131 protein-coding genes, 3 tRNA genes, 1 other RNA gene, 3 pseudogenes and 1 riboswitch (1 of these 139 cut by a window edge) are annotated in these 107,322 nt (G+C 71.7%); of the genes and pseudogenes, 100 read left to right on the forward strand and 38 right to left on the reverse strand.

The genetic code is table 11. From position 1 onward, the window contains the following. From V2J63_RS04315 to V2J63_RS04335, 5 genes are all read left to right on the forward strand, one after another. Nucleotides 1-803: the 3' end of an amidase family protein gene (locus V2J63_RS04315; protein ID WP_331229772.1), read on the forward strand. The gene continues 1,042 nt to the left of window position 1, outside the view; the window shows 803 of its 1,845 coding nt (coding positions 1,043-1,845); its start codon lies off the left edge, out of view; the stop codon is at nt 801-803. Between the two features lie 160 nt (nt 804-963). After that, on the forward strand, nt 964-1,908 hold the full coding sequence (locus V2J63_RS04320) for an ABC transporter ATP-binding protein (protein ID WP_331229773.1): 945 nt from the start codon (nt 964-966) through the stop codon (nt 1,906-1,908). Beyond that, nucleotides 1,905-2,759 carry an ABC transporter permease gene (locus V2J63_RS04325; RefSeq protein ID WP_331229774.1) on the forward strand — a complete coding sequence of 285 codons (855 nt, stop codon included), beginning with the start codon at nt 1,905-1,907 and terminating at the stop codon, nt 2,757-2,759. Before V2J63_RS04320 ends, V2J63_RS04325 begins: the two co-directional genes overlap by 4 nt. Nucleotides 2,760-2,802: 43 nt before the next feature. Next, nucleotides 2,803-3,006, forward strand: coding sequence for a helix-turn-helix transcriptional regulator (locus V2J63_RS04330; protein ID WP_491062220.1), 204 nt, complete (start codon nt 2,803-2,805; stop codon nt 3,004-3,006). Between the two features lie 106 nt (nt 3,007-3,112). Further along, nucleotides 3,113-3,424, forward strand: a complete 312-nt coding sequence (locus tag V2J63_RS04335) for a hypothetical protein (protein WP_331229776.1) — start codon at nt 3,113-3,115, stop codon at nt 3,422-3,424. Nucleotides 3,425-3,484: 60 nt separating this feature from the next. Here V2J63_RS04335 and V2J63_RS04340 read toward each other — a convergent pair whose 3' ends face one another. After that, nucleotides 3,485-4,081, reverse strand: coding sequence for a LysE/ArgO family amino acid transporter (locus V2J63_RS04340; protein WP_331229777.1), 597 nt, complete (start codon nt 4,079-4,081; stop codon nt 3,485-3,487). Nucleotides 4,082-4,206: 125 nt separating this feature from the next. Between V2J63_RS04340 and V2J63_RS04345 the strand changes: the two genes are divergently transcribed. Next, entirely contained in the window at nt 4,207-4,914 is a 708-nt protein-coding gene (locus V2J63_RS04345) for a DUF8692 domain-containing protein (protein ID WP_331229779.1), read from the forward strand. On the opposite strand, the gene V2J63_RS04350 is transcribed toward V2J63_RS04345, so the two are convergent. Further along, nucleotides 4,896-4,969 (reverse strand) — tRNA-Ile (locus V2J63_RS04350). The genes V2J63_RS04345 and V2J63_RS04350 overlap by 19 nt on opposite strands. A 46-nt stretch (nt 4,970-5,015) precedes the next feature. Here V2J63_RS04350 and V2J63_RS04355 point away from each other — a divergent pair. Next, nucleotides 5,016-5,522 carry a hypothetical protein gene (locus V2J63_RS04355; RefSeq protein ID WP_331229780.1) on the forward strand — a complete coding sequence of 169 codons (507 nt, stop codon included), beginning with the start codon at nt 5,016-5,018 and terminating at the stop codon, nt 5,520-5,522. A gap of 86 nt (nt 5,523-5,608) precedes the next feature. Next, nucleotides 5,609-5,681: transfer RNA gene (locus V2J63_RS04360), tRNA-Asn, on the forward strand. Here the strand turns inward: V2J63_RS04360 and V2J63_RS15750 are convergent. After that, entirely contained in the window at nt 5,643-5,969 is a 327-nt protein-coding gene (locus tag V2J63_RS15750; protein WP_434056286.1) for a helix-turn-helix domain-containing protein, read from the reverse strand. The two genes, V2J63_RS04360 and V2J63_RS15750, sit on opposite strands and share 39 nt — an antisense overlap. Nucleotides 5,970-6,077: 108 nt before the next feature. Here V2J63_RS15750 and V2J63_RS04365 point away from each other — a divergent pair, with 108 nt between their 5' ends. From V2J63_RS04365 to V2J63_RS04410, 10 genes are all read left to right on the forward strand, one after another. After that, nucleotides 6,078-6,299, forward strand: a complete 222-nt coding sequence (locus tag V2J63_RS04365) for a helix-turn-helix domain-containing protein (protein WP_331229781.1) — start codon at nt 6,078-6,080, stop codon at nt 6,297-6,299. A 74-nt stretch (nt 6,300-6,373) separates the two neighbouring features. After that, on the forward strand, nt 6,374-6,643 hold the full coding sequence (locus tag V2J63_RS04370; RefSeq protein ID WP_331229782.1) for a hypothetical protein: 270 nt from the start codon (nt 6,374-6,376) through the stop codon (nt 6,641-6,643). Nucleotides 6,644-6,693: 50 nt separating this feature from the next. Then, on the forward strand, nt 6,694-6,918 hold the full coding sequence (locus V2J63_RS04375) for a hypothetical protein (RefSeq protein WP_331229783.1): 225 nt from the start codon (nt 6,694-6,696) through the stop codon (nt 6,916-6,918). Beyond that, entirely contained in the window at nt 6,915-7,334 is a 420-nt protein-coding gene (locus tag V2J63_RS04380) for a hypothetical protein (RefSeq protein WP_331229784.1), read from the forward strand. Before V2J63_RS04375 ends, V2J63_RS04380 begins: the two co-directional genes overlap by 4 nt. Then, nucleotides 7,331-8,101, forward strand: a complete 771-nt coding sequence (locus tag V2J63_RS04385) for a hypothetical protein (RefSeq protein WP_331229785.1) — start codon at nt 7,331-7,333, stop codon at nt 8,099-8,101. The genes V2J63_RS04380 and V2J63_RS04385 overlap by 4 nt, the downstream gene beginning before the upstream one ends. After that, complete coding sequence (locus tag V2J63_RS04390) at nt 8,098-8,340, forward strand: hypothetical protein (protein WP_331229786.1); 243 nt, start codon at nt 8,098-8,100, stop codon at nt 8,338-8,340. Before V2J63_RS04385 ends, V2J63_RS04390 begins: the two co-directional genes overlap by 4 nt. After that, nucleotides 8,337-8,780 carry an ASCH domain-containing protein gene (locus tag V2J63_RS04395; protein ID WP_331229787.1) on the forward strand — a complete coding sequence of 148 codons (444 nt, stop codon included), beginning with the start codon at nt 8,337-8,339 and terminating at the stop codon, nt 8,778-8,780. The genes V2J63_RS04390 and V2J63_RS04395 overlap by 4 nt, the downstream gene beginning before the upstream one ends. After that, nucleotides 8,777-9,121, forward strand: a complete 345-nt coding sequence (locus V2J63_RS04400) for a hypothetical protein (RefSeq protein WP_331229788.1) — start codon at nt 8,777-8,779, stop codon at nt 9,119-9,121. Before V2J63_RS04395 ends, V2J63_RS04400 begins: the two co-directional genes overlap by 4 nt. 6 nt (nt 9,122-9,127) lie before the next feature. Then, the gene (locus V2J63_RS04405; protein ID WP_331229789.1) at nt 9,128-9,442 is read left to right on the forward strand and encodes a hypothetical protein; all 315 of its coding nucleotides are present in this window, start codon (nt 9,128-9,130) and stop codon (nt 9,440-9,442) included. Continuing rightward, a complete protein-coding gene (locus V2J63_RS04410; protein WP_331229790.1) occupies nt 9,439-11,157 on the forward strand; it encodes a DNA cytosine methyltransferase in 1,719 nt (572 codons plus the stop codon). The genes V2J63_RS04405 and V2J63_RS04410 overlap by 4 nt, the downstream gene beginning before the upstream one ends. A 10-nt stretch (nt 11,158-11,167) precedes the next feature. Here the strand turns inward: V2J63_RS04410 and V2J63_RS04415 are convergent, their stop codons facing one another. Then, a complete protein-coding gene (locus V2J63_RS04415) occupies nt 11,168-11,959 on the reverse strand; it encodes a hypothetical protein (RefSeq protein WP_331229791.1) in 792 nt (263 codons plus the stop codon). 78 nt (nt 11,960-12,037) lie between these two features. On the opposite strand from V2J63_RS04415, the gene V2J63_RS04420 reads away from it, so the two are divergent. From V2J63_RS04420 to V2J63_RS04435, 4 genes are read left to right on the forward strand one after another with little or no spacing between them, the layout of a single operon-like run. After that, the gene (locus V2J63_RS04420) at nt 12,038-12,619 is read left to right on the forward strand and encodes a hypothetical protein (RefSeq protein ID WP_331229792.1); all 582 of its coding nucleotides are present in this window, start codon (nt 12,038-12,040) and stop codon (nt 12,617-12,619) included. Then, a complete protein-coding gene (locus V2J63_RS04425; RefSeq protein WP_331229793.1) occupies nt 12,616-12,825 on the forward strand; it encodes a hypothetical protein in 210 nt (69 codons plus the stop codon). The genes V2J63_RS04420 and V2J63_RS04425 overlap by 4 nt, the downstream gene beginning before the upstream one ends. Continuing rightward, complete coding sequence (locus tag V2J63_RS04430) at nt 12,822-13,574, forward strand: hypothetical protein (protein WP_331229794.1); 753 nt, start codon at nt 12,822-12,824, stop codon at nt 13,572-13,574. The genes V2J63_RS04425 and V2J63_RS04430 overlap by 4 nt, the downstream gene beginning before the upstream one ends. Next, the gene (locus V2J63_RS04435; RefSeq protein WP_331229795.1) at nt 13,571-13,834 is read left to right on the forward strand and encodes a hypothetical protein; all 264 of its coding nucleotides are present in this window, start codon (nt 13,571-13,573) and stop codon (nt 13,832-13,834) included. The genes V2J63_RS04430 and V2J63_RS04435 overlap by 4 nt, the downstream gene beginning before the upstream one ends. A 138-nt stretch (nt 13,835-13,972) precedes the next feature. On the opposite strand, the gene V2J63_RS04440 is transcribed toward V2J63_RS04435, so the two are convergent. Continuing rightward, nucleotides 13,973-14,194 (reverse strand): hypothetical protein, encoded by a 222-nt coding sequence (locus V2J63_RS04440; RefSeq protein ID WP_331229796.1) that lies wholly within the window; start codon nt 14,192-14,194, stop codon nt 13,973-13,975. A gap of 45 nt (nt 14,195-14,239) precedes the next feature. On the opposite strand from V2J63_RS04440, the gene V2J63_RS04445 reads away from it, so the two are divergent. Together V2J63_RS04445 and V2J63_RS04450 are read left to right on the forward strand one after the other, a co-directional pair. Beyond that, on the forward strand, nt 14,240-14,374 hold the full coding sequence (locus tag V2J63_RS04445; protein WP_331229797.1) for a hypothetical protein: 135 nt from the start codon (nt 14,240-14,242) through the stop codon (nt 14,372-14,374). Next, nucleotides 14,371-14,589, forward strand: a complete 219-nt coding sequence (locus tag V2J63_RS04450; protein ID WP_331229798.1) for a hypothetical protein — start codon at nt 14,371-14,373, stop codon at nt 14,587-14,589. Before V2J63_RS04445 ends, V2J63_RS04450 begins: the two co-directional genes overlap by 4 nt. A gap of 111 nt (nt 14,590-14,700) precedes the next feature. On the opposite strand, the gene V2J63_RS04455 is transcribed toward V2J63_RS04450, so the two are convergent. Next, complete coding sequence (locus V2J63_RS04455; protein WP_331229799.1) at nt 14,701-14,883, reverse strand: hypothetical protein; 183 nt, start codon at nt 14,881-14,883, stop codon at nt 14,701-14,703. 130 nt (nt 14,884-15,013) lie between these two features. Here V2J63_RS04455 and V2J63_RS04460 point away from each other — a divergent pair, with 130 nt between their 5' ends. The 40 genes from V2J63_RS04460 to V2J63_RS04655 all read left to right on the forward strand — a co-directional run bounded on the left by V2J63_RS04460 (nt 15,014) and on the right by V2J63_RS04655 (nt 43,480). After that, the gene (locus tag V2J63_RS04460) at nt 15,014-16,225 is read left to right on the forward strand and encodes an HNH endonuclease (protein ID WP_331229800.1); all 1,212 of its coding nucleotides are present in this window, start codon (nt 15,014-15,016) and stop codon (nt 16,223-16,225) included. Next, the gene (locus tag V2J63_RS04465) at nt 16,222-17,049 is read left to right on the forward strand and encodes a hypothetical protein (RefSeq protein ID WP_331229801.1); all 828 of its coding nucleotides are present in this window, start codon (nt 16,222-16,224) and stop codon (nt 17,047-17,049) included. The genes V2J63_RS04460 and V2J63_RS04465 overlap by 4 nt, the downstream gene beginning before the upstream one ends. Next, nucleotides 17,046-17,270 (forward strand): hypothetical protein, encoded by a 225-nt coding sequence (locus tag V2J63_RS04470; protein WP_331229802.1) that lies wholly within the window; start codon nt 17,046-17,048, stop codon nt 17,268-17,270. Before V2J63_RS04465 ends, V2J63_RS04470 begins: the two co-directional genes overlap by 4 nt. Continuing rightward, nucleotides 17,267-17,641 carry a hypothetical protein gene (locus V2J63_RS04475; protein WP_331229803.1) on the forward strand — a complete coding sequence of 125 codons (375 nt, stop codon included), beginning with the start codon at nt 17,267-17,269 and terminating at the stop codon, nt 17,639-17,641. The genes V2J63_RS04470 and V2J63_RS04475 overlap by 4 nt, the downstream gene beginning before the upstream one ends. Before the next feature lie 103 nt (nt 17,642-17,744). Beyond that, nucleotides 17,745-18,044: a hypothetical protein gene (locus tag V2J63_RS04480; RefSeq protein ID WP_331229804.1), complete on the forward strand. Its 300-nt coding sequence runs from the start codon at nt 17,745-17,747 to the stop codon at nt 18,042-18,044. Nucleotides 18,045-18,281: 237 nt separating this feature from the next. Continuing rightward, entirely contained in the window at nt 18,282-18,608 is a 327-nt protein-coding gene (locus V2J63_RS04485; protein ID WP_331229805.1) for a hypothetical protein, read from the forward strand. A 5-nt stretch (nt 18,609-18,613) separates the two neighbouring features. Further along, the gene (locus tag V2J63_RS04490; protein WP_331229806.1) at nt 18,614-19,036 is read left to right on the forward strand and encodes a hypothetical protein; all 423 of its coding nucleotides are present in this window, start codon (nt 18,614-18,616) and stop codon (nt 19,034-19,036) included. Nucleotides 19,037-19,061: 25 nt separating this feature from the next. Beyond that, on the forward strand, nt 19,062-19,664 hold the full coding sequence (locus tag V2J63_RS04495) for a terminase small subunit (RefSeq protein WP_331229807.1): 603 nt from the start codon (nt 19,062-19,064) through the stop codon (nt 19,662-19,664). Then, nucleotides 19,661-21,442, forward strand: a complete 1,782-nt coding sequence (locus V2J63_RS04500; RefSeq protein ID WP_331229808.1) for a hypothetical protein — start codon at nt 19,661-19,663, stop codon at nt 21,440-21,442. The genes V2J63_RS04495 and V2J63_RS04500 overlap by 4 nt, the downstream gene beginning before the upstream one ends. A 14-nt stretch (nt 21,443-21,456) precedes the next feature. Beyond that, a complete protein-coding gene (locus V2J63_RS04505) occupies nt 21,457-22,806 on the forward strand; it encodes a phage portal protein family protein (RefSeq protein ID WP_331229809.1) in 1,350 nt (449 codons plus the stop codon). Next, nucleotides 22,803-24,116, forward strand: coding sequence for a head maturation protease, ClpP-related (locus tag V2J63_RS04510; protein WP_331229810.1), 1,314 nt, complete (start codon nt 22,803-22,805; stop codon nt 24,114-24,116). Before V2J63_RS04505 ends, V2J63_RS04510 begins: the two co-directional genes overlap by 4 nt. 1 nt (nt 24,117) lies before the next feature. Beyond that, complete coding sequence (locus V2J63_RS04515; protein ID WP_331229811.1) at nt 24,118-24,471, forward strand: capsid cement protein; 354 nt, start codon at nt 24,118-24,120, stop codon at nt 24,469-24,471. A 13-nt stretch (nt 24,472-24,484) separates the two neighbouring features. After that, nucleotides 24,485-25,402 (forward strand): phage major capsid protein, encoded by a 918-nt coding sequence (locus V2J63_RS04520; protein WP_331229812.1) that lies wholly within the window; start codon nt 24,485-24,487, stop codon nt 25,400-25,402. Between the two features lie 2 nt (nt 25,403-25,404). Then, nucleotides 25,405-25,776, forward strand: a complete 372-nt coding sequence (locus tag V2J63_RS04525; protein WP_331229813.1) for a hypothetical protein — start codon at nt 25,405-25,407, stop codon at nt 25,774-25,776. 18 nt (nt 25,777-25,794) lie between these two features. Further along, nucleotides 25,795-26,217: a hypothetical protein gene (locus V2J63_RS04530; RefSeq protein ID WP_331229814.1), complete on the forward strand. Its 423-nt coding sequence runs from the start codon at nt 25,795-25,797 to the stop codon at nt 26,215-26,217. Continuing rightward, nucleotides 26,217-26,831 carry a hypothetical protein gene (locus V2J63_RS04535; protein WP_331229815.1) on the forward strand — a complete coding sequence of 205 codons (615 nt, stop codon included), beginning with the start codon at nt 26,217-26,219 and terminating at the stop codon, nt 26,829-26,831. Before V2J63_RS04530 ends, V2J63_RS04535 begins: the two co-directional genes overlap by 1 nt. Continuing rightward, nucleotides 26,831-27,085, forward strand: a complete 255-nt coding sequence (locus V2J63_RS04540; protein WP_331229816.1) for a hypothetical protein — start codon at nt 26,831-26,833, stop codon at nt 27,083-27,085. The genes V2J63_RS04535 and V2J63_RS04540 overlap by 1 nt, the downstream gene beginning before the upstream one ends. Continuing rightward, nucleotides 27,085-27,480, forward strand: coding sequence for a hypothetical protein (locus tag V2J63_RS04545; protein WP_331229817.1), 396 nt, complete (start codon nt 27,085-27,087; stop codon nt 27,478-27,480). Before V2J63_RS04540 ends, V2J63_RS04545 begins: the two co-directional genes overlap by 1 nt. A gap of 54 nt (nt 27,481-27,534) precedes the next feature. Next, the gene (locus V2J63_RS04550) at nt 27,535-28,197 is read left to right on the forward strand and encodes a hypothetical protein (protein WP_331229818.1); all 663 of its coding nucleotides are present in this window, start codon (nt 27,535-27,537) and stop codon (nt 28,195-28,197) included. A 98-nt stretch (nt 28,198-28,295) separates the two neighbouring features. Continuing rightward, nucleotides 28,296-28,553 carry a hypothetical protein gene (locus V2J63_RS04555; RefSeq protein ID WP_331229819.1) on the forward strand — a complete coding sequence of 86 codons (258 nt, stop codon included), beginning with the start codon at nt 28,296-28,298 and terminating at the stop codon, nt 28,551-28,553. Between the two features lie 40 nt (nt 28,554-28,593). Continuing rightward, the gene (locus tag V2J63_RS04560) at nt 28,594-28,953 is read left to right on the forward strand and encodes a hypothetical protein (RefSeq protein WP_331229820.1); all 360 of its coding nucleotides are present in this window, start codon (nt 28,594-28,596) and stop codon (nt 28,951-28,953) included. A gap of 272 nt (nt 28,954-29,225) precedes the next feature. Then, entirely contained in the window at nt 29,226-29,423 is a 198-nt protein-coding gene (locus tag V2J63_RS04565; RefSeq protein ID WP_331229821.1) for a hypothetical protein, read from the forward strand. Nucleotides 29,424-29,445: 22 nt separating this feature from the next. Continuing rightward, a complete protein-coding gene (locus tag V2J63_RS04570) occupies nt 29,446-32,643 on the forward strand; it encodes a tape measure protein (RefSeq protein WP_331229822.1) in 3,198 nt (1,065 codons plus the stop codon). After that, complete coding sequence (locus tag V2J63_RS04575; protein WP_331229823.1) at nt 32,643-34,829, forward strand: fibronectin type III domain-containing protein; 2,187 nt, start codon at nt 32,643-32,645, stop codon at nt 34,827-34,829. Before V2J63_RS04570 ends, V2J63_RS04575 begins: the two co-directional genes overlap by 1 nt. Then, on the forward strand, nt 34,822-35,991 hold the full coding sequence (locus V2J63_RS04580; RefSeq protein WP_331229824.1) for a hypothetical protein: 1,170 nt from the start codon (nt 34,822-34,824) through the stop codon (nt 35,989-35,991). The genes V2J63_RS04575 and V2J63_RS04580 overlap by 8 nt, the downstream gene beginning before the upstream one ends. After that, nucleotides 35,991-36,605: a hypothetical protein gene (locus tag V2J63_RS04585; protein ID WP_331229825.1), complete on the forward strand. Its 615-nt coding sequence runs from the start codon at nt 35,991-35,993 to the stop codon at nt 36,603-36,605. Before V2J63_RS04580 ends, V2J63_RS04585 begins: the two co-directional genes overlap by 1 nt. 25 nt (nt 36,606-36,630) lie before the next feature. After that, nucleotides 36,631-37,092, forward strand: a complete 462-nt coding sequence (locus tag V2J63_RS04590) for a hypothetical protein (RefSeq protein ID WP_331229826.1) — start codon at nt 36,631-36,633, stop codon at nt 37,090-37,092. A 34-nt stretch (nt 37,093-37,126) separates the two neighbouring features. Next, complete coding sequence (locus tag V2J63_RS04595; RefSeq protein ID WP_331229827.1) at nt 37,127-37,429, forward strand: hypothetical protein; 303 nt, start codon at nt 37,127-37,129, stop codon at nt 37,427-37,429. After that, on the forward strand, nt 37,426-37,641 hold the full coding sequence (locus tag V2J63_RS04600; protein ID WP_331229828.1) for a DUF7620 family protein: 216 nt from the start codon (nt 37,426-37,428) through the stop codon (nt 37,639-37,641). Before V2J63_RS04595 ends, V2J63_RS04600 begins: the two co-directional genes overlap by 4 nt. A 1-nt stretch (nt 37,642) precedes the next feature. Beyond that, nucleotides 37,643-38,002: a hypothetical protein gene (locus tag V2J63_RS04605; RefSeq protein WP_331229829.1), complete on the forward strand. Its 360-nt coding sequence runs from the start codon at nt 37,643-37,645 to the stop codon at nt 38,000-38,002. 218 nt (nt 38,003-38,220) lie between these two features. Beyond that, complete coding sequence (locus V2J63_RS04610; protein WP_331229830.1) at nt 38,221-38,490, forward strand: hypothetical protein; 270 nt, start codon at nt 38,221-38,223, stop codon at nt 38,488-38,490. Nucleotides 38,491-38,557: 67 nt separating this feature from the next. After that, a complete protein-coding gene (locus tag V2J63_RS04615) occupies nt 38,558-38,707 on the forward strand; it encodes a hypothetical protein (RefSeq protein WP_331229831.1) in 150 nt (49 codons plus the stop codon). 4 nt (nt 38,708-38,711) lie between these two features. After that, nucleotides 38,712-39,893 carry a peptidoglycan-binding domain-containing protein gene (locus V2J63_RS04620; RefSeq protein ID WP_331229832.1) on the forward strand — a complete coding sequence of 394 codons (1,182 nt, stop codon included), beginning with the start codon at nt 38,712-38,714 and terminating at the stop codon, nt 39,891-39,893. 3 nt (nt 39,894-39,896) lie between these two features. Further along, entirely contained in the window at nt 39,897-40,214 is a 318-nt protein-coding gene (locus V2J63_RS04625) for a hypothetical protein (protein WP_331229833.1), read from the forward strand. Between the two features lie 3 nt (nt 40,215-40,217). After that, the gene (locus tag V2J63_RS04630; RefSeq protein WP_331229834.1) at nt 40,218-40,376 is read left to right on the forward strand and encodes a hypothetical protein; all 159 of its coding nucleotides are present in this window, start codon (nt 40,218-40,220) and stop codon (nt 40,374-40,376) included. Next, nucleotides 40,373-40,591, forward strand: coding sequence for a hypothetical protein (locus V2J63_RS04635; RefSeq protein ID WP_331229835.1), 219 nt, complete (start codon nt 40,373-40,375; stop codon nt 40,589-40,591). Before V2J63_RS04630 ends, V2J63_RS04635 begins: the two co-directional genes overlap by 4 nt. Continuing rightward, nucleotides 40,591-41,118 carry a hypothetical protein gene (locus V2J63_RS04640; RefSeq protein WP_331229836.1) on the forward strand — a complete coding sequence of 176 codons (528 nt, stop codon included), beginning with the start codon at nt 40,591-40,593 and terminating at the stop codon, nt 41,116-41,118. The genes V2J63_RS04635 and V2J63_RS04640 overlap by 1 nt, the downstream gene beginning before the upstream one ends. Continuing rightward, the gene (locus V2J63_RS04645) at nt 41,115-41,690 is read left to right on the forward strand and encodes a hypothetical protein (RefSeq protein ID WP_331229837.1); all 576 of its coding nucleotides are present in this window, start codon (nt 41,115-41,117) and stop codon (nt 41,688-41,690) included. The genes V2J63_RS04640 and V2J63_RS04645 overlap by 4 nt, the downstream gene beginning before the upstream one ends. Then, complete coding sequence (locus V2J63_RS04650) at nt 41,687-42,361, forward strand: hypothetical protein (RefSeq protein WP_331229838.1); 675 nt, start codon at nt 41,687-41,689, stop codon at nt 42,359-42,361. Before V2J63_RS04645 ends, V2J63_RS04650 begins: the two co-directional genes overlap by 4 nt. Before the next feature lie 36 nt (nt 42,362-42,397). After that, on the forward strand, nt 42,398-43,480 hold the full coding sequence (locus tag V2J63_RS04655) for a hypothetical protein (RefSeq protein WP_331229839.1): 1,083 nt from the start codon (nt 42,398-42,400) through the stop codon (nt 43,478-43,480). Here V2J63_RS04655 and V2J63_RS04660 read toward each other — a convergent pair. The 4 genes from V2J63_RS04660 to V2J63_RS04675 all read right to left on the reverse strand — a co-directional run bounded on the left by V2J63_RS04660 (nt 43,477) and on the right by V2J63_RS04675 (nt 46,679). After that, complete coding sequence (locus V2J63_RS04660; protein WP_331229840.1) at nt 43,477-44,625, reverse strand: heparan-alpha-glucosaminide N-acetyltransferase domain-containing protein; 1,149 nt, start codon at nt 44,623-44,625, stop codon at nt 43,477-43,479. The two genes, V2J63_RS04655 and V2J63_RS04660, sit on opposite strands and share 4 nt — an antisense overlap. 37 nt (nt 44,626-44,662) lie before the next feature. Beyond that, nucleotides 44,663-45,268, reverse strand: coding sequence for a hypothetical protein (locus V2J63_RS04665; RefSeq protein WP_331229841.1), 606 nt, complete (start codon nt 45,266-45,268; stop codon nt 44,663-44,665). A 252-nt stretch (nt 45,269-45,520) separates the two neighbouring features. Beyond that, nucleotides 45,521-45,760, reverse strand: coding sequence for a hypothetical protein (locus V2J63_RS04670; protein ID WP_331229842.1), 240 nt, complete (start codon nt 45,758-45,760; stop codon nt 45,521-45,523). Continuing rightward, the gene (locus tag V2J63_RS04675; protein WP_331229843.1) at nt 45,741-46,679 is read right to left on the reverse strand and encodes an LAPAL motif-containing putative phage structural protein; all 939 of its coding nucleotides are present in this window, start codon (nt 46,677-46,679) and stop codon (nt 45,741-45,743) included. Before V2J63_RS04675 ends, V2J63_RS04670 begins: the two co-directional genes overlap by 20 nt. A gap of 169 nt (nt 46,680-46,848) precedes the next feature. On the opposite strand from V2J63_RS04675, the gene V2J63_RS04680 reads away from it, so the two are divergent. Together V2J63_RS04680 and V2J63_RS04685 are read left to right on the forward strand one after the other, a co-directional pair. Continuing rightward, complete coding sequence (locus V2J63_RS04680; RefSeq protein WP_331229844.1) at nt 46,849-47,109, forward strand: helix-turn-helix domain-containing protein; 261 nt, start codon at nt 46,849-46,851, stop codon at nt 47,107-47,109. A 38-nt stretch (nt 47,110-47,147) separates the two neighbouring features. Next, on the forward strand, nt 47,148-47,405 hold the full coding sequence (locus tag V2J63_RS04685; protein WP_331229845.1) for a hypothetical protein: 258 nt from the start codon (nt 47,148-47,150) through the stop codon (nt 47,403-47,405). A gap of 6 nt (nt 47,406-47,411) precedes the next feature. Here V2J63_RS04685 and V2J63_RS04690 read toward each other — a convergent pair whose 3' ends face one another. The 3 genes and pseudogenes from V2J63_RS04690 to V2J63_RS04700 all read right to left on the reverse strand — a co-directional run bounded on the left by V2J63_RS04690 (nt 47,412) and on the right by V2J63_RS04700 (nt 49,160). Continuing rightward, a complete protein-coding gene (locus V2J63_RS04690) occupies nt 47,412-48,071 on the reverse strand; it encodes a hypothetical protein (protein ID WP_331229846.1) in 660 nt (219 codons plus the stop codon). 65 nt (nt 48,072-48,136) lie between these two features. Next, nucleotides 48,137-48,295, reverse strand: a pseudogene (locus V2J63_RS15755) (DUF3263 domain-containing protein); the annotation flags it as partial. 76 nt (nt 48,296-48,371) lie between these two features. Then, nucleotides 48,372-49,160, reverse strand: a complete 789-nt coding sequence (locus V2J63_RS04700) for a tyrosine-type recombinase/integrase (protein WP_331229848.1) — start codon at nt 49,158-49,160, stop codon at nt 48,372-48,374. Between the two features lie 532 nt (nt 49,161-49,692). Between V2J63_RS04700 and V2J63_RS04705 the strand changes: the two genes are divergently transcribed. Together V2J63_RS04705 and V2J63_RS04710 are read left to right on the forward strand one after the other, a co-directional pair. Then, nucleotides 49,693-50,406 carry a response regulator transcription factor gene (locus V2J63_RS04705; protein ID WP_331229849.1) on the forward strand — a complete coding sequence of 238 codons (714 nt, stop codon included), beginning with the start codon at nt 49,693-49,695 and terminating at the stop codon, nt 50,404-50,406. After that, entirely contained in the window at nt 50,403-51,545 is a 1,143-nt protein-coding gene (locus tag V2J63_RS04710) for a sensor histidine kinase (protein WP_331229850.1), read from the forward strand. Before V2J63_RS04705 ends, V2J63_RS04710 begins: the two co-directional genes overlap by 4 nt. Nucleotides 51,546-51,816: 271 nt before the next feature. Here V2J63_RS04710 and V2J63_RS04715 read toward each other — a convergent pair whose 3' ends face one another. Then, on the reverse strand, nt 51,817-54,162 hold the full coding sequence (locus V2J63_RS04715; RefSeq protein ID WP_434056287.1) for a heavy metal translocating P-type ATPase: 2,346 nt from the start codon (nt 54,160-54,162) through the stop codon (nt 51,817-51,819). A 197-nt stretch (nt 54,163-54,359) separates the two neighbouring features. Next, nucleotides 54,360-54,761, reverse strand: coding sequence for a four-helix bundle copper-binding protein (locus tag V2J63_RS04720; RefSeq protein WP_331229851.1), 402 nt, complete (start codon nt 54,759-54,761; stop codon nt 54,360-54,362). 232 nt (nt 54,762-54,993) lie between these two features. Next, nucleotides 54,994-55,150, forward strand: a riboswitch (cyclic di-AMP (ydaO/yuaA leader). A 144-nt stretch (nt 55,151-55,294) separates the two neighbouring features. Here V2J63_RS04720 and V2J63_RS04725 point away from each other — a divergent pair. The 3 genes and pseudogenes from V2J63_RS04725 to V2J63_RS04735 all read left to right on the forward strand — a co-directional run. After that, on the forward strand, nt 55,295-55,984 hold the full coding sequence (locus V2J63_RS04725; protein ID WP_331229852.1) for a C40 family peptidase: 690 nt from the start codon (nt 55,295-55,297) through the stop codon (nt 55,982-55,984). A gap of 325 nt (nt 55,985-56,309) precedes the next feature. Next, nucleotides 56,310-56,960, forward strand: coding sequence for a DUF305 domain-containing protein (locus tag V2J63_RS04730; protein WP_331229853.1), 651 nt, complete (start codon nt 56,310-56,312; stop codon nt 56,958-56,960). Nucleotides 56,961-57,062: 102 nt separating this feature from the next. Next, nucleotides 57,063-57,626, forward strand: a pseudogene (locus tag V2J63_RS04735) (DDE-type integrase/transposase/recombinase); the annotation flags it as partial. A gap of 565 nt (nt 57,627-58,191) precedes the next feature. Here the strand turns inward: V2J63_RS04735 and V2J63_RS04745 are convergent. Continuing rightward, the gene (locus tag V2J63_RS04745; protein ID WP_331229854.1) at nt 58,192-58,803 is read right to left on the reverse strand and encodes a TetR/AcrR family transcriptional regulator; all 612 of its coding nucleotides are present in this window, start codon (nt 58,801-58,803) and stop codon (nt 58,192-58,194) included. A 145-nt stretch (nt 58,804-58,948) separates the two neighbouring features. Here V2J63_RS04745 and V2J63_RS04750 point away from each other — a divergent pair, with 145 nt between their 5' ends. From V2J63_RS04750 to V2J63_RS04765, 4 genes are all read left to right on the forward strand, one after another. After that, nucleotides 58,949-60,289: an NtaA/DmoA family FMN-dependent monooxygenase gene (locus V2J63_RS04750; protein WP_491062215.1), complete on the forward strand. Its 1,341-nt coding sequence runs from the start codon at nt 58,949-58,951 to the stop codon at nt 60,287-60,289. A gap of 48 nt (nt 60,290-60,337) precedes the next feature. Beyond that, the gene (locus tag V2J63_RS04755; protein WP_331229856.1) at nt 60,338-61,852 is read left to right on the forward strand and encodes a DHA2 family efflux MFS transporter permease subunit; all 1,515 of its coding nucleotides are present in this window, start codon (nt 60,338-60,340) and stop codon (nt 61,850-61,852) included. After that, a complete protein-coding gene (locus V2J63_RS04760) occupies nt 61,849-62,361 on the forward strand; it encodes a flavin reductase family protein (RefSeq protein ID WP_331229857.1) in 513 nt (170 codons plus the stop codon). The genes V2J63_RS04755 and V2J63_RS04760 overlap by 4 nt, the downstream gene beginning before the upstream one ends. 64 nt (nt 62,362-62,425) lie before the next feature. Beyond that, nucleotides 62,426-63,166, forward strand: a complete 741-nt coding sequence (locus V2J63_RS04765; RefSeq protein WP_331229858.1) for an NADPH-dependent F420 reductase — start codon at nt 62,426-62,428, stop codon at nt 63,164-63,166. A gap of 249 nt (nt 63,167-63,415) precedes the next feature. Here V2J63_RS04765 and V2J63_RS04770 read toward each other — a convergent pair. From V2J63_RS04770 to V2J63_RS04780, 3 genes and pseudogenes are all read right to left on the reverse strand, one after another. After that, nucleotides 63,416-63,656 (reverse strand): annotated as a pseudogene (locus tag V2J63_RS04770) (DapH/DapD/GlmU-related protein); the annotation flags it as partial. 117 nt (nt 63,657-63,773) lie between these two features. Further along, nucleotides 63,774-64,085, reverse strand: coding sequence for an STAS domain-containing protein (locus V2J63_RS04775; RefSeq protein WP_331229860.1), 312 nt, complete (start codon nt 64,083-64,085; stop codon nt 63,774-63,776). A 9-nt stretch (nt 64,086-64,094) separates the two neighbouring features. Further along, nucleotides 64,095-66,320 carry a SpoIIE family protein phosphatase gene (locus V2J63_RS04780; RefSeq protein ID WP_331229861.1) on the reverse strand — a complete coding sequence of 742 codons (2,226 nt, stop codon included), beginning with the start codon at nt 66,318-66,320 and terminating at the stop codon, nt 64,095-64,097. 109 nt (nt 66,321-66,429) lie between these two features. Between V2J63_RS04780 and def the strand changes: the two genes are divergently transcribed. Together def and V2J63_RS04790 are read left to right on the forward strand one after the other, a co-directional pair. Next, on the forward strand, nt 66,430-66,918 hold the full coding sequence (gene def, locus V2J63_RS04785; protein WP_331229862.1) for a peptide deformylase: 489 nt from the start codon (nt 66,430-66,432) through the stop codon (nt 66,916-66,918). A gap of 145 nt (nt 66,919-67,063) precedes the next feature. After that, nucleotides 67,064-67,564: a DUF3145 domain-containing protein gene (locus tag V2J63_RS04790; protein WP_331229863.1), complete on the forward strand. Its 501-nt coding sequence runs from the start codon at nt 67,064-67,066 to the stop codon at nt 67,562-67,564. A gap of 79 nt (nt 67,565-67,643) precedes the next feature. On the opposite strand, the gene fabF is transcribed toward V2J63_RS04790, so the two are convergent. The 5 genes from fabF to V2J63_RS04815 all read right to left on the reverse strand — a co-directional run bounded on the left by fabF (nt 67,644) and on the right by V2J63_RS04815 (nt 72,634). After that, the gene (gene fabF / locus V2J63_RS04795; protein ID WP_331229864.1) at nt 67,644-68,885 is read right to left on the reverse strand and encodes a beta-ketoacyl-ACP synthase II; all 1,242 of its coding nucleotides are present in this window, start codon (nt 68,883-68,885) and stop codon (nt 67,644-67,646) included. A gap of 169 nt (nt 68,886-69,054) precedes the next feature. Continuing rightward, on the reverse strand, nt 69,055-69,306 hold the full coding sequence (locus V2J63_RS04800) for an acyl carrier protein (protein ID WP_331229865.1): 252 nt from the start codon (nt 69,304-69,306) through the stop codon (nt 69,055-69,057). 88 nt (nt 69,307-69,394) lie between these two features. Then, entirely contained in the window at nt 69,395-70,402 is a 1,008-nt protein-coding gene (locus V2J63_RS04805; RefSeq protein ID WP_331229866.1) for a beta-ketoacyl-ACP synthase III, read from the reverse strand. Continuing rightward, nucleotides 70,399-71,334, reverse strand: a complete 936-nt coding sequence (locus tag V2J63_RS04810; protein WP_331229867.1) for an ACP S-malonyltransferase — start codon at nt 71,332-71,334, stop codon at nt 70,399-70,401. Before V2J63_RS04810 ends, V2J63_RS04805 begins: the two co-directional genes overlap by 4 nt. Before the next feature lie 97 nt (nt 71,335-71,431). Next, nucleotides 71,432-72,634 carry a PucR family transcriptional regulator gene (locus V2J63_RS04815; protein WP_331229868.1) on the reverse strand — a complete coding sequence of 401 codons (1,203 nt, stop codon included), beginning with the start codon at nt 72,632-72,634 and terminating at the stop codon, nt 71,432-71,434. Between the two features lie 295 nt (nt 72,635-72,929). On the opposite strand from V2J63_RS04815, the gene V2J63_RS04820 reads away from it, so the two are divergent. Further along, entirely contained in the window at nt 72,930-73,493 is a 564-nt protein-coding gene (locus V2J63_RS04820) for a hypothetical protein (protein ID WP_331229869.1), read from the forward strand. A 109-nt stretch (nt 73,494-73,602) separates the two neighbouring features. Next, nucleotides 73,603-74,094, forward strand: a complete 492-nt coding sequence (locus tag V2J63_RS04825; protein WP_331229870.1) for an antibiotic biosynthesis monooxygenase family protein — start codon at nt 73,603-73,605, stop codon at nt 74,092-74,094. 77 nt (nt 74,095-74,171) lie between these two features. Here the strand turns inward: V2J63_RS04825 and V2J63_RS04830 are convergent, their stop codons facing one another. Further along, the gene (locus V2J63_RS04830; RefSeq protein WP_331229871.1) at nt 74,172-75,551 is read right to left on the reverse strand and encodes an MFS transporter; all 1,380 of its coding nucleotides are present in this window, start codon (nt 75,549-75,551) and stop codon (nt 74,172-74,174) included. A 242-nt stretch (nt 75,552-75,793) separates the two neighbouring features. Further along, a complete protein-coding gene (gene aceE / locus V2J63_RS04835; RefSeq protein WP_331229872.1) occupies nt 75,794-78,544 on the reverse strand; it encodes a pyruvate dehydrogenase (acetyl-transferring), homodimeric type in 2,751 nt (916 codons plus the stop codon). 313 nt (nt 78,545-78,857) lie between these two features. Between aceE and V2J63_RS04840 the strand changes: the two genes are divergently transcribed. The 3 genes from V2J63_RS04840 to V2J63_RS04850 all read left to right on the forward strand — a co-directional run bounded on the left by V2J63_RS04840 (nt 78,858) and on the right by V2J63_RS04850 (nt 79,985). Next, nucleotides 78,858-79,271, forward strand: coding sequence for a DUF3052 domain-containing protein (locus V2J63_RS04840; RefSeq protein WP_331229873.1), 414 nt, complete (start codon nt 78,858-78,860; stop codon nt 79,269-79,271). Next, nucleotides 79,261-79,887, forward strand: coding sequence for a redoxin domain-containing protein (locus tag V2J63_RS04845; RefSeq protein WP_331229874.1), 627 nt, complete (start codon nt 79,261-79,263; stop codon nt 79,885-79,887). Before V2J63_RS04840 ends, V2J63_RS04845 begins: the two co-directional genes overlap by 11 nt. 24 nt (nt 79,888-79,911) lie before the next feature. After that, nucleotides 79,912-79,985: transfer RNA gene (locus tag V2J63_RS04850), tRNA-Val, on the forward strand. Nucleotides 79,986-80,075: 90 nt separating this feature from the next. Here the strand turns inward: V2J63_RS04850 and V2J63_RS04855 are convergent. From V2J63_RS04855 to V2J63_RS04870, 4 genes are all read right to left on the reverse strand, one after another. Next, complete coding sequence (locus V2J63_RS04855) at nt 80,076-80,651, reverse strand: hypothetical protein (protein ID WP_331229875.1); 576 nt, start codon at nt 80,649-80,651, stop codon at nt 80,076-80,078. A gap of 142 nt (nt 80,652-80,793) precedes the next feature. Further along, nucleotides 80,794-81,567, reverse strand: a complete 774-nt coding sequence (locus tag V2J63_RS04860) for an SDR family NAD(P)-dependent oxidoreductase (RefSeq protein ID WP_331229876.1) — start codon at nt 81,565-81,567, stop codon at nt 80,794-80,796. After that, complete coding sequence (locus V2J63_RS04865; protein ID WP_331229877.1) at nt 81,564-81,959, reverse strand: nucleoside triphosphate pyrophosphohydrolase family protein; 396 nt, start codon at nt 81,957-81,959, stop codon at nt 81,564-81,566. The genes V2J63_RS04860 and V2J63_RS04865 overlap by 4 nt, the downstream gene beginning before the upstream one ends. A gap of 4 nt (nt 81,960-81,963) precedes the next feature. Beyond that, nucleotides 81,964-82,563, reverse strand: a complete 600-nt coding sequence (locus V2J63_RS04870) for a TetR/AcrR family transcriptional regulator (protein WP_331229878.1) — start codon at nt 82,561-82,563, stop codon at nt 81,964-81,966. A gap of 279 nt (nt 82,564-82,842) precedes the next feature. Between V2J63_RS04870 and V2J63_RS04875 the strand changes: the two genes are divergently transcribed. Continuing rightward, nucleotides 82,843-83,952 carry a DNA alkylation repair protein gene (locus tag V2J63_RS04875; RefSeq protein ID WP_331229879.1) on the forward strand — a complete coding sequence of 370 codons (1,110 nt, stop codon included), beginning with the start codon at nt 82,843-82,845 and terminating at the stop codon, nt 83,950-83,952. A gap of 243 nt (nt 83,953-84,195) precedes the next feature. After that, entirely contained in the window at nt 84,196-84,828 is a 633-nt protein-coding gene (locus tag V2J63_RS04880) for a GyrI-like domain-containing protein (RefSeq protein WP_331229880.1), read from the forward strand. A gap of 128 nt (nt 84,829-84,956) precedes the next feature. Here V2J63_RS04880 and V2J63_RS04885 read toward each other — a convergent pair whose 3' ends face one another. Further along, a complete protein-coding gene (locus tag V2J63_RS04885; protein WP_331229881.1) occupies nt 84,957-85,418 on the reverse strand; it encodes a DUF1801 domain-containing protein in 462 nt (153 codons plus the stop codon). A gap of 397 nt (nt 85,419-85,815) precedes the next feature. Between V2J63_RS04885 and V2J63_RS04890 the strand changes: the two genes are divergently transcribed. Then, nucleotides 85,816-86,247, forward strand: coding sequence for an OsmC family peroxiredoxin (locus tag V2J63_RS04890; RefSeq protein WP_331229882.1), 432 nt, complete (start codon nt 85,816-85,818; stop codon nt 86,245-86,247). Nucleotides 86,248-86,468: 221 nt separating this feature from the next. Here V2J63_RS04890 and V2J63_RS04895 read toward each other — a convergent pair whose 3' ends face one another. Then, nucleotides 86,469-87,140: a DNA alkylation repair protein gene (locus tag V2J63_RS04895; protein ID WP_331229883.1), complete on the reverse strand. Its 672-nt coding sequence runs from the start codon at nt 87,138-87,140 to the stop codon at nt 86,469-86,471. Between the two features lie 167 nt (nt 87,141-87,307). Here V2J63_RS04895 and V2J63_RS04900 point away from each other — a divergent pair, with 167 nt between their 5' ends. From V2J63_RS04900 to V2J63_RS04910, 3 genes are read left to right on the forward strand one after another with little or no spacing between them, the layout of a single operon-like run. After that, nucleotides 87,308-88,492: a Nif3-like dinuclear metal center hexameric protein gene (locus V2J63_RS04900; RefSeq protein ID WP_331229884.1), complete on the forward strand. Its 1,185-nt coding sequence runs from the start codon at nt 87,308-87,310 to the stop codon at nt 88,490-88,492. Beyond that, complete coding sequence (locus V2J63_RS04905; protein ID WP_331229885.1) at nt 88,489-89,229, forward strand: zinc ribbon domain-containing protein; 741 nt, start codon at nt 88,489-88,491, stop codon at nt 89,227-89,229. The genes V2J63_RS04900 and V2J63_RS04905 overlap by 4 nt, the downstream gene beginning before the upstream one ends. Beyond that, on the forward strand, nt 89,226-90,632 hold the full coding sequence (locus V2J63_RS04910) for a bifunctional RNase H/acid phosphatase (RefSeq protein WP_331229886.1): 1,407 nt from the start codon (nt 89,226-89,228) through the stop codon (nt 90,630-90,632). The genes V2J63_RS04905 and V2J63_RS04910 overlap by 4 nt, the downstream gene beginning before the upstream one ends. Nucleotides 90,633-90,750: 118 nt before the next feature. On the opposite strand, the gene V2J63_RS04915 is transcribed toward V2J63_RS04910, so the two are convergent. Continuing rightward, entirely contained in the window at nt 90,751-90,915 is a 165-nt protein-coding gene (locus V2J63_RS04915) for a hypothetical protein (protein WP_331229887.1), read from the reverse strand. 311 nt (nt 90,916-91,226) lie between these two features. Between V2J63_RS04915 and V2J63_RS04920 the strand changes: the two genes are divergently transcribed. Beyond that, entirely contained in the window at nt 91,227-92,231 is a 1,005-nt protein-coding gene (locus tag V2J63_RS04920) for a cyclic nucleotide-binding domain-containing protein (RefSeq protein WP_331229888.1), read from the forward strand. Between the two features lie 69 nt (nt 92,232-92,300). Next, the gene (locus tag V2J63_RS04925) at nt 92,301-95,042 is read left to right on the forward strand and encodes an ATP-binding protein (protein ID WP_331229889.1); all 2,742 of its coding nucleotides are present in this window, start codon (nt 92,301-92,303) and stop codon (nt 95,040-95,042) included. A gap of 4 nt (nt 95,043-95,046) precedes the next feature. Here the strand turns inward: V2J63_RS04925 and V2J63_RS04930 are convergent, their stop codons facing one another. Then, a complete protein-coding gene (locus tag V2J63_RS04930; protein ID WP_331229890.1) occupies nt 95,047-95,502 on the reverse strand; it encodes an ATP-binding protein in 456 nt (151 codons plus the stop codon). A 112-nt stretch (nt 95,503-95,614) separates the two neighbouring features. Here V2J63_RS04930 and ligD point away from each other — a divergent pair, with 112 nt between their 5' ends. Continuing rightward, nucleotides 95,615-96,700, forward strand: a complete 1,086-nt coding sequence (gene ligD / locus V2J63_RS04935; protein ID WP_331229891.1) for a non-homologous end-joining DNA ligase — start codon at nt 95,615-95,617, stop codon at nt 96,698-96,700. A gap of 365 nt (nt 96,701-97,065) precedes the next feature. Further along, entirely contained in the window at nt 97,066-97,578 is a 513-nt protein-coding gene (locus V2J63_RS04940; RefSeq protein WP_331229892.1) for a DUF6318 family protein, read from the forward strand. A 54-nt stretch (nt 97,579-97,632) separates the two neighbouring features. Here the strand turns inward: V2J63_RS04940 and V2J63_RS04945 are convergent, their stop codons facing one another. Further along, on the reverse strand, nt 97,633-98,109 hold the full coding sequence (locus V2J63_RS04945) for an SRPBCC domain-containing protein (RefSeq protein ID WP_331229893.1): 477 nt from the start codon (nt 98,107-98,109) through the stop codon (nt 97,633-97,635). A 16-nt stretch (nt 98,110-98,125) separates the two neighbouring features. Here V2J63_RS04945 and V2J63_RS04950 point away from each other — a divergent pair, with 16 nt between their 5' ends. From V2J63_RS04950 to V2J63_RS04970, 5 genes are all read left to right on the forward strand, one after another. Further along, nucleotides 98,126-98,455 carry an ArsR/SmtB family transcription factor gene (locus tag V2J63_RS04950; protein ID WP_331229894.1) on the forward strand — a complete coding sequence of 110 codons (330 nt, stop codon included), beginning with the start codon at nt 98,126-98,128 and terminating at the stop codon, nt 98,453-98,455. A gap of 38 nt (nt 98,456-98,493) precedes the next feature. Next, on the forward strand, nt 98,494-98,988 hold the full coding sequence (locus tag V2J63_RS04955; protein WP_331229895.1) for a metallophosphoesterase family protein: 495 nt from the start codon (nt 98,494-98,496) through the stop codon (nt 98,986-98,988). A gap of 77 nt (nt 98,989-99,065) precedes the next feature. After that, nucleotides 99,066-99,656, forward strand: a complete 591-nt coding sequence (locus V2J63_RS04960) for a GNAT family N-acetyltransferase (RefSeq protein ID WP_331229896.1) — start codon at nt 99,066-99,068, stop codon at nt 99,654-99,656. A 79-nt stretch (nt 99,657-99,735) separates the two neighbouring features. Next, nucleotides 99,736-100,350 carry a DUF6318 family protein gene (locus V2J63_RS04965; protein ID WP_331229897.1) on the forward strand — a complete coding sequence of 205 codons (615 nt, stop codon included), beginning with the start codon at nt 99,736-99,738 and terminating at the stop codon, nt 100,348-100,350. A 248-nt stretch (nt 100,351-100,598) separates the two neighbouring features. Beyond that, nucleotides 100,599-101,198, forward strand: a complete 600-nt coding sequence (locus V2J63_RS04970) for a PKD domain-containing protein (RefSeq protein ID WP_331229898.1) — start codon at nt 100,599-100,601, stop codon at nt 101,196-101,198. A 69-nt stretch (nt 101,199-101,267) separates the two neighbouring features. Here the strand turns inward: V2J63_RS04970 and V2J63_RS04975 are convergent, their stop codons facing one another. The 3 genes from V2J63_RS04975 to V2J63_RS04985 form a co-directional block, all read right to left on the reverse strand. Beyond that, on the reverse strand, nt 101,268-101,975 hold the full coding sequence (locus V2J63_RS04975) for a formylglycine-generating enzyme family protein (protein WP_331229899.1): 708 nt from the start codon (nt 101,973-101,975) through the stop codon (nt 101,268-101,270). Beyond that, complete coding sequence (locus V2J63_RS04980; RefSeq protein WP_331229900.1) at nt 101,972-103,054, reverse strand: ATP-dependent DNA ligase; 1,083 nt, start codon at nt 103,052-103,054, stop codon at nt 101,972-101,974. Before V2J63_RS04980 ends, V2J63_RS04975 begins: the two co-directional genes overlap by 4 nt. Before the next feature lie 245 nt (nt 103,055-103,299). Then, on the reverse strand, nt 103,300-104,241 hold the full coding sequence (locus tag V2J63_RS04985; RefSeq protein ID WP_331229901.1) for an SRPBCC family protein: 942 nt from the start codon (nt 104,239-104,241) through the stop codon (nt 103,300-103,302). A gap of 191 nt (nt 104,242-104,432) precedes the next feature. Between V2J63_RS04985 and rnpB the strand changes: the two genes are divergently transcribed. From rnpB to V2J63_RS05000, 3 genes are all read left to right on the forward strand, one after another. Further along, nucleotides 104,433-104,814, forward strand: an RNA gene (gene rnpB, locus V2J63_RS04990) — RNase P RNA component class A. A 334-nt stretch (nt 104,815-105,148) separates the two neighbouring features. Continuing rightward, on the forward strand, nt 105,149-105,556 hold the full coding sequence (locus V2J63_RS04995) for a GNAT family N-acetyltransferase (protein WP_331229902.1): 408 nt from the start codon (nt 105,149-105,151) through the stop codon (nt 105,554-105,556). A gap of 251 nt (nt 105,557-105,807) precedes the next feature. Next, nucleotides 105,808-107,220 carry a S8 family serine peptidase gene (locus V2J63_RS05000; protein ID WP_331229903.1) on the forward strand — a complete coding sequence of 471 codons (1,413 nt, stop codon included), beginning with the start codon at nt 105,808-105,810 and terminating at the stop codon, nt 107,218-107,220. The last annotated feature ends 102 nt before the right edge of the window (nt 107,221-107,322 follow it).

A 107,322-nucleotide genomic window follows, 5' to 3' on the forward strand; every position in this document is an offset into this window, starting at 1 on the left:
ACACCTACATCTCGCAGGCCGGCGCCACGTGGCCCGCGGGGCTGGCCGAGCTCACAGCGCCGGCTGACGCCCTCACGCTCTCGGACATCGTCGCGAGCGGTGACGTCACCCCGTCCGTGCTGACGAGCATCACGAACTTCGACGCCGCGGCCGACCTGCCCAACGAGGTCTACGCCGAGAAGCTCGCCAAGCAGGAGCAGGCCCGGGAGCTCCTCTCCGCGACCCTCGCGGAGAACGGCCTCGACGCCGTCGCGTACCCGACGATCCGGCAGGTCGCGCGGCCGGTCGAGGAGTCCCAGCCCGGGACGAACTGCGGCTCGTCCGCGCAGACCGGCTTCCCGTCGATCTCGGTCCCGGCCGGCTTCACCGAGGCCGGCTTGCCCGTCGGCGTCGAGCTCATGGGCATGCCGTTCTCCGAGCCCACGCTGCTCGCGATGAGCTACGACTACGAGCAGGCCACCGGGCACCGCACGGCGCCCGCCAGCACCCCGGCGCTCGTCGCCCCGGAGCCCGAGCCCACGCCGGACCCGACGACGCCGGCCCCGACGCCGGAGCCGACGCCCGAGCCGACGGCGGTCCCGACCACGCCCGCGCCCTCCGGGCCGGGCACCGACCCGACGACCCCGCCCGCGGTCGACCCGACCGACGACGCCCCTCCGGTCGCCGGTGGTGGCGGCGGCCAGCTGCCGAGCACGGGTGCCGGCGTGACGCCGCTCGTCTGGGTCGCCGGAGTGCTGCTCGCCCTCGGAGCGGGAGCCGCCGCGCTGCCGTGGGCGCGCCGACGACGGACGGACGCGCGCTGACCGCACCCGTGAGGTGAATGACGGAAGGGGCGCCCGCCGGTCGGGCGCCCCTTCTGTCGCGCCCCCGAGTTGTTGCTGCCGCGTCTGAGGGTATGGACACCCACGACTGGATGTAGTACACCTACTACCGAACGGTACAGGGCAGCGACAGGAGACGCTCATGACCGGCTCGGTGATCCGGGTCCGCGACCTCCGCATGCGGTACGGCACGAAGGACGTGCTCGAGGGCGTCGACCTCGACGTCCACCGCGGGGAGGTCGTCACCCTGCTCGGCCCGAACGGCGCCGGAAAGACGACGACGATCGAGATCCTCGAGGGCTTCCGCGAGCGGTCCGCCGGCGACGTCGAGGTGCTCGGCGAGGACCCGGCCCGGGCGCCGGAGGAGTGGCGGGCCGGCATCGGCATGGTCCTGCAGTCGTGGCGCGACCACCGCCGCTGGCGCGTGCGCGAGCTCCTCGCCCACCTCGGCGAGTACTACCGCCCCTACAGCACCCCCGGCCGGGCGCGGCCCCGCGACGTCGACGAGCTCATCGAGACGGTCGGCCTCACGGAGTCGGCCGACCAGATGATCATGCGCCTGTCCGGGGGCCAGCGGCGCCGGCTCGACGTCGCCGTCGGCATCGTCGGGCGCCCGGAGCTCCTCTTCCTCGACGAGCCGACGGCCGGCTTCGACCCGGAGGCGAGGCGCGACTTCCACGACGTCGTCCACGCGCTCGTCGACCTCGAGGACACGACGATCGTCCTCACCACCCACGACCTCGACGAGGCCGAGAGGCTCGCGGACCGCATCCTCATCCTCGCGGGCGGACGCATCGTCGCTGACGGGACGGCGGAGCAGCTCGCCCACCAGGTCGCCGGCAAGGCGCAGGTGACGTGGTCGCGCGGCGCGGAGCGGTTCGTCCACGCCGCCGACGACGCGACGGCATTCGTCCGGTCCCTCCTTGCCCAGCACGACGACGTCATCGACCTCGAGGTGCGGCGCGCCACCCTCGAGGACACCTACATCCAGCTCGTCCACCGGCACGAGGTCACCAGCGGCCCACGCGACGACGGCCGGCGAGCGTTCGGCACCAGCCCCCACGAGTCCACGGAGGTCCTGCGATGAGCGCCTCGAGCCACGCGATCCGGGTAGGGCTGCGCCGGGGGCTGATCCTCTTCCGGATCAGCCTGCGCAACCCCGAGGACCTCGTCTTCTACCTCATGTGGGGCGGCGGCGTCCTGGCCTTCCTCTTCTTCAGCCGCAACGCCGTCGTCGAGGGCACGGACCTCACCGTCCCCCAGGTCGCGCTGCCCGGCACGCTCGCCGCGATGGTGATCTTCGGTGGCGTCGTCGGTCCCGCGTTCGCGCTCGTCACCGAGCGCGAGGACGGCACGCTGCTGCGGCTGCGCTCGGCGCCGCACGGGATCAAGGGCTACGTCACGGGCGAGGTCGTCCTCGAGGCGCTCGGGACGCTGCCCATGCTCCTCATCGTCGTCACGCCGACCGCCTTCTTCGTCGACGGGCTCATGCACCGCGGCGCCGTCGGCTGGGTCGTCGTGGCCGCGCTGCTCGTCCTCGGGCTCGTCGTCGCCATGCCGCTCGGAATGATCATCGGTTCGGTCGCGCGCAAGCCGTCGCACGTGAGCACGTGGGGCCTCCTGCCGGTCATCGGCCTCGTGGCGATCTCCGGGATCGTCACGCCCCTCACCCAGCTCGCGGCCTGGCTCCAGGTCGTCGCCCAGGTCTTCCCGATGTACTGGCTCGGGCACGGGCTGCGGTGGGCGTTCCTGCCCGACGACGCCCGCGTGCTCGAGGTCGGTGAGCAGTGGCGCATCGTCGAGGCGCTCGGTGTGCTCGGCCTGTGGGTGGCGCTCGGCCTCGTCGTCGCGCCGCGCGTGCTGCGTCGGATGGCGCGCCGGGAGTCCGGGTCCGCGGTCGAGGCGCGGATGCACGAGCGGCTGCAGCGCATTGGCTGAGCGTGCCGCGCCCTCGGGGGGAGGGGTCCACAACCGCATCGCCATGCTCCGCGCCGAGCGCGGCGTCTCCCGGCGCGATCTCGCCGAGGCGCTCGAGGTGCACTACCAGACCATCGGGTACCTGGAGCGGGGGGAGTACAGCCCGAGCCTCGAGCTGGCGCTGCGTATCGCGGAGTACTTCGAGGTGTCCCTCGAGGTCGTGTTCTCGCTCCGGCCGTTCCCGCGCCTGGGGGCGGGCGCGTCGTGACCGGGGTGGTGCGCCGCCGCCTGTGATCTCGGGCGCATCTGCGTGCTCTCGCGCGCCGAAACACTATTCTCGGAGCCACTGGTGAGATTTCGGCGGAGGTGGATGGGTGTCAGAGGCTGAGGGCGAGGCCCGGCGTGCGGCTGCGGAGCGGCGGCGGCAGCGGAGGTTGGACGCGCGCGCCGGCGTCAACACGCAGTCGGCCCGCTACATCACCTACGAGGGCAGCGAGCAGGGCCAGGAGTGGGGCCACCCGCGGGACGGCTCGGAGAGTTACCCCGCCGGCTGGACCGTCTCCCACGACGGCAAGGCGTGGGCGTCCGCAGAGGCGTCGAACATCGACGAGCCGGGCGTCCGCGCGTGGGTCGAGGTCGGTGAGCTCCAGTCCGCAGAGGGATCTGTGAGCCAGGAGGAGGCCTGAGCGGCACCCCGGGCCTGCTCGCCCCGCGTCCGCGTCGGGGCTGCCGCTCGCTGCGCCCGGTCAGTGCAGCACGAGCCTGACCGCGAGGACGAGCATGACGACGCCGATGACGACGTCGACCCCCCGCCACACCCGCGGGCTGTCGAGCACCCCGGACAGCGCGCGCGCACCGTAGCCGAGGGCCGAGAACCACAGAACGCTGCCCGCCGTCGCCCCGGCCGCGAAGACCCACCGGGCGTCCGCGCCGTGCTGGTTCGCGATGCTCCCGAGGAGGACGACCGTGTCGAGGTAGACGTGCGGGTTGAGGAAGGTGAGCGCGAGGGTCGTCGCCACGACGGAGCCGCGTGAGCGCGGCGCCTCGGCGGTGAGCGCCGACGGTCGTGCGGCGGCGATGAAGGAGCGCACGGCGAACCACGTGAGGTAGGCGGCGCCGCCCCACCGCAGGACCTCGAGTGCGTCGGGGAAGCGGGAGACGAGGGCCCCGATGCCGGCCGTGCCGATGAGGATGAGCGCGGCGTCGGCGAGCATGCACAGGGCGACGACGGTGCCCACGTGCTCGCGCCGGATGCCTTGCCGGAGGACGAAGGCGTTCTGCGCGCCGATGGCGATGATGAGGGCCAGCCCCGTGACGAGGCCTGTCCCCGCGATGCTCCACACGGGGAGGAAGGATATCCCGCGCGTGCCTCCCTGGAATCGGCGCGGGTCCACGGCATTGTGGCTCCATGCCAGCGCAGTCGGTCGATAGTAAGCCCAGCATCCGTGAGTCGAGGCTCCCGTCGCCGATGGGCCGACGCGTCCTCTGGACCCTCGTCGGGATCGCGACAGGGATCGCCGTCATCTCCGGTCTGCTCTACGTGGCGGTGGTCCTCACCGGCTTCGAGAGCTCCCCGTGGCACGGGCTGCACGTGCTGGTCGACGTGGCCGGGGAGCACAACGCGGCGACGTGGTACGCCTCAGTCCTGTGGGCCCTGCTCGCGCTGACCGCCGTCGCCGTCGGCGCGCACGCCCCGCGTCTGCGCCTCTCGTGGTTCTTCCTCGCGGCCGTGGCCGTGTACGCCTCGATCGACGAGTACGCCATGCTCCACGAGAAGCTGTGGGTGCTCGGTGATCTGCTCACTGAGTACCTCCCGTTCGACCCGTTCTCCTACCGCTGGGTCGTCGCGGGTGTCGTCCTCGCCGTCGTCGTCGCAGCGCTGCTGGCACCGCTCGCGCTACGGCTCCCTCTCCCGGTCATGGTCGGGCTCGTCGCCGCGGGCTTCGTCTTCCTGCTCGGCGCCGTCGGCGTCGAGACGTGGGGCGGCTTCGTCGAGCGCAGCTACGAACAGCTGACGTGGCACCTCAAGCTCCTCATGCACCTCGAGGAGTGGCTCGAGATGGTCGGGGTCGCCCTCGCGATCTGGAGCGTGTCGGAGATGATCGTGTGGCGGCGGACCGAGGACGGCGTGGCGACAGCTTTCCGGGGCTACAGAGGTGCCCCAGGTGGGGCTTGAACCCACGACCGACGGATTATGAGTCCGCTGCTCTGACCGGCTGAGCTACTGGGGCGTACGGCGACCCAGCGTATCCGCTCGCCGCGGCGTTACCGTGAGGCATGCTCAAGCGTCGCCGCACCACCCGCCTGCCCGACCCGCTGGCCCGCCGCCTCCCCGCCGGTGACCGCCCGCTCGTCGCCGCCGAGCTCGCCGACGGCGGCTGGGCCGTCGTCACCAAGGCGGCCCTCGTCGTCGTCGACGAGGAGGGTGTGCGCGACCGCACCCCGTGGCACCACATCGAGAACGGCCGCTGGGACGGCGACGCGCGGACGTTCACGATCACGTGGTCCGACCGCGAGCGGGCCAAGGAACAGCTCACCCTTGCCGACGACGCCGTCGACCGCTTCACCGCCAGCGTGCGCGAGCGCGTCCAGGCCTCGGTCGTCCACGCCGAGACCCTCGAGCTCCCCGGAGCGCGGGTCCGCGCCACCGTGCGCCGCGACGAGGAGGGAGCGCTGTACTCCATGCTCACGGCGTTCGGGCCGCTCACGGGGAGCGAGGACGAGCAGCGTCAGCTCGACGAGCTCGAGCGCCGCGCACGCCAGGCGGTGGGCCTGCCGGAGTAGCTCCTGGCTGGGGCGGAGGTCACACCCGGCAGGTCCCGGAGCGGTGCTCGGGGGCCCTCCAGATCCTGCTAGAGTCATCACCGCGATCCCGCGTAGCTCAATTGGCAGAGCATCCGACTGTTAATCGGACGGTTGTTGGTTCGAGTCCAACCGCGGGAGCATTCCGCCCCTGGCCCCGCTTCCTGCGGGCCGGGGGCGTTCCTCGTTCAGGCCCAGGATCCACGTCGCGGGGATGCTCGTGAGCATCTCGATGCGGCGGGCCAGCGTGACGATGTCGCGCGGCTGGTTGTTGCCGCTCTCCCACTGCGCGTAGGCCGGCGCGCCGACCTCGAGCTTCTCGGCGAACTCCCGCTGCCGGAGCCCGGTCGACTGGCGTGCCTTCCGGAGCCGGTCGGCCAGTGTCCACTCGGGGATCCAGGTGCCCTCTTCGATTGCGTGCGTGCTCATAGGAGCACTGTGGCAGACCTAGCCAAACCTACGCAAGGGGAACTTTGGTGCGCTTGCTCACAGCGTATCGGTTGACCCAGCGGGAGTAAGTGTGCTTAGGTCTGGCACATGGCAACTAAGCAGGCATACGAAGACGAGTGGCTGCCCATCGGAGACGCCGCCGCCCTCGTCGGCCTCTCGGCCGTCACGCTCCGCCGGTACGAGGCCGCGGGCCGCATCGCAGCGACCCGCACCCCCGCCGGCCATCGACGCTTCCGGCGCTCTGACGTCGAGGCGCTCCTCACCCGGGCCGACCAGCCCGAGGACGCCAGCCCCGCGCTCGCGGGCTGACCCCAGAGACGACGACGCCGGGCCATCCCCAGCAAGAGAGACCCGGCGTCACCACTACGAGATCGAGGATATCGATGACCGCTATCACCCGTTCCCCCGACGCTCCGACGTTCACCCTCGCGGGCCTCGCAGCCGACGAGAACCGCGCCGTCGCCCACTTCGCCGGCGTGGCGCACGGCTACAAGGAGAGTGCCCGCGAGGCCCGCGACTGCGCGGCCCGCCGCGTCCCGTGGCCCGGCCACGAGTCCGGTGTCGGTTCGTGGGAGGCGCTCGCGAAGCTGTACGCGGCGATCGCCGACGCTCACGAGAAGTCCGTGACCGAGTGCAAGGCGATCCTGACGTGAGCGCCGCGACGACTCACCGCCCGGTCCCGCGCCCGCCAGCCTTCGGTCGCGTGACCGTCGCCCGTGGCACGGCGCCGAGCCGCCGTTCCTCGCAGGCGCTGCCCACGGCCCTACAGGAGGTCGTCGACGCGCAGCTCGCCGCCGGCGTCCTCTGCGTCCTCCACGACGAGGACCACCCGTCCTACCGGGCGGCGCAACTCCGCCTCGACCACGCGGTCTACGCGGCGATCGAGGTCGGCGCCACCGCCTCCCAGATCGAGGTGAGGACCCGATGAGCGCACTGACCGACCGCATCGCCGCGGACCACTTCCAGACGACGCGCAGCCGCACGTTCTCCTGCTCGTGCACGTGGTTCCCCGACTGGGACGCGCCGGGCGTGTTCCGCCAGTTCGCCGCCCACGTCGCTGAGGTCACCGAGGCCGCTGTCCGCGCGGAGATCGACCGGGAGCGGCAGGTCGCCGCGTCGACCGAGCTCGCGGAGCAGATGCAGGCGCTCGCGGACGCCGTGAACGGTGACCTCCGCACCATGACGTCGCTCAAGCTCACGAACGACTCGCGCTGGTCGGGGTCGTGCCGCCTCTGCCCGGAGACGTGGGTGGAAGTGGTGATGGCGGACGCGTACCGGATCGCGAAGGACCACGAGGCGGACCACCGCACCGAGGCCGCCCTCACCCGTGGGGGTGCGTCATGACGGCGACCATGCCGCCTGCGTGGCAGAAGCAGTACCGGGTCGACCGGCACCTGGGACGTCCTCGGATGATCCCGTCGGCGCCGGTGTTCGCGCACATCGAGCAGCTGCTCGAGACGCCGGGGTGCACGCCGGTCGCGATCGGTGAGGCCGCGGGCCTGGCTCGGACGACGGTCCACACGATGCTCCATCTGCGGCGCCCGAAGGTGAAGGTCGCGACCGCGCGGGCGATCCTCGCGATCACGCCTGACGTCGTGCTGAACCGCAGCAACCCCGACGCGTTCGTCCCCGGGATCGGCACCCGCCGACGAGTCCGCGCACTGATCTGGATGGGCTGGACGCACGAGGCCATGAAGGAGGAGTCCGGGGTCACGACGAACGTCCTGGCCCGGTCCAGGGAGCACGTCCGGCAGTTCACGCACGACGCGGTCGCAGAGATGTACGACCGGCTCTCGATGCGGGAGGGGCCCTCGGCCCGTAACCGTGAACGCGCTGTCCGCCGCGGATACGCCCCGCCCCTGGCGTGGGAGGACATCGACAACCCGGATGAGGTGCCGAGCCACACCGCGCTTCCGGCCCGCCAGTTCGGCGGCCGTGACGGCATCGACCTCGACGATTTCGCCTTCCTCGTCCGCTCGGGCGAGCTCCCCGAGCGGGCCGCTCGACGCTGCGGTGTCGACCTCCGCTCGGTCCAGACCCGCGCGTACCGCGACGGCCGACGCGACGTCCTCACCCTCATGGGCATCAGAGAGATGGAGCGAGCATCATGACCGCCTCACCACCGACCCGGACCACGGACGAGCAGGTCCGCCGGACCCTCGTCGGGCTCCTCGCCCTGGTCCTCCCGGCGGGCGTCGCCCTGTACGTGACGCTCCTGTGGTTCACGTCTCTGGACTGCCCGAAGCTCTGGCACCTCGTCCTCGGCCCGATCGCGCTCACGGTCGTCGTCGCCTTCATGGTGCGGGGCCTGCGCCGGCTGCAAGCCCTCGACGAGGTGAGCGGAGCATGAGGGCGCTGACCGTTCGCCAGCCGTGGGCGTGGGCGATCATCCATGGCGGCAAGGACGTCGAGAACCGGTCCCGCAACCTCGCTGGGGCGTACCGGGGGCCGGTGGCGATCCACGCCGGGCTCGCCCCGTTCGAGAAGGACAACGACGGCAGCCGCGCGCACAAGGCCGCGTATGGCTCCGAGGTGCCCACGGCACTCGTCTTCGGCGCGCTGATCGGCGTCGTCGACCTCGTCGGCGTCCACGAATCGCCAGATGAAGGGTGCATGGGGCTGGACCCGTTCGACCGCGCGCGCCTCTGCTCGCCGTGGGCGCAGCAGGACGTCTGGCACCTCGTCCTCGCGAACCCGCGCCCGCTGCCCGAGCCGGTCCCGTACCGGGGGCGCCTCGGTCTGTGGACGCTCCCTGACGGCGCGGTCGACCTCGAGGCGGTGGCGTCATGACGATGACGGAGAACGAGCGGCTCAAGGTTGAGGGGCAGCAGCTCTCGCTCGGGGTCCTGACCGAGGACGACGTCGCCGAGTTCGATCGGGTGATCGCGTCCTACCCGGTGGGGCGGGTCCTGTCTTCGAACACGGTCCGCCCGCAGCTCGACGCGCTCGGCATCCCGGACTCCGCCCGTGGGGGCCTGTTCCACCGGGCGATCGCGCGGGGCCTGCTCGCGCGGGCGACGGTCGCCGGCCCTGACGGCGTGGAGTACGACCGATTCGAGCGGTCCTCGGGCCGCTCGGCGCACAACGCCCGCGTGCGGGTCTACGTCCGCACCGACCCGGCGGGGGAGTGATCGGGCGTGGCTCTGCTCAAGAAGTGCCGGGACTGCGGCGGGGACATCCTCCTCGCCCTGTACGTCCCCGACCGCGCCGCTCGCACGCCCTCAGCGCTCGAGCCCGCGACGTCGTGGATCCCGCTGCACGCGGAGCCCGCACCGCGCACGGACCCCTCGGCGGGGCACGCCGTCTTCGGTGGCCGCATGAAGTGCCACCTCATCACCGACAACTGGCCGCTCGCTGACCACGAGAAGCGCCACCACGTTCACCGAGCCGTGTGCCCGGGCCGCGACGCCGCGCCCGCCACTACGGCCCCTGCGAAGGAACCCACCACATGAGCTCCAACCTCACGATGACCGACCTGTTCTGCGGGGCAGGCGGCTCGAGCACGGGCGCCGTCGACGTCCCCGGCGTGTCCGTGCGCCTGGCCGCGAACCACTGGGCCCTCGCGATCGAGACCCACAACGCGAACCACCCCGACACCGACCACCTCCAGGCCGACATCTCCCAGACCGACCCCCGCTACGTCCCGACGACCGACATGCTCTGGGCGTCCCCGGAGTGCACGAACCACTCCCGCGCGAAGGGCCGCAAGCTCCCCACCCAGCCCGACCTCTTCGGCGACGTCCTCCCCGATGAGGCCGCCGAGCGCTCGCGGGCGACGATGTGGGACGTCATCCGGTTCACCGAGGCGCACGAGTACCGGGCGATCCTCGTGGAGAACGTCGTCGAGGTCGTCGACTGGACCTCACGCAACGGGGTCCGCGGGGGCCTGTTCGACTCGTGGCTGGCTGCGATGCACGCCATGGGCTACAAGCACCGGGTCATCAGCCTGAACTCGATGCACGCGCAGGCGATGGGTCTGCCGGCGCCGCAGTCCCGGGATCGGGTGTACATCGCGTTCTGGCGGGCGGGGGAGCGGGCGCCGGACTTCGAACGGATGCAGCGGCCGCGCGCGTTCTGCCCGGTGTGCGACGAGGTCGTCAACGCGGTCCAGGCGTGGAAGAAGCCTGGCACGCGCACTGGCCGGTACCGCTCGCAGTACGTCTACCGGTGCCCGAAGGTCTCGTGCCGGGGCCAGCAGGTCGAGCCGGGGTGGCTGCCGGCGTCCTCGATCATCGACTGGTCGCTGCCGGGGGAGCGCATCGGGGACCGGGCCCGCCCGCTGGCGGAGAAGACGCTCCGCCGGATCCAGATGGGCATCGACCGCTACTGGGCGCCGCTCCTCGTCGAGAACGGCGGCAACCCCTACGACGCGGCCGACCCGAAGCATCCGCGGTTTATGGACCCGGACTCCTACTACCGGGCGTGGCCGCTCGCTGAGCCGACGCAGACGATGCACACCCGCGAGTCCAAGGCCCTCGCCTACGCGCCGGTGATGGTCCCCGTCGAGGGCCGGGAAGGCAAGCAGCCCGAGTCGATGACGCGGGCCCTGCGCACGCAGACAACCCGCAACGAGTCCGGCGTCGCGTTCCCGCCGTTCATCGCCGAGCTGCGCGGCGGCGGGTCCACGGCGCGACCAACGGCCGACCCGCTCGCCACCGTCACCGCCTCCGGCAACCACCACGCGCTCATCACGTCCTACTACGGCAACGGCGGCACCGTCCCAGCTGGGCGCTCACTGCCCACCGTCACCGCGCACGACCGGCACGCGCTCGTCGTCCCCGCTGGCGGTACCTGGAACGACGACGCCCGCACCAGCGACCACGTGCTGCGCGCGCTCACCACGCGGGAGGCCTACGGGCTCGTCATGCGGAACAACACCGGCGGCGCCGAGATGGTCACCCCGGCCGGTGAGCCGATCCGCACCGTGACGACGAAGGGTCACCAGTCGCTCCTTGCAGCCGACCGCCCAACGGTGAACATCGACGACGTGCGGTTCCGGATGCTCGAGCCCCACGAAATCAAGCAGGCCATGGCGTTCCCGTCCGACTACCTCATGGCCGGAAACCGCCGGGAGCAGGTGAAGCTCTCGGGCAATGCCGTGACCCCGCCAGCAGCGCGGGACCTCATCGCGACCGTCGTCGAGGCGATCACCGGGGAGGCGGCGTGAGAGCACCTCATCACTGCAGCCGGGGTCGGTCTTTGGCGAGCGCAGTGAACCACGCGATGGCGTCTGCGCGAGACGTTGCATCGTTCGAGTGGAGTGCGGAACCGCGCTCAACGAACTCGCCAATCTGCTCGGGTCGGCTGAACCGGACAGTGGCCGACGCCTCCCGGCGCGATTTTGGCTTGCCCCAGCGATCTTCACGCGCCTGTTGGGCATCTGCATGGGCGGCGCCGATGATGTCGCCGAGCGCGACCTCGATGCCGCGGAACAGAGCCGCATCGAAGTCGTCTGCGCACAGTCTCCATTGGTACAGCGATGCAGTAGCCCGTTGTTCCAATGCCCGCAGAGCCTCGGTGTCGACAGGTACCTGGAGGTACTCGCGCACTTGGGCGATCAGGTCGCTCCAGACCTCAAGGCGCCTCATCTCCCAGGCCCGGAGCCGTTCAGTTTTCGCGTCCATTACCGCCTGCAGCCTCACTGCGGTCGCCTGCTTCCGGGCGCGCTCGCTGTCATCGAAGCGTTGCTGTTCGAAGCGCTTGTCCTCCGCGGTCCGCTGCTCCTCGAATCGCCTCGATTCCGTGGCGAGAGTCACACGCAGCACGAGTAGTGCCACCAGTAGCGAAGCCAGGGCGCCCAGGGCTGACCCCATCCACCCTTGCCAAGCGATCGCTTCTTGGAGCGCAGGCCTCGCAGGCCCGGACGGCGCACCTGCAGCTGAGGTCTTCAGCAGCCAGCCCCCGAGCGTGCCCACCACCAGCCCGACGAGAAGCCATGCCCACCAGGGCCGAGATCGCCAGTTGCTCATGCAGGCAACAGTAGGAGTAGCCCGTATTCCATGGGCTGGCGTCTCTGAGCCCTCCTTCGCTCCGGCCGGGCGTGCATCGTGACGCGGCCTCTGGACGCCTCCCGGACCGCTCGGATCCTGGCGTGGGTGGCGCGGCGGGCGATGCGTCGGCGCGACGAGCTGCACACGGCGTGGGACGAGCGGAACTTCGCGGAGACCGAGGCCCGCCGCCAGGCCGCGGCCCGCGCGGCGGCCGACGTCGCGCTCGCGAGGTCCGAGTATGACGCCGGCGCGCTGCGCGCCCGTCTGACGCGCGTCGCCGAGGTCCTCAACGACGTGTCGGCGGACGGCGCGCACGCCGACGTTGTCGTGCGGCACGTGCGCCTGACCCTCGACGGGCACGTCGACCTCCTCGGCGCCATGCACCGCCGCCGCGAGCTCGACCTCGCCAACGGCCGCCGCGCGTTGAGCACCGAGGCCGACGCGCACCGCGAGACCCGCGACCGCCTCGACGACGCCACGCAGCAGCTCACCGAGGTCGCCACCGAGACCACCCAGGCAGACCCTCACGAGCCCGCCGCGATCCTCACCCGCCGCGTCCGCCTCATCCTCGGCGCCGCTACCTACCCCATCCCCACCGTCACCGCCGCGCTCGCGGCCACCGAAGGAGCGTCGTCATGACCCCGCTCATCGACATCGGGAACGGCATGTGGATCGCACCCGAGCACGTCACCGCGCTCGAGCCCATCCGCCCCGACATCGCCCGCCCAGCCACGGGCACCCGCGTCTACCTCGTCGGCGGCCGCACCGTGAGCATCACGGGTGCGGACACCACGACCGCGCTCGCGGCCATGGTCAACGACGCGCTCGCGGGCGGTGCGTCATGACGTCGTTCGTTGCGCCTCTGGTGCCGCTGCGTCAGGCGCTCCTCGCGGTGAAGGTCCACGCGAACCCGAAGGATGACGTGCTCTTCGCGGTGCGTCTCCTGCCGGGCGGGGATGACCGGGTGCACGTCTCGGCGTCGGACCGGTACACCGCGGCGGTCGCGACGGCTCCGATCATCCCCGAGGACGGTGAGGGCGACCCGATCGACCTAGCCGTGAGTGACGTCGACAAGTTCCTCGCCGTGTTCCGCAGCTCGTCGGACAAGGACGCCCCGGAGCCCGAGGTCCGGATCCGCCTCGAGGACGACGAGGTCACGTTCTCCGACGTCGGCGGCCTGTTCGAGGGGCAGTCCCTGACGCTGCCCGCGCACTCGCGTGACTCGGTGCCCGACATCCGCCGCGTGGTCGGGACCGTGCTCGCCGCGCCGTCGTGGACGGGCCCGGACCACGGCCTCTCCCAGCGCGCGCTCGCGAAGCTGGTGACGGGCACGAAGACCTACGGCGAGGCGGCGTTCATCGACCACCGCGGCGAGCCGGGCTCGCGGCCCTCGCTCCTCGCCGTGGTCGGTGAGCACCTGATCGTCGTCCTCGCGATGACCAAGCCCACGACCGACTTCGTGGACGAGGACACCCCGGCGAAGCCGAACCCGGACGAGGTCCGCACCGCATGGCGCCAGGCGTTCCGTGAGGCGATCGAGAACTTCCAGGCCGACGGCGTCGACGTCGACGTCCGACTCATGGAGGACCTGTGACCGCCACCTCCGAGGACGTGGTCCTCGACGTCGACCTCGACAAGGCCATGCCGTGCAACCGGCAAGAGTGCGAGGACCCGGCGGTGTGGCGCCTCATCGCCGTCCACCTCACAGACGGGCGTGCCTGCGCCTCCGTCTGCTACTGCGAGCACCACACACGGCTGGTCGCCCGAGCGCTGATCAGAGAGCGCCAGCCGGGACACCACTGGACGTGCCTCGGGCACGCCCTGTGCGTGCGCACCGAGTGGAGGTCCCTATGAGCAAGTCCCGCGATCGCCGCCGGCGGTGGGAACGCCGCCAGACCACGGCGCGCGTCCACTGCGCCGAGAGCCTCCTCGGCTGGCACCTGACGGACTTTCAGCGCCAGCAGCTGGCATTCCGCGCCCCACGTCCCGACCTCATCCCACGAAGGAGCACGAGATGACCACCGAGCAGCCAGCACCCCGCGCCGGCCCCGCATCGAGGCCCTGCCCGCCAACGGCGGAGGCGCGTACCACCTCACCACCGCCGCCAACGGTGAGCCCCTGGTCCACTCCCAGACCTACCCCGACGGGATCCGCGACGCTGAGCGCGGCATCGACGCCCTCGTCACCGCCGTCTTCGACAGCGAGCAGGGCCATGCCGAGTTCGTCCGGCGCTACAACGCCGCTCGACGGTCGGAGTACGTGGGCTACTGGGAGCACGGGCCAGAGCTGGTCGAGTTCGACCCCCGCAGCCGCGCCCCCTTCCCCGTCGACCCGTCCGCGCTCGCGGACGGCGGCGTCACCGCAGGCGACGACGACGAGAGCACGCCGGCGTGAGGGTCGTCGTGCAGATGGTCACCGGCGAGCTCCACGACGTCGACTGGACGCCGGTCGAGATCCCGGGCCAGCCCGCGGCCGCGGCGGACCTCGCGCGGATCCTCGACCAGCGGCGGTTCGCGGCGTTCCGCGCGCTCGACGGCCTCGACGTCGTGCTGAACACCGCGCACGTCCTCTCGATCGACTTCACGGAGGAGGTGACACCCCATGACTGACGAACGATGCCCCGCGTGCGGCAAGCCGATCATCGACGGCCGCTGCCGCTGCAGCGACTGACCGGGACGGTAGCCAAAGCCAGGAGGAGGCGCAGTGCCCCGGATGCAGAACTACTTCTTCTTCGCCTTGAGCTCGAGCTCGATGCCGAAGCACTCCGACGAGTCGTCCGTCCACATGAAGTCGACGGACTCGTCATCCGTGATCCCGGCGTCCTCTGCCTGCTGGAGGAGGTACCGCAGGTCACCCCAGGTCATGCCGTCGAACTCCGCCTTGAGGATCTTCTCGATAGCCATGCGCCCAGCGTCGCAGAAGCCACGCCGCCTGTCCCACGCATTGCTCCCCGACGTCCGCCTACGCGCTCCGCCGGCTCGGACGCCCCCTCTGCCCCGCTCGACCCAGACGAACGCCCCGAGAGGACCACGCGTGACCTTCTTCATGTCCGACGACCAGCTGCACCAGAACCTCAAGGTGAAGCAGCTGACCGCCCGCACGGTCACCGGCGACTTGTCCGGCCTGGCCGCGATGGGTGCGTGGAATCTCGCGGGCACGATGGCTCAGGCGTCGATGAGCGATGGTCGCACGTCCCTGTTGGACCTGATCGGGATCACCTACGACAGAGAGATCGCCCTGCAGCTCGCCGGCCTTCTGGTCGACGCTGGGCTCTGGCACACGCACGGGCACGACTGCCCGCGGTGCCCGCAGGTCGCTGAGCTCCAGTGGGTGTTCCACGACTGGTTCGACATGGGCTACGACCACGGCGAGCAGACCCGCCTCAAGCGGGCGAAGTCGAAGGAGCTCAAGAGCCGCTCGATCGTGGCGGCCGTGTGGGCGCGGGACTGCGAGGACCCGCCTCACGCCACGCGTGGAAAGTGCCGCTACTGCGAGAAGATGCTCTACCGCAAGACCACGCGCGGCGAGGACCGCCCGCACCTGGACCACGTCAACCCGCACATCTACGTCGGCGCGAAGAACATCGTGCTCGCGTGCGGGCCCTGCAACCAGCGCAAGGCCGCGAAGACGCCCGAGCAGGCAGGCATGAAGCTGCTGCCGCCGCCGGCGCACTCACGGGCCGCTGTGGCTACCGCTGACGTCTCGCCGGGCTCGCCCGACGCTGGGACGACGCTGGCCCCGCCCGCCGCCGCTCAGCGCCCTGCAGAGGCCGCGGACGTGGCGCGACCACCGCGGACCGAGCGTCAGACCAGCGGTGGTATCGCCGCCCGACCACGCGACGAAGGTGTGCTCGCGCGGACGCGCGGGGGTGTGCGCGCTGGGCAGGGTGAGGAAGGGTCTTCTCCTGGGTCTAGTAGGGGTTCCCAGCAGGGCAGCGCGCAGGGCCAGTCGCAGGTCCAGCCGCGCTCCCGCCGTCGTCGTGGCCGTGGAGGGCGTGCCCGCCATGCCAGCCCCGCACCCGCTGAGCCGACCCCGCCCACGGCAGTACCCAGACCTGAGCCGCAGCAGAGACCGCTGCCCGAGCATGACGCCGGTGATGCTCCTGTGGTCCCTGGCGTCGGTCGCTTCGGGTCTCCGTACCACCGCTGGTCCGGCCCGCCCTCCGACGTCGTCGAGACCGACTGCCCCCGGCACGGCCTGCCGGACCCCTGCTGGAAGTGCGCACGAGAGGACTCGACACGATGACCGCCACCACCGAGCGGGTGTGCCCGGTCACGGGCGAGCAGCTGGACCCCGACCACTACGTGTCCGCCACGGCGGTGCGTCGACTGCAGAGGAACCTCGAGGACCTCGCTGGCCTGATGAGCGACCTCGACGACGCCGTGGGCAAGCGCCTCCGGTTCTCCGACCCGGGCGACGGCGGGAAGTCCTCGGACACGCCGCTCCCGATCGACCTGACGGCGGCGGACGCGGCCTACGCGTCGAGGCAGACACTGCTCGTGTGGGTCGACCAGGTCGCGAGCATCCGTGGCCACGCCGTGCCGTCGTCGTGGGCTGCGGTCGGTCGCTACCTCGCCGGCGCCGCGGACTGGCTCTCGCGGCACCCCGACGGCCCGCAGGCATTCGATGAGATCCTCGACGCGCTCTCGATCGCCCGCCGCACCATCGACCGCCCGGCCGAGCGGAAGTACGCCGGCGCGTGCGGTGCGCTCATCGACGACGAGGGCCTGGACGCCATCTGCGACGGCGAGCTCTACGCCCGAGCCGGGAAGGCCACCGTCGAGTGCCCTCGGTGCGGGACGGTCTACGACGTCGCGTCCCGGCGGGAGTGGATGGTCGAGCGGATCGAGGATGCGCTGCTGCCGGCGGCGGACATGTCCCGAGCGCTGTCCGGTCTCGGCGTCGGGGTCACCTCGGCGATGGTGCGGCGCTGGCGGCACCGCGGGCTCCTCGCCACGCACCAGGACGAGGGCCAGCGGCAGCCGCTCTACCGGGTCGGGGACGTCATGAGCCTCGCCCTCGGATCGGACACCATGACCATCAAGCAACCTCAGGAGGTCCAGGCATGAGCAGCAAGTCGCGACGAGGACCGCAGGCCACGGCGGTCGAGAAGATCGTGGCGATGGGCTACACCCAGGAGCGAGCCGAGCGGGCGGTGCGGGAGTACGCGGCAGCGGCCGCGGAGACGAAGAGCGGTCCGGACTGGCGCGGGTGGCTGAGGATGGTGCGCCTCGCGGGACTCGTCGAGCCGGACGGGCGACCCAGCCCTCAGAAGGCGACGAAGGCATGAGCCCGATCAGACCCGAGAACCGTGACCGCTACCCAGTGGACTGGCCGGTACTCTCGGTCCTGATCCGGTTCACCCGCGCCAAGGGGCAGTGTGAGTGCGAGGGCGAGTGTGGGCGCGGTACCCACGAAGGTCGCTGTCCGAACCGGCACGGCCAGCCCGCCTACGGCACCGGATCGACCGTCGTCCTCACCACCGCACACCTCGACCACACCCCCGAGCATTGCGACCCCGAGAACCTCGGCGCCATGTGCCAGGGCTGCCACCTGCACTACGACAAGGAGCACCACGCTGCGACCGTGGCCGCGACCCGCCACGCGGCGCGCCTCGCCTCCGGCCAGCTCATGCTTGACCTCGGAACGACACGCTTGTGATTCGAGGTCGTGAACGGTAGGTTGTGCTCTGATCGAACTTCTGCACCCAAGGCCCCGTGAGCGACACAGCTCCGGGGCCTTCGTGCTGCGCAGGGGAGGGCGGATGCCTGACGGTCTGCACATCCCGGCATGGTCGGGCCGCCGCGTCACCGAGGCGCTGCGCAGGGTGAAGGCGCTTGGCCGCAGAGCCAACGCGCCGTGTCACATCTGCGAGCAGCTGATCGACTACGACCTCGAGCACCCACACCCTGAGTCGTGCACGGTGCAGCACCTCAAGGCGAGGTCAACTCACCCGCACCTCATCTGGGACCCGAGCAACTGGGCGCCGGCTCACGCCTCTTGCAACAAGTCGGCCGGCGTTGGCGAGCCGGCGGGGCTCGGGCTCACGTCACAGGAGTGGTGACGCGCGGCGAGCTCTGAAAAATCCAGCTCGCGCGATGCCTGGCAGGGGGCTCGGGCTCACGTCACAGGAGTGGTGACGCGCGGCGAGCTCTGAAAAATCCAGCTCGCGCGATGCCTGGCAGGTGCCGTCCGTGAGCTCCCTCCCTCCCCCGGGGTCGCCCGAGCGGATCGACGCTCGGAAAGTGGCGGAATTGCAACGAAAACGGACCCGCTCGGCACTGCGAGGAGCCGCTGACCGATGAACCGCTACCTGATCGAAGGCATCCTCCGCGACGTCCGCGCCGGCAAGCGCGTAGTCATCATGGGACGCCTGGCCATCGGCTCCAACGCGTTCGAGCACCTCACCGCAGCGACTGACGACTGGGTCCGCGTCCGGCGCACCTCGGGCAGGGAGAGCGCCGAGCACCCCAGCGGTGGGAGCGTGCTCGTCAGGGCGGCTACCCCAGGGTTCCACCGCCCCCGCGCTGACGTCGTGGTGACGATCGGTTACCGCGAGCTCAACGAGCGCGAGCAGGGCCACGTCCGGGCGCTCGCCGCCACGGGCGAGCTGATCCTGGCCGACTGACCGTCATGCACGACAGACCAGCGGTCCGGGCCGAGCGTGAGCAGGGCGCCACGGTCCGGGGCATCGCGCGTGAGCGGGGCGCCTCGCGGAACGCGGTCCGTCGAGCCCTCGCCCCTGGCGCTCGTGACCGCTACTGGCGGCCGTCCCCGACCGAGGCCGCAGAGGCCGGCGTCCGCGACATGCTCGCCGACTACCCGCAGATGAGCGCCCGAGACATCGAGGCCGTCGTCGACTGGCCGCACTCCTACCGCGCGCTCGCGGCCCTCGTCGCGCGGCTCCGCCCGGAGTACCTGGGCGAGCCGGGGCTGCGCGCTCGCCCGCTCGATTCGATCCAACGGGGCATCCTCGGCGTCCAGACGATCAAGGTGGGGGTGATGGCTCGTGGCAAAGCAACGGTCGGAGCCGGCTCCCGCACTGGAGCCCCCTGAGCACCTCGACGACGCGGTTGCGCAGGTGTGGCAGGAGATCGTCGAGTCGAACGACCTCGCCGGCCGGGTGGACCGGGCCGCGCTCGAGACGTTCGCGTCCCTGGTTGCTCGCCTGCGCGAGGCCCGCCAGCGCATCAACGACGAGGGCATGGTCGTCGAGGACAAGCGCGGCCGTGTCATGCCGCATCCGGCCCTGCTCGTCGAGCGGCAGACCGCCGAGCTCATCCGTGCGTGGGGCGACCGGTTCGCCCCGCTGGTGAAGCCGGCGCGCAAACGCGGTTACATGGCCGACGCGACGGCATCGGCGATCGCCAACGCCCAGCACCTGCAGGGCGAGGCGGGTAAGAAGTTCGCCGGCGCGGTGGCGGCGGCGAAGACGCTGGCGTGGCTGATCGACGAGGCGCAGCGCGACAGCCTCGACGCGCTGATGAAGGCAGCGTCGTCGTCGGGGATCGTGCCCTCGTACCTCAAGGTGTGCGCCGAGCTGCAAATCACGCCGGCGGCGGTCCCCTCGGTGAAGGGCCGCGCGGCCTCCTCGCCGCAGCCCGCGGCGGGCAGCGCTAAGAAGGGGCGGCGCGCCCGGTTCGAGGCCCTCCAAGGCGGGGCAGGCGCCGCCACCGGCTCGTGACCGCCACGCTGCTCGAGCCGTCGATCGACGTCGGGCCGGGTACCGAGTACTACGAGGCGGTCCACGAGAACGACCCGGCTCTCTGGGACACCACCAAGGGTTGGGGGAGCGCGGAGCCGCGGATCTGCACTCCGCCGCTGCGGCCGCTCACGGCGGAGACGTCGTGGGGCTTCTCCGTCATCGAGTTTGCCCGTGATGTGCTCGATGTCGAGCTGATGCCGTGGCAGCGGGCGCTGCTCATCCGGATGCTCGAGCTGCGCGAGGACGGGACGCTCCGTTTCGCGACCGTCGTCGTGCTCGTCGCCCGGCAGAACGGCAAGAGCACGCTCTCCCAGGTGCTGGCGCTGTGGTTCATGCTCATGGCGGGTTGGCCGCTCGTGCTGGGCACGGCACAGGACCTCGACGTAGCGGAGGAGGTCTGGGAGGGCGCCGTCGAGCTGATGCTCGCCGACGGCGACGAGGACGAGGACGGAGAGGGCGGCGGCGGCCTGGCCGACCTGGTCGAGAAGGTCGTCCAGGTGAACGGCAAGAAGGCCCTCATCGTCCGCTCGAAGAAGGCGCCGAAGGGCCGGGCCCGATACAAGGTCAAGGCCGCGAACGCCAAGGCCGGCCGCGGCCTGTCGGGCAACCTGATCCTCCTCGACGAGCTCCGCACGCACCAGAACTGGGGTGCGTGGGGCGCGATCACGAAGACGACGCAGGCGCAGCTGCTGAACCTGGTGCTGGGCCTGTCCAACGCCGGCGACGACACCTCCGTCGTGCTCAAGTACCTGCGCCTGATGGCGCACAAGGCGCTTGGGGACCCGGACGGCATCCTGCCCGACGACGTCGCGCCCGTTGGCCCGACGGAGTACGACCTCGAGGAGAACGGCGACGAGGAGGACGAGCTCGAGGACTGGGAGCAGGACGAGGACACCCTCGCCCTGTTCGAGTGGTCGACCGCCCCGCACCGCAAGAAAACCGAGCGGGCCGGCTGGTCCGAGTCGAACCCGGCCCGCGGGTACCGCATCCGGGACCGCAAGCTCGCCTCGGACTGCCGGACGGACCCCGAGTGGGTGTTCCGCACCGAGGTGCTGTGCCAGTGGCCCGACGGAACGCTCGAGGGTCCGTTCCCGCCCGGCTCTTGGGAGCAGGGCCAGAACGAGCCCGAGGTGCTGCCCGACGAGTCCAAGCGCGTCCGGGAAGAGGACCGAATCGTGGGCCCGGTGGTGGCGTGCGTCGACGTCTCGCACGACCACTCGCAGGCTTACGTCGTGTTCGCCGGGCGCCGCGCTGACGGCGTCGCGCAGGTGGAGGTCGTCGCAGGCCGGCACGGGTCCGAGTGGGTCCGCGACTGGTTGATGGACGACAAGCGGCGCGACCGGATCCAGCGGGTGACCGGCCAGACGAAGGGCGCGCCGGTCTCCCCGCTGATGAAGACGCTCAAGGAGGACGACGACTTCACGATCGAGGTCGTTGACCTCGCAGGGTCGGACCTCCTGGCGCTGCACGGCCCATTCTTCGAGGCGGTCCGCGACGTGAAGGTGCGGCACAACCCCCAGCCGGTGCTGGACATCCCCGCGGGCACGGCGGTGATGAAGGCGCTCGGTGGCGTGGACGTCATCGACCGTCGGAAGTCACCGAGCGACGTAGCGCCGCTTGTCGCGGCCGAGGGCGCCTACTGGCTCCTCACGCAGCGTGAGGTGACCCCGCCCCCGCAGAAGCCCGCACCGGAGGCCGTGACGACCACGGACACCTCCGGCTCTATCACCGACGACCTGGCCGACATCGGCTTCTGACGAGAGGGGTACGGATGAGCATCCCGACGTCAGAGCAGGGCTACGCGTCGCAGGCGGCGCCCTGGTGGGCCCCGGCGGACGACGAGACGACCCCCGAGCTGCAGTGGCCACGCAACGTCGCGGTGTACGACCAGATGCGCCGCCAGGACGCGCAGGTGATGTCCGTGCTGCGGGCGGTCACGCTGCCGATCCGGCGCACGACGTGGCGCCTGGACCCTGCCGGCGCGCGGCCCGAGGTCGTGCAGCACGTCGCGGACGACCTCGGCCTGCCGATCGCAGGACAGGAGGACCGGCCCGTCGTCCGCACACGGGACCGGTTCTCCTGGCCCGACCACCTGCGGCACGCGCTGCTCATGCTCCCGTTCGGGCACTCCTACTTCGAGCAGATCTACCGCATCGACGAGGCGGGCGCCGCGCACCTGCGCAAGCTCGGGTGGCGCCCGCCCCGGACCATCTCCAAGGTCGACGTCGCGCCGGACGGTGGCCTGGCTGCGATCGAGCAGCACGCCGACGGCAAGACGCACCGCATGGAGATCGACCGGCTGGTCGCCTACGTCAACGATCGGGAGGGCGGGAACTGGCTCGGGGCGTCGCTCCTGCGGCCGGCGTACAAGTACTGGCTGCTCAAGGACCGGCTCCTGCGCGTCCAGGCACAGACGGTCGACCGGAACGGCCTCGGCGTGCCGGTCTACGAGGCCTCCGAGCTCCACGACTCCGTCACCGGCGACGAACGGACGAAGCGCGAACAGGATGAGATCGCCGCCGGTCTCAAGCTCGCCAAGGGCTTCCGGTCGGGGAACAACGCGGGCGCTTCGATCCCGCACGGCGCGAAGCTCACGATGAAGGGCGTCGAGGGCGACCTGCCCGACGCGGACAAGCCGATCCGCTACTACGACGAGCAGATCGCCCGGGCCGTGCTCGCGCACTTCCTCAACCTGGGCACGGAGACGGGTTCCTGGGCGCTGGGGAGCACGTTCGCGGACTTCTTCACCCTCTCGCTGCAGACGGTCGCCCTCGACGTCGCTGACGTGACCACGCAGCACGTCGTGGAGGACCTCGTCGACCTCAACTGGGGTTCGTCGGAGCCGGCGCCGCGCGTGGTGTTCGACGAGATCGGCTCTCGCCACCCAGCGACAGCGCAGGCCATCAAGGCGCTCGTCGACTGTGGGGCCATTACCCCCGACGCGAAGCTCGAGCAGCACGTGCGCACCACCTACGGCCTGCCTGCGGCCGACACGGCGACTGCGCGGCCCGCTCGGGCCGCATCCGCGCCGGATGAGCCCGAGCAGGACCCCGCTCCGGCCGCACCGAGCGCCGACACCGGCGCCTGGCCGCCGTACCCAGCCGCCAAGGAGGCGCCATGACCGACACCCGCTACCGCTTCCGGGGGAGCGTGCGCCCTCAGCCGGGCACGCGCGCGTCCGCGCTCAAGGCCGACGTCGCCGACGGCGTGGCCACCATGCGCCTGTACGACCCGATCGACTCGTGGGGCGGCGACTGGGGCGTCTCGGCGAAGGAGTTCGCCGACGCGCTCGGGACCCTGCCGGCGAACACCACGGAGATCCGCCTGCACATCAACTCCCCAGGCGGGATGGTCTACGAGGCGATCGCGATCCTCAACCAGCTGCGCGCGCACAAGGCGCGCGTCGTGGCGGTCGTCGACGGGCTGGCAGCGTCGGCTGCGTCGTTCATCGCGGCAGGTGCGGACGAGGTCGTCATGGGCCGCAACACCGAGATGATGGTCCACGACGCCTGGAATTTCGCCATCGGCAACGCCGCGGACATGCGCAAGGCCGCCGACGACCTCGACCAGATCTCGAACAACATCGCCTCGATCTACGCCGCGAAGGCCGGCAACGACACGGCGGCGTGGCGCGACGTCATGCTCGCCGAGACGTGGTTCTCCGCCGACGAGGCCGTCGCCGCGGGCCTGGCCGACTCCGTCGACACCGGCGAGGCCGCCGACGAGCAGGCCGCGGCGCGCTTCGACCTGTCGATCTTCGCGCACGCAGGCCGCGACCAGGCGCCGCCGCCGCCCGCCCCGCTGCTTGACCGCGGTGGCCCGCTGGCACCCGCCGCTCGAGCGGTCAACGACGGCCCGCCCGAGCGGGTCGTCCCCCAGAACCCTCCGGCCGAGCCGGTGGACAGCAGCACGACCCCCAACCAGGAAGGAGCCGACGCCATGTCGGACACTCTCATCAAGGGGCTCCGTGAGCGGCTCGGCGTCCCGGCCGACCAGGAGCTCACCGAGGCCCAGGCGCTCGCGGCCGTCGACGAGGCGCTCGCCGAGCGCGCCGGCGACGGGCCGGCGAAGGCCACGTTTACCCCGCCCCCCGGGACCGTCGTCCTCGACTCCGCGCAGTACGAGGAGCTCAAGGCCAACGGCGAGGCCGGCGTCCAGGCGCGCGCGGAGCAGCTCAAGGCGAGCCGCGAGGCGATCGTCGACGCCGCGGTCGCCGACGGGCGCATCCCGCCCGCCCGCAAGGACCACTGGCTCGCCCAGCTCGCCGCCGACGAGGAGGGCATCGCGCCCGTCCTCGCCTCCCTACCGAAGGGCACCATCCCGCTGGTCGCCAAGGGCGTCACCGGCGGCGTCGACGAGTCCTCGGACGAGGACTCGTTCTACAGCAGGGCCTGGGGCGCGCCCCAGGCCACGAACAGCGAGGAGAGCTGACATGGCGGACTACACGCCCCTGTTCAAGCCCGGCGACGCGGTGACCCACACCGCCTCGGCCGACGTGACCGGCGGCCGCGTCGTCGAGATCACCGGGAACCGCCAGGTCGCCGCCGCTGGCGCCGACTCGGCCAAGGTCGTTGGCGTCGCCGGCTTCGACGCGCAGAGCGGCGAGTCGGTCACCGTCTTCTCCGGCGGCGTCCAGCGGCCCATCGCCGCCGGTGCCATCACCGCGGGCGCGCGCGTCGCCACCGGCGCCGGCGGCACGGTCTCCGCGACCGGCACCAACAAGATCGGCACCGCGCTCGCGGCTGCCGCCGACGGCGCCGCCGTCCCGATCCAGTTCGACCGCTGAGGAGGCGGCTGCCATGCCCTACACCTACCCCGCACCCCCGCCCACGGTCGGGTCGGACCTCACCACGGTGGAGGTCCACCACCTCCTGAGGACGCCGACGCTCATCCGCCGGCGCCTCACCGACATCCTCCGTAACCGCTTCATCGCGGACTACCTGCTCGCCGGCCGCTTCCGCGCCGTCGGCGGCGCCATCCTCTACGAGACGGGCGAGACGATCTACCCGGCCGACGCGCCGGAGGCGATCGCCCCGGGCGGGGAGTACCCCCGCACGGTCCTCACCAGCGGCGAGCTCGCGGCCGCCAAGACGGTGAAGTGGGGCCAGGACACGCCCGTCACCGATGAGGCGATCGCCCGGCTGCTCCTGCAGCCCGTCAACCGCGGCCTGCGCAAGGTCGCGAACGGCATGATCCGGCACGTCGACGGCGTCGCCCTCGGCGTCATCGGCTCCAAGGTCACCCAGACCTACGCGGCGGCCGCGTGGGCGGACGCGGGCGCGATCATCGACGGCGTCCTCGGCGCGAAGGCGAAGGCCGAGGAGGACAACGAGGACGACGAGTTCGACTACAACACGGTCGTCCTCAAGCCGACCCAGTTCGCGAAGGTCGCAGGCCGGCTCATCAAGAGCGACCTCGTGCCGCGGGAGTCCCAGAACGCCGTCCTCACGGGCGTCATCCCGGACTACCTCGGCATCACCTGGACCACCTCCGGCCGGGTGCCCTTCACCGACCCGCTGCTCGTCGACCGCGACGAGCTCGGCGGCATGGCCGACGAGAACCTCGGGTCCCCGGGCTACGCCTCCCTGGACGGCGTCGAGGTCAAGTCCATCCGCGAGGAGAAGACGGACGAGTACCTGCTGCGCGGACGCCGCGTCACGGTGCCCGTCGTCCTCGAGCCCCGCGCGGGCATCCGCATCACCGGGACGGGGGTCTGACCATGGCGAAGACCTACGAGTACGTCGTGACGGCAGCCTGCGTGGTCGTGCCCGTCAACGGCGCGGAGCGCTACCTCTACAAGGGCGTGGTCCTGCCCGACGGCGTCACCGCCAAGGACCGCGACCGCCTCGTCGACGTCGGCCTCGTCACCAAGAGGGAGTCGGCGCCCACGGGTGAGGGCGACACGGGGGGCGGGGACCAGCTCTACGACCCGGGCGTCCACAACGCCGACAAGGTGATCGCGCACTTCGCGACGGTGACCGACCCCGACGAGCGGGACCGGATCATCGCGGCGGAGCGCGCCGGCAAGAACCGCTCCACGCTCGTGGCCGACCTCGAGAAGGCGCTCACGGGCGCCGGTTCCGGGTCCTGACGGAGGGAGGGGGCGCGCATGGCTGATCTGGCCACGACCACGGAGTTCGCGACCGCATGGCGCCCCCTCCGACCGTCCGAGATCCCGCGGGCGGCCTACTGGATCGGCGTCGCATCACGGAAGGTCCGCCGCCGCTGGCGCGACGTCGAGGACCGCATCGCCGCCGGCGACCTCGCCAGGGACGACGTCCGCGACGTCGTCCTCGCGCTCGTCAACCAGGTCCTCGGGCCTGCACCGGTGCCAGGCGCGAAGTCGTGGCAGGAGCAGCGGTCCTCCGGTGAAGAGTCCCGGTCCTACTCCGTCACGATGTCGCCGGGCAAGGACCCCCACCAGCTCATGGTGTTCGAGGAGTGGATGCTCGAGATCTTCGACGGCTCCAGCACGGGAGCAACCCCGACGGGTTGCTTCCCACCCGCCGCGCGCTGGCCCGAGGGGTCGTGATGTGGGACCTCTGGCAGGACGACCTGCACCCAGAGACCCTCACCGCGCTCGCGGTCGGCGGTGACGTCGTCCTCGAGGGCTACAACGTTCAGACGGTCACGGTGGGCCGGGGCGCCACGCAGGTCGGGGCCGAGGGCGCGGGCGCGGTGCGTGCGCATGCCTCGGGCCCGCTCACGGACGCGGTGCACGACGGTCAGACGGTCATCCACCGTGGCCACGTGTACGAGGTCGACGGACCGCCCCGGCACTACACGGGCGGGCCGCTGGACCACACCGAGATCGCGCTCGTCGAGCGCTTCCCCGCGCAGTGGCTCACGAACGTCGTCGTCCTCCGCTCGGAGCGAGACCCGCGCGGGCACCCGATGCCCGACCAGCGCATCCCCGTGACGGACTGCCTGGTGCGGTGGCTCTCGTCCACCGAGGAGGTCGACCGCTCGAACGTTGCCTCCGGCACCGCGGTGCTGTACCGGCGGCGCCGGGACGGCTTCGAGTTCCTCTCCACGGACCGCATCGAGGTCCCGCAGACGGCGCTCGCACCTGGTGTGTGGCACGTCGACGGCGACCCGAAGCGCTGGCCGAACACGGTCCAGCTCGACCTCACGAAGGGGGAGTGATGGCAGGCATCGAGTTCACCCCGAACGACGCCGGCATGAGGGCACTCGCGAATTCGGTCGGCGTCGGGCAGGCCATGGTCGCGGCCGCGCAGCGCGTCGCCCCCTCGGTTCCTGGCGCGAGGGTGCGACGAGCGAAGGTCAACGTCCTGGGGCGGTGGGGCGGTCAGCGCGCCGGCGCGGTCATGGAGTCCACGGAGGCGGCGGTGCGTGACCTCGCTCGCGCCGCTGACCGGATCGAGCGGGGCGGCATCTGATGGCGTTCCCCGACGCCCGGGAGGCTGTGGCCCAGCTCCTCACCGGGATGGCCACCCGCCACGGCGAGCTGGCCGTCTACGACGTGCGACCGACGGACTTCGAGGAGCACCTGCCCGTCGCGATCGTCTACCGCGTCGGCGGCACGCAGGCCCAGACCGAACGCGTCGACCGCATCACCGTCGAGGTCTACGCCCCCGCCACCTCTCCCGGCAACCAGACGGCGCAGGTCGCGGACGACGTCAGCACGGCGCTCGCGGACCGGTACCACGTCGTCGCCGGCGTGGGCGTCATCGACTGGGTCGACGTCGAGTCGGTCCCCGTCGACGTCCCGTTCCCCAGCGACGTCGTCGGCCAGTACGTGGCGACGTACCGCCTCACGACCCGACCCGAGTAGCACCCCCATCGGCCCCCGCGGGGGCACCCACAACCGCCCTGGAAGGGGATCGTCATGCCCACTGCTGAGGAGCTGCGCATCGCAGCCGAGAACACCTCGCTCATCCGCAAGGCCCTCGTGGTCATCGGTTACCTCGCGCCGATGTCGGCCGCGCCGGTCACCAAGCTCTACGAGTCCGCCACGGGGTTCATCCAGGTCCCCGAGGACTACGTCCCCGTGGGTCTCGTCTCCCGCGGCAACCCGTACAGCTTCCCCACGGACGCCACGACCGAGGACGTCACGTCGCTGAACCACGGCGGCCCGACGCGTCAGGACATCGTCTCCGCGACCCGCACCATCAACTACACGGCGCAGGAGACGAAGCGCTCGAACCTCGAGGTCGCCTACGGCCTCGAGCTCGGCTCGATCGTCCAGGACGAGGACGGCGAGGCCGGCTTCGCGCACCCCGAGGTGCCCCTCGCCGTCGAGCGGCGCCTCCTCATCGTCGGATGGGACCCCAAGGCCGGCGGCTGGGCCATGGGCCGCTTCTACCCGAAGGTCCAGCCCAACGCCTACCCGGAGATCACCTGGGGCGGCGACTCCGCGATCGAGTACGAGACGACCCTGCAGTCGTTCGTCGACGACACCCTCGGGTACTCGCTCTGGGACATCCCCGTCGCTGGCCCGGGCGCGCTGGCTGCACGCGAGGCCCTCGGCTTCGCGGCGCCGACCCCCTGATCCCTGGTGGTGGCGCGCTCGCCGGGTGTCGCGCCACCACCAGGCTCCAACACGGCATCACCCGGCTTCCCTCATCGCTACAGGAAGCGAGCAGACCCATGACCAGATTCGTGAAGGACGGGGCCCAGCCCATCGAGTCCTCCGCCCCGCGTGACCGCGTCAACCTCCTCGCCCAGGGGTACCGCGTCGAGGAGCTGAACCCCTCCCAGCACAACGTCGAGGAGGTCGTCGCGCACCTCGAGGCCGCAGACCCGGCCGAGCGCGCGCGCGTGCTGGCCGCCGAGCGCAGCGGCAAGGCGCGCAGGACGGTCCTCGACGCGCCCACCGAGCCTGCCGGCGGCACCCCCACCGAGTAGTACCCCACCCACGAGACACCCGGAAAGCAGGCGCATCACCATGACAGAGCAGACACCCCCCATCGCCGCCGCCGTCGCCGCCACGGAGGCCCCGCCGACGTCGGCGGCCGACGACCTCAACCAGGAGCCGGTCGAGGTCGGCAAGCGGCTCCTCCTGCGGTTCAAGGGCCAGGAGTTCACCTTGCCCGACGTCGCGCACGACCGCCCCTGGCGCGAGGTCACGAAGATCCTCGCCAACCTCGGCGGGGAGCGCGGCGCGCTCCCCTTGGAGAAGTCCTTCGACGAGCTCTTCGGCGCCCAGATGACCAAGACCGTGGACTGGAACTTCGCCGACTTCTCCGAGTTCGCCAGCCAGGTCGCCACCCGCATCGGCGCGTCGGTCGGGTCCGCGGGGGAATAACGCGGCTCGCGACGCTCATCGAGCGCTATCGCGAGCCGATCCGCGCTGACCTCCAGCACGAGTACGGGGTCGATCTCGCTGCCTGGTGGCAAGCCAGGCGGTGGATCGCCCTCCTCGAGCTCATCGACCAGCTGCCGGCCACGTCCCGGCTCCACGCCGCGCTCGCGGACGATCCGAAGGTCGCCGAGGAGCGGCTGGCTGCTGAGCGGGAGGCGACGCACGGTGAGGGCGAGGCGTGGTCGCCGCCGCTGACGGACTGGGACACGAGCACCTTGCTCCTGGCGGAGATCCGCGACCGCCTCGGTGAGGCGATCCGGGGCATCGCCGCGATCGGCAAGGCGAAGACGTCCCGCGATCGCCCGTTCCCGCGGCCTCGCACCGAGCTCGACCGGGCGCGGGACCGCGCGGAGCAACGCGCCTACCTCGAGGGGTTGGCGGTCTTCTCCCCGCACGCGCTGACGAACAACTGAATCCCGGAAGGCGGTGGTCCGCTTGGCTCTGCCCATCGTCGGTGGCGCGGCCGTCGAGGTCCGCCCGGTCTTCCCGGGGTTCAACCAGTCCATGACGAAGGGCCTGACCCAGGCGATGTCTGGGGCGGGCGGCCAGGCGGGGTCGAGCTTCGCAGGCGCCGCCGAGCGTTCCATGGGCTCGCGCCTCGGCGGAGCGTTCAAGTCGGTCGCGAAGGTCGGCGTGGCCACGATCGCGGGTATCGGCACGGCGGTCGCTGGCATCGCGATCAAGGGCGGCATCGACCGGGCGCTGAACATCGAGGACGCGCAGGCCAAGCTGCGCGGCCTCGGCCACGACGCGGCCTCGGTCACGACGATCATGGAGTCCGCTCTCGGTGCCGTGCGCGGCACGGCCTACGGGCTGGACTCGGCGGCGACGGCGGCTGCGGGCGCCGTCGCCGCCGGCATCAAGCCGGGCCAGGAGCTCACGAAGTACCTCTCGCTCACGGCGGACGCTGCGACCATCGCGGGCACGTCGATGGACGAGATGGGTTCGATCATGAACCGCGTCCAGACGAGCGGGAGCGCCTTCACCGAGGACCTCAACATGCTCGCCGATCGGGGTATCCCGATCTTCCAGTGGCTGGCCGACGAGTACGGCGTCACGGCGACCGAGCTCCGCAAGATGGTCTCCGACGGCAAGGTCGACGCCGAGACGTACCGCAAGGTCATCGAGGAGAACATCGGCGGGGCGGCCCTGGCCTCGGGCGACACCACGCGAGGCGCCTTCAAGAACATGGGCGCCGCGCTCTCCCGGGCCGGGGTCACCGCGTCGTCGGTCTTCATGCCTCACATGAAGTCCGCGTTCGGTGAGGCGACCGTCCTCATCGATGGGATCAACGAGCGGCTCGGCCCGGTCATGGAGGACTTCACGGAGTGGTTCGGCCCCCGGGCGGCGGCCGCCCTGGACGGCTTCGGACAGCGGTCTCTCGACACGATCGACCGGGTCGGGCCCAAGATCGTCGGCTTCTTCACGAACGCGAGGGCCGGCGCCCAGGGGCTGTACGACCTCGTCGCGAACGGGAACTACTCGAGTGCGCTGCGGGACGCGTTCGGCTGGGAAGAGGACTCCCCGGTCGTCGACCGGATCCTCGACATCCGCGACGCCGCCCAGGGTCTCTACGACCTCGTCGCGAACGGCAACTACTCCGGTGCGCTGCGGAGGGCGTTCGGCTGGGAAGAGGACGACCCGATGGTCGACCGGATCCTCGACATCCGGGACGCCGTCGGCCAGTTCTTCGACGACCTCCGCAGCGGGGACACCGAGAGCCTCGGCGGCTCGTTCCGCTCGATCGGTGAGTCGATCGGCGTGCTGGCCCCGGTGATCGTTGACGCGAAGCAGGCGCTGCCGGGCTTCACCGACGCAGTCAGGGTCGGCGCGTCCGTCCTCGGGTGGATGGCCGACCACGTCGACCTCGTCGCCAAGGCGATCCCGTTCGTCCTCGTCGGGTTCGCCGCGTGGAAGACCATGCAGCTGGCGAACAACCTCGTCGGCCGGCAGTCGGTCGTCGGGCTGGGCTTCGAGGTCTCGTCCCGCTTCGCTCTCGCGGCAGCCATCCGCGCGCAGACCGCGGCGACCGTCTCGTCAACCGCGGCGACGGGGACGAGCACGGCCGCACAGGCCGGGTCGAACGCCGCGGTGAACGCGGGCTTCTTCGCCCGCACCCGGGCGACGATCGCCCTGGGCGCTCACCGCGTCGCGACGGTGGCCTCCACGGCGGCATCGAAAGCGATGGCTGCAGGCCAGTGGCTCGTGAACGCGGCGATGACCGCGAACCCGATCGGTCTCGTCGTTGCGGCGCTCGGACTACTGGTCGCGGCGTTCGTCACGGCCTACAAGAAGTCGGAGACCTTCCGGAACATCGTTGACGGCGCGCTCCAGGGCGTGAAGACCGCCGCGAGCACTGTCTGGAACTGGCTCCGCGACAACGTCTTCGCGAAGTTCGGCACCGCGCTGGCCGCCATCGGCACGGGCGCGGTGGACGCGAAGAACACCTTCATGCGCGGGTTCAACGACATGCGCAACGCCGCCCGGTCGCCGATCAACTGGGTCATCCGCGAGGTCTACACCGGCGGCATCAAGGGCGTCTTCGACCGGGTGGCCGGGGCGCTCGGCATCAGCACGCGACTGCCGGTCGTCAACGAGATCCCCGCCTTCGCGCGGGGTGGCCACGCCCGACCGGGCTGGGCGCTCGTGGGCGAGGAAGGCCCCGAGCTCGTCAACTTCGACCGTCCAGGCCGGGTCTACACGGCGGCCCAGACCAAGGCCATGCAGCAGGGGTGGTCCGAGCAGAACCCGCCGCACGGCGCGTCCGTCTGGGACAACCTCGGCAACGCGTGGTCGGCCACCTGGCGGGGCGCGGCGGATTGGGTGCGGGGCGGGCTGGCGGACGCCGCCGGCGCGGTCCTCACCCCGCTGCGGTCGCTCGTCACGTCCTCCCTCGGGGGCCGCGGCGCGATGGGAGACATCGCCAGCGGCACGGCGACGTCGGCGATCGACAAGCTCGTGTCGTGGATCCGCGGGAAGGACGAGGAAGCGCAGACCGACCCACAGGGCCGGTCGCTGCGCGGGGCACGCCCTCACGTCAACGCTGGCGCGTTCCGCATCGCGGACGCGGTCGGCGGGATCCGCACGATGCAGGCGTTCAACCAGTCCATGGCCGGTGGCCACCCGAAGGGCTTGGCGGTCGACTTCATCGACGCGATCGGGAAGCTGAACCGCGTCTCGGGCTACATCGTGGACCAGGGCTCCCGCCTGGGCACGGACTACATGGCGTGGCAGGGCCAGCTCTGGTCCCCGGGCCGCGGGTGGCGCCCTCAGGGGCGTGGCTTCGGAAACGACCCGTACCACCGCTGGCACCTCCACTGGGAGGCGCTGGCCGGCGCCAAGACCGCCGGGGGCCGGGCGGCGGCGCAGGTCTACGACCGGGGTGGGGACCTCCTCCCCGGCGGGATCGGCGTCAACCTCTCACGCAAGCCCGAGTCCGTGCTGACCAACCAGGTCACCCGGGACATCCACCGTCTCGCAGCCGGCCGCGCTCGCGGCGGGAGCGAGTACGTGCAGCTGGTCGACGAGCGGGGTGACGTCATGGCGCGACTGCGGAAGGTCTCGCGGGATGAGGTGACTGCCGCTCTGCCGAGCCGGCTGGACGTTCGAGCACGGAGGGGGGCGGGCGGGTAGTGCCGATCAAGTGGGGCGGTTACAAGTCCACACCGACCCAGTCCGCGCGGCTCGGCATCGAGTGGACGGTCTCGGGGAACCCTGCGTCGGGCTCGGTCACGGTGACCGTCCAGTACCACCTCGAGCACACGCAGTCCGTGAACCAGACCCAGACGATCAACCGCACGGGCACGTGGACCGGGGCAGTGCCCATCGCGGCGCGTCAGGGCAGGGTATCGACTGCCACGTACACGATGACGGTGCCCACGCTCTACGGGTCGGCGGGAGAGCGGCACTTCGGTGCCTACCTGTCGGGCGGGTACCACGGGCTCGTGCCGTCGGTGGACGTGAACGTGCCGATCCCGGCGCGGCCGTACCTGACGCCGAATGCTCCGCCGGCGCTGTCCTCGCCGAGGTCGTCGGACACGCAGATCAACGTCTCTTGGACGACGTCCTACACGGGCGCCGACGGTGCGCGCCCGTGGGTGGGGGTCTACCTCGAGCGGTGGGACAACGTCCGCAACGCGCACGTGCTCGTTGCGACGCTGCCGTGGTCGACGACGTCGTACAGCGACCGGTCGACGATCGGCAACCGCCGGTACGTCTACCGCATCCGCGCGTACAACGCCGCGGGGACGTCGGCCTACACCTACGGGCCGATGGTGGTCACCACACCGGCGGCGCCGGGCACGCCGGTGGCGACGAAGGACACGACGGACATCGTTCTGCAGTGGTCCCGGAACGCCTACGACGAGGCCGCCTACCAGGTGCACCACGCGACGAACGGGGTCTGGGACGCGGCCCCGCTGGCCACGACGGCGGCGAACGCGTGGACGTGGACGCACGTCGACCCGGATCCGGCGGTCACGCACACCTACCGGCTCCGCGCCGCCCACGCGGGTCTCGTCTCGCCGTACTCGGCGGCGTCGAACGTCATTCAGCTCCTGGCGGCGCCGCACGCCCCGACGGGGCTGGCGCCGACGGGAACGACAGACGCTGCAACCTCGGTCCGCGTGGAGTGGGCGCACCAGAGCGTGGACGGCACCCGTCAGACGGCGCGCGAGATCCGGCACCGGATCAAGGGCACGACGGCGTGGACGACGACCGGCAAGCTCGTGTCGTCGTTGGAGCAGCGCACGATGCCCTCCGCGTCGTTCAACAACGGCACCGAGTACGAGTGGCAGGTCCGCACCTGGGGGCAGCACGCAGACCCCTCGCCGTGGTCGACGACGGCGTCGTTCCGTGCGTCGGCTGCACCTACGGTGGCGGTCAACCTGCCGGCGACGGTGGAGACGTCGTCGCTGACGGTGCCGTGGGGGTACTACCACTCGGAGGGCACGGCTCAGTCGCAGTGGCGGGCTGGTCTGTATGACGCGGCCGGCGCGGTCCTGGAGATGCGTACCGGCTACGGCCAGGGCACCGCCGTGACGTTCGCTCACGTGCTCGCCGATGCCACCACCTACGAGGTGGGGGTGGAGGTCCGCAACGGCTACGGCCAGTGGTCGACCGAGGACCGCGTGGGCTTCACCGTGTCCTACCCGCCGCCTCCGGTTCCGTCCGTCGTCGCGACGTGGGACTCCGGCGCCGGCGTCGTCATCGTGACGGTTACGAACCCTGCCTATGGCGAGGGGGAGGTCGACACCCACCACAACCAGGTCTACCGGGCCATCAACGAGGGCGCGTGGGTGCTCATCGCCGACGACGTCCCCCCTGGGGGCACGGTGACCGACTTCCTGCCGATCATCGGCGGCGTCAACTACTACCGAGTCGTCGCCGTCTCCGAGCTCCCCTCCACAGCGGAGGCCGCGCTCGCGACAGTCGCGCCCGGCGCGCGCGAGAAGTGGGTCTGGATCAACGGCGGTCCTGGGTTCGCTCAGGTCGCCCGCGTTCACGCCAATGCCAAGCTCTCGGCGAAGGCGGGACGCGAGAAGGTCCTCCACCACTTCGCCGGCCGGCCCGACCCCGTCGAGTTCACCGGGGAGGCCCGCTCGCGCACCGGCGGCCTGTCCGTGCGCGTCGCACCGAACCCCGACGGCGGAGCCACCGCCGAGGACATCGAGGCGCTCGCGGACCTGCCCGCACCGCTGTGCCTGCGTGACCCGCTCGGGCACCGCTGGTTCGTCTCCCTCGGGGACGTCGACACGAGTTATGAGGGGATCGTGGCCGAGCTGAGTGTCCCGTTCACGGTGGTGGACCACCGTGAGTAGCGCGCCCGTCGTCCTGGTCGAGCCGGCCGCGCCGATGCACGTGAGCGCCGTCGACCCGCTGCTGTGGCACCGGGAGGCGCGTTGGCGCATCGACCTGCTCAACCGGGCTGACGAGCCGATCGGCACGCTCGGCGGGATGCTCACGGCGGAGGACGTGGAAGGCGGCAAGCACGGCGTGGGTGGCGGGTCGTTCGAGTACTCCATCCATAACGTGATCCGCTCGACCGGCTCGCTGACCTACATCGGCGAGCCGGTCACGGCAGGCGGCGAACCGATCGACTGGCACCAGGTCCGGATCCAGCCCTGGTACATCCTCAGCACCCCCACCGGAGAGCGCGAGGAGCCGATGGGGGTGTTCATCCCCGCGGCGCCCAAGACGGCCCACACCGCGGCTGCGCGCACGCAGGACATCGAGCTCTACGACAAGCTCCTCACGCTCGACCGGGCCAAGGTGAAGGCCACGCACACCTACCCCGCCGGCACCGTCGTCACGACCGCCGTGGCCGAGCTCATCGCCTCGGTCGGCGAGACGCGCGTCGCCGTCACCGAGTCCACCGAGACGCTCAGCGTCCCGATGGTCTGGGGAGCGGGCACGACGAAGCTCAAGATCATCAACGAGCTCCTCGAGGCCGCGAACTACCTCAGCGTCTGGGTCGACGGGTACGGCGTCTTCCGTGCCGACCCCTACGTGCGGCCCAGCGACCGGGGCACGCAGTGGGCGTTCGTCGACGGCGCCGAGTCGATCTACCTGCCCGACTTCACCCACGACAGCGACGGCTTCGACGTCCCGAACGAGGTCGTCCTCGTCGCCACCAGCGACGGCGAGACCGAAGCGCTCGTCGGGTACGCCGTCAACGAGGACCCCGAGTCGCGGTGGTCGGTCCCCAACCAGGGCCCGAACACCGTCACCGAGACCGGCGTCGAGGCGACCTCGCAAGCGGTCCTGGACAACCTCGCTGCCCGGCGCCTCGTCGACCTCACCCAGGTCGCGAGCACCTTCGAGATCCGGCACGCCTGGGTGCCGTCCGAGCTCAACGACGCTGTCCTCTTTCGCCGCGCCCAGGCCGGCATCACCGGCGCCCGCTGCGTGGTGCAGAAGCGCTCGTTCGACATGGCCACTGGCGCGCTCGTCACGGCGACACTGAGGGAGGTGACCACGTGATGGACGGCGCGCTCGCGGACCTCCTCGCAGGCCCGGCACCGGCCCCGTCGCCGTACCGCTTCGGCACGATCACCGGGGTCTCACCGACACGGGTACGGGTGGACGGCGACCCAGGCCCGATGGGCTCGACCCCGATCACCATGGTCCACGTCGTCCCAGGCGACCGCGTCCTGCTGCTGTTCTCGGGTCGGCAGATGCTCGTCCTGGCCGTCGTCGGCGGCGGTCAGGCGCGCGAGGCGACAGCGACGCATGAGGGCAGCGTCTGGACGGGCCGCTTCCGGGTAGTCCGGGTCGGACGGGGCCAGGGCCTGCTGAGCGCCTGGTTCAGGCGCACGGCCACCGACGCGACCGCCTCAACCGCAGCGACGCCCTTCTCGACCGGACTCACGCCGAACCTCGTGCTGCCGGCCTGGGCGCACATCACCGGTACCGGCGTCGGCGACATCACTCTGCCGATCCCAGCGGGCGTCTCGGGCAGCGGCGTGAACCAGACCATCCACGTCTTCATCGACGGGGAGACGTCGGTCCTGTCGTACCGGGCGCAGGCGGCGTTCACGTGGACGCCGAGCGTCTTCGCCGCGCTGACCGTGCCCGTGGACATCGCCGACGACTGACCGAACCGACCGGAGGGGGGCCCGGGTGGCAGGCATCGACCTGACGACCATGAGCGAGGACGAGCTGCGGAGCCTGATCCGCGACGCGCAGTCCGAGCTAGACCGCAAGAGGACCCTCAAGCGTGCACCGCTCGAGCTCGCACACCTCGCCACGTCCTACCTCCGCGCTCGCGGACTTAAGCCGGGCGACCCGTGGCAGGCGCAGCCGGTGGGCGCGATCGACGCGTTCTACCCGGCGGGCTGGACGGTCCAGCATGAGGGCGCGCTGTGGATGGCTCTGCCACCGGGGACGATCACCGAGCCCGGTGGGCCCGGCTGGCAGCTCGTCGAGGGCGTGCCTCAGATCCCGGAGCCCTACGTCGGGGCCGCGAGCTACAGCACGGGCGAGCGGGTCGTCTTCGAGGGGCAGGTGTGGCGATCGCTCGTCGACGACAACACGACCTCGCCGGCGGAGAACCCGCCGGGCTGGGACGTGGTGACCGCGTGAGCGCCGGGCGGGGGGCAGCCTGATGGTGGAGTTCATGGGCGTGCCCCTCAGCATCCCGGGCCTGTCCGGCTGGGGCGCATTCGTCCTGCTCGCGTGGGTGATCATCCGCGCGTTCCTCAAGGGCGACGTCCGCACCGACCGTGAGTTTCAGGAGCTGCGCGCAGACCGTGATGCGCGCCTCAAGGAGGCGGCGGAGTGGCAGACCGCGCACGCGAAGGAGATCGCCGCGCACGAGGAGACGCGCAGGCAGGTCACCGCACTACTACCCGTGGGCCAGATCACCGCGAAGGTCATGCGGTCGCTGCCCGTCGACGTCAATCAGGAGGGTCAGCCATGACGGGTTGGCTGTCGAGGCGCCGGAAGGACGATGCCACCGTGCCGCCGCCGCAGCTGGACGAGGCGCGGAGCGCGGTCGAGGCCGCCGAGGCTTCGCTCGAGTCGGCGCGCCGCCGCTGGGTGCCGGTGAACCTCGTCGCGTGGGACGTCGATGCGGTCCTTGTCGAGAACCACTTCGAGCAGCGGCTACGTAACGCGTATGGGGGGAACTGAGATGTCGCACCTGACGAACGTGGGCCTGCTCGCGCTGGCGGTGATCTGGTGGGGAGCGGTGGTCCGGTACTGGTGGCGGCTCTTCGTGCCGTGGCGGGTCCGGCTCTCGCGTCGCCCCTACGTCTACCGCACCCGCGTGAAGGTGAAGCGCTCGATCCACGCGTGGCACCTGATCCTCATGGGCGTCGCGGTCGCGGCGCTGGGCACGGAGGAGCTCGTGATGCAGCGCCTCCTCGGCGGGTGGGATGGGCACGACGAGTTCATCAGCGCGGTCGTGCTCGTCGTGATTCTGCTGGGCGCTGACCGGTGGCGGCTCCTCGGGAGGTCCGTGCCCGAGGAGATCGCGGAGGACGAGGCGTGAGGGCAGGGGACATCGCGTTCGCCGCCGGATCGCACCTCGCCGGTTGGCTGATCCGCACGGGTGACCATTCCCGCTACAACCACACTCGCTTCGTCGTGGACGCCGCCGGCAACTGTGTGGAGGCGGCTGGTGGGGGCGTCCGGTGGGGGAAGGTCCAGCCCGGCGACGTGATCGCGTCCCCGCCGCTGACAGACGTCCAACGTGCTGCCGTCCCTGCCGTGGCCGCGTCGCAGGTCGGCATCCCCTACGGCTACCTCGACGTCATCACCCTGGGTCTCGCGCAGGTCGGCCTAGCGAAGGGCTGGGTCGCCACGCGGATCGAGAACCCGACGACGCTGTTCTGTTCGCAGCAGTGCGACGAGGCGCTGTGGATGCTCGGCTTCCACGCCTTCACGGACGGACGCCTGCCGCACAACGTCACTCCGGGCGACCTGTTCGACAACGCGGTTCGCACGGGCTGGGAGTTCGAGGTCGTCCCGATGTCCTGACCCGCTCGCCCGGCACACCCCGTCATCCCGGCGGGGTGTTCGTCATGCCCCGAGGAAGGAACCACCGATGAGTGAGAGCACGCCCGAACCCACCGACGCCGACGCCCCCGGTGTCGGAATCGACTGGGACCGCGAACGCGACGGGCGCATGGCCGACTACGCCGCACCCGACGACGCCGTCCCCACCGTCCGCGTCCAGCGCACAGGAAGGACGTGACCTGATGTCCACCTACTACCACCCCGGCATCCTCGACCACCTCCTCGACTGGGGACTCGACGTCGAGGTCGTCGCCGGCTGGGAGACGCGCGGCGTGCGGAATCTCGCCACCGGCGCACGGATGCCGTTCAACCCGCGCGGCGCCCTGTCCCACTGGACCGCTGGCCCCAAGACCGGTGAGCGCCCCTCCCTGCGCATCTGCCTCAACGGGCGGCCCGGCATCCCGGGCCCGCTCTGCAACGTGTTCCTCGGCCGCTCGAGCGTGGTGCTCGTCGCAGCCGGGCGCGCGAACCACGCCGGCGCCGGGTCGATCGCGGGCCTCACCTCGGCGTCGCAGCTCTGGGGCACCGAGGCCGAGGACGACGGCAGCAACGGGTGGACCGACTTCCAGCGATGGGCCTACCCCCGCATCAACGCCGCGTTCTCCACGTACTCCGGGTTCGACGAGTCCATGCACTTCTCGCACGCCGAGTACGCCACCCCCCGCGGCCGAAAGGTCGACATCAACGGCTACACCATGGGCGCCATGCGCGACCAGATCGGGACGCTGCTTAGGTCCGGCCCGAAGACCCCCGCCGTCGCGCTCAAGGCGCCGGTGCGGGACGTGTCCGAGGTGCAGGTCGCACTCGCCGTCCTCGGCTACTACGACGCCGGCCCCGCGCTCGAGTACATCGACAACGATCCCGGCCCCGCTTTCCGGGCCGCCGTCATCGCCTACCAGGGCGACCGCCCCGACGCCCTGTCCGCCGACGGCTGGTGGGGTCCCGCAACAGACGACCACTTCAAGGAGCACGACATGACGAAGATCGTTAACGAGTTCGTGAGCGGCCTGCTCAACTACCGCGGCCCGGGCGGTGGCGAGCTCAGCGTGTACGGGCACATCGTCGCCGCGTCCAACCAGACCTCGGGGATCCGCCGGCCCGGCGACCCCGCCGCAGACGCCGACGGCAAGGTGTCGCTGCGGCAGGAGGTCGCCGACGCCAAGACCCTCGCCGCGCAGGTTGCCGGCGAGACCGCCGGTCTGCGCCTGGCCCTCGAGCAGGCGACCTCCGGCAGCGGCATCGACCTCGACGCCGTCGCGACCGCCGCGCGCGAGGGCGCCCGCGCTGGCGCCGGTGAGGGCGTGGCCGAGGCGATCGAGTCCGTCGACGCCGACGTCACGCTCAACGTCCGGAAGGGAGCCTGACCCGTGACCGTCGAGACGCCGGCCCCCGGCACGCCGACGCAGGTCGCGCACCCCTGGAAGGCGACCCTCCGCACGCTGGTCGCGAACCTCCTCGCCGCGCTCGCGGCCTGGCCGGCGCTCGTCGGCCTGCTCACGGAGACCGTCGGCCCGTACCTGCCCGAGAACTGGGTCGCCTGGCTCGGCGGCACGCTCGGTGCCGTCGCGGCCGCCGCGGCGTTCCTCACCCGGATCATGGCCGCCCCGTGGGCGCAGCGCTGGCTCACGCTCATCGGCCTGGGCACGGGCGTGGAGTCCGAGCCACGCCACCGGGCCGAGGGCTGACCCATGCACGAGTGCACCGGCTGCGGGATGCCCTACACGTCCGCGCTCGCGGCCGCGGAGTGCGCCGAGCAGGACGACGCCGAGGCCAGCGTGGCTCGGCGCGCGTCCCGCTCGGCCGCCTCCCGCCACCACGCCCACTACCGAGGCGGCGACGACAGATGACCGTCGCCTTCGAGCTCCCGCCGGTCACCGACCCTGCCGGGTACGTCGCCGCCCGCGACCACCTCGAGCGCCGGCTGACCGACGAGGTCGCCCACGGGCGCGACCTCGAGGACCTGGTCGAGCGGATGCTCACCGCGCTCGCGGTCAGCCATGGCGTGAGCGTCGACGTCGAGCGTCTCCGGTGGATCCCGCCGGTGAGAGAGGGGACCACCTGATGGCTTTCCACACGTTCGGGCCTCTGCTGGTCGTCGACGTGCGCTCGCTCGCGCCGGTGGTCGGTGCGGCGGTCACGGTCGTGGACGCGGACACCGGCGAGGCGGTCACGCCCTACGGCATGGGCGCTGCGCCGGCGGCGGTGCAGCTGGTGACGAACCCCCGCGGGTACGTGGGCCAGTTCCAGGCCGACGCCGCGCACACGCACGTGCGAGCCACGGTCGCGGCCGCCGGCGTGGATCCGGTGCACCTGACCGCGAAGGAGGCGGACGCGACCGTTGCACAGGCCGCGGCCGACGTCCTCGCGACGCGGGTGCAGATGCTCATCGGCGGTTCGGTCGAGGACGGCTCCCTCATCCTGACCCGCTACGGGGGCGGGACCGTCGACGCTGGCTACGTCCGGGGCCCTGCAGGCCCGCCGGGGCCGCCCGGCCCGCCGGGCTCCGGCGAAGGCGGCGCCGGCTCGCTCTCGCTCATACCCGACCCGGCCAGACCCGGGGTGTTCCGAACCGGAGGGACCGCACCATGACCGATACCCCGATCAGCCCTGGCATGGGCCGCGTCGTGCGGCGTATGCGCGATGGCGCCGGCAAGCCCCTGGCGGGCGTGGAGGCCACCTTCCGCCCGCGCGTGGCGTCGGTGCTGGGAACGGGGGAGGAGATCCCGTCCTCTTACCACGCTGGCGTCGTCGTGACGTCGGACAGCGGTGGGTGGCTCGCGCAGGGTGAGGGGCGCTTCGTCGAGCTCATCGGCACGGATGACCCCGCGCGGGTCCCGGTGGACTGGCAGTGGGAGGTGTCGTACTTCCACCCCGCGACCTCGATCGACACGCAGGTGTTCTCGCTCCCGGTCGGGGAGACGGTCGACCTCGTGAAGGTCGCCGACGTCGGGACGATCCCCGGCACGATCCCCGTCGTCACCGACGAGACCAGGGTCGCCGCCCAGGCGGCGGCCGACGACGCCCGAGCCGCGGCCGACGACGCGCTCCAGGCGGTCGCGGCGGTGCCGCAGGCCGTCGGGGACGAGCTCGACGCGCGCGGTGTGCCCACCCTCTCGCCCTCCGCCCGCACGGGCATCTACATGATTGGAGCACAACCGTGAGCGAGCCCACCTGGGAGCCGGCCGACTGGGACGGCATCGTCACCACGAACGCGGACAACGACCTGCCGCCGGACGTCTACGACCGGGCCAAGGAACGGCTCGAGGTGGATCTGACGGGCACCTTTGCCACACCCACCGAGGACGGGCGCCTCGCCATCGGCGGCCAGCCGGTCGGTCCGGCGGCGGTCGGCGCTCAGGCGGCGGGCGACTACGTGACGGCCGACGTCGTCACCGCAGTCGGAGACCAGGTGCTCCGCGCCGCCGACGCACCGGCTGCCCGGACGGCGCTCGGGTTCACGGTCGATACCACCGTCGGCACGCGCGTGTTCGTCGGGGAGCAGATGGTCTACGGCTCCGTCACGCGCCAGATCCTCCAGGCCGACCTCGTCAACGGGTGGACGACCGGGGCGGCACTACGGCTCTCGCGTGAGGGCAACATCGTGACCCTGCACCTGCCCTCTGGTGGTCTCAACGGGTCGGCGAAGACCGCCAACGTGTTCTTCAACCTCCCGGCCGGGTTCCGCCCGGACATGCCCGGCAACTACGGCAACCTGGGCAACCTGCCGGGAGGCGTCACCGTGGCGCGCAACTTCTTCGGCATCGAGTGCTCCGCCGCTGGCGCCGTCTCCGGTGTCGTCATGTGGCGCACCGCGGAGACCTGGCCCACTTGAAGAGAAGCGACAGTCGCCGCACCCACGGGCGACGTCGTGGCTGACACCCAGGCGCTGCAAGCAGCCGTCGACACCGCGGACCTCATCCACCTCGCGCCCAACGCCGAGTACGTCGTGGCGTCCGTGGACTTCCACGAGGGCATCACGATCGACGGCCACGGCTCCACAGTCCGCCGGCCCGCCAACGCGCCGAACTGGACCCGGACGTTCACCAACGAGAACCGCCTCCCGCCGGCCTCCGCCGACGACCGGGCACCGATCAGGCTCCGCAACATGACCATCGACGGGAACCTCGTCGAGCAGGGGCCGTGGCAGGGCTACGAGCTCGAGCAGGCGATGCTCGTCTCGATCAGCGGTAACCCCGGCGGACCCGGACGCCAGCCGTTCCTCACCGAGAACGTCAAGGTCATCAACTCCCCGTCCGACGGCCTGCACCTCAACCGCAACGTCCGGGCGACCCTTGTCAACACCGAAGGAGTTGACTGCTTCCGTGGCGGCATCACCGTCACAGGCGGGCACACCATCGTCGAGATCGTCGGCTACACCGGCAGCGGCGACGTGTGCGGGGCGCACCTCGACATCGAGATCGACTCGGCCGGGTATGGCGGCTCGAAGACCATCACGGTCAACGGCACCGACGTCGCCGACCTCACGCCGATCGGCGTGGGGAAGTCCACCCAGATCAGCGCCTACGGCGACTCCCGCATCACCTTCACCCGGATGACTGCACTCTCCGGCCTGTACGTCTACAACCGCGAGGGCGTCACCCAGTTCATCGACTCCGAGATCCACGTCAGCTCTGCCCCCTACACGGGGCAGATGCTCATGCCCGGCCGCACCACGTTCCGCGACACGACCATGGTCGTCCACGGGCACGGCGACGAGCCCGGCACCGTCTACGGCCACCAGATCACCTGGTACCCCTCGGGGTGGGACACCCACCCGGGCGTCGTCACCTACGACAACGTCACCTGGGAGGCTGTGGGCTTCGCCCCGGGTGACGTTCTCGACGCTGCGGTTCGCACCGACTCCGCGTCCACCGACCAGGCTGCGCGCGTCGTCGTCGTGGGCGGGGACCTCGGCCCCTTCGCCCGAACAGTCGCCTGGCAGACGACCTAGCGCGCTGCGCTTGCAGTCGCGCGGCTGCTTGCCGTGGTGCTCCGGTAGGTCCGCCAGGCTCGCAGAGCTACCCAGAAGAGGCCGACGTACCCCGCGGAGAACAAGATCCCCACGAGGCCGTTCGGGAGAAAGACATGGCCGGTAAACAGGTTGATTCCTACGTTGCCGAGCATGAACGCCTGGAGGGAGTGCCCGCCGAACGTCCAGGGACCCCGGCGCGAGAGGAGCCGGGTGCGCGTCTCGATCAGCCAGCACAGACCGAGGATGGCTAGGGCGGCGCTCGCACCGATCGCGTAGTACCCGAAGTGGTTGGTGGCCCGGTAGTCGTGGACGAAGTGCGTCACCGCCGCGAAGGGGCCATCGATGAAGCCGGCAGCCAGGCCACCGACCACCGCCATCCCCACACCGATACCGGCGTCGCGCCGAGCGCCGCGATCTTGCGGGGTTCGGATCCAGCGTCCGACCGCCATGCCAAGAACGACGATGGGGAGGGCGTGCAGCACCGAGGGGCCGAGCTCGTCGCCAATGCCAAGGACCCGCGATGTGATCGAGTCGAGTCGCGGGTCGGTCGGATTGAGAGAACGGAGGAGTGCGGCGGTGGGCCACCACGCCAGCGTTAGGGCGAGGGTGGGCAGGACACCGATGCGGCGGCGCAGCGGCACAAGGGCCATGGCGAGCAGCATCGTCACGGCGTAGAACACAAAGATGACGCCGTTGAGGACCGGTGCGGCAAGCACCGCAGCCAGGAGCACCTCCGGTCCAGACATCGATCCGCCGATGAATGCGGCGATCGCGAGGAGCAGGAGAGCGCCGTAGCACTGTGCTGCTCGCTTGAGCAACCGTCGGCGGACCGTGCCGGGATCGTGCTCCCAGCGGCGGACGTAGGCGAACTCCAGCGAGATCCCGAAGAGGAAGATGAACGTGAGCGTCGCTGCCCGGGTGATGACCCGAAGACCGTAGAGGGCCGGGTAGTCGGCGCTCAGGGACTCCCACCCCGCGACGCCCAGCATCGCGTGAGAGAAGAGGGCGAGGCTGATCGCCAGCCCTCGCGCCCAGTCGACGTACAGAACCCGGCGCTTCCCGACGTCCCCCATGCTCGGGATCATCGCACGGCTTCCGCTTCGCCTGTCGGCGAAGTCGAGCACCTGCCCCAATCGTCCCGGGACGCGGCGACAAGGGCAGCTAGCTGCCTACGTTCTGACGGCTCCGCGTCCAAAGATCTGCTAGGTAGGAGTGCGCCAGCCGGAGAACACCTGCCGGGGTCTGATCAGCAACTGGTGCACCTCGGTGAGTGCTAGGGCCGTCATGAAGGGTCGTCACCAAGGTGACACGGCCGCGAAACGGCTCCCTGCTGCGACGCTCGTGCGGCGTGCCCTGCCCGGTGATCCGCCATGGGCCATCCGGGCCGATGACGAGGGCTTCGTCAGCACCGACGCTGGTCTCCAGGTGCTCGATGTACGAGTCCGCACCAACGACAAGCCGCTCCTCGTCGATGGGCACGTGCTGGTCGTCGTTCCGAGCAGCGAACACCCACGAGATGAGCTCATCGTCGCGGGCGGCGCGCTGCTCGGCGACCCACCACTCGCGCTGTCGTGCCTTCTGTCTCTTCGCGTCGGAACGCCCCTTCACGGCGGCGATCGCCTCCACCGGGATCTTGTCGTAGGCGGCCTTCAGTGCGTTAGCCGCTTCGGCGAAGTGGACCTGAACCTCGTCCACAGACGTCGAACTTTCGAGCGCGTCGATGGCCCGGTTCGCATCCTGCAACTTCTGCAAGGCAGAGCGTGCCATCGGTACCCCCGTAGCAGTTCAAGTGGGGGCCCGACCCTAGTACCCAAGGGCACGGCGCGCCTGGCCCAATCGTCCCGGAACAGCAGCACCCCCATGCGCCCCGCCCTCGCCCCTCACCGGGGCCGGGGCGGGGCGCTCTTCTGCTTTGTCGCTGCGCTCGCTACTGGTGCTCGGTCGCGCGGCCGCTCGCTGCGCCGAGCTCCAGGCGCTCGCGGGCGGACGCGGTTCGGTGCGGACGTGAGCCTTGTATGCCTATCTCGGCGATCGGGTGAGCGCGCGCCGGAGCTTGATCTCGAAGGCGCCGTCTCGGATCGACCAGACCACGAGCGGCAGCACAGCAGCAAGGACCAGCAGCAGCGCTGGATGGGACCCGCGAGCGACTGCCGCGCTCACCACGATCGCGCTGGCGACCGCGAGGATGAGTGCGAGGGCATCGACAGCAAGGAGGGCGAGATTCGTCCGGCGCACTCGGTTACTGACCTTCCTCGTCATCATCCGCACCCCGTCGCGTCCTGACCACCTTGGTCAGCGTCCAGTCGATCCTGTTCCGGCCTTCGCGCACCTGCGTGGTTTCGACGAGCGTCACGCGGAAGATGTCGTTCTTCCCGTACTGGGTTCCGCGCTCGACGCTCGCGAGGAACTTCTCATCAGCGATCGTAGCCTTCTTGGTCCGACCCAGGGCAGCAACCTGCCACTTGGTCGGGTCGCGGAAGTTGATCGCCCCGAGTTGAGCTTCGATGTCCTCGTGCGTGACCTCGAGGGGATCCCTCTCGGGTTCCGTCGCGGCGGCGGCGTAGTAGTCCCGCTTCTCCGCTCGAACGTCGGTCGGCGTCTCCAGGATGGCCCTGGAGTCGGCGTCGCGGTCGGCAGCGCGCACCTCCATGAACGAGGCATCCTCTGACATCGGAGCCTGCAACTGCGCCATGGCCTTGCGCGTTCGCTTGGAGGGCTTGTTCAGGATCTTCCAGACGTCCTCCGGCACCTCCTCCACGGACCCTCCAGGCCATGTGACCAGGTAGCTCCCGCTGTCCAGCTGCTCGACTGCCTCGGGCCGTCCCCGTAGGCGCTTGATCGCGGCCCCGATGAAGACCTTCAGTGCCCACCCGGCGCCGCCGAAGATGCCGCCAAGACCGATGGCGCCGTACTCCGGGTTGTCGACGGCCCACTGCAGCACGGCTTCGACTGCGACAGAGCCTTCCTTCAACGGCCGCACGCGGACTTCCGGGGGCGGCCCCTCTCCGAAGACCCCCGCCTTCGCTGAGTCGGACACGAGCGTCGTGAGCCCTTGCAGGACTTCCGCCAGGTCCCTGGCGTTGATGTCGTGGTACTCGCCCTGCTCGTCGCCGTAGCGCAGCTGGATCATGTCCTGACCCGGCTCGTTGGCTGCCTCCTGATCCAGCTTGTCGTCCATCCCGATCCCCCCTGTTGGTCATCACGGGCGCTGGTTTCGGCGCCGGCTAGGCGCGACCGTACCGTAGGCCGCCCGTCCGAAACCGCGGATCCGCGGCTCGTCAGGCCTTACCCCGGGGTTTGAGCAGCGCACCGGCCCGTCGAGGCGCGCGTCTCGCTACGGTTGCCGCGTGCCCTACCCGTCGCGCCCGGTCCTTGAGCCGCTCGCGCCGTTCAAGTACGACCTCAAGAACGGGTACAACCACTTCCAGCGAGACCGCTTCGACGCCTTCGTCGCGGAGCAGTACACCGCCGGCCTGTCCCTACGCCAAGTCGCCGAGCTGACCGGCCGGACACAGACCGCAGTGCGGCGCAGCCTGGACCGCACCGGTGTCCCGCGTCGAGGCCGCGGAGCCGAGCCACTAGGCCAGCGCCAAGCCGGGCGCCCGTAATCTCGTGCGCTGTGGGTGCAGGCGCGCACCATGTGCCCGTGACCGGCTCCGAGGTGCTCCCCTGGTACGAGGGCCACCAGGCGATCGTCAACGCCCACGACGTGCCCCGCCGGTTCACCCGCGCCCGGATCCCGATCCCGGTCCGGGCGCGCATCGTCTGGGAGGACGACGGCGTCGAGGTCCTCGACACCCTCGCCACGGCCTGGACCGCGGCCCTCGTCCTCGTCGACGTCAGCGACCGCCGCAACCGCCTCAACGCGGCCTGGATCGCGCTCGCGGACGTCCGCCGACGCTGATCAGGTCTACTGGGCCGCCACGAACGCCTCCGCGCCGTCCATGGCGAACGCCTCGGTGATCCGCCAGGTGCCGCCTTCGACCTCAGCGGCGGGGACCTCTTGGGTGATGTGCCCCTCGAACGAGGCGCCGGCGTAGAGCTCGTTGGCGTCCATGAGGTCGCTGGGCGCGGTGGCGGACGTGGCGTCGTAGACGTTCCCGGCGGCGGTGACGTAGGCGATCATGAGGTCGAGGTAGGGCTCGCCGGAGTCCTCGCCGACGTAGGTGGCCGTCACGGGGGCGGTGATGTACACGGTGCCCTCTGCGGGCTCTGAGACCCACGAGAGGTCGCCGTCGTAGTAGGCGTCGGCTTCGGCCTGGCGGATGTCCGCCGTGGCGTCGAAGTTGGTGTGGCCGACCGTCAGCTCGTAGCCGCCCACCTCGAAGGTGGCGCCGGCCGGGTGCGGGTTCTCACGGCTCCCTTCGCCAGACGCCTCGACCTCGTCCTCGGTGACCATCTCCGTGGGCGTCGCGCTGGTGGGTTCGGGCACGGCCGTCGCGGACGGCTCCTCGACCGAAGGGGTTGTCGTCGCTGCCGGCTCCGGCTCGTCGGCACCGCACCCAGCGAGCAGCACGGCAGCGACCGCAAGTGTCGGCAGCAGCCGGCGGGCTGTAGTCGTCGTTCCCATGGCGAGATTCCCCCTCCGTCGTATCAGTCAGTTCTTGAAAGATAGCCGCCTGCGCAACGCCGGGGTCACCGATCGCCGCGGTGAAGCCGGCGCTCGCGGGCACGGCGGAGCCGGTGGACGACGACGGGCGAGTACTCGAGCGCGGCGACGTCGTCGAGCAGGACGTTGAGGCGCTGAAAGTACTGGACCTCCGACCACCCGAAGCGCTCGCGGATGGCGACGGTCTTCGCGCCGGCGCGGGTGAAGGTCTGGGCCTCGAGGTCGAGGACGTCGGTGTCGGTCTCGTGGGGCCCTCCGGTCTCAGGCGGCCGCGTTGATGGCGGCGAGGAGTGCGTCCATGGGCATCTGGACGTAGCGCTTGGTGGTCTCGGGTCGGGAGTGGCCGAGCAGCTCGCCGACGGCGAGGAGGTCGCGGGTGCCGGCGTAGGCGCGGGTGGCCATGCGGTGGCGCAGTGTGTGCCCGGTCCAGCCGTCGGGGAGCGCGGCGGACAGGATGTGGGTGACGGTGCTGGGGGAGAGGTGCCCGTCGATGCGGCCGGGGAAGAGCCAGCCGTCGGCGCGGGCGAAGGTCTCGACGAGCTCTGGGTGCACGATCGGGACGACGCGGGCCTTGCCGCCCTTGCCCGTGACGTGGAGGAGGCCTTCGACGAGGTCGCTGGAGCGTGCCCGCGAGATCTCGGCGCACCGCAGTCCGGCGTAGGCGGCAAGCAGCAGCATGGTGCGTGTGCGTTGGTCGGCGCCGGCGAGGGCTCGGGCGAGGACCTTCTCGGGGGCGGGGCGGGGCCGGCCTACGGGGACGGTGATGGCGGGCAGGTTCGCGGCGGGGTTCGCTGGGGTGTAGCCCTCGGTGTGTGCCCAGCGGTAGAAGCTGACGTAAACGGCGCGCGCGGACTTGCGGGTCTCGGGTCCCCATCGGTGGGTGGCGAGGGCCGTGCGTAGCTGGACGGGTGTGGCTCGCCAGGGGGAGCGGGCGTGTCCGGTGAGGTGGTGGAGGTAGTGGCGGTGCAGGCGGATCGTGCCGGGGGAGCGGCCGGCGGCTCGGAGCATGGTGGTGTACTCGGCGGTGGCGTCTGTCCAGGTGGCGGGCATCGTCGTCGTCTCCGTGGGTTCGGTTCCGTCTCTGCCTGGCGGGGGGTCGAACGAGACCAGGTGGAGACGGGCCTGGCTCGTCGTTGGGCCAGGTATACGAAGGTAGGTAGACGAACGTCTAGGCGTGTCGCTTTCAGGCATTGTTGCTAGATCGAGACATTGCCGCGTGTGCGGTGAAGCGTGAGTAGGCCGTCGGGGTCATCGGAGCGTTCGTGCTCCGCTGGGGGCTCATGACGCACGCACCGAAGTCGCTGCGGCGCGCATCGGAAACGCGATAACGTCAGCGTCCGGACCCTCCGTGACCTGCGAGGACGCGTAACCGGACGGTTACTGGTTCGAGTCCAGTCGCGGGAGCCACTCGGCCCGTAGGTGTGACCGGGGCTAACGCGTCGTCGGGTAGCCGTGCAGATACCAAACATGCACGATATGTGCGGGATCCCTGAGCCTGCGTCGCCATGGCCAACCGCGCACCCGAGTCCTTCATGTCCCGCAAGCTGGAACCGAAGTCACGCCGACCGCGAGAATGAGCCGCATGACTACGGCCCCCACTGACGTGAACCTGCCCCGCGTGCTGGTCGTCGACGACGAAGCGCCGCTAGCGCATCTGATCACCAGCTACTTGGAAGGGCACGGCTTCGAGGTCCAGGTCACTGGAGACGGCAGGGACGCGATCCAGCGGGCCCGCGAGTGGTGTCCGGGCGTGATCGTCCTCGACCTCGGCCTCCCTGGCGCCGACGGCATGGAGGTCTGCCGGGCAGTGCGCGCATTCTCTGACTGTTACATCATCATGCTCACCGCCCGCGTGGCGGAGGTCGACAAGCTCATCGGACTTTCGGTCGGCGCCGATGACTACGTCACCAAACCCTTCAGCCCCCGCGAGCTCGTCGCCCGGGTGCGGGCAATGCTGCGCCGCCCACGTGAGGGCAGCGCGCCCCACGGTGCCGGCCTGTCGTTCGGGGCACTGTGGATCGACCTCATGGGCCGCGAGGTGTTCATGGACGGGGAACCCGTGGCGCTGACACGTACCGAGTTCGACGTCCTCACGGCCCTCGCGAACCGTCCGAGCATGGCGTTCTCGCGCCGTCAGCTCATCGAGACGGTGTGGGGACCGGGCTGGGTGGGTGATGAGCACCTTGTCGATGTCCACGTAGGGCACCTGCGGCGCAAGCTCGGTGATAGCGCCTCTGCGCCTAAGTTCATCAGGACGGTGCGCGGCGTCGGCTACCGGATGGGTAGCGGAGAGTGAGCGCCACATTGCGTAGCCGGTGGGGGCTCGGCGCCCGGCTCCTGGCGGCGATCGTCGCCGTGATCCTCGTCGCTGCCGGCACCGCATGGGCGGTCGCCTCGGCCATCGGCCCGGAGATCTTCCACGACCACATGCTCATGGCCGAACCCGCCGACTCTGAGGTCGTCACCCACGCCGAGCAGGCCTTCACCGCGGCGTGGACACTGTCGCTGTCCGTGGCGCTGCTCGCCGCCCTCCTGACCTCGGTCGTCATCAGCGTCTTCCTCACCCGGCGGATCGCCAGGTCCCTGGAGCGCGTGCGGCAGGCCGCCGCCCAGGTCGCCAGCGGCGACTACGGCGCCCGCGTACCCGAGGTGGACATGGGAACCGAGTTCGACGACCTCGCCGGGGCGTTCAACACCATGGCCGCGGACCTCGGCGAGATTGAACAGGCGCGCACGCGGATGCTCGGTGACCTGGCCCACGAGATGCGCACCCCGGTTGCCACGCTCGACGGCTACCTCGAAGGCATCCTCGACGGTGTCGTGACGGCTGACGAGTCAACACTGGGGATGCTCCGCGAGCAGGTCGCTCGCCTGGCACGCCTGGCCCATGACATCGCCCTGGTCACGGCCGCGGGGGACGGACGCCTGAGCATGCACTGGCAGCCCCTGAAGGTCGGTCTCCTGATCGACGACGCCGCCGCGCTGGCCGCTGCGAGGTTCACCGAGAAGGGCGTAGAGCTAACCGTCGAGGCCACGGACGAGGCACGCCAGACGGTGCTCATGGCCGACCCCGACCGGCTCGGCCAGGTGCTCACCAACCTGCTGGACAACGCCGTGCGCCACACCCCCCGGGGAGGGTCGGTGCAGCTAGGCGTGGAGCGGACCGGGTCCGCGCTTCGGATGTCGGTGCGGGACACCGGCAGCGGCATCGCTGCCGAGCACCTGCCGCACCTCTTCGAGCGCTTCTACCGCGCCGACGCGGCCCGGGACCGCGCCCACGGCGGGTCGGGTATCGGTCTCGCCATCGTCCGATCCATCGTCCATGCTCACGGCGGTGCCGTGAGGGCCACCAGCGCCGGGCCGGACCACGGTGCCCTCTTCACCGTCGAGCTGCCCCTGGCCACCGCGCACCGGAAGGAGCGCAGCTCACCCTGAGGGAGTGGTTCAAGAGGTGCCGTCCGCCTCGCCAGCCCGTCCGGGGACGACTCCTCGGTACCGGCGCCACCACCGGGAAACAGTGCCCTGATGACCCACAGCGGAGGGCCATGGAGGCCGGAAGAACCTCGAGTCCGGACGACCACCGCTCGGGCGCCGGTGCGCCCTCGAGAAGGCGCCCGACGAAGGCGGACGCGGGTGAGGGCGGCCCAGTCTGGACCGCCATCGCCCTCAGCAACGCCGGCACACGCCTCTGACGCCGAAGCCTCTATTAGTGGTGCGCTCGTACCGCGTCCTTCCGGCCGACAGCAGATCGCGTGGTGCGGGCCGGTTGGACCTGCGGGGCGCCGTGCGCTGCGGCGGTGCTGGTCTCGGGGCTGAGGTCCAGGCGGCGCAGCAGCTGGGCGTTGAGTGCGACGACGATGGTCGAGAGGGACATGAGGATCGCACCGACCGACATGGGCAGGACGAACCCGATCGGTGCCAGGACACCCGCGGCGAGGGGGACGGCCGCGATGTTGTAGCCGGCGGCCCACCACAGGTTCTGCTTCATCTTGCGGTACCCGGCGCGGGAGAGCTGGATAACGGAGAGGACCGAGCGCGGGTCGTCCGAGGCCAGGATGACGCCGGCCGAGGCGATCGCGACGTCGGTGCCTGCTCCGATGGCGATCCCGACGTCGGCCTGGGCCAGTGCAGGAGCGTCATTGACGCCGTCCCCGACCATGGCCACGGTGCGGCCCTCGTGCTGCAGCTGCAGAACCTTGTCGCTCTTGTCCGCCGGGCGCACCTGGGCGAAGACCTGGTCGATTCCCAGGTCGGCGGCCACGGCGCGGGCCACCGGCTCGGCGTCACCGGTGATCATGACGACCCGGACGCCGAGCTGGTGCAGTGCGTCGATCGCCTGACGCGACTCCTCACGGACCTCGTCGGCCAGGGCAACCGCACCGGCCACCTGCCCGTCGATGATCACGTGCAGGACGGTCGCGCCCACGTGCGCCCACGGCGCTGTCGCGGCCAGCGGTTCAGCGCCGTGCTGGGAGAGCAGGGCGGGCCCGCCGACCTGCACCTCGCGGCCCTCGACAGTGGCTCGCACCCCGACGGCCGTTGCGGCGCGGAAGTTGGTGGCCGGCGGAACCGTCAGCCCGCGGTGCACGGCGGCAGCGACGATCGCCCGGGCGAGGGGGTGCTCGCTGTCGGCCTCGGCGGCCGCCGCGAGGCGCAGCAGCTCCTCGGTCCCGGACCGGCTCGTGCCTGTCACGTTAGTGAGCGCGGGCTCACCCTTGGTCAGGGTGCCCGTCTTGTCGAACAGCACGGTGTCCGCCACGCGCATGCGCTCCAGGGCGCCGCGGTCCTTGACGAGCACCCCACCGCGGGCAGCGCGCTCGGTGGATATGGACACCACCAGCGGGATCGCCAGGCCCAGGGCGTGGGGGCAGGCGATGACCAAGACAGTGATCGCCCGCACGAGTGCGCTCTCGGGCACCCCGATGGACAACCACACAGCCGCGGTGATGACCGCGGCGATCACCGCGTACCAGAACAGCCAGCCCGCGGCCCTGTCCGCGAGGAGCTGGGCCCGGCTGGCCGAGGCCTGGGCCTCGGCTACCAGCCGTTGGATGCCAGCCAGTGCGGTGTCCTGCCCGACGGCCGACACCTGCACCCGTAGGGCGTTGTCGGTGGCCACGGTGCCGGCCACCACGTGGTCGCCTACGGCGCGCAGCACCGGTCGCGACTCACCGGTAATCATCGACTCGTCGACGTCCGCGCCACCGTCGACGACCTCACCGTCGGCCGGCACCCGCCCCCCCGGGCGCACGATGACGACATCACCCAGACGCAGGTCGGCGGGGGCGACCGTGACGACCCGGTCTGCCTCCACCCGCTCGGCCTCGTCGGGCAGCAGAGCCGCCAGCGAGTCCAGCGCGGAGGACGTCTGGGCCAGGGACCGCATCTCGAGCCAGTGGCCGAGGAGCATGATGACGACGAGCAGTGCCAGCTCCCACCAGAAGTCGAGCTCGTGCGAGAAGAGCCCCAGGCTGGCCCCGACGGAGGCGACGAAGGCGACGGTGATTGCCATCCCGATCAGCAGCATCATGCCGGGTTTGCGGGAGCGGAGCTCGCCGATAGCGCCGGTGAGGAAGGGGCGCCCGCCCCACAGGTAGATGACCGTGCCCAGGGCCGGGGAAACCCATTCGATGCCCGGCACGCCCGGCATCGAGTAGCCGAGAAGATCGGCGAACATGCCGTTGAGCAGCACCGTCGGGACCGCGAGGACGAGCATGATCCAGAACAGGCGACGAAACATGCCCACGTGGTCCCCATGGCCGCTTTGGCCGCCGTGACCGCCGTGACCGCCGTGACCGGCGTGACCGGCGTGACCGGCGTGACCGGCGTGACCGGCGTGCGCGGCAGCGTCGTCGTGCGCTGCGGCGGTCATCGGATCGGTGACATCAGCGCCGCCCGTCCGGATTGCTTGCCCGTGCGTGACCTCATGGCCACTGTGCCCATGCCCATGCCCATGCCCATGCCCATGCGCGGAGTGGTGGGCCTGCCGCGCATGGTCGCGGCCATCACCTGGCGTGGGCCCGCCGCGATCAGGTCCCGTTGGCGTACTCATGACTTCCCCTTCTGCCGGCGTCCGGTACCCCCCCGGGGTATGTACCAGGTGCAAGGCGCCCGGGACCCGCTTCTATTCCCCGACCCGCTCGCCAGGGCGCCGACCTTCACCGGCCTCCATCAGAGGTCGAGAGACTGCGGCCGAGACGTCTTATGACTCGCCCGCCGGGTAAGGCATCACCTGCGCGGCTGCAGCCCTCAGCCGATGGCGGCGAGGAGCTCGGTGCAGGCTTGCTCGCAAGCACGGCAAGCCTCGGCGCAGACCCGGCAGTGCTCGTGGTGCTCAGCGTGTCCCGCGCACTCGTCACCGCAGGAGCGGCATGCCTGCACGCAGGCCTGGAGCATGGCGCGGGTGAGGCTGGCGTCATAGCCGGTGTGCCGAGAGAGCACACGGGCGGTGGTGTCGCAGATGTCGGCGCAGTCCAGGTTGGTGCGGATGCACTTGCGCAGCTCGGCGACCATCTCCTCGCTCAGGCAAGCGTCTGCGCAGGCGGTACAGGCCTGAGAGCAGGCCATCAGGGCGTCGACCACCTTGGCGAGCAGGTCACGGTCGAGGTTGATCTCGGCCGGGTAGGTGCTCATCATCTCTGCGGTTCTCATTGCCTTGCTCCTTCGTCAGTTGCTATCCCCGCGGACAGCCATGACGGTGCGGGCTTACGACGCTACGGGGGGCGCCGTGGGTCCGCAGCCACGGGAACGGGCGGCGGCGATGAAGGTTTGATGAAGTCTTCCGCCAACGCCGTTATCGAACCGTGATCCTGGGGTTGGGATGTGTAGCGTCGCCCCTGCTTCTCGCTCCCTTCATCGAGAAGCTCACGTGCGGACGCCGAGCCCTGCCACCGCGCCGTGATCCTCGATCGTCCGTGGCAGGGACGGGGAACCCGATGTGGGCCTGCTTGCAGGTCCTTGGGGTGAAGCTCGATGCCTGAGCCGGGTGTGCTCCTACCCGAACCCGACAGCTGACCTCGTAGGCGCACTGGAGAGGTTCACCCGTGACATCTAGCTACACCCGTGGACGGCACCGTGCCGAGGGCCGTCCCGTCACCGTTTTCTCATCGCTGGGTCCGTGCTTGACCGGTCCGGCCGCGCGCCGTGCCGCGCTTGCCGCGGCCACTTCCGGCCTGATGCTGACTATGGCCACCACCACCGCCTCCGCGATGGAGCCCGTTGGCCCCGACGTCCGGGTCGACACCCAGGCAGCGGCGAGTCCGCAGGCCAGCGGCACCGGGATGGCAGAGCCCACTCACACCGTCGCCTCCGGGGACACCGTGGGGAAGCTGGCGCAGCGCTACGACAGCACCATCTCGGCGATCATCGCGGCCAACGGTCTGAACGCGCAGGCCCTGATCCGTGTCGGCGAGGTGCTGACCATCCCTCAGGGGCAGGCCAGCGTGTCAGCCGCGTCGACGGCGACTGCCGTGACCACCGAGCGTGAGACTGCATCGGCGTCGCGCTCCGCGCCCCGTAGCGAGGCCCCGCCGGCCAACACCTCGGGCAACGCGCTCCTGGACATCGCCTACCGCTACATCGGTACCCCGTACGTGTGGGGCGGATCGACCCCGGGGGGCTTCGACTGCTCGGGCTTCACCCAGTACGTCTACGCCCAGGCTGGTATCTCCATCCCACGGTCCTCCGCCGCTCAGCGCAACGCGGGCGCGCAGGTCTCGGCGTCCCAAGCCCAGCCGGGCGACCTGGTGTGGTGGCCGGGGCACGTGGGGATCTACGTGGGCGGTGGGCAGTACGTCGCGGCCTACAGCCCCGGCAACCCGCTGTCGGTGCGCGACATCTACAAGGCCAACCCGACGTTCATCCGGGTGGGCTGAGCAGTGGTGGCCCGCAGCAACCCTGCGGGCCACCACCGAACCGGGTCAGACGAGGGTCTCGGCAGCAGGCGACGAGGCCCTGCAGAAGCCTCCGACCCCATCGCCTGGCTGGTCCGCAACTGACCGGCCAGGCCGCCGGGCTCCGGGTTCACGCGCCCGCGCACAGGGGATGAAGACTCGATGAAGAATCCCCCTACGGCCCCTCCTGGGCTTGGTATCGCTGAGGTCGGCGTGGTTAGTCTCCTTCAGCCACGCGAGGGGTCGGCTGGCTGCTACAGCAGAAGTCCCGCTGCCCGTCGATGACCTTAAGCAGATGGAGACGCCCGTGACACGCAGGACCCGACTCGCAGCCGTTGCCGGCGGGATCGCTCTGACCTTCTCCCTTACCGCATGCGGCGAGGGAGGGCAGAGCACACCGCAGGAGCCCGCTAGCGCCACCGCCGCGGAGCAGACCACCGACAGCGCCTCGCAGACGGAAGCCGAGGACGTCCACAACGACGCGGACACGATGTTCGCCCAGATGATGATCGTCCACCACGAGGGCGCCATCGAGATGGCCGACCTGGCCGTGGAGCGCGCCGAGAGCCAGGACGTGCGCGCCCTCGCGGAGCGGATCTCCGCCGCTCAGGGACCGGAGATCGAGCAGATGGCGTCGTGGCTCGAGACCTGGGGGGAGGAGCCCGCCCCCATGGGTGGCATGGAGGGGATGGACCACGGCGACATGGACATGGGCGGCATGGACATGGAGGGCATGAGCCAAGAGGAGGCCATGGCCGCGCTGGAGTCCCTTTCCGGCACCGAGTTCGACCAGCGCTTCCTTGAGCTCATGATCGCCCACCACCGCGGCGCGGTGGACATGGCCCAGGACGAGCTCGACAGCGGGGAGAACCCCCAGGCGCTGGACCTGGCCCAGAAGATCATCGGTGACCAGCAAGCCGAGATCACCGAGATGGAGGAGCTCCTCCAGAGCCTCTGACACCGACTCGCCCGCCCGTGGGCGAGCCACCCGCTTCTGGAAGCCCCGGCCTCTCTAAGCCTCGATCCGCCGATCCACCAATGGGCCGGGTGCGGCTGGTGAAGCGTGTTCGGCAAGAAGCGCGGCAGAGGCGGCAAGCGCCCCGGTCCGCCAGCCCACGACGACCTCGTGCGCCGCGACTTCACCGCCGCCGCGCCGAACAGGCTGGCTCACGGACATCACCGAGCACCCCACCGGTGAGGGCAAGCTCTAACTCTCCGCGATCAAGCACGTCCACTCGGCCGGACCGTTGGCTACTCCATCAGCGACCGCATGAAGTCACGCCTCGCGGTCGACACCCTGGCCTCGGCGCTCGCTAGCCGCGGCGGCGAGGTCGCCGGCTGGACCGTACATTCCGACCGCGGCTCGCAATCTCGAGCCAGGCGCTTCCTGGCCGAGCTGCGCCGGCACGACCGCCTCGGATCGATGGGCCAGGTCGCCTCCGTCGGTGACAACGCCGCGATGAAGAACTTCTTCGCCCAGCTCCAGAAGAACGACCTCGACCGGCGCCGCTGGGCCACCCGGACCGAACTACGCCTGGCGATGACCACCTGGATCGAGAGGACCTACCACCGCCGCCGACGCCAGACCCGACTCGGACGCCTGACGAGTACGAGACGATCATGACCACTCAGGTCGCACTCGCGGCCTGAGAATGACTGTTACCCGTTCCTGCAGCAGTCGCGGGTGGCGCGGGCCTGGAGGACTCGCTGCTCGACCTCGACGCTGGTCTGGGTCGGCATCGTGTGCGGCCGCGAGGAGCGCGTCACCAGCCCCTCGGGCCGGGTTGGCAGGCCGTGGCCGAGGGTGACGGCTGTGCCGCCTACGGCTTCGGTGACCGCGGTCCATTCGCCCTTGGCGTCGCCGGGGATGTAGATGCGGATGCCGAAGGCGAAAGAGTGGGTGGCGAAGGACTTGGCCAGGGCGGACTTCCCGGTGCCGGTGACGCCCGCGAGGAGACCGAAAGGCTCAGGCCTAGCAGCAGCGCGTAGGCGCGGCTTTCGCCTAGTCGTGCGGCAAGCGGCTGCTGGGCCGCCGTGCAACTAGGTGTGCGACCTCGGAGGCGAGCCGGAGAGGGTGCAGCAGCAGCGCGACCTCACGCGCCGCCAAGCGTGGCAGCGGCGATCCGGTTACGCCAGGAACCAGGGATCAGTACCAAGAACCGAACCCGCCCGTGGGCAGGATCTCCTTGTCAGCGAGGTCTGCCTGTTCCACGTTCCTTGGTCGAGGTCGACCATCCGGTTCGGGTCAGGTTGGCCATCGCCTCGGCGGAGGTCTCGTCCGCCATGGCGGCTCCGCGCGCCCAGCTGGTGGCCAGGGCGACGAGGAAGAGGTCTCGCCCGCGCACGTCTGATCGAGCGCTGCCCTCACGTTGGGCGTCCGCCAGGAACGCGTCGGTCGTGACGATGTAGCCCTGGCACGTCAGCGCGAGCGGGGATGCCTCGACCGACATGGCGGCACGGAGCGGCTCGGGCAGGCCGTCGAAGGCGCTCGCCCAGTCGGTGAGGGCGACGAGCCACTCGTGCAGGGCGCCGGCGGCGTCGGTCGCCCCCTGCCTGATCGCATCTCTCTGGCGCTCCAGCTGGTCGTCGCGCGCGCCCAGCAGGGCGGCGAGCAGGGCCTCGCGGTTCGGGAAGTGGCGATACAGGGTGCCCGCGCCAACGCCGGCCCGTTTGGCGATCGCGTCCAGGGAGCCCGTGACTCCGTGCTCCGAGAAGTACTGCTCTGCCACGTCCAGGATGTGATCCCTGTTCCGCTGGGCGTCCGCCCGAGGGGTCCGGCCTCCACTGGTCGTCGTCGACATTGCGCGCGGGCCTCCCGTTGACAAAGCGGAGACTGTCTCCGTATCGTTCTGGTCTAAGTGGAGACTATCTCCCTTTCCCGCTCATGTCACCCGTGCTGACCCTGGCCGCAGCTGCTGCCCGTCGGCCCTCCGTCCAACTCGAAGGATGCCCATGTCTCAGTCCGACAGTGCTCAGATGGTTCTGGCGCTCCAGGTCGCCAACGGCTACGGCGGCCAGCCCGGCGCCTGGCGCTTCCCTGGCGTCGACCCGTCCAGCTACACCGACATGGACGTCTTGGTGCGGTACGCCCAGGCGGCCGAGCGCGGGAAGATCCAGCTGATCTTCCTGGCCGATACCCCGGCGCTGGACGTGGACCTGGAGAGCCAGGCTCCTCATCACGCCACCGACCCGCTGGTGGTCCTGACCTCGATGGCGCGAGGGACCCAGCGCATAGGGCTGGTCGCGACAAGCTCCACCACCCTGAACGAGCCGTTCACGATCGCTCGGCAGTTCAAGGCGTTGGACGTGGCCAGTCGTGGTCGTGCGGGCTGGAACGCGGTCCCCACCTCCCATCCCGCAGCAGCGGCGAACTACGGCATGTCGCTGCCGTCGCGGGAGGAGAAGTACGAGCGCGCCCACGAGGTCATCCAGGTCGTCCAGGCTCTGTGGGGGAGCTGGGGGGAGCAGGCGTGGCTGCGCGACGTGGAGGGCAAGCGCTTCGCCGACATGTCACAGGTCCAGCCGATCAACCTGCGTGGACGCCACGTCGCCTCGGCAGGTCCGTTGGCCATCCCGCCGTCGGAGCAGGGGCAGCCACCGATCTTCCAGGCCGGCGGTGGGCAGAACGGGCTCGAGATCGCCGCTCGCTACGCGAGCGGTGTGTACGCCAACCCCTTCACGATCGAGGAGGGGCGCGCCCACCGCACCGCGCTGCGCGCGGCGGCCGAGCGGGTGGGCCGCGACCCCGACGAGATCAAGTTGTTCGCGGGATTCATGCCCACCGTGGCGGCCTCGCGACGCGCTGCCCTGGACCGGCGCCGGCTTCTTGACGAGTCGGTCGACCTGAACCAGCGCGTGCGCTACCTCGGCGCGATGATGAACCTGGCACTGTCTCCCGAGCAGCTCGATGAGCCGCTGTCACCGCAGCAGCTGGCTGACGCTCGCCCCAGCCCGGGCGATCCGCGCGCCCCTCACGCGCTCGAGGTGGCACGCGAGGGTTGGACCCTGCGTGACGTGCTCGCGCATGGAGTCATCGACTACCACCCGGTCGTCCCGGGAACCGCGGCCGACGTGGCCGATCACATGCAGGAGTGGTTCGAGGCCGGCGCCTGCGACGGCTTCTCCCTGGCGATCGACGTCTACCAGGACGGGATCGACGCCTTCGTGGACGAGGTCGTGCCCCTCCTGCAGGAACGCGGCGTGTTCCACCTCGACTACTCGGGCGCCACGCTGCGCGAGCACCTCGGCGCCCCCGCCCAGTACGGCACCGACCCCCGCCTTCCCTGACCAGCCCACCACTTTCGTCTTCTCTCGCCTTCAGGAGCACGACCAGCCATGACCACGTTGTCCAACACAGCAGACAGCCCAGTGTCCACTTCGTCCGATCCAAAGACCGCCCGTGAATCCTTGAGGCCGGGTGACGCCTTCATCCTCGGCCTGCTGATGGCCTCGACGTTCCTCGTCCTGCTCAACGAGATGCTCCTCGGGGTCGCGCTGCCAACGCTCATCGCGGACCTGGGCATCACCCCCTCCCTGGGGCAGTGGCTGACCACCGGCTACCTGCTGACGCTGGCCGTGCTGATCCCGGCCACCGGATTCGTCATGCGACGCTTCCACCTGCGCACGATCTTCCTGACCGCGACGGCACTGTTCATCCTCGGAACCGCCGTCGCCGCCGCGGCGCCGGGTTTTGGTGTGCTGCTGACCGGCCGCATCATCCAGGCCGTCGGGACTGCCGTGTTCCTCCCGCTCCTCATGACCACCGCGATGCGTCTGGTTCCGGTCTCTCGTCGCGGCCGGATCATGGCCATGGTCACCGCCGTCCCTGCGATCGCGCCTGCCCTTGGGCCGGCACTGTCGGGGCTCGTGCTGACCTACCTGCCCTGGCGCTGGCTGTTCATCCTGATCCTGCCTCTGGCCGTGATCGCCCTGGTTGCCGGGGCGGTCAAGCTGCGGAACATCACGACCCCCGAAGCCGTCACGCTCGACCTCACGTCCCTGGCGCTGTCCGCGGTCGGGTTCGGGGCCTTGGTCTTCGGGCTCGCCTCGATCGGAGAGTCCGCCTCCGGGCACGCTCCGATCTCTCCGGTCATCCCCATCGTGGTCGGCGTCGCCGGGGTCGCGGCCTTCGCCTACCGGCAGAGCGTGCTGCGCCGCGATCGCGACCCGTTCCTGGATCTGCGGATCTTCCGCACCCGGAACTTCTTCGTCCCACTGCTGGTGATGCTGTTCATCGCGATGAACGGCTTCGGCATCATGCTGGTCCTCCCGCTGATCCTGAACGGCGCTCTGGGCATGAGCACTCTGCAGATCGGGCTGTTCCTCGTCCCGGGTGGAGCGGTCATCTCGCTGGTCTCCGCCCTGGGCGGGCGCGTCTACGACCGGTACGGCCCCCGCCCACTGGCGATTCCTGGCGCGGTCATCTGGATCGCCGCCATCTGGTACCTCAGCACGATCAGCGAGGCCAGCAACGTCTGGGCACTCCTGATGGGCTACCTCGTCATGACAGCCGCCCAGGCGATGATGTGGGCGCCGATGACGACCCTGGCGCTCTCCTCCCTGCCCGCGGACCTCTACCCCCACGGCAGCGCCGCGTTCGCGACCGCGCAGCAGCTCGCCGGTGCCGCCGGAGGAGCAGTCCTGGTCTCGGCCTACACGATCGGGGCCGCCGCAATCAACGCCGGAGAGCTCACCGTGGCCCAGACCGTCGATGCCGGACAGGCCGCCCTGACCGCCGGTGGGATCATCGCGATCGGCGCCCTGATCGGAGTCCTGGCGATCGGGAAGCACCAGGCCACGTCGGCAACACCCGCAACCCGGACCGAGACGCCCGGACTGGTCGAGTCGTGACGACCACAGCAGGAGAGCTGACCACGCAGGATTTCAAGACGATCTTCCGACGTCACACGGCCGCCGTGGCAGTCATCACCCTCCAGGGCCCCACCGGCCCTGTCGGCTTCACGGCGACCTCGGTCATCTCCGTCTCCGCCGCGCCGCCGATCCTGGCGTTCTCCATCGACTCCGCCTCGACGTCCTGGCCCGCTCTGGCCCAGGCCGAGACGGCCGTCGCGAACCTCCTCACCCAGGAACAGGCAGGGCTCGCCTCGCGCTTCGCCACATCGGGAATCGACCGCTTCGCCACCGTCGACTGGTCGATCGTTCCCAGCGGCGAGCCGGTCCTGCACCACACCCGGGCCTGGGTCCGCGGCCGCATCATCGACCGGTTCCCGGCCGGTCACAGCCACCTGGTCGTCCTGCACGCCCTCGAGCACCACCAGGAACGACGTGAAGAACCGGCGCTGCTGTACCAGGACCGCGGCTACCACCAGCCAGGACCCCCCATCTCGTCCCCCTCCTGACGCAACTCGATCGCGTCGGCCAACACCCCCACCCCGCCCCCAGGGCAACGACCAGAGGATCACTATGAAGATCGGCATCATCGGAGCAGGAGCCATCGGAAGCACCCTGGCTCAGCGGTTGAGCGCCGCCGGGCACGACGTCACCATCGCCAACTCCCGCGGCCCGGAGACCATAGACCCCGCCACGCTCAGCACTGGCGCCACCGCAGCCTGGGCCGCCGAGGTCGTCACCGGCGCCGACGTCGTCATCGTCTCAGTCAACCTCGGGCAGGTTCCCGACGTGGCCACCCTGATCCATCAAGCCCCCGCCGCAGCAGTCATCATCGACACCTCCAACTACTACCCCCTCCGGGACGGCATCATCGAGGCCATCGAGAACGGCGAGGTCGAGAGTCTGTGGGTCCAGGACCACTACCAGCGCCCCGTAGCGAAGGCCTGGAACTCCATCGTGTCTACGTCCTTCGCAGACAAAGCCACCAAGCCTGGATCGCTCGATCGGATCGCGCTCCCCGTCGCCGCCGACGACGCCGCGCACCGCACCCTGGCCATGGCCCTTGTCGAGGACACCGGCTTCGACGCATTCGACGCCGGCACGCTCACCGACTCCTGGCGACAGCAGCCCGGCACGCCGGCGTACTGCACCGACCTCACCGCCGACCCGCTGTCGTCCGCCCTCGCGAAGGCTGACGCACGCTACTCAGCACGTCGCCGCGACCTCGTGTGGGAAGTCGTCTCCGAACGAGCCGCCGCCGAAGGAACCGTTCAGGGCAACTACCTCGTCGCCCTGAATCGCGCCATCTACTAGGAACTGCGTCACAACCCTTAAAACCAGAACTCATGGTCCGGTTCAGTGCCGGCAACGCCTACGCGCCACCGAGGTGACGCAACCGCCGCGGCCGGCGCCAGCCCGATCAACGGACCGCGGAATCGAGGGTCGTCGGCCCGTCGTCGTCGTGGCGTGTCTTGCTAAGTACGCGGCCGCCGGCGCCACGTGGCATCAGGCTATGGAGCGAAGGCGGAGGGCAGATGACGCGCCTCCTGTACGTACGTGCTCTCAGACGTCGGAGGCGTCGAAGCCGGTCGTCCGGATGGGCCGAGCTGGGACTCCGGCCACGACGGTGTTCGCCGGGACGTCCCTGGTGACAACTGCGCCGGCGCCGACTATCGCGCCGTCGCCGATGGTCACCCCGGGTACGACGGTGACCGAGGCGCCAAGCCACACCCTGCGCCCCGATCACGACGGGCGCCGGCGTCATGTCGGCTCACCGTGCCGGGTCGACGGCGTGGTTGAGGGTGCGCGGGAGCCACCAAAGGCCCGGAACCGTTGAGAATCCGGGCCTTCGTCGTGGTGCCGGAGGTCGCGGCAGGCGGCCTCGCCCGACTGCGGGCCGCGCAGGCGGGCCGTCGGCCCGCTACGAGGACAGGTCAGGACCGCCGAGCCCGAACCGCTCGGCGGTCCCGGTCAGCTCGAGGAGGTCGCGCAGCGGCTTGGGTGGCCGCGGGAGGCAGACGCCGGGGTTGGCGGCCTGGACCTGGAGGAGGAACTTCAGGCCCGAGGAGTCGATGAACGTGAGGTCCTCGGCGACGATCGCGTCGACATGCCCGGTGTCCCGGTGCTCGGACTGGAAACGGCGGACGGCGCCGAGGTCCACCTCTCCGACGAGGACGACGCACTGGTGACCATCGCGCTCGGCAAGGGTGATCGTCCCGGTCGTCGTATCCACTGCACGAGTCTAGCGAAGGCGGCGCACCACGATGGCGGTTGCGTCGTCGTCCGAGCGCGGGTCGCGGACCTCGGTGATGACGGAGTCGAGCTGGCCCCCGTCGGCGAAGGAGCGCCGCAGGTGCTCGAGCGCCTCGGGCAGCGGCATCCCCCGGCGCTCGACGAGCCCGTCGGTGAAGAGCACGAGCCCTCCGCCGGGAGCGATGCTCAGGTGCCCGGTCTCGGGCATGTCGCCCACGTAGCCGAGCGGCGCCGAGCGCTGGGCACCGGGCCACCCGGCGTCGTCGGCATCCATGACGAGCAGCGGGAGGTGCCCCACCCGCGCGTACTCGGCCTCGCCCGTGGCCGGGTCGATGACGGCGATGAGGAGCGTGGCCATCTCGTCCGGCATGGTCACGCGCATGACGTCGTCGAGCCCGCGCACGACCGTCGGCAGGCACTTGCGGGTGGGAGCCGAGACGAGGAGCGCCCGCAGGCCGTTGCGGAGCTTGCCCATCGTCGACGCGGCGGGCATGCCGTGCCCGGCCACGTCACCGACGGCGACGGCGAGCCGGCCGTCGGGGAGCTCGAGGGCGTCGTACCAGTCCCCGCCGACCCGACCGCCGTCGGCCGGGTCGTAGCGCGCCTCGAGCGACCACCCCGGCACGTCCGGCAGGGTCGCCGGCAGGGCGGAGCGCTGGAGGATCTCCGCGGCGCGGGCATCGCGCCGGCTGCGCAGGTACAGCGCCTCGACGACGTGCCGGCGCACGAGCGCGGCCGTCTCCTCCTGCTCGGGCGTCCACGGCAGGGACGAGCCGCGCACGGTCTCGCGCCACCGCTCGAACGACTTGCGCGGGCTGAGGCGGACCGTGTCGCCCTCGCGGCGGGCGATGGCCTTGTTGTGCGGGTCACCGCCCCAGTCGACGTCGTGCACCTCCTCGCGGCGCAGCCACACGATCCCGTCCTGCGCGGGCAGCGTCACCGCGAGGGCGCCCGCGACGTCGGGCAGGTCCGCGGCGAGGTGGGGCGCGTCGGTGGGCAGGGACGCCGTGCGGGTGAGCTCCGCCTGCTCGTCGAGCGCCCGGTCGAGGAGGGCCACCGCCCCCTCCGGCGCGAACCCCACGGTGGCCGTCTCGCCGTGGGCACGCACGACGGCGCCGTCGGCGTCCATGAGGCGCAGGAGCGTGTCGTCGGCGGCGAGCGCCTCGGCGAGGGGCACGTCCTCCTGCCGGCTCGCCGCGACGAGCCCGGCGAGGTCGGCGCCCGCACGGCGCGCAGCGGCGATCCGGTTCTCCTCGACCTGCGCGACGAGCCGCAGGGACAGCACGGAGCCGAGGAACTCCGCGGCCGCCCGGACCCCGTACGGCGGGGCGTGCGGGCCGGAGTAGTGGTGGCAGGCGATGAGCCCCCAGAGCTTGTCGTCCTTGAGGAGCGAGATCGACATCGAGGCCGTCACGCCCATGTTCTGCAGGTACTCGACGTGGATGGGGGAGACGCTGCGCAGCGTGGCGAACGTGAGGTCGACCGGGGCCGCCGCGCGCGGGTCGTCCGCGGCGAGGAGGCGGGACGGCGTGTATCCGATGTCCGAGATGAGCCGGATCCAGTTGCGCTCGTACAGCGCGCGGGCCTGCCGCGGGATGTCAGTCGCGGGGTAGTGGAGCCCGTAGAAGCCGTTGAGGTCCGCGCGCTTGTCCTCGGCGACGACCTCGCCGTTGTAGTCGTCGTCGAAGCGGTAGACCATGACGCGGTCGAAGCCGGTGAGCCGGCGCACGTCGCGGGCGGTGACGGTGTACAGCTCCTCGAGGCTCGCGGCCCGGTTGAGCGCCCCGACCGTGCTGCGCACCGCCTGGAACGTGTTGCCGTGCTCGAGCGGGCGGGGCCCCGCGGCCGGCTCGAGCTCGACGATGACGAGCCCGTCGGTCTCGGGCGGGTGGTGGACGACGGCGTCCGTCGGCACCCCGTGGACGTGGACGAGCACGGGGTTGCGGTCCCTCACCTCGCCGTCGGCGGCGAGGTGCGCCTCGATCGTCGCGGCCGCCTCGACGTCGATGACGTCGGAAAGGGTCCGGCCGAGGGCGTCCGCCGCGGGGAGCCCGAGGTGCTCGGCCGTGCTCTCGGAGGCCTGGAGGACCGTCCAGGCGGCGTCGAGGACGAGCAGGACGCCGCGGGGCTGGATCGACCCCGGGACGTGGATGGGCTCGCGCGCACAGTTCTCGAGGTCGACCTCGACACCGGGGTTCAGCAGGATCTCGTCCACGCACCGCTCCTCTCGAAGCCCCCATCTTGCCCGAGCGGCGGGCACGTCGCGGACGCCTTGGTTGGTCCGCCCGGCCTGACCACCGCCGTCGGCGTGGGAAACTGCTCCCATGGCTATGCGTGACATCCGCGTCGTCGGAGACCCCGTCCTGCGCACCCCGTGCGAAGAGGTCCGGGAGATCGACGACCGCGTCCGGTCCCTCGTGGAGGACCTGCTCGAGACCGTCGACACCGAGGGGCGCGCAGGCCTCGCCGCGAACCAGATCGGTGTGAGCCTGCGGGCCTTCTCGTGGAACATCGAGGACGAGATCGGCTACGTGCTCAACCCCCGGCTCGTCGCGGTCTCCGAGGACGAGTTCCAGGACGGCGACGAGGGCTGCCTCTCCGTGCCCGGCCTGTGGTTCCCCACCAAGCGCGCCTGGTACGCCCGGGTCGAGGGCATCGACCTCGACGGCAAGGACGTCGTCGTCGAGGGGGAGGAGCTCATGGCCCGCTGCCTCCAGCACGAGTGCGACCACCTCGACGGGATGCTCTACCTCGACCGCCTCGAGCGGAACGAGCGCAAGAAGGCCATGCGGGCCATCCGCGAGCAGCTCTGAACCTGACCCCATTTCCGCCGTCCGCTCGGCATGACGGGCGATCGATGGCATGATGGGCGACGTTCCGCCGTGAACATGTGACTCACCTGGTCACCGACTGAGGTCGTAGGGGAAGACGTACCTCAACCGGACTAGGAGGGTCGACATGAGTGGTGCTATCACCCGCGGTGTTATCTTCGTGCACTCTGCGCCCCGTGCGCTGTGCCCCCACGTGGAGTGGGCGGCAGGCACGGTGCTCGACGCGCGCGTCGCGCTCGAGTGGACCCCGCAGCCTGCGGCCGACGGCCTGTTCCGGGCCGAGTACTCCTGGGCCGGCCCCGTCGGGACCGGTGCGCGACTCGCCTCCGCCCTGCGCGGCTGGACGCACCTGCGCTACGAGATCACCGAGGACCCGGCTCCCGGGGTCGACGGCGGCCGCTGGTCCCACACGCCTGAGCTCGGCATCTTCCATGCCCAGACGGACGCCCACGGGAACGTCGTCGTGCCGGAGGACCGCATCCGGGCGGCGCTCGAGCAGGTGAGCGACCCCCGCCGCATGCGCCACGAGCTCGACCTCGCGCTCGGCCAGGCCTGGGACGACGAGCTCGAGCCGTTCCGCTACGCCGGAGCCGGCGCCCCGGTGCGCTGGCTCCACCGCGTCGGCTGACCCAGGGTCCGCTGACCCCGGTCGGTCGCCCTCGCGCCGGCTGCCCCCGGCGGGCGCCGTCAGCGCCCGCCGGCAGGGGTCAGACCGAGCGGACCACGAGCGCGACGTTGTGGCCGCCGAAGCCGAACGCGTTGTTGAGCGCCGCGATCTGGCCGGCGGGGAGCTCGCGCGGGGTGTCGCGGACGAGGTCGATCTCGATGCCCGGCTGGATCTCGGTGACGTTGATCGTCGGGGGAGCGGTCCGCTCGTGGAGGGCCAGCACCGCGAAGATCGTCTCGAGCGCGCCGGCGCCGCCGAGCAGGTGGCCGGTCATCGACTTCGTCGCGGAGACGGCCACGTGGTCGGCCTCGCCGCCGAGCCCGCGCCGGATCGCCGTCGCCTCGACGCCGTCGCCGGCGGGCGTGGACGTCGCGTGGGCGTTGACGTGGACGACGTCGCGGCCGGTGAGGTCGGCGTCGTCGAGGGCGAGGCGCATGGCGCGCTCCTGCCCGGCTCCCGTCGGGTCGGGCGGGGCGATGTCGTAGGCGTCCGAGCTCATGCCGACCCCGGCGACCTCGGCGTAGACGCGGGCGCCGCGGGCGGCGGCGTGCTCCGCGCTCTCGAGGACGACGACCCCGGCACCCTCGCCGAGGACGAACCCGTCGCGGGAGACGTCGTAGGGGCGCGAGGCGCCGGCCGGGTCGTCGTTGCGGGTCGACAGCGCGCGCATCTTGGCGAAGGCCGCGATGGGCATGGGGTGGATCGCGGCCTCGGTCCCGCCGGCGACGACGACGTCGGCGCGGCCGGAGCGGATCATCTCCACGGCGTAGCCGATCGCCTCGGCGCCGGAGGCGCAGGCGGAGACGGGCGTGTGCGTCCCGGCCTTCGCGCCCACCTCGAGCGAGACGTACGCAGCGGGGGAGTTCGGCATGAGCATGGGCACGGTCAGCGGCATGACGCGCCGCGCGCCCTTCTCACGGATGGTGTCCCAGGCGTCGAGCATCGTCCACACCCCGCCGATGCCGGAGGCGATGACGGCGCCGATGCGCTCGCCGTCGAGCTCGGGCGAGCCGGCGTCTGCCCAGGCCTCGCGGGCCGCGATGACGGCGTACTGGGCGCTCGGGTCCATCCGGCGCTGCTCCGGGCGGGCGAGGACGTCCGCTGCCGGCACGGCGAGCTGCCCGGCGAAGCTGACGGGGATCTCGTAGCGCTCGGCCCAGTCGTTCTCCAGGGTGCGCACACCGGAGCGTCCGGCGAGCGCGCCCTCCCACGTGGAGCGGACGTCACCACCGAGCGGCGAGGTGGTGCCGAGCCCCGTGACGACGACGGTGGTGCTGGCCATGCTGACTCCTGGGGTCGGGCTCGGGTCGAGCTCGGAAGACGGGTGGGGCGCCGATCGCGCCGGTCCAACGCGCGTGCTGCGTGCTGGTGGGGCGCTCGTACGGGGCGCCGGTGCGGCGCGACGGGGACGGGCTAGGCCCGCGGAACCCCGCCGCGCCGGGCGGCGAGGCTCAGGCCTGCTGCGCGTTCGCGATGAAGGTGACGGCGTCGCCGACGGTCGTGAGGTTCGCGACCTCCTCGTCGGGGATGCGGACCTCGAACTTCTCCTCGGCCAGCGTGACGATCGTCATCATCGACAGCGAGTCGATGTCGAGGTCGTCCGTGAAGGACTTCTCCAGCTGGACGGAGTCGGTCGGCAGACCGGTCTCCTCGTTGACGATCTCGGCAAGGCCAGCCAGGATGTCCTGCTCGCTGTGTGCCATGGGGTGCTCCATCTCTGTTGGGGTGGTGTGTGGGAAGACAGTGTGGTCCATGGGGCGGGACGGCTCGTGGCGCCGCGCCCTCGCGGACTCAGGGCAGGACGACCACCTGGGCGGCGTAGACGAGCCCGGCGCCGAACCCGATCTGCAGGGCGAGGGCGCCCGAGGAGACCTGGCCCTCGCGCAGGAGCCGCTCGGTCGCGAGCGGGATCGACGCGGCCGAGGTGTTGCCGGTCTCGGCGATGTCGCGCGCGATGACGACGTCCTCGCTGAGGCCGAGCTGCTTGGCGAGCTGGTCGATGATCCGCATGTTCGCCTGGTGGGGGATGAACGCCTCGATCTGCTCGGGGAGCACGCCGGCGGCCTCCATCGCCTCCCGCGCCACCTTGACCATCTGGAAGCTCGCCCACTTGAAGACCGTGGGGCCCTCCTGGCGCAGCGTCGGCCACGTCGTGTCGCTGCCGTCCCGGAACGTCATCCACGAGTGCGTCTGGTAGATCGCGCCGGCCTGGCTGCCGTCGGAGCCCCACACGGTCGGGCCGATGCCCGGGGTGTCGGACGGGCCGACGACGGCCGCGCCACCGCCGTCGCCGAGGAGGAAGGAGATCGTCCGGTCCTCGGGGTCGACGAAGTCCGACATCTTCTCGGCCCCGATGACGAGGACGTGGCGGGCGACGCCTGAGCGCACGAGCGCGTCGGCCTGGGCGATGCCGTAGCAGTACCCGGCGCACGCGGCGGAGATGTCGAACGCGGCGGCGGGCGTCGCGCCGAGCCGGTCGGCGATGATCGCCGCCAGCGACGGCGTCTGCTCGAGGTGGGTGACCGTGGCGACGAGGACGGCGTCGATGTCCGCGCCCGTGAGGCCGGCGGCGTCGAGCGCGGCGCGCCCCGCCTGCTCGGTGAGGTCCGCGATGCTCACGTCCGCGCCCGCCCGGCGGCGGGAGACGATCCCCGTGCGCTGGCGGATCCACTCGTCCGAGCTGTTGATCGGCCCGACGATGTCGTCGTTGACGACGACGTTCTCGCCGCGCACGCCTCCCACGCCGAGGATGCGGGAGTGGGCGCGCGGCTCGGCGGCGCGCAGGACGGGACGGTTCATCGGTTTCCTCCGTGACGCCGCACGAGGTCGCGGGCGGCGTCGATGTCGTCGGGGGACTTCAGCGCGAGCGCCTCGACCCCCTTGAGCGTGCGGCGGGCGAGCCCGGTGAGGACCCCGCCGGGCGCGAGCTCGAGGACGCCCGTCACTCCCGCCTCGAGCATCCTCTCGCAGCACAGGTCCCAGCGCACCGGGCGCGCCACCTGGGCGACGATGCGGTCGATGGCGTCGTGGCCGTCGGCCACCGGGTCGCCGTCGGCGTTCGAGAGCAGGGTGAGGCGGGGGTCCGCGGCGGGCAGGCCGTCCGAGACCTCCCGCACGTGCGCGACGGCGGGGGCCATGTGCTCGGTGTGGAACGCCCCGGCGACGTCGAGGGCGATGACGCGTGCCCGGGCCGGGGGGCTCGCGGCGAGGGCCGCGAGCTGGGGCAGGGTGCCGGCGGCGACGACCTGCCCTCCACCGTTGACGTTCGCGGCGGTCAGTCCGTGGCCGGCGATGACCGCGGCCACGTCGTCCGCGTCGCCGCCGACGACGGCGCTCATACCGGTCGGTCGCGTCGCCGCGGCCCGCGCCATGGCGCGGCCCCGCTCGCGGACGAGGACGATGGCGTCCTCGGCGGTGAGCACCCCGGCGACGACGGCAGCGGCGAGCTCCCCGACGGAGTGGCCGGCCGCGAGGCCGACGACGTCGCTCGGCTCGGCGTCATCCCCGAGCACGGCGCGGAGGCTGAGGAGCGACGTCGCGACGATGAGCGGCTGAGCGACGGCGGTGTCCCGGATCGTCGCGGCGTCGGCCACCGTGCCGAGGTGGCGCAGGTCGGTCTCGGCGGCAGCGGCGTAGGCGTCGAGGGTGTCGGAGAGGCCGGCCAGCTCGAGCCAGGGGCTGAGCATGCCGGGGGACTGGGCGCCCTGACCAGGGCAGAGGACGGCGAGCACCGTCCAACTGTGCCAAGCCCTCCCGTCTGGTCACGGCTACGGGCCCTACCAAGTCGCCACGGCACCCTTGTAGGAACCCGCCAAGGCGCGTCGTCCCTCACACGCCGCTGTGCGCGGAGGTGTCCTCGGTGAGGCGCCCGACGGCGAGCGCGATCTGGAGCACGAAACCCTCGCGGGGGTCGGTCGGGTCCCACCCGACGACCTGGGCGATCCGCCGCAGGCGGTAGCGCACGGTGTTGGGGTGGACATACAAGGTGCGGGCGGCAGCCTCGAGGGAGCGGCCCTGCGCGAGGTAGACCCCGAGGGTCTCGAGGAGCGGTCCGCCCGTCGCGGCGAGTGGCCGGTAGAGCTCGGTGAGGAGGGTGCGGCGGGCGAGCGGGTCGCCGTTGAGCATGCGCTCGGGCAGGAGCTCGTCGGCGCCGACGAGGCGCGGGGCGTCCGGCCACGCGGGCGCGGCGAGGAGCCCGGCGAGCGCCGCCCGCGCGGAGCGCCCGGCCTCGGCCACCTCGCCCACCTCGGGACCGAGGACGACGGTGCCGGGTCCGAAACGGGGTAGCAGGGCCTCGGCCGCGGCGCGCGGGTCCTCCGCGCCGCCGAGGACGACCATGAGGCGGTCGCCCTGGATCCCGACGAGGACGTCGGGTGCGGCGCGCCGGCACGCCCGGCGCAGGTCCGCCGTCCGGCGCTCGTCGACCGGCTGGAGCATCGCGCCCACGAGGACGACGCTCGACCCGCGGCCCGTCCACCCGAGCGCCGAGACGCGCGAGCGCAGCGAGCTGTCGGAGTCGCCGCGCACGAGGGCGTCGACGACGAGCGCCTCGAGCCGCGCGTCCCAGGCGCCGCGCGCCTCGGCGGCCCGGGCGTAGACCTCGGCGGCGGAGAAGGCGACCTCGCGGGAGTAGCGCAGGACGGCGTCGCGCAGGTCGCGCTGCTGGCCGGGGGCGGCGAGCTGGACGGCGTTGTCCTCGACCACCTCGACGACGAGGCGGACGAGCTGGAGGGTGTGCTGGAGCGAGATCGAGCGGGTGAGCTCGGGCGGCGCGGCGCGGAAGATGTCTGCCGCGTTGTACGTGGCGGGCGAGGGCTGCTCGTACCAGGCGATGAACGCCGAGATGCCCGACTGCGCGACGAGCCCGATCCACGAGCGGTCCTCGGCGGCCAACGCCCGGTACCAGGGGACGTCGCTGTCGAGCCGCTTGAGGGCGGCCGAGGTGAGCAGGTCCGTCCCGCCGCGCAGGCGGCGGACGACGTCGGAGGAGCCCGCGTCGTGCGCGGCGCTGCTCGTGGGGGTCCGGGGCATGGCGCTGAGCATAGGGGCCGGCGTTGTCGGATGCCGACAAAGGAGTTCGTCGGGCATCGCCGAGCGTGGCGGCGTGGCGCCGCTCCCGGGCGCCCACAGAGCGAGACGCCCCCACGATTCGGCCAGTTCTTCGCGTTTGCGGATGAGCGTGCGGGCCTGAGCGGATATGGTCGCCCGTATGGCTCTTCTCGCCCGACTGAGAGCATTGCTCTCCCGCCCTCGGACCGCGTCACGCGTCGGCATGCGCCGGCCCACGACAGCGGTCCGCAGTGACGACGCTCCGCGAGAGGACGCCTTGCGCGCTCTGCTCGTCGAGGATCCCAACAACATCCAGGCTTTCGCAGCCCTCGCCGAGCTCGTCCGCCGTCGCGCCGAGGGCGTGGACCCGGTGGACCCGCTGACCGCCGAGCACGAGCCCGTCGACCGTCACGTCTCCTCCGACGTCGCCGTCTGGGCCCTCGCCGAGGAGCTCGCCGGCAGCCCACGCGCCTGGTACCCGCTCATCGAGCTCGGCCGGCTCTCCCTCGAGGACGACCACGAGGGCGCGATGCGCCGTCTCGCCGGTGCGTGCGAGCGCGAGCACACCGGCAAGGCGCTCGCCGAGGGCGTACGCACGCTCCGTGAGGGCGACAAGGCCGGGGACGCGCTCGGGCTCGGGGTGGGCCACTGGTCCCCGAAGGAGCACATCCCCGAGGCCGGCCGCCAGATCGTCCTCGCCGCCCTCGACGCGGGTCGCCCGCTCGAGGCGCGCCGCCACCTCACCGAGCTGAGCGAGCACGCCGCCACCGACGAGGCGCGCGCCTTCGTCCTCGCCCTCGAGCCCGACGTCGCCGCCGCCGAGGCCGCGGACGCCCGCTAGACCGGCCACGCCGCGCGGCACCCGTCCCGGGCAGCCGCCGTCTCACCGCTGACCGCCCCGGTCGGGACCCGCACGGGTCCGGACCGGGGCGGCGCGCGATGATGGGCCCATGACTGTCATCAAGATCAACGCCATCACCGTTCCCGCCGACAGCGGCGACGAGCTCGCCCGCCGCTTCGCCGCCCGCGCCGGCGCCGTCGACGGGCAGGACGGGTTCGAGGGGTTCGAGCTCCTCCGCCCCACCGACGAGCGCACGACGTGGCTCGTCGTCACCCGCTGGCGCGACGAGGCTGCTTTCGACGCCTGGGCGAGCTCGGACGCCTTCGCGGCCGGGCACGGGCGCCCGCCGTCGTCCGCGCCCGACGGCGAGGCACCTCACGCAGGCGCGCAGGACGGTGCCTCCCACGGGGCTGCGCATGCCGGGGCTCCCCATGGGCGTGAGCACGGCGGGGCACCCCACGGCGCTGCGCTCGGCGGGGCAGCCCACGACGGTGCGCACGGCCGGGCCGGGGTCGCGGGCGGCGATGGACGACGCAAGCCGGTTGGCGTGAGCGCCGAGCTGTGGAGCTTCGACATCGCGGGTGGCTCGCCCGGCGCCTGAGTGCTGGCCGGTCCGCTCGCGCCTGAGTGCCGCGTCCCGCCGACGTGCCAGCGGGCTGCGGCGGCGGGGCGTCCGCGCTACTCCTCGAGCGCGAGGCCCCGCTGCTCCTTGAGGAGCAGAGCACCGGCGGCGGCGAGGATGAACGCGCACGCGAAGACCGTGAAGACGAGCCAGATCTCGCCGCTGCGGTTGAGGAACGGCACGGCGAGCGGGGCGAGGATCGAGGCGATGCGCCCGAACCCGGCGGCCCAGCCGGCACCCGTGCCCCGGATCGCGGTCGGGTACATCTCCGGCGTCACCGCGTAGAGCGCGCCCCACGCGCCGAGCGCGAAGAACGACATGAGGCACCCGGCCGTGATGACCCCGGCCGGGGTCGAGGCGATGGCGAAGAGGTACGCCGAGCCGGCCGCGCCGACGAGGAAGGTGCTGAGCGTGGGACGCCGGCCCCAGCGCTCGATGAGGTAGGCGGCCACGGCGTAGCCGGGCAGCTGGGCCGCGGTGATGATGACCGTGTACCCGAAGGAGCGGACGAGATCGAGGCCTGAGGCGACGAGGAGCGTCGGCAGCCACGTGAACGCGCCGTAGTAGGCGAAGTTGAGCAGGAACCACACGATCCACAGGCCCGCCGTGCGCGTACGGAGCCTCTTGCTCCACAACGCCCCGAAGGACGACCGGACGCTCGCCGAGGGGGTCGCCGCGCCGTCGGTCACCGGCTCGGCGCGGGCCTCCGGGAGCGCCGGCGCCGCCGTCTTGTCGCCGAACATCGCCGGGGACTCCTCGAACCGCCGCACGGCGGCCTCGGCCTCCTTGTGCCGACCGCGCGTCTCGAGGAACCGCACGGACTCCGGCAGCGCCCGGCGCACGTAGATCGCGTATGCGGCCGGGATCGCACCGATCGCGAGGGCCCAGCGCCACCCGTCGTCGGTGGCGGAGACGACGAAGTAGCCGATGAGGGCGGCAGCGAACCAGCCGACGGCCCAGAAGGCCTCGAGGATGACGACGACGCGCCCGCGGATCTTCGCCGGGGCGTACTCGCTGACGAGCGTCGAGGCGACCGGCAGCTCGGCGCCGAGGCCGAGGCCGACGATGAAGCGCAGGACGAGGAGCATGCCGACCGAGACCGACAGTGCCGCGGCGCCGGTGGCGATCCCGTACACGAGGAGCGTGAGGGCGAAGACGTTGCGGCGGCCGAACTTGTCCGCGAGGAGCCCGCCGAGGGAGGCGCCGAGCGCCATCCCGACGAAGCCGATCGAGCCGATGAGGCTGAGCTGGGTGTCGTCGAGCTGCCACTGGACGGCGAGGGCCGCCATGACGAAGGAGATGAGCCCGACGTCCATCGCGTCGAGGGCCCAGCCCACGCCGGAGCCGACGAGGAGGCGGCCGTGCTCGCGCTTGAACGGGAGGCCGTCGAGGCGCTGCGTGCGGGTCTGCGTGGGTGAGGGGGTGCCGGAAGCCATGAGGGTCCCATCTGGATCGGCAAGGACGGACCGGGTCGGTCGGTCGTCGGGCAACGCTAGTGATCATGGTCGCGGCGGTGGCTGCGGTGACCACGACTCGGGAACGCCGTCTCACGAACGCGGCGCGCCTGAGACGGAGCCTATGCCCGCCGGAACGACGGACGGGGCGGCCCGGACCCGAAGGTCCGTGCCGCCCCGCCCGGGACGTGCTCACTGCGCGGGCAGCACCCGCGCCGCGTCGGTCAGGAGTCGCCGCCCGCGGTGCCGCTCTCGCCCGCGTGGACGTCGAGGAGCCGGTACCGCTCGGCCGCCTGGCGCGGGGCGTCCGCGTCGACCTCGCCGCGTGCGGCGAGGGCCTGGAGCGTGCGGACCACCATCGAGTGCGAGTCGATGAGGAAGTGCCGGCGCGCGGCGGCCCGCGTGTCGGAGAAACCGAAGCCGTCCGCCCCGAGCGTGAGGTACTCGCCAGGCACCCAGGCCCGGATCATGTCCGGGACCATGTGGTCGAAGTCGCTCGTCGCGATGTACGGACCACCGGCGTCACGGAGCTTGGCCGTCACGTACGGCTCGCCGTGGTCGCCGGCCGGGTCGATGAACTTCTTCCGGTCCACCTCGAGCGCCTCGCGGCGCAGCTCGCCCCAGCTCGTCACGGACCAGACCGCGGCGCGCACGCCCCAGTCCTCGGCGAGGATCTCGCGGGCGTGCAGGGCCCACGGCACACCCACGCCGGAGGCGAGGAGCTGGGCGCGCGGCCCGTCGCCCTCGACGTCGGCGATCTTGTGGATGCCCTTGAGGATGCCCTCGACGTCGACGTCCTTCGGCTCGGCCGGCTGGACCATCGGCTCGTTGTACACCGTGAGGTAGTACATGACGTTCGGGTCGCGCGGGTCGTCCTTGCCGTACATGCGCTCGAGGCCGTCGCGGACGATGTGCCGGATCTCGTACCCGTACGCCGGGTCGAAGCTGAGCACCGCGGCGTTGGTCTGGGCCAGGATCGGCGAGTGGCCGTCCATGTGCTGCAGGCCCTCACCGGCGAGCGTCGTGCGCCCGGCCGTCGCGCCGATGATGAACCCGCGCGCGAGCTGGTCGCCGGCGGCCCAGAAGGCGTCACCGGTGCGCTGGAAGCCGAACATCGAGTAGAAGATGTAGAACGGCACGAGCGGCTCGCCGAGCGTGGCGTAGGCCGTGCCCACCGTCTGCATCGCCGCGGCCGAACCGGCCTCGTTGATGCCGGTGTGCATGATCTGCCCGGTCTCGGACTCCTTGTAGCTGAGCATGAGCTCGGCGTCCACGGCCGTGTAGTTCTGGCCGTTGGTGTTGAAGATCTTCGCCGTCGGGAAGATCGCGTCCAGGCCGAACGTGCGCGCCTCGTCGGGGATGATCGGCACGATCCGCTTGCCGAACTCCTTGTCCTTGATGAGGTCCTTGAGCAGGCGCACGAACGCCATCGTCGTGGCGATCTCGTGCTTGCCCGAGCCCTTGGCGAGGACCTCGTAGGTCTTCTCGTCGGGCAGGGTGACCACGGTGGGCGTGTCCCGGCGCTCGGGCAGGAACCCGCCCAGGGCCTTGCGGCGCTCGAGCATGTACTGCAGCTCGGGGGAGTCCGGCCCGGGGTGGTAGTACGGCGGGGCGTACGGGTCGGCGTCGATCTGCTCGTCGGTGATCGGGATGCGGAGCGAGTCGCGCAGCATCTTGAGGTCGGTCGACTTGAGCTTCTTCATCTGGTGCGTGGCGTTGCGCCCCGCGAAGCTCGGGCCCAGGCCGTAACCCTTGATGGTGTGGGCGAGGATGACCGTCGGCTGCCCGGTGTGCTCCATGGCGGCCTTGTACGCGGCGAAGATCTTGCGGTAGTCGTGCCCGCCGCGCTTGAGCGCCCAGATCTCGTCGTCGGTCATGTTCGCCACGAGCGCCTTCGTGCGCGGGTCGCGCCCGAAGAAGTGCTCGCGGACGTAGGCGCCGTCGTTCGCCTTGTACGTCTGGTAGTCGCCGTCGCGCGTCTCGTTCATGAGGTTGACGAGCGCGCGGTCCTTGTCGGCGTTGAGCAGGGTGTCCCACTCGCGGCCCCACATGACCTTGATGACGTTCCAGCCGGCCCCGCGGAAGAACGCCTCGAGCTCCTGGATGATCTTCCCGTTGCCGCGGACCGGCCCGTCGAGGCGCTGGAGGTTGCAGTTGACGACGAAGGTGAGGTTGTCGAGGCCCTGCTGGGCGGCGTGCTGGAGCATGCCGCGCGACTCGGGCTCGTCCATCTCGCCGTCGCCGAGGTACGCCCACACGTGCTGCTGGGAGGTGTCCTTGATGCCGCGCTCGTGGACGTAACGGTTCGTCCACGCCTGGTAGATCGCCTCCGCCGGGCCGAGGCCCATGGAGACGGTCGGGAACTCCCAGAAGTCCGGCATGAGCCGGGGGTGGGGGTAGGAGGGCAGGCCGCGGCCGTTCTCCGGGTGGGAGTACTCCTGGCGGAACCCGTCGAGGTCGGCCTCGGTGAGGCGGCCCTCGAGGTAGGCGCGGGCGTAGTTGCCGGGTGCGGCGTGGCCCTGGAAGAAGACCTGGTCGCCACCGCCGGGGTGGTCCTTGCCGCGGAAGAAGTGGTTGAGGCCCACCTCGTACAGCGTCGCGATCGAGGCGTAGGTGGAGATGTGCCCGCCCACGGAGATCTCGGGGCGCTGGGCGCGGGTGACCATGACGGCGGCGTTCCACCGGATCCAGCCGCGGTACTTACGCTCCGCCACCTCGTCACCGGGGAAGTAGGGCTCGTCGTGGACGCCGATGGTGTTGACGTACGGCGTCGTCATCGGCGTCGGGATGGCGACGCTGCGCTCACGGGCACGCTTGAGCATGTTGAGGAGCACGTACCGGGCCCGGGGCCCGCCGCGCTCGTCGATGAGGCCGTCGAGGGACTCGAGCCACTCGCTGGTCTCCTCGGAGTCGATGTCCTTGACCTGGCTCAGCAGCCCGTTGATCAGTGGGCCGGATCCGTCCTGTGGACTCACGCAGTCCTCTTTCCCTCAGGCGTCGACCTTGACGACGCGCAGTTCGTGGTGGCGCGGTGTCACTTAGATTAGGTCCATTGTCGTGCCCCGCGTGACCCGGCGCCATGCCCCAGGGGTGCGGCGGGCTATGACTTTGCCGACACTTGACACGCGTTGCCGATTTTCGAGAGGCGGGCGGCGCGCCGGAACCGCATCTGGACCTCCGGGCTTGCGCTGCCCCCTCCCACTACGGTGGGGTCATGACGCACGCGTGGTACTCATGGTGGGACCGTCCTGGTCCGCCGCAGAGGAGAGGTAGGGAAAGGACGTGGCAGTGACCGCTGGCCCCACGGGCAGCAGGTTCGGTTTCACCGCCGGGCAGGTCGTCCAGGAGTTCGGGTACGACGACGACGTCGACCAGGACCTCCGGGAAGAGATCGAAGAGGCGACCGGGTCCGAGCTGGCCTACGAGGACCACGCCGACGTCGTCGACGGCACCATCATCTGGTGGCGCGAGGACGACGCCGAGGCAGGCGACCTCACCGACCTCCTCGTGGACGCGACCGCCAACCTCGACGACGGCGGCCTCATCTGGGTCCTCACGCCCAAGCCGGGCCGGGGCGGCCACGTGCGCCCCGCGGACGTGGAGGAGGCGGCGCGCACGGCGGGCCTGCAGCCGACGTCCGCCGTCTCGGCCGGTGCGAACTGGTCGGGCATCCGCCTCGCCGCCCGCGGCCGTGGACGCTGATCCGCCAGACGTCCTCCCGGCGCTCGGTGCGCCGGCCCCGGACCTCGAGCTCCCCGACACCCACGGGACGCCCGTCCGCCTGAGCGCGCTCCGCGGCGCTCCCGCGCTGGTCGTGTTCGTCCCGTTCGCCTTCACGCGCGTCTGCACGGGCGAGCTCGCCGCGCTGCAGGACGCCTGCGGGGGAGCGGCGGACGACGGCGGGGCTTCCGACGGCGGGGTCGGCGCGCTCGGGCGGGTGAGCGAGCCCGGCGCCGCCGCTGGCCCCCGCTCCGGCTCGGGCTCCGGGCTCGCCTCCGCCGCGACGCTCCCGGCCCGGGACGTTGCGCGGAGCGCGGCGACGCTCGACGGCGCGCGGGTGCTCGCCGTCTCGTGCGACCCGGTCTTCACCCTGCGGGCGTGGGCGGAGCAGGAAGCGTTCGGGTTCGACCTCCTGTCCGACTTCTGGCCGCACGGCGCGGCCGCCCGGGCGTACGGCGTCTTCGACCCCGCGACCGGCCACGCCCGCCGGGGCACGTTCCTCGTCGACGCCGACGGCGTCCTGCGCTGGTCCGTGCTGTCCCCGGGCGGCGCCCCCCGGGACGTCGCGGACTACCGGGCGGCGATCGCGGCGCTGTGAACCTCTAGGCTTGCGCGTGCACCAGGGCCTGTAGCTCAGTTGGTCAGAGCGCCGCGTTTACACCGCGGAGGTCGCCGGTTCGAGACCGGCCGGGCCCACCCACGAGCGGACTCCCCGCTCGGAAAGTCACGTCGTCAGCGGTGTGAGGGCGGCGACCTACGAGCCCTCCGGCGAGCAGGCGCGCCGGGTCAGGCGACAGGATCACGCAGGATCGTGCGCAGCGTGTCCTGCGGGGTGTCGCGCGTGAACCCGTCGAGGTGGAGCTCGTGGTGGGGGCCGCTTCGGTGAAGTCCTCGATCCCGAGCGAACGTGCCCAGCTGTTCGAGCGTGGCGAGCTCCTCCGCGAACGGCCCGTGATGCATGACCTGCACGACGTCCTGCTCGGCGATGCTGTGCAGCTCGATGGTGTCGCCGCTGCGGTCCGAGCTGCTCGCTGCGCGGGAGCGTGCTGCCGTCAGCTCGTCGGACGTGGTGCCGGTGGGAACGACGGCAAGGATTCGGAACAGCAACGACGGGACCGGGTTGACGGTGTAGAAGTCCGCGATCTCGACCGGTTCGGACCCCGCCGGGTACCAGTACTGGATCTCGATGACCGGATCCCCGCCGTTGGTGACCTGGCGCGCGACATCGCCGATGAGGGCCTTCTTGCGGTAGAACTCGTCGGTCCCGGGTGAGCCGGATCCGAGGATCGACGCGTACGTCGAGGCGGGGGCGCGGACGTGCTCGGGTGAGTCCGGTGCACGGAGGTGAGGTGTGGTGGGCATCGTTCTGAACCTTTCGTCGTGAGCTCGCCGGTTCGGAGGTCGGCGCTGGTGGTGCCGCCGATGGCCGCGACCGGTGAGATCCGTGAACGGCGCCTGGGCGCCGGCGCTGCTGCGTGGTGCCACAGCTCTGGTGGTGGGGCGCTCAGGCGCTGTAGCCGCCGTCGATGTCGAGCGATGCGCCGTTGATGTAGGCGCCTTCTTCGCCGGCGAGATGCGAGACGAGTGCTGCCACTTCGCTCACCGTGCCGAATCGTCCGACGGGGATGGTCCCGCGAAGGGTGTCACCTGCTGGCCCGCTGGCAGGGTTCGCTGGGGTGTCCACCGGCCCCGGTTGCACGTTGTTGATCGTGATCTGGCGCGGGCCCAGCTCGCGGGACATGCCGCGGACGAGGCTGGCGATCGCGCCTTTCGTCATGCCGTAGATCGACGAGACGTCGTCGGGGAAGTGGTGCGAGGTGACGCTGCCGATCGTGATGACCCGACCGCCCTCCTGCAGGTGCGGGGCTGCGAAGCGGATGGTGTCGAGCGTGCCCCGGATGTTCACCGCGATCATGCGGTCGATCTCGTCGTCGGACAGGTGCTGGACCGGCTTCAGTGTCCCGCCTCCGGCGTTGGACACCACGATGTCCAGGCGTCCCTCGCGGGCGACGACGGCGGTGATGGCGTCACGGATCGCTGCTCGGTCGGCGCTGTCGACCCGGACTCCCGCGGCGTAGCCACCCGATCCGACGACGGCCGTGGTCAGCGCGTCTGCCTCACCCTCGGCGGAGGCGTAGGTGAAGATCACCCGTGCGCCCTCGGCTGCGAGACGGCGGACGATGCCGGCGCCGATACCGCGGGCGCCACCGGTGACGATCGCGACCTTGCCGGTGTGGCGCTCGATGGTCCCAGGCGTGGCGGTCAGGGTGCCGGTCACGAGTCCTCGCCAGATGTTCGTGGCTCGGCCTGGCTCGGCTCGGTCGGGGCGGTGCGGGCGATCGTCTCGTCCAGTCCGGCGCGGATCGTGGCCATGGTGCCCGTGAAGGCCTGGTCGATGTCGATGCCGAGCCTGTCGGCGAGGACGAAGACCCACCACAGGGCCTCCGCGAGCTTGTGCTTCAGCTCTGCGTCCGCGTCACCGTCGATGGCCCACGTCCCGTCGTGCGCGAGGAGCAGGCGCCCGATGTGGCCGACGTCTCCGGTGAAGCCGATCATCAGCTCGTGCAGGGACCAGGTCTTGCCGTTGAAGCGCTGCTCGAGGACCTCGTAGAGGCGGCGGACGTCGAGCGCTTCGTCGCGAGCGGGCGCGAGGGTGAGGGATTCGGTCATGTGTTCATGCCTCTCGGAGCGGGTGGGGGCGTACGCGGTGACGGGAGCCGTCACCGGGTGCGGGGAATACGGCGAGTGAGCGGCGTGCGAGGGCGAGGAGGGTGTGTCGTGGTTCGCCGTCGGCGGCGCGGATGGCGAAGCCGGTGGTGAGGGTGATGAGAAATCGGGCGAGGTCCTCCGGGTTCTCGTCAGCGGGGAGATCTCCGTCAGAGATCGCCTGGCGGAACCGGACGGCGAGACGCTCCTGGATCACCTTGCGGTTCTCGGTGAGGAGAGAGAACGCGTCCGCCTCGTCGGTGACCATCGCCTGCACCGACAGGCATCCGGCCGGCCGGCCCGGAGTCGTGACCGCCTCCGCGTTGCCCGTCAAGAACGCCTCTGCGACCTCGCGTGCCGTGGGCTTCGCGAGTGCGGCATCGACGTATGCCATGTTCCGGCCGATGTAGCGCTCCAGCGCGGTGCGGAACAGCTGGGCCTTGTCGCCGAACGCCCGGTACAGAGCCGGCCGGCTGACGTTCATCGCATGTGTGAGCTCCGTCAGCCCGGTGCTCTCGTAACCGTGCCGCCAGAACGTGTCGATGGCCGCGTCGAGTGCCGTCTCCAAGTCGAATCCTCGGGGGCGTCCACCAGCTGCCATCGGGCCCTCCTCGTGTTTCGTATCGATTGGTACGGAACATACGCTAGCACGGCGGACGCTCGATGAGCGGCTGCGGTCGGACGCTGAGAGAGAGCGTCCACGCTCGCGAGCGGTGGCGTCAGCGTCGGGCACCCTGCTCGGAGCGCCCGGGGCGGGGGCTGGTTACGTACGATGGGCGTGGTGGCTGGTCGCAACGAGCTCCGTGAGCTGCGGAGCGTCTGACGAGCGAAGGAGGGGCGGGACGCCATGCCTTTCGCCGACGAGATGATCAGTGCCTCGACCGCCGCGGACCTGGCACGCGCTATCGCAGCTGCGACCCCCGGTGCCGGCCTGCCGCGTCTGCGCGAGTCACCGGGACTGCTTGCCGACCTGACCTTGCGGGAGCGCGCCGACCTCCTGCGCGACGCCCTGCTGGCGGACGTCCCCGGGGGGTACGACGACCTCGCCCGTGTCGTTCGGGCCGCCCGCGACGCGGCGCCGTCATTCGACGGGTGGATGATGTGGCCCGTCACCGCGGCAGTCGCGACCAGAGCCGTCGATGACGGCGGCACGGCGGCGTTCGACGACGCCATGGGCCTGCTCGCGGAGCTGACCGGCTTGCTGACCTCGGAGTTCGCGATCCGTACGCTCGTTCGGCACGCGCCTGAGCGGGCCCTGGCGATCGTCCTCACCTGGACCGGGTCCGACGACACCCACGTACGTCGTCTCGCCTCCGAAGGAACCCGCCCCTACCTGCCCTGGGCGGTCCGCGTCCCCGAGCTCACCCGCACGCCCGGCGCGACCGTCCCGGTCCTCGACGCCCTCTACCGGGACCCCGCGGAGTATGTGCGCCGCTCGGTCGCGAACCACCTCAACGACCTCAGCCGGGACCACTCGGCCCTCGTCGTCGAGACGGCCGCCCGATGGCTCACCGACCCTGACGAGAACACGGCGTGGGTCGTCCGTCGGGGGCTGCGCACCCTCGTCAAGCGCGGCGACCCTGGAGCGCTCGGGCTGCTGGGCTTCTCGGCCACAGCGGCATCCCTCAGGATCGACGGCCCCCACCTCGACCGCGACACCGTCGCCTTCGGCGAGAGCGTCGAGCTGCGTTCGACTGTTCGTAACGTCAGCGACGAGGACGTGCGACTCGCGATCGACTACGTCGTCCACCACCGGAAGTCCAACGGTTCGCAGCGCCCCACGACGTTCAAGCTCACCACCGTGACGCTGAGGTCGGGCGAGAGCATCGTGCTGCGGAAGGCGCATTCGTTCCGACCGATCACGACGCGCCGGTACTACCCGGGCCTCCATGGGATCTCGCTGCAGATCAACGGCATCGCGACCGAACGTGCGGAGTTCGAGCTCGTCACGGGCTGACGATGCCGGGACGCCCACGCAGAGGGCCCGCATGCTGCGGGGTCGGACCCGTCGAGGGGACACCGCGCCTCCCGCCGTCGACGAGGTGCCGAGGTCGAACCGCCAGCCGGCTGCCGAGGAGCCGTCCGGCGACGGCATCATCCGGGATCGCTACGCTCGGTGGAGCGCCTCCTGCACATGCCGTCCGGGGACGATCCCGGCATGCAGGCGCGGAAGGAGCGGGCCCTGGGGCCCAGGTGACGGATGCCGGACAAGGTCGATGCCAAGAAGGACCTCGACGCCTACCGGGCGAGGCGCGGACAGTTCCGGCTCGTCGACGTTCCGGACATGCGCTACCTCATGGTCGACGGCCACGGCGACCCGAACACGTCCACCGCCTTCTCCGGGGCGCTGGAGGCGCTCTACCCGGTGGCCTACCGGCTCAAGTTCATGAGCAGGCGTGAGCTGGGGCGCGACTACGTCGTCCCGCCGCTCGAGGGACTGTGGTGGGCGGACGACATGGCGGCCTTCGCCGCGGCGCGCGACAAGTCCCGGTGGGACTGGACCATAATGATCATGGTTCCCGACTGGGTCGACGACGCGATGGTGGAGACCGCCGTCGAGGGGGCCGGGGCGAAGGACCGGCCTGAGCGCCTGGACGACCTTCGTCTCGGGGCGCTGAGCGAGGGGCTGTGCGCGCAGACCCTGCACGTCGGCACCTTCGACGCCGAGGCCGAGGTGCTGGCGCGGATGCACGCCGGCTTCATCCCGGACAACGGCCTGCGGATGTCCGGCACGCACCACGAGATCTACCTCAGCGACTTCCGCAAGGTCGCTCCCGAGAAGCAGCGCACGATCCTGAGGCAGCCGGTCAGCGCGGCTGAGGTTCCGCCCTGACGCGCGGAGCACGATGCGCCGGCAGCCGGTGAGCGCGGCTGAGGTTCCGCCCTGACGCGCGGAGCACGATGCGCCGGCAGCCGGTGAGCGCGGCGGAGTCCCAGCCATGGATGCCGGGAGGCGCGCTGTCAGGTCACGGCTCGCTTGACGAGTGCGCCGAGCGCGGAGGCGGCCCCGTCGCTGAGGTCCGCCACGGCGAACGACGTCGCCCACACGCCGCCCGCTTCGTCGAGGTTCGCCTCGTTCGTGAAGCCGAACGTCGAGTACCGCTCCTTGTCAGCGGCGCCGCTGCGGAAGAAGCACACGACCTTGCCCTTCCTCGCGTAGGCGGGCTGCCCGTACCAGAGCTTCGGGGAGAGGTCGGGCGCGTTGGCGATGACGATGGCGTGGATACGTTCGGCGAGCGCGCGGTCGGCCGGCGCCATCTCGGCGATCGTCGTGAGGACGTCGAGCTCGTCGGCTGCCTTCTTGTTCCGGCGCTCGCCGCTCACCTCCTTCTTCAGCTCCGCAGCGCGCGCCTTCATCGCCGCCCGTTCCTCCGCGGAGAACGCCCCTGCGCCGCCGTCCGTGCCGCTGTCCTTCGTGCTCATGGCCGTCAGTCTCCTGTCCCGATGTGGGGCTCTCACGCTACGTGCCGGCCGTGGGGCTGTGCTTCTCGATTCCTGACCGGTGCCGCCCCCTCGGGGCGGACGCGCGGTCCGGTGGGTGCCGGCGGCGGGCACCGGCACCGGCACCGGCACCGGCACCGACGGCGTCGAGACCTCTCCGAGCGGAGCACCTGGCGAGCGAGGACGCGCAGGGTGCCGGCGTGCGGTCCACCGGGCGACGTCGTCGTGCGCGGACCGCGCAGGGGCCGGGCGTGCGGTGCATCGGGCGCCATCCTCGTGCGCGGAGGGCAGGCCGTGGTGCCCGTCCTTGCCGGGCGTGCTCTCATGGCGGTATGCCTGATGGTGCGCGGACCGACCGCGTGCCGACGAAGGAGGAACCATGCCGAACCCCGTAGTCAACAAGGCCAGCACCGTGTGGAAGGGCGACCTGTTCACCGGGTCCGGGACCACCACGCTCGACACCTCCGGCCAGGGGACGTTCGACGTCGCGTGGAAGTCGCGCGCCGAGGAGCAGTCCGGCACGACGACGCCGGAGGAGCTCATCGCCGCCGCGCACGCCACGTGCTACTCGATGCAGTTCTCCAACATGCTCAAGGAGAACGGCACCCCGCCCACCCAGCTCGACACGGGGGCCGCCGTCACGTTCGAGGCCGGCAAGGGCATCACCGGGATCGAGCTCACGGTCAACGCGCAGATCGACGGCATCTCCGACGAGGACTTCCAGCGTGTCGCCAACGACGCCAAGGAGCAGTGCCCGGTGAGCCAGGCGCTGTCCGGCACGACGATCACGCTGAGCGCCACGCTCGCCTGATCCCGCGGAGGGGCCGGCCGCGCGAACGCCGCGCGGGCGGCCTCGCCCATGCCCGGACGCCCCGCCCGTGCCCGGGCGCGGGGCTCGCGGGGGACGGCTCGGACACAGCCGTCCGCCCGCGTGGGCTCGTGCGCCTCGACACGCGCGATGCGCCTGGTCGACCAGGGGCATTGGGTGTGTCGAGGCGCACGAACCCCCGGTTGAACGAAACCGTTGCCCGGCTATGCCTCGCGGCGGCGGACGATCTCGTTGATCCAAATCGGCGCGAACGGGGACGTGCAGTTCGGCGGCGTCGTGTAGTCCTTCAGGACCTCGAGGCGCTCGCCGATCTCGAGCGCGCGGGCACGGTGCTCCGGGTGCTCGATCCCGATGGTCGCGAGGCACGTGTTCATCGCCCACTGCAGGCGTTCCGGGGCGTCGCGCATCTGAGCCTCGATGACGTCGAGCAGCCCGGGCAGGTCGAGCCCCTCGGCGCTCTTCGCCACCCGGTCGCTCGTGAGAGCCCACCCGGCGCTAGCGACGACGGGGTCGGGATCCGCGAACCACGCCACGCGCAGGTCCTCGGCGTACGGGCTCTTCTTGACGATGTAGCTGACGAGCCAGTCGTGCACCTTCGGGGCGCCGGCCTCGCGCAGCATGGCGTCGAGCTCGTCACGGCTGTAGTTCTTGGGTCGGCTGAGGAGGATCGCGAGGAGCTTCGCGGCCGTGTCATCGGTGGCCCACAGCTCGCGCGCGAGGTCCGGCTGCGCCTTGAGCCGCGTCGCGATCGCGCGCAGCTTCCCGAGGTTGACGCCGTGGTCGTCGCCGTGCCGCTCGTTGACGGCGCGGGCCTTCGGGTCCTCGAGCGCGGCGAGCTCGGTCATGAGCTCGTCCACCGTCGTCGTCTCGGCCATGGTGGCTCCCTGTCTCTTCCGGTGCCGGCCAGCCTACGAGGCGCCGACGGCGAGCGGTGCAGCTCCCGCGCCACCGCCCCCGCCCCCGTCCCCGTCCAGCAGGCAGGCGCCGCGGCCGGCGCCCGGCGATGGCCCGCGGCGTCGTCGGTGGCGGATAGCCTGGACCGGTGCCGAACCCGCTGACTCTCGCCGACGTCGTCGGCGTGCTCGAACGGCGCTACCCGCCCGGCACGGCCGAGGACTGGGACGCCGTCGGGCTCGTCGCCGGCGACCCGGACGCGCCCGTCCGCAAGGTCATGCTCGCCGTCGACCCAGTGCTCGACGTCGCTCGCGAGGCGATCGAGTGGGGTGCCGACCTCCTCATCACCCACCACCCGCTCTACCTGCGCGGCACCACCGCCGTCGCCGCGACGAGCCCCAAGGGACGCGTCGTCCACGAGCTCATCCGCGCCGGCTGCGCCCTCTACACCGCGCACACGAACGCGGACTCCGCTGAGGGCGGCGTCGCCGAGGCGCTCGCCGACCTTCTCGGCCTCGAGAACGCCCGGCCGATCCAGCCGCAGTCCACCCTCGCGCTCGACTCGCTCACGACGTACGTCCCGGCCACCCACACGCAGGCCGTCCTCGACGCGCTCGCCGCAGCGGGCGCTGGCCAGCTCGGGAACTACGAACGGTGCGCCTTCACCGTCAACGGCACGGGCACATTCCGCCCCGTGGCCGGCGCGGACCCGACGATTGGTTCCGTCGGCGAGGTCGAGGAGGTCGACGAGGACAGCGTCGCCATGGTCCTGCCGCGCGGGCGCCGGGCGCACGTCCTCGCCGCGCTGCGCGAGGCCCACCCGTACGAGGAGCCCGCGTTCTCCGTCGTCGAGCTCGCCGTCGAGGACGGCCCCACGGGGACCGGCCGGATCGGCACGCTCCCGCACCCGACGACGCTGCGCGCCCTCGCCGGGCACGTCGCCGACGTGCTGCCCGCCACCGCGCAGGGCATCCGCGTCGCGGGGGACCTCGACGCGGAGGTGAGCACGGTCGCCGTCTGCGGCGGCTCGGGCGACAGCCTCCTCGCGACGGTCCGCGCGCTCGGCGCCGACGTCTACCTCACCGCCGACCTGCGCCACCACCCCGCGTCGGAGTCGCGCGAGGAGGGCCGTCCGTACCTCATCGACGCGACGCACTGGGCGAGTGAGTGGCCCTGGCTGCCGCGCGCCGCCGACCAGCTCGCCGAGGACGCCGCCGCCCACGGCGCGCGCCTCGAGACCCGGGTGAGCACCCGCGTCACCGACCCGTGGACGCTGCGCCTGGGCGCGGCTGACAATGACCTGCCTGACCACGACGAGGGAGCCCATCCGTGACGAACGCACCCGTGGCCCACCAGCGCCGCCTGCTCGACATCCAGGCGCTGGACACCCGCACCGCGAAGCTCAACCACCAGCGCCGCACCCTGCCGGTGCTCGCGACGCTCGCCGAGCTCGAGGGGCGCGCGCAGGACCTCTCGCGCGCGCAGGTCGAGGCCCGCACGGTCGTCTCGGACATCCGTCGCGAGGTCAGCAAGGCCGAGGCCGACGTCGAGCAGGTGCGCGAGCGCGCCGCCCGCCACCAGAAGCGCCTCGACGCCGGGCCCGGCACCGCGAAAGACGCGCAGGCGCTCCAGCACGAGCTCGACCAGCTCGCCAAGCGCCAGGAGGTCCTCGAGGAGATCGAGCTCGAGGCGATGGAGCGGCTCGAGGCCGCCGAGGCGCGCGTCGCCGAGCTCGAGGCGCAGGAGGCGGCGATCACGGCCGACGTCGAGCGCCACAGCGCCGACCGCGACGCCTCCTTCGCCACCCTCGACGCCGACCTCGCGAAGGTCGCCGCCGAGCGCGATGCCCTCACGGCGGACATCGACCCGACCCTGCTCGCCATGTACGACCGCGTGCGGTCCCGCACGGGCGGCCTCGGCGCCGTCGCGCTCTACGGCTCGCGCACCGACGGCGCCCAGCTCGACTTCTCGCTCACCGAGCTCGAGGCGATCCACGCCGCGCCCGCCGAGCAGGTCGTCGTCGCCGAGGACTACGGCTACATCCTCGTCCGCATGGAGCCCAAGGAGTGAGTCAGCCCAGCCTCTTCGCTGACGACAACTCCGAGCCCACCCGGAACGAGCCCATCCGGTCCACGCGCACCCGCCGCGGCGGGGGCAGCAGCGGCCGCGTGCTCGTCGTCGAGGCCGACGGCGGGTCGCGCGGCAACCCCGGGCACGCGGGCTACGGCTCGCTCGTGCGCGAGGGCGGGCGCGTCATCGCCGAGCGCGGCGGGTACCTCGGGATCTGCTCGAACAACGTCGCCGAGTACACCGGACTCGTCGAGGGCCTGCGCGCCGCGGCGGAGATCGACCCCGGCGCGCGCGTCGAGGTGCGGATGGACTCCAAGCTCGTCGTCGAGCAGATGTCCGGGCGCTGGAAGATCAAGCACGAGGACATGCGCCGCCTCGCCCAGGAGGCGCGCGAGGTCTTCGACCCGCGCCGCGTGACGTACACGTGGATCCCGCGCGCGCTCAACGGCGACGCGGACAAGATCGCCAACCAGGTCATGGACTCGCGCGGGGAGATCCGCAACGACTACCCCGCCCTCGGCGACGCGGACGACGACGGCACGGGTGAGGACGCCAGCAGGGACGACGAGGGCGCCGCCGTCGGGGGTGGGCAGCGACGCGCGAGCGGCACCGCCAACAGCGGCGCCAGCGAGGAACCCAGCCCGGACGACGCCGGCGCCAGCGGCGAGGCCGCCCCGCCGCCCGAGGTCCCTGCGCGCCGCACCGGTGGCGGGGTCCCGATCCGGCGCGCGGAGGGCGACCCCGTCACCGTCGTCCTCGTCCGCCACGGCGTGACGACGCTGACCGAGCGATCCCTCTACTCCGGCGGAGACACCCCCGGGCCCGAGCTGAGCGACATCGGAGTCCAGCAGGTGACCGACGCCGCCGGCGTCCTCGCCCGCATCGGCGACACCCTGTGGGACGACCTGCCGGCGCCGAGCGTCCTCGTCGCCTCCCCGATGCTCCGCACGCAGCACACCGCGCGCGTCATCGGCGAGCGGCTCGGGCTCGGCGCGGCGACCGTCGTCGACGCCTTCGCCGAGTGCCGCTTCGGGGAGTGGGACGGGCTGAGCGTCGCGGAGATGGAGGAGGGCTGGCCCGGCGACCTGCGCCGCTGGGCGAGCGAGGACGGGTTCCGTCCGCCCGGCGGGGAGTCGGTTGCCGACGTGGGCGCGCGCGTCGGCGCCGGGCTGCGCGCGCTGGCCGCTGAGCATGCCGGACGCACCGTCGTCGTCGCCGCGCACGCCGTCGTCATCCGCGCCGCCGTCGGCGTCGTCGCCCACATGCCCGTCCCGGCGTGGAGCAGCGTTCGCGTCCCGCCCGCCTCCGTGACGATCCTGCGGCTGTGGCCGGGGGACGACGGCGTCGGCGAAATCACCGTCATCGGCTGCCCGAACGAGCTCGGCGCCGCCCCGGCCCGCTGACCGGGTTCGCCGCCGACGCGCCCCGCTGACCGGGGCGGCGCCCTCGTGGCGCGCTGACGGAGCGCCGCTACCGGTACCACCAACGCGACCGGTGGTCCCCCGTCGTGGGCGGGGTGGCCTAGGTCAGGTGCCGCGTCTTGACCGTCCGCTGGCCGCCGGTGTCCCCGGCGGGCGGCTGGTCCTCGTCGTGGTCCGGCGTGGCGCTGAGGGTCACCCCGTACACCGAGCCGACGACGGCGAGGACGTGGTCGAGCGGCTCGTCCGAGTCGAATGTCACCTGCATGGCGTCAGACCTCCTTGTCCGGCCCCGGCGCTCACGCTGGGCCGCTGCCGTGTGGTGGCGAAACGGTAGTACGACCGCCCGCTCATGACCATGCCTTTGGCCGGGCGTCCGTCCGGGCAGGCCGGGCGCGTGCGCGCGGGCGGGGCCCGGTCACGGCCCGGCTCGAGGGGCCGGCACCGGCGCCGTACGCGATGTTCTCGATCTTCGCGCGTGAGAGCTCTCGATCTTCGCGCTTCCCGGGTGTTCAATGATCGCGTGGGCCGCACCGTCGCTGCCCTGGATCGCACGAGGGCGAGCCGAAGGAGACTGCCGTGAGGGTGGAGTCGAGCGCTACGTCGTTGTCCTGGATCCCGTCGGAGTCCGTCTCCGGCATCCTCCGTCGAGGGTTCGACCTCGGCCTGTCCCACTACGACGATCCGCCGCGCGACCACCTCTCCGGCCCCGCGGACGTCGAAGCCCTGCGCGAGGACGACCGGTTCCGCTTCGCCAACGTCCTCAGCGCGTGGGTCCGCTTCGAGGACGGAGCTCCACGGGACTGGGGCCTCGCCCCGGAGTCGGGCCTGCTCATGGGCTCGACGACGGTGCGCCTGGCCAGCGTCGGCGCCACCTTCCGGGGCTACTCGCTCCCGACGATCCAGCCCGAGCCGGTACTCGGCGACGACGCGGTGACGTTCACCCAGACGGTCGGTGGTCGCACGGGCGTTCCGCTGCCGCGGCCCGTCCCGCACCCGCCGTTCGTCCTGTGGCAGGCGCCGATCGTGTGGACGACCCTCGCCCTGACGATCCGCGCCGACGGCACCTCCGAGGTCGCCCTGCCCGGCGCCAGCGCGTTCCCGCGCCACTGGGTCTACGGCCCGGACGGGACGTTGGCGCTCAAGAGCGGCGTCACGGACCAGAAGACGTGGATGGCCCACTCCTTCGGGCCGCGGACCCCGTGGGGCGACCAGGACTCCCCGGCGCTCGTCACCGCGGCCGAGAGCGAGCTCGAGCGGCGGCTGTCCCGTGAGCTCATGCACGGCGAGCACCAGCCCGAGGTCCGGCGGATCGAGGCGGGCGCCGTCGTCACGCGCCAGGGCGAGCCGGGCGACGAGCTCTTCCTCCTCCTCGACGGGGTCCTCGCGGTCGACGTCGACGGCGAGGAGCTCGCGCAGGTCGGGCCCGGCGCGATGCTCGGGGAGCGCGCGGTGCTCGAGGGCGGGCTCCGCACGTCCACGCTCACCGCCGTGACCCCGGTGCGGATCGCCGTCGCGCCGGCGCACGTCATCGACGTCGAGCGCCTGCGGGCGGTATCGCTCCTCCACCGCCGCGAGGAGTGAGGGCGGCGTGCGAGACGGGAGCGGGCGCCGGCGACCCGCGCCACAGGCGCGAGGCGGGTCGGCGGCGCCATGAGCGAGCTGCCTGAGGGCACCCTCACGCTCCTCTTCACCGACATCGAAGGCTCCACGCGCGTCCTGCGCGAGCTCGGGAGCGCGTACGCCGAGGTGCTGACCATCCAGCGTCGGATCCTCCGCGCGGCGTTCCAGCGGTGGGGCGGGCACGAGATGGGCACCGAGGGCGACAGCTTCTTCGTCGTCTTCACGACGGCGCGCGCCGCCCTCAGCGCCGCGCTGCAGGCGCAGCGCGAGCTCGCGCGCGTGGAGTGGCCGGGCGGGCAGCCGGTCCGCGTCCGCATGGGGATGCACACCGGTGAGCCGGTGCGGCACGAGGACGGCTACGTCGGCATGGACGTCCACCTCGCGGCGCGCGTCGCGGGCTGCGCGCACGGTGGCCAGGTGGTCCTCAGCGCGGCGACGCACCGGATCGCCGTGCACCAGGTGCTCGCGGGCATGCGCTTCCTCGACCTCGGCCTCCACCGGCTCAAGGACATCGCCGCGCCCGAGCGCCTCTACCAGCTCGCCGCCGACGGAATCGAGGAGCGTTTCCCGCCCGTGCGGAGCCTCGGCGCCGGGGCGAGCCTGCCGGCGTTCGGCTCACCGCTCGTCGGCCGCGACGGCGAGCTCGCCGAGCTGACGGCGCAGCTCGCGCGGGTGCGGGTGCTCACCCTCACCGGCCCCGGCGGGGTCGGCAAGACCCGGCTCGCGCTCGCGGTCGCCTCCGCACGCGAGGGGCAGTACGCCGACGGCGTGTACTTCGTCCCCCTCGCGGCGGTGCGCTCGACCGACGCGATGTGGACGACGATCGCCGAGGCGCTCGGCGCGACGGGGGAGAACAAGGCGCCCCCGACCTTCCTGTCCTACCTCGGGGCGCGCGAGGTGCTGCTCGTCCTCGACAACGTCGAGCAGCTCCCCATGGCCGGGGACGTCGTGCGCGAGCTCGTCGACGCCGGCCCGGGCGTGAGCGTCCTGACGACGAGCCGGCGCCCGCTCCACGTCGAGGGGGAGTACGAGCACCCGGTCCCGCCGCTAGTCCTCCCCGGCCGCGACGCCGACGTCCGCGCGGCCGAGGAGTCGGGCGCGGTCGCGCTCTTCGTCGAGCGGGCACGCATGGTCCGGCCCGGGTTCTCGCTGACGCCGGAGAACGTCGGGGACGTGGCGGTCATCTGCCAGCGACTCGACGGGCTCCCGCTCGCCATCGAGCTCGTCGCCGCGCGGGCGAAGCTCCTCGGGCCCCGCGCCCTGCGCGCGCGCCTCGACGAGAGCCTCGAGATCAGCGCCGCCGGTGGCGCGCGGCCCGAGCGCCAGCGCTCGTTGCGGGCGGCCATCGCGTGGAGCTACGAGCTCCTCGAGCCGGAGCTGCGGTCCGTGTTCGTCCAGCTCAGCGTCTTCGACGCCGAGTTCGACCTCGAGGCGGTCGCCGCCGTCGTCCGTCCGGGCGAGGCGCCGGCGGGAGGTGGAGCGAGCGCGGGCGCCAGTGGGGCGGCGAGTGCTGGGGCGAGCACCGGTCCGGAGGGCACGGCGAGTGCCGGAGCCGCCACGGCCGACCCGCTCGACCTCGTCGGCGCCCTCGTCGATGCCAACCTCCTCATGATCCGGGAGGGCCGCGACGGCGAGCCCCGCGTGCGCATGCTCCGCACGATCGCCACGTACGCCCGGGACCTCCTGCGCACCACGACCGACGCCGAGGAGGTGCGCCGCCGCCACGCGGAGCACTACGTCGGGGTCGCCGAGCGGCTCAGCCCGCTCCTGCGCAGCGCCCAGCACGTCGGCGCCCGCGACCGCATCGAGGCCGAGCTGAGCAACCTCCGGGCCGCCCTGCGCTGGTCGCTCGGCGCCGGGAGCTCCGAGCACGCCCGCCGGCCGGCGCCTGCCCTCGCGACGGGACTGCGGCTCTGCGAGCACCTCGGGTGGTTCTGGTACGCGTGCGGCTACCAGGCGGAAGGCCGGCAGTGGCTGCGTCTCGCCGTCGAGGCGGGCGCGGGGCGCGAGAGCCGGGAGTTCGTCCGGGCGCTGCACAGCCTCGGCGTCCTCGTCCTCCTCGAGGGTTCGGCCGCCCAGGCCCGGGAGATCCTCGAGACGTGCCTCGACTTCTGGCGCCGCGACGGCGACGCCGCGGGGACCGCGATGGAGCTCAACAGCCTCGCCCTCGCGCACCGGGCGCTCGGGGACCCCGAGCAGGCGCGGGCCATGCTCACCGAGAGCCTCGATCTCGCGCGCGAGGCAGGGGAGCGGCGCGGGCAGGCCAACGCCCTGTCCAACCTCGCGGCGCTCGAGACGGACGCGGGGGAGTACGACAGCGCGATCGAGCGGCTGCGCGAGGTGCTCCGCCTCGACACCGAGGGTGACGACGCGTGGGGGATGGCCGCCGACCACGTCAACCTCGGCGGCGTCCTGCTGCGTGCGGGCCGGCTCGACGAGGCGCAGGAGACGCTCGAGCGGCACGGGCCGGGGGCGGCGTCGCTCGGCGACATCGAGCTGACGGTGGACGTCATCGAGCTCTTCTGCGTGCTCCACGCCGAGCGCGGGGACGCCCGCCGCGCCGCCCGGCTCCTCGGGGCGAGCGAGGAGACGCGCGCGACGGCGCAGCTCCCGCTGTCGGAGCCCGACGTCGCGTGGCTCAGCGGCGTCCTCGACAAGGCCCGCGCGGCGGTCGACCCGCGGCAGTGGGCCGCCGACGTCGAGGACGGCCGGGCCCTCGCCGTCGAGGACGCGCTCGCCGAGGCGCTCGCCGGATCGGACGTTGCTCGGTAGCCGCTCAGGCGTCGGGGTCGAGCCGGAACCACGAGGTGAGGCACCCGCCGTCGGTCTCCCCGATGCCGCAGTCGGCGGAGAGCGTCCGGAGCAGGGCCGTGCCCCACTCCTCCGCGTTGAGGACGGAGTCGGCGACGCCGTCGTCGCCCGCGACGTGGTGCGCGGAGACCTCGAGGAACCCGTCGACGGTCGTCACCTCGACCCGCACCGCCGCCCCCGGCGCGCTGTGCACGACAGCGAGGCCGACGAGCTCGCCCGTGAGGAGCTCGACCATCTGGTTCGCCATCCCGGTCACGCCTTGCCCCGCCGCGACGACAGCCGCCCACCGCCGGGCCTTGCGCGGGGCGGACCGGTCGGCCGGGACCTCGAAGACGTCGAGCGGGGCGGGTGGTGCGCCGTCCCGGCGACCTCCGGCGATGATGCGGAACTGGGCGCGGGAGTCCTTCTTTCGCTCAGCCACGGTCCTACTGTGCCTGATATTCCCGGTGCCGCCAGGTGAGACGCCCGCCCTCCGCCGTCGTGCGGGGCCGTGGGCATACGCTCGGGCCAGCACTCGGAGAGAGGATGAGGCGATGGGGCCGGAGTCGGCTGGCACGAAGAAGAGCAGCAAGACACCCGCGGTCGAGCTCGACGTCGCGGGGCGCAGCGTGCGGATCTCGAGCCCGGACCGCGTCATCTTCCCCGAGCGCGGGCTGACGAAGCTCGACGTCGCCCAGTACTACGTCGACGTCGGCGAGGGGATCCTGGGCGCGCTGCGCGACCGCCCGACGACGCTCGAGCGGTGGCCCAAGGGCGTCTTCGAGGGCGCGAAGATGGCGACGCGCACGGACAGCGAGGGCGACGCCTTCTTCCAGAAGCGCGTGCCGCGCGGGGCGCCGGACTACGTCGAGACGGCGCACATCACCTTCCCCAGCGGCCGCACCGCCGACGAGATCGCCCCGACGGAGCTCGCCGTCGTCGTCTGGGCGGCGCAGATGGGGACCCTGACGTTTCACCCGTGGCCGGTGGTGCGCACCGACGTCGACAAGCCGGACCAGATCCGCATCGACCTCGACCCGCAGCCGGGCACGGACTACGACGACGCCGCGCGGGTCGCCCCGGAGGTGCAGGCGCTGCTCACCGAGCTCGGGATGGAGGGCTACCCCAAGACGTCGGGCGGGCGCGGGCTGCACATCTTCGTCCCCATCCAGCCGAAGTGGGAGTTCGTCGACGCCCGGCGCGCGGCCATCGCGTTCGGCCGGGAGATCGAGCGCCGCATCCCCGACCTCGTGACGATGAACTGGTGGAAGGAGGAGCGCGGGCAGAAGATCTTCATCGACTACAACCAGATGGCGCGCGACCGCACGATCGCCTCGGCGTACTCCATCCGGCCGAACAAGCGGGCGACCGTCTCCGCGCCGCTGCGGTGGGAGGAGATCCCGGACGTCGCGCCGAACGACTTCGACGTGCTGACGATGCCGGCGCGCCTCGCGGAGGTCGGCGACCTCTTCGCCGGGGCGAACAATCAGCAGTACGGCATCGAGACGCTCCTCGAGATGGCCGAGCGCGACGAGCGCGACCACGGCCACGGGGACCTGCCCTACCCGCCCGACTACCCGAAGATGCCGGGGGAGCCCAAGCGAGTGCAGCCGAGCAAGGACCGCGACCGGAAGAAGTAGCCCGACGGTGGTCGGCGCGCGGCCGTCCTGTGGATGGCGGGCGTCGTCCACAGGTACCCGACCGGGGCGGGCGCGCGGAGAGTGCGGCGTCCTAGCGTCTGGCCATGGTGACGCGGGCGCGCAGGGGCGCGAGGACGACGGCGTGGGTCCTGGCGGCGGCGGTGGTCCTGGCCGGGTGCGGTCCAGGGACGGGGGAGGGCAAGCCCGGCGGTGGGGCGGCGTCCAGCGGAGCCGTGGAGTCGGCCCCGGGCTCACCGACCGCGCGAGCGGCGACGGACGACGTGCCGCCCGCCCAGGGGAGCGGCGCGCTGGCGTCGGGTGCACCTTCCGCGGGCGTGCCGTCCGTGGGTGCGTCCCCTGCTGCGGTGCCGTCCGTGGGTGCGATCCCCGGGGAGGTGCCCGGGCCCGACGGTCGCGCGGGCATTCCACCGCCGGAGCGGCCGGCGGAGATGGCCCGCACGGACGAGGCGGGGGCCGTCGCCGCCGCGCAGTACTTCCTCTCCCTCTTCGGCTACGGGGCGGCGACCGGTGACGTGGCGGAGTGGGACGCGATGTCCGACCCCGACTGCCTCGGCTGCGCCGGCCTCCGCGAGGAGATGGTCGCCACTCACCGTGCCGGGAGCCACGACCCGCGCGAGGACCCCGTCGTCAACGCGGTGTGGGTCGCGGACCCGATCGACGGCGCGCACGTCGTGCTGCTCGGCGTCGACTACGAGCTGAGCGACATCCCCGCGAGCAGCGACCCGGCTGAGGCCGTCGAGATGCCGGTCGCCGTCGTCATCGTCGGCATCATCCACACCGGCGACGGGTGGCTCGTGCAGGAGTTCCTGCCCGGCGGTCCCGAGTACCTGCCGGACGTGCCGGGGAGCCCGCCGTGACGGCGGCGGGCTGCAGGACGGCGGGTGACGGGACCGGTGCGGCGCCGGAGAGGCTCACGTGTAGAAGCCGTCGCGCAGGTTGACGCCGTGCTCGAGCCACACCTTGAGCGCGGAGAGCATGAACGTCCAGCCCTCGCAGTTGCCGAAGGCGTTCTTCGCGCCGTCGGGCGTGGCGCGCCACGAGGACTCGGTAATCGTGACGAGGGTGCGCGCGCCGTCGTCGGCGGGCTCGAGCTCGAAGGTCGTCGTGGTCGTGCCGTCCTCGCGCGTCGTCTCGCCGCCGTCCCACCGGAGGACGAGGCGGTGCGGCGGGGTGGCCTCGACGACGGTCACCGGGAACGCCCCAGGGAAGTCGTGGAAGTCCCACGTGACGTCGTTGCCCGGCTCGAGCCGGCCCCGGGCGCCGCCGGTGGTGAAGTAGCGCGAGAGCTGCTCGGGATCGGCGATGGCCTCGTACACCTCGGCGCAGGGCCGGGCGACGTGGCCCGAGATCGTGAAGGAGAGCTCGCTCAGCTCGGTCGGAGTAGACATGTTGTAAAATTACAACATGACGACCGCGGGTGACAAGAGCCAGGACGACGACGTCTTCAGGGCGCTCGCCTCCAGCACGCGGCGACGGATGCTCGACGTCCTCAAGGCCACGCCTTGCACGACCGGCGAGCTGTGCGCGGCCTTCCCCGAACTTGACCGCACGACCGTCCTGCAGCACCTGCGCGTGCTCGAGGGCGCCGAGCTCGTCACGGGCCGCCGCGTGGGCAGGGAGCGGCACCTCGTCCTTGCGCCGCTGCCGATCAAGCGCATCCACGACCGCTGGATCGGGGAGTACGCGCGGGCGGCTGTCGACCTGCTCGAGCGGCTCGAGAGCGACGGTCGGTGACGCGGGCGAGGTCGATGCGTGTGGGGGACGATCGGGGAGTGAGCACCAGCCTCGTCCTCCTCGCCGACACGCACTGGCCCAAGCGCGCCAAGGTCCTGCCCGATCCGGTGTGGTCGGCCGTCGAGGCGGCCGACGTCGTCGTCCACGCGGGGGACTGGGTGGAGGAGCCGCTCGTCGACGAGCTCGAGGCGCGCTCACGCCGGCTCGTCGCATGCTGGGGCAACAACGACGGGCCGGAGATCCGCCGTCGCCTTCCCGAGGTGGCGCGGACGACGATCGACGGCGTCCGCCTCGCCGTCGTCCACGAGACCGGCTCGGCGCAAGGGCGCGAGAAGCGGATGGGGGCGCAGTACCCGGACGTCGACGTGCTCGTCTTCGGCCATAGCCACATCCCGTGGGACACGGTGACGCCGTCGGGTCTGCGGCTGCTCAACCCCGGCTCGCCGACGGACCGGCGCCGCCAGCCGTTCCGCACGTTCATGACGGCAGAGGTGAGCAACGGACACGTGGACGTGACGCTGCACGAACTCTGACGCCGCCGGCTGAGCCGGCTGGCTCGCCGGTGGGGAAGGCGTTCTGCCGAGCGCGCGGCGGTCAGTAGCCTGACGAGGTGGACTTCCTGGCGATCCCGACGCTGCGCGGCGCACTGGCCACCCTCGAGCCGCTCTCGCCCGAGCACGTCGGCGATCTCGCGGAGGCGGTGGCCGAGGACGAGCTCCACCGCACCTGGTACACCCGGCTGCCGTCGCCGGATGGGATGGCCGCGGACATCGAGCACCGGCTCGCCCAGCACGTCGCGGGGAGCGTCGTCCCCTGGGCCATCCGCGCTGCCGACGGCCGGGCCGTCGGGATGACGACGTTCCTCAACATCCGCGCGGACCACCGCCGCCTCGAGATCGGCTCGACGTGGATCGCGCCCAGCGTTCAGGGCACGGGCCTCAACACCGAGGTGAAGCTCCTGCAGCTGACCCACGCCTTCGAGACGCTGAGCTGTATCGCGGTGGAGTTCCGGACGCACTGGCACAACCAGCGCTCGCGGCGAGCCATCGCCGCCCTCGGCGCCAAGCAGGACGGCGTGCTGCGGAACCAGGACCTGTGGCGCGACGGGACGATGCGTGACGTCGTCGTGTTTTCCATCATCGAGAGCGAGTGGCCGACGGTGCGGTTGTCCCTGACCGAGAAGCTGCGCGCCCGGAGGTAGGCAGTCTCGCCGGCGCTCGGAATCCACAGATTCCGCCGCAGGGGTACCGCGCTCCCGCCATCGGGTCTACCGTCTCGCCATGGCGGGCCGAACGCGTCGGGGGGCACGGGCGATAGTCGTGCCCGCGATAGTCGCCGTGCTGGGCGTCGGCTGCAGCAATGACGCGACGCCGAGCCCGATCGCGTCCGGGCCCGAGCCGACCACGTCGCGCGCGAGCGGAACTCCGTCCGCGACGCCGTCGCCTGGGCCGACCGACTGGCCCGCGCCGGAGCGGCCCGCGTCGATGGACCGCGACGACGTCGTTGGCGCGAAGGCGGCCGCGCAGTACTTCATCGAGCTCTACCCGTACGTGTACGCCACCGGGGACCTCGACGAATGGCGCGCGATGTCGCACGAGGAGTGTGTGTTCTGCGAGAGCGTCGAGGCTAACGTCGTGGAGCTTCACTCCGAGGGCGGCTACGGCACAGGCGGCGAAATCGTCGTGGAAGACGTCCGTGCTTCCGAGCCCAACCAGGAAACAGAGTTTTTCCGTGTCGGCTTGCGCGTGACTGAGGGTCCATCCGCAGAGCATGCGCGAGACGGGTCGGAACTTGCTACGACCACGGGTGGTGCTGGCTATTACCTGACTGCCCTAACGTACCTCGACGGGTCTTGGTTCGTGCGCGGCGTGTCCGCCGAGGAGGCGGACTTGTGAGTACGCACGGGTTGTGGGCGATCACTGCCAGCGCGTTGATCGCCTCAGCTGGCGCGGTTTCGATGGTCCAAGTGCCGAGCCCCGAGATTCGTGGGTCCTCCGAGGGGCGAGACTCGATAGACGTAACGGGTTCGGTTAGGGACGCATTCGAAGACGCCGGGGAAAGCGTGAGAGGGCGAATCGAAACGGCCATTGATAGCGGCGGGGCGGTCGCTCCTCCTCCTGCCAACCCCGCATCGGACTGTCACATGATCCTGTTTGTCGAGGCGAATGATCGGAATTGGGTCTCATCCTGCGACCTTGATTCCATCGCGGGCACGGAGAACACGCCGTGGTGGGAACGCATCGAGCCGGGCGAGCCGGGGGAGTCGGAGGAGGGCGACCCCGCCGCGCCTCCCGGGCAGCCCGTCATCGTCACCGCGCAGGAGCTTCAGTCGTTGATCCTCGACTCGGGCGGCCTGACGGTGCAGCCGGAGCGCCCGTGGGTGCTGGTCAACATGGAGACCATCGCCATGACGGGCGCCTCGGTGCAGATGCTCGGCACCGTCGTCCTCGGCGTTCCCGTGCGGGTGCGCGCGATACCCGTCGAGTTCACCTGGGACTTCGGTGACGGCTCCGCACCGCTCGTCGGCACGGACCCGGGCGCGGCGTGGCCGAACCATACGGTCTCGCACGTCTACACGAGCCCCGGGGTCGTCGACGTCTCGGTGACGACACAGTGGGACGGCTACTTCCAGCCCGAGGGCGGAACCTCATGGATACCGGTCGCGGGGCGCGCCGTCACGACGGAGACGAGTGACCCCATCGAGGTCGTCACGGCGCTCCCGCGGCTCGTCACCGGGAACTGACGCCCGGCCAGCCCGCGAAATGCCGGTGCCGACCGGCGCACCGGCCTCCGGCCCCACCACCGCCGTCGGTCACCCGCGTGCGAGCCGGAACCCGACGTCGTCGATCCGGTAGGTCGGGTGGCTGCGCCGGCGCACGGACGCGCGGCAGCTCCAGTGCTCGTCGAACCAGCCGCCGCCACGCAGCACGCGGTACGAGCCGTACACCTCTGGGTCGTAGGTGTCCCAGCACCACTCCCACACGTTGCCGAGGACGTCATGGAGGCCCCAGGCGTTGGGCTCCTTCCCTCCGACGTCGTGCGCCCTCCCGCCGGAGTTGCCGCGGTACCAGGCGATCGCGTCGAGGTCCCCGTACCGAGGGCCGTTCGTCCCCGCCCGGCACGCGCGCTCCCACTCGGCCTCGGTCGGGAGGCGGTAGCCGTCGGCGGTCGGGTCCCGCACGACGTCGTCGCCTTTGATGCCGTAAGCCGGTGCTAGGCCCTGCTCCGTCGACAGGGCGTTGCAGAAGGTCACCGCGTCGAACCACGAGATGCCCTCGACCGGCCGCCGCTCAGCGCGCGCCGCGCCTGGCCACTCACCCGTGACGCGGGCGTACGCGCGCTGCGTGACGGGCGTCGTCGCGATCTCGAACGCGCCCACGCCGACCGTCCACGTGCGGCTCGTCCGCCGGTCCGACAGCGCCACCGGCCCCGCCGGGATGCTCACCATCGCCGTGCCGTCCTGCGTCCTCGCGACCGCGGCCGTGTGGAGCGCCCGCTCCGTCTGATCGCCGGAGCTCACAGCTCCGGACCGAGCAGCTGCGCAAGGTCGTACTTCACCGGCTCCTCGAGCTGCTCGTACGTGCACGACTCGGGGTCGCGGTCCTCGCGCCACCGCCGGAACTGCGTCGTGTGCCGGAAGCGGTCGCCTTCCATGTGGTCGTAGGCGACCTCGAGCACGCGCTCGGGGCGCAGCGGGACGAAGCTGAGGTCCTTGCCCGAGCTCCACCGCGACTCCGCGCCCGGCCGGCGGTCGCCCTCGACGCCACCCCCGCCCGTCCACGGGTGCTCGCCGGCGTCGACGGCCAGTGGGCTGATCTCCTCGACGAGCTCGGCTCGCCGGGCGGCGGTGAACGAGGAGGAGGCACCGACGAACTGGAGCGTCCCGTCGTCGTCGTACAGGCCGAGGAGGAGCGAGCCGAGGAGCGGGCGGTCCGGCGTCGACGTCTTGTGGAGCCGGTACCCCGCGAGGACGACGTCGGCGGTGCGCTCGTGCTTGACCTTGAGCATCGTGCGCTTGTTCGGGGCGTACTTGCTGCTCAGCGCCTTGACGACGACCCCGTCCAGGCCCGCGCCCTCGAACGCGGAGAACCACTCGACGGCGACGTCGTGGTCCCGCGTCCGCGGCGTGAAGAAGATCGACGGACCCTCGAGACCGAGGCCGCGCAGGCGCTCCTGCCGCTCCTCGAGGGGCAGTGTGGTGAGGTCCTCGTCGCCGAGGGCAAGAAGGTCGAAGACGACCATGCGCGCCGGGGTCTCAACGCTGAGGAGCCGGACGCGCGAGTCGGCGGGGTGGATGCGCTGCTGCAGGGAGTCGAAGTCGAGCCGCTCCCCACGCGCGACGATGATCTCGCCGTCGACGACGCACCGCTCCGGCAGCTCGGTCCGGACCGCCTCGACAAGCTCGGGGAAGTACCGCGTCATCGGCTTCGTGTTGCGGCTGGCCAGCTCGACCTCGTCACCGTCGCGGAAGGTGATGCACCGGAACCCGTCCCACTTCGGCTCGTACGTGTACCCGCCGGCGACGGCGTCCGGCTCCGGGATCGACGGGACGGACTTCGCGAGCATCGGCGCGACGGGCGGCATGACGGGCAGGTCCATACCGGGGATCGTCCCACCAAGGTCCGACGCCGTCGCGCCTTTCGTCCACCGCGCCGCGCCCGCACCGCGCGGCACTGCCGACCGTGCCCGCCCGACGGACTGGTTCCGGACAGCACGACGCGGGCACCGGAATCCCGGTGCCCGCGTCAGCGGTCGCGCGACGGTGGGTCTCGCCGTCTCATGCCGTCGGACGACGACGGCCGCCGCCCGCCATGAGTGGGACGACGGCGCACGCCGCCCCGACGTCAGCGGTCGAGGCCGCCCGCGCCGGCACCTGGGTGCGCCGGGTCATCCTCGTCCGTGGCCGGCTGGAGCGCTTCGTCGATGAGCGCCTCCGTGCGGTCCGGTCCACGAGTGTCGGCGCCCGTCGTGCCGACTCCCGTCGTGCCGACTCCCGTCGTGCCGACTCCCGTCGTGCCGACTCCGGCCGTGCCAGCTCCCGCAGTGCCGACCCCGGTCGTCCCGACACCGGTCGCGTCCGCCTCGGTCGTGCCGATGAAGTCGGCGTCCGCCGACTCGGAGCCGAGGTCGGTGGCACCGGCGGCCGGCGTGATCGTCTCGCCCGGAACGGCGCTCTCCTGAGCCTTCTTCGTGCCGGCGACGGCGGCAGCGGCCCCCACGGCGGCGACGCCCAGACCCGCCGCAGCGGCAGCGGCTGCCTTGCCCGGACCAGCCTTGCCGGAGTCGCCGCGTGAGGCCTCAGCGTCCTCGACGCCCGGCGTACCCACCGACGCGCCCTCGTTGACCGACCCGCGCCACTTGCCCGTCGGGTAGCCCTCGGACTCGATGAACTCCTTGAACTTCTCGAGGTCGGCCTCGGCCTGGCGCTCGACGATGTTGAGGGCGTCACCGACCTTCTCGACGATGCCCTCGGGCTCGTACTCGAGCGTGAGGTGCACCTCGGTACGGCCGCCCAGGTCCTTGAACGTGACTGCCCCGGCGTTGGTGGCGCCCTCGGTCGCTGCCCACGCCACCTTCTGGTCGGGGATCTGCTCGACGATGCGCGCCTCCCAGCGGCGCTTCACGCCGGCGATCTCCGCGACCCACTCGAGGTGGTCGTCCGTGAGCTGGGTGACGCTCGTGATGCCTCCCATGAAGTGAGGGAACTCCTCGAACTGCGTCCACTGGTTGTAGACGGTCGTCACGGGGACGTTCACCTCGATGGACTTGTGCACTTCCGTGGTCATCGGATCCTCCTCGTCGAGAGCGGAGGGCGCGGTCAGCACCCACATCAAGGATCGACGGGCGACGGCCTCCGCGCCCGTCGAGCGGGGAAGTTCGGGCCGTCGGCGTCGCCGGGGTTGGCCCCGGCCGCGGAAGCAGCGCAGAAGAGGCGCTGCGTCGCAGGCCGCCCCGCACGGATAGCATGGGCAGCGGATGAGTCGGCCAGGCGGTCGCGGCACCCCTCGGGGTGACGAGGAACGTCCGGGCTCCACAGGGCGGGGTGGTGGGTAACGCCCACCCGGGGTGACCCGCGGGAAAGTGCCACAGAAAGTAGACCGCCGCCACGGCCCTCGGGCCGCGGCGGTAAGGGTGAAAGGGTGGTGTAAGAGACCACCAGCGTTCCGGGTGACCGGAGCGGCTAGGTAAACCCCACCCGGAGCAAGACCAGACAGCAGGCGTTCGAGGGCTGCCCGCCCGAGGCCTGCGGGTAGGTCGCTGGAGGCGTGCGGCAACGTACGTCGTAGATGGATGGCCGCCGGGCGGGTGCTGGTAACGGCGCCCGCTCACAGAACCCGGCGTACCGGCCGACTCATCCACCTTCTCGGGCAGCACAGCCATGAGGGTCACCGCTGTGCCGGTCGTCACGAGCGTCGGTACGGTCCGTGCGAAGTCCAGCCACGACCCCTCCGTCAGCGAGAGTCATCCTTCCCGGGAGGGTGTCGCCGGCTGCGGCGCTAGGAGGCCCGTGCCACGGTGGCCACCACGGCGAGAGGGGCTCGGATGATGATCGACGTAGTGCCTGCCACGCGGCAGCGGTGGTCAGACGTCGTTGAGGCCTTTGGACCGCAGGCGCGCCGGGTCGACTCCTGCTGGTGCCAACGCTTCACCGCACCCAGTTCCGAGGACAACCGCTCGGCACTGCAGCGGGAGGTGAGCACGACGGACATCCCCGTGGGGCTGCTCGCTGTCGTCGGCGGTTCTGCCGTCGGTTGGACCCGGGTCGTGCCGCGCTCGACCCTGCCTGGCATCACCGGCAACCGGGCGCTCCGCGGCCTCCTGCCCGAGGACCCGCGGGCCTGGTGGGTCAGCTGCTTCGCAGTGCGCCGCGAGCACCGTGGTGCTGGCGTCGGCCTGGCGTTGCTGACCGCAGCCGTCGAGTGGGCGCGACAGCACGGCGCCTCGGTGCTCGAAGGTCACCCGGTCGACACCGCTGCGTTGCGGGGCAGACCCTCCCCGAGCGCGGTCTTCACCGGGACGCTGGCCCTCTTCACCGCCGCGGGCTTCGAGGAGATCGGTCGCACGTTCCCCAGCCGTCCGGTGATGCGCCGGCACGTGTGAGCGTCCGCTCGCTCTGCTCCGGGACCCGCGGCACGGTCAGCTGGGCAGCGAGGAGGGCGCAGTCGATCGCTCCGTGCGCCGCGGGGTGATGGGCCGCCTTCATGGCGCGGCCGTAGGACCGACCCCCTGTACCCGGCGAGGCGAGGCGCTCGGACCCTGGACACGGTCCGCCCTCGGGTGGACACTCGCGTCACGGCTCCTGCGGGGGAACCAGTGGGCGGAGCCGTGCACCACCAACGAGGGCGGTTGCTATGACGGACGTCGACGTCGCGGGTTCCACTCTTGCCCAGGAGGGCGGGGCCGACGCGGCCGTGTCGGTGCGCAAGCACTACGACGCGATCGCGCGTGAGTGGAGCCTGCCGCGGGCCGGTGAGCTGTGGGACGGGGTCGCCCTCGCGCACGGGATGGGCCGGCTGGGGGAGGGGCGCGTCGTCGCGATCGTCGACGACGGGTTCGACATGTGCGTGCCCGCCCTCGCCGAGCACGGGCTCGTCTGGCCGTCCCGGCGCCGGGGGACGACGACGCACGGCACCGTCGTCGCGCTCCTCGTCCTCGCGGTGGCGCCGCGCGCCAGGCTGCGCCTCTACCCGGCGAGCAGCGACGGCCACTACGATCTGGCCCTCGTCGAGGCGGCGATCGCGCACGCGACGGCCTCCGACGCCACCGTCATCAACCTCAGCATCGGCCAGGCGTTCCCCATGGCCGACGTCCTCGACCACGAGGCCTTCTTCGGGAACCTCCCGGCGTGGCCCGGGCTCTCCTCCGCGGACCTCCCGTTCTGGGTGTCGGAGGGGCTCGGCCGGCTCGACGGCTGGCGGGCGCTCGTCCGCACACCGGCGTCGCCGCTCGGGGCCGCCGCGCGGACGGCGGTCGAGGCGGGTCGCGTCGTCATCGCGGCGTCCGGAAACGCCGGCGGGTACGCGTACAGCCCCGCGGTGGAGGACGGCGTCACGGCGGTCTCGTTCCAGCGTGTCGAGCGGGCGGCGCGGGACGGGCTGAGCGAGGACGCCCGCGCGACCCCGCCGTCGTTCAGCCAGTCCGAGCTCTCCGACCTCGCGGTGGCCCAGCCGGCCGGGGTGCTCGGGTCGAGCTTCGCGACGCCCCTCATCGCCGGGCTGGTGGCGCTCATGTCCGACCCCGCGGAGATGCCCGCGTTCACCGGAACGGCGCGGCTGGCGGCGCTCGCGGCGGGGCTCATGGTCCACCTCGAGCACGGCGCGGCCTCGTCGCCCCGGCGCGACGGCGTCGTCGACGAGCTCTTCAAGCGGGCGATCGACCGCGCGCCGCACCCGCACCTCGATCCCACGCACCGGGCGCCGTGCCCCGAGTGCGCGGTGCTCCTGGCCGACGCGTACATCAACTTCGGGCTCTTCCGCCTGGGCTGGAACGACCTCGACAGCGCCGAGAACCTGCTGAGCGCCGCGGTGGCCGTCGCGCCGACCAACCCGCACGCGGCAGCGAACCTCGGCGTCGTCCACGCCCGTCGGGCGGAGGCCCTCCGCGACGACGGCGACCTCGCCGGGGCGCGCGAGCGGCTCCTGCGCGCAGGCGCGCTCGAGGCCCGGGCGTACGAGCTCCGCCCCGACCACGAGCCGTACCGGCGGCGTGCGGCGGAGCTCACCGCCGCGGCCGAGGACCCTTCGCACTGGCAGATGGCGCCGTGAGCGGCCGTCGAATCCGCCCCCGCGGGGGGCGCTCCCGGCGATGATGCGTGAGGGACGACGACGGGCGCCGCATCTCGTCTCGACCAGATCGCCTTGACCACG

The organism is Georgenia wangjunii (assembly GCF_036421975.1).
Taxonomy (GTDB): Bacteria; Actinomycetota; Actinomycetes; order Actinomycetales; family Actinomycetaceae; genus Georgenia_A; species Georgenia_A wangjunii.

Coding starts and splice junctions, on each gene's coding strand:
- V2J63_RS04805 (WP_331229866.1), bottom strand. CDS start 70,402: ATGAACCGTCCCGTCCTGCGCGCCGCCGAGCCGCGCGCCCACTCCCGC.
- V2J63_RS04425 (WP_331229793.1), top strand. CDS start 12,616: ATGACCCCGCTCATCGACATCGGGAACGGCATGTGGATCGCACCCGAG.
- V2J63_RS04830 (WP_331229871.1), bottom strand. CDS start 75,551: ATGGCTTCCGGCACCCCCTCACCCACGCAGACCCGCACGCAGCGCCTC.
- V2J63_RS04380 (WP_331229784.1), top strand. CDS start 6,915: ATGAGCGCACTGACCGACCGCATCGCCGCGGACCACTTCCAGACGACG.
- V2J63_RS04585 (WP_331229825.1), top strand. CDS start 35,991: ATGGACGGCGCGCTCGCGGACCTCCTCGCAGGCCCGGCACCGGCCCCG.
- V2J63_RS04640 (WP_331229836.1), top strand. CDS start 40,591: ATGGCTTTCCACACGTTCGGGCCTCTGCTGGTCGTCGACGTGCGCTCG.
- V2J63_RS04635 (WP_331229835.1), top strand. CDS start 40,373: ATGACCGTCGCCTTCGAGCTCCCGCCGGTCACCGACCCTGCCGGGTAC.
- V2J63_RS04540 (WP_331229816.1), top strand. CDS start 26,831: ATGGCAGGCATCGAGTTCACCCCGAACGACGCCGGCATGAGGGCACTC.
- V2J63_RS04520 (WP_331229812.1), top strand. CDS start 24,485: ATGCCCTACACCTACCCCGCACCCCCGCCCACGGTCGGGTCGGACCTC.
- ligD (WP_331229891.1), top strand. CDS start 95,615: ATGGGGCCGGAGTCGGCTGGCACGAAGAAGAGCAGCAAGACACCCGCG.
- V2J63_RS04550 (WP_331229818.1), top strand. CDS start 27,535: ATGCCCACTGCTGAGGAGCTGCGCATCGCAGCCGAGAACACCTCGCTC.
- V2J63_RS04365 (WP_331229781.1), top strand. CDS start 6,078: ATGGCAACTAAGCAGGCATACGAAGACGAGTGGCTGCCCATCGGAGAC.
- V2J63_RS04515 (WP_331229811.1), top strand. CDS start 24,118: ATGGCGGACTACACGCCCCTGTTCAAGCCCGGCGACGCGGTGACCCAC.
- V2J63_RS04595 (WP_331229827.1), top strand. CDS start 37,127: ATGGGCGTGCCCCTCAGCATCCCGGGCCTGTCCGGCTGGGGCGCATTC.
- V2J63_RS04670 (WP_331229842.1), bottom strand. CDS start 45,760: ATGACGAGGAAGGTCAGTAACCGAGTGCGCCGGACGAATCTCGCCCTC.
- V2J63_RS04525 (WP_331229813.1), top strand. CDS start 25,405: ATGGCGAAGACCTACGAGTACGTCGTGACGGCAGCCTGCGTGGTCGTG.
- V2J63_RS04880 (WP_331229880.1), top strand. CDS start 84,196: ATGCCGGACAAGGTCGATGCCAAGAAGGACCTCGACGCCTACCGGGCG.
- V2J63_RS04790 (WP_331229863.1), top strand. CDS start 67,064: ATGAGTGGTGCTATCACCCGCGGTGTTATCTTCGTGCACTCTGCGCCC.
- V2J63_RS05000 (WP_331229903.1), top strand. CDS start 105,808: ATGACGGACGTCGACGTCGCGGGTTCCACTCTTGCCCAGGAGGGCGGG.
- V2J63_RS04475 (WP_331229803.1), top strand. CDS start 17,267: ATGAGCCCGATCAGACCCGAGAACCGTGACCGCTACCCAGTGGACTGG.
- V2J63_RS04560 (WP_331229820.1), top strand. CDS start 28,594: ATGACAGAGCAGACACCCCCCATCGCCGCCGCCGTCGCCGCCACGGAG.
- V2J63_RS04675 (WP_331229843.1), bottom strand. CDS start 46,679: ATGGACGACAAGCTGGATCAGGAGGCAGCCAACGAGCCGGGTCAGGAC.
- V2J63_RS04630 (WP_331229834.1), top strand. CDS start 40,218: ATGCACGAGTGCACCGGCTGCGGGATGCCCTACACGTCCGCGCTCGCG.
- V2J63_RS04465 (WP_331229801.1), top strand. CDS start 16,222: ATGACCGCCACCACCGAGCGGGTGTGCCCGGTCACGGGCGAGCAGCTG.
- V2J63_RS04410 (WP_331229790.1), top strand. CDS start 9,439: ATGAGCTCCAACCTCACGATGACCGACCTGTTCTGCGGGGCAGGCGGC.
- V2J63_RS04370 (WP_331229782.1), top strand. CDS start 6,374: ATGACCGCTATCACCCGTTCCCCCGACGCTCCGACGTTCACCCTCGCG.
- V2J63_RS04530 (WP_331229814.1), top strand. CDS start 25,795: ATGGCTGATCTGGCCACGACCACGGAGTTCGCGACCGCATGGCGCCCC.
- V2J63_RS04720 (WP_331229851.1), bottom strand. CDS start 54,761: ATGAGAACCGCAGAGATGATGAGCACCTACCCGGCCGAGATCAACCTC.
- V2J63_RS04620 (WP_331229832.1), top strand. CDS start 38,712: ATGTCCACCTACTACCACCCCGGCATCCTCGACCACCTCCTCGACTGG.
- V2J63_RS04700 (WP_331229848.1), bottom strand. CDS start 49,160: ATGCCCGCCACCTGGACAGACGCCACCGCCGAGTACACCACCATGCTC.
- V2J63_RS04875 (WP_331229879.1), top strand. CDS start 82,843: ATGCCTTTCGCCGACGAGATGATCAGTGCCTCGACCGCCGCGGACCTG.
- V2J63_RS04615 (WP_331229831.1), top strand. CDS start 38,558: ATGAGTGAGAGCACGCCCGAACCCACCGACGCCGACGCCCCCGGTGTC.
- V2J63_RS04950 (WP_331229894.1), top strand. CDS start 98,126: ATGACGACCGCGGGTGACAAGAGCCAGGACGACGACGTCTTCAGGGCG.
- V2J63_RS04725 (WP_331229852.1), top strand. CDS start 55,295: ATGGCCACCACCACCGCCTCCGCGATGGAGCCCGTTGGCCCCGACGTC.
- V2J63_RS04745 (WP_331229854.1), bottom strand. CDS start 58,803: ATGTCGACGACGACCAGTGGAGGCCGGACCCCTCGGGCGGACGCCCAG.
- V2J63_RS04330 (WP_491062220.1), top strand. CDS start 2,803: ATGCTCCGCGCCGAGCGCGGCGTCTCCCGGCGCGATCTCGCCGAGGCG.
- V2J63_RS04970 (WP_331229898.1), top strand. CDS start 100,599: ATGATCCTGTTTGTCGAGGCGAATGATCGGAATTGGGTCTCATCCTGC.
- V2J63_RS04485 (WP_331229805.1), top strand. CDS start 18,282: ATGAACCGCTACCTGATCGAAGGCATCCTCCGCGACGTCCGCGCCGGC.
- V2J63_RS04765 (WP_331229858.1), top strand. CDS start 62,426: ATGAAGATCGGCATCATCGGAGCAGGAGCCATCGGAAGCACCCTGGCT.
- V2J63_RS04815 (WP_331229868.1), bottom strand. CDS start 72,634: ATGCCCCGGACCCCCACGAGCAGCGCCGCGCACGACGCGGGCTCCTCC.
- V2J63_RS04705 (WP_331229849.1), top strand. CDS start 49,693: ATGACTACGGCCCCCACTGACGTGAACCTGCCCCGCGTGCTGGTCGTC.
- V2J63_RS04865 (WP_331229877.1), bottom strand. CDS start 81,959: ATGACCGAATCCCTCACCCTCGCGCCCGCTCGCGACGAAGCGCTCGAC.
- V2J63_RS04345 (WP_331229779.1), top strand. CDS start 4,207: ATGGGCCGACGCGTCCTCTGGACCCTCGTCGGGATCGCGACAGGGATC.
- V2J63_RS04755 (WP_331229856.1), top strand. CDS start 60,338: ATGACCACGTTGTCCAACACAGCAGACAGCCCAGTGTCCACTTCGTCC.
- V2J63_RS04320 (WP_331229773.1), top strand. CDS start 964: ATGACCGGCTCGGTGATCCGGGTCCGCGACCTCCGCATGCGGTACGGC.
- V2J63_RS04985 (WP_331229901.1), bottom strand. CDS start 104,241: ATGACCACGGAAGTGCACAAGTCCATCGAGGTGAACGTCCCCGTGACG.
- V2J63_RS04750 (WP_491062215.1), top strand. CDS start 58,949: ATGCCCATGTCTCAGTCCGACAGTGCTCAGATGGTTCTGGCGCTCCAG.
- V2J63_RS04535 (WP_331229815.1), top strand. CDS start 26,217: ATGTGGGACCTCTGGCAGGACGACCTGCACCCAGAGACCCTCACCGCG.
- V2J63_RS04945 (WP_331229893.1), bottom strand. CDS start 98,109: ATGTCTACTCCGACCGAGCTGAGCGAGCTCTCCTTCACGATCTCGGGC.
- V2J63_RS04430 (WP_331229794.1), top strand. CDS start 12,822: ATGACGTCGTTCGTTGCGCCTCTGGTGCCGCTGCGTCAGGCGCTCCTC.
- V2J63_RS04355 (WP_331229780.1), top strand. CDS start 5,016: ATGCTCAAGCGTCGCCGCACCACCCGCCTGCCCGACCCGCTGGCCCGC.
- V2J63_RS04895 (WP_331229883.1), bottom strand. CDS start 87,140: ATGGCCGAGACGACGACGGTGGACGAGCTCATGACCGAGCTCGCCGCG.
- V2J63_RS04965 (WP_331229897.1), top strand. CDS start 99,736: ATGGCGGGCCGAACGCGTCGGGGGGCACGGGCGATAGTCGTGCCCGCG.
- V2J63_RS04545 (WP_331229817.1), top strand. CDS start 27,085: ATGGCGTTCCCCGACGCCCGGGAGGCTGTGGCCCAGCTCCTCACCGGG.
- V2J63_RS04400 (WP_331229788.1), top strand. CDS start 8,777: ATGACGATGACGGAGAACGAGCGGCTCAAGGTTGAGGGGCAGCAGCTC.
- V2J63_RS04925 (WP_331229889.1), top strand. CDS start 92,301: ATGAGCGAGCTGCCTGAGGGCACCCTCACGCTCCTCTTCACCGACATC.
- V2J63_RS04455 (WP_331229799.1), bottom strand. CDS start 14,883: ATGGCTATCGAGAAGATCCTCAAGGCGGAGTTCGACGGCATGACCTGG.
- V2J63_RS04915 (WP_331229887.1), bottom strand. CDS start 90,915: ATGCAGGTGACATTCGACTCGGACGAGCCGCTCGACCACGTCCTCGCC.
- V2J63_RS04605 (WP_331229829.1), top strand. CDS start 37,643: ATGTCGCACCTGACGAACGTGGGCCTGCTCGCGCTGGCGGTGATCTGG.
- V2J63_RS04980 (WP_331229900.1), bottom strand. CDS start 103,054: ATGGACCTGCCCGTCATGCCGCCCGTCGCGCCGATGCTCGCGAAGTCC.
- V2J63_RS04470 (WP_331229802.1), top strand. CDS start 17,046: ATGAGCAGCAAGTCGCGACGAGGACCGCAGGCCACGGCGGTCGAGAAG.
- V2J63_RS04715 (WP_434056287.1), bottom strand. CDS start 54,162: ATGAGTACGCCAACGGGACCTGATCGCGGCGGGCCCACGCCAGGTGAT.
- V2J63_RS04600 (WP_331229828.1), top strand. CDS start 37,426: ATGACGGGTTGGCTGTCGAGGCGCCGGAAGGACGATGCCACCGTGCCG.
- V2J63_RS04415 (WP_331229791.1), bottom strand. CDS start 11,959: ATGAGCAACTGGCGATCTCGGCCCTGGTGGGCATGGCTTCTCGTCGGG.
- V2J63_RS04890 (WP_331229882.1), top strand. CDS start 85,816: ATGCCGAACCCCGTAGTCAACAAGGCCAGCACCGTGTGGAAGGGCGAC.
- def (WP_331229862.1), top strand. CDS start 66,430: ATGGCTATGCGTGACATCCGCGTCGTCGGAGACCCCGTCCTGCGCACC.
- V2J63_RS04800 (WP_331229865.1), bottom strand. CDS start 69,306: ATGGCACACAGCGAGCAGGACATCCTGGCTGGCCTTGCCGAGATCGTC.
- V2J63_RS04325 (WP_331229774.1), top strand. CDS start 1,905: ATGAGCGCCTCGAGCCACGCGATCCGGGTAGGGCTGCGCCGGGGGCTG.
- V2J63_RS04510 (WP_331229810.1), top strand. CDS start 22,803: ATGACCGACACCCGCTACCGCTTCCGGGGGAGCGTGCGCCCTCAGCCG.
- V2J63_RS04825 (WP_331229870.1), top strand. CDS start 73,603: ATGACTGTCATCAAGATCAACGCCATCACCGTTCCCGCCGACAGCGGC.
- V2J63_RS04390 (WP_331229786.1), top strand. CDS start 8,098: ATGACCGCCTCACCACCGACCCGGACCACGGACGAGCAGGTCCGCCGG.
- V2J63_RS04665 (WP_331229841.1), bottom strand. CDS start 45,268: ATGGCACGCTCTGCCTTGCAGAAGTTGCAGGATGCGAACCGGGCCATC.
- fabF (WP_331229864.1), bottom strand. CDS start 68,885: ATGGCCAGCACCACCGTCGTCGTCACGGGGCTCGGCACCACCTCGCCG.
- V2J63_RS04385 (WP_331229785.1), top strand. CDS start 7,331: ATGACGGCGACCATGCCGCCTGCGTGGCAGAAGCAGTACCGGGTCGAC.
- V2J63_RS04480 (WP_331229804.1), top strand. CDS start 17,745: ATGCCTGACGGTCTGCACATCCCGGCATGGTCGGGCCGCCGCGTCACC.
- V2J63_RS04395 (WP_331229787.1), top strand. CDS start 8,337: ATGAGGGCGCTGACCGTTCGCCAGCCGTGGGCGTGGGCGATCATCCAT.
- V2J63_RS04885 (WP_331229881.1), bottom strand. CDS start 85,418: ATGAGCACGAAGGACAGCGGCACGGACGGCGGCGCAGGGGCGTTCTCC.
- V2J63_RS04440 (WP_331229796.1), bottom strand. CDS start 14,194: ATGGCCCTGCTCGCTGTCGAAGACGGCGGTGACGAGGGCGTCGATGCC.
- V2J63_RS04555 (WP_331229819.1), top strand. CDS start 28,296: ATGACCAGATTCGTGAAGGACGGGGCCCAGCCCATCGAGTCCTCCGCC.
- V2J63_RS15750 (WP_434056286.1), bottom strand. CDS start 5,969: ATGAGCACGCACGCAATCGAAGAGGGCACCTGGATCCCCGAGTGGACA.
- V2J63_RS04690 (WP_331229846.1), bottom strand. CDS start 48,071: ATGGGAACGACGACTACAGCCCGCCGGCTGCTGCCGACACTTGCGGTC.
- V2J63_RS04490 (WP_331229806.1), top strand. CDS start 18,614: ATGCACGACAGACCAGCGGTCCGGGCCGAGCGTGAGCAGGGCGCCACG.
- V2J63_RS04505 (WP_331229809.1), top strand. CDS start 21,457: ATGAGCATCCCGACGTCAGAGCAGGGCTACGCGTCGCAGGCGGCGCCC.
- V2J63_RS04645 (WP_331229837.1), top strand. CDS start 41,115: ATGACCGATACCCCGATCAGCCCTGGCATGGGCCGCGTCGTGCGGCGT.
- V2J63_RS04855 (WP_331229875.1), bottom strand. CDS start 80,651: ATGCCCACCACACCTCACCTCCGTGCACCGGACTCACCCGAGCACGTC.